Below are 115,343 nucleotides of genomic sequence, written 5' to 3' on the forward strand. Positions count from 1 at the left end.
TGGCTTGGATTGAAGGATGTTCACGTGGCGGCGGAAACGATACGCACCCTACGCGAAATGGGGGCGCTCAAGAGTTGTGTATAACGAGGTGCATTAGTCCTCACGCAACGCATCAGGTCGACAAGGGGGTGCGAAACAAAGCGATGGAAAAGTTGGATGTATACTCTTCCGCTCCGGCGAATTTGACAGTCACTGGACACGGTAGTATGGATGCGGCCCATACAAACAATCTTGGTCTGACTGATCCCTTTGTTCGAGCCTGCGAGAAATATGCGATTAGTGATCAACTCTTAGGGCGACTCTACACTTGTTGCGAGAATTTTTGTAGCAACACGACGCTTTTACCGCAGTCAATTAACTTGGGCCCGGACAAAGTAGTTGATCAGGTTCATCGAGATATGTATAACGAAATTTTTTCAATGTCGAGCAAAAAGCCTCGCATTACGGAAGGTAAAGTCTGCCATTATTTAAACCATGCATCAAACCTTCTTCAGGAAATGGCAATCAAAAAAGTGGAGAAGAATGTGTTGGCGGAAACTGCTGGGTATTATATCGCGGGAATTAATAGCGTAGTTCACAAGATAGTTGAGATTGTGGGGGATGAAGCGGATCTGGTCGTCTCAGCGATCAATACTCACATAAAAAGCAATAGATTAGTTGATGCACGCGACTATGTCGCAAGCCCAAAGATGCAGCAGAGGGTTCATGAATCGCCAACCCGCTTTCGGCAACCGGGCTATAACAGCGCAAGCGTGGCCCCTACAGTCTCGCCAGACACCGATGTCGATATGGGTCCCTGGTAGTGATGTAAAGAAAATGACGCGGCATTTTGGTCGATTGCGACTCACTAGCGGTAAGTATCGACACATATAGACGAGTTAGACATTAGCCGCGATGTGCAGGCAGTCCAGTTGCCGGCGAGGCGGAGGGGCCAAATATCGCCGGCGGCGCTCAGCGAAATCAAGGACAAGCGAAGCTCTGGAGAAGGAAGAGAATCATGACAAAGACGGACGAACAGAGAGTATGGGAAACACTGGAGTACCTGCCAGTTTTGTTCATGGAAAAAATACGTGGACTTGCTGTTCAAACCATATTGAAGCAGTGGACAAAACAGCAAAACCTCGCATTGCTCAGCGAAAGGCTATCGCTCGGCGGGTGGCATCCTTGTTCCAGTGCATCGGACGTGAACCTGCGCCATACCCGGCGGGCGCTCTTACTTGCTTTTGAATACAATCGTCTTCCTCTGCTAAAGACACTCGTTTCAAGCATGAGTATGGCCGATACAAAACAAAGATTTTTGAAACAGTGTGATTTAATTAATCCTGTCGTAGCGCTCGGCGCCACGACGCTTGCCGCCTCCTTCAATTATGCAACCGAGTCGGAGAAGTTGTGGGCATTGGGCGCTGGCGGAGAGGTGCGCCCAAGATTGAACGCCGGGGTGGCGGCGCTGTGGCGAGTGCCAAGCGACCGGAACGAGCGGCTCCGATTTGAAAAATGGTTTGGAACGTGTTCGGGAAATAGGTACGACCTGGTTTTGCGAAACTTTGAAATCATTCGAGCCAGCACGAAGGGATACCGGCTTTATTATAGAGGCGATCGTCTGACGAATAATTCTATAGAACGTATACCACCTCATAACGAGGAAATGCCTATCCGTAAAGTGGTGGACTCAGCCGGTTTTTATTCACCTGATGAGCAACGAGACAGTGACCCGCAAAACTGCCATATCTTCCTCGGCAGTCCCTTTTGGGGTCCCGCCGTAACATGGAAGGGGCAAGAAGGTGTGAGTACATCGCGATGTGCAGTTCTCATTCACGAACTGACGCATTGTTTATGTGGCACCTTGGATAAATTGGGCACATCGAAAGGGTACGGAAGTGATAACTGCAAAAACTACGCCGCCAGAAACAGTCCGGATGTACTGCGTAATGCGTCGAATTACCAGTGGTATATCGACGAGTTTTCTTAAGTTTTTTGAGTTAACCGTAAGGAACAGGTAGTGATTGAACTGACGGCTGCCGCCTTGTTCCATCAATGCCGCCCATGACCTGTCACCCGAAGTTAAACGCACACACGCAAACTGTTGCAGACCGAATTTTTGATGTCGCTACCCAGCATAGAGAACTGGAACAGCTTGCGTTCGCCTGACAGGATTTTTTGTGACACTGGTTGCGCCAGTTCCAATCGCAGTGGAATATAGAGAAAAAGTACAATCGGGCTTTTCAAGGCCGCCGTCGCCCTCGGCGTCACATTTGCCCCGGTCCCAGGCAGGCCAGACACCGTCCGCCAAAAAAATTCGCCCACACCAAAAGAAACGTTGCAAAAATAGTCAACATCTGCCATGATTTGTAAACGCGAATCATTATCATTCATTAAGCTTCCAGCAGATAGCGCCTCATATGACCACCGGCTCCGAAATCCGTCAGCTCTTTATCCTTTCCCGCGCCCAGTTGCGGGACGCTGCCGCGCGCATCCTAGGCTGCCGGCAGCGCGCGGAGGACGTGGTGCAAGACGCCTACCTGAAGCTGGCGGACGGTATCGAAGAGCTGCAAATACTCAACCCGGGCGCCTATCTGTTCCAACTGGTACGCAACTTGGCGATCGACCGTCACCGCCGTAGCGCCTTCGAGCTGCAAGTGTTCGCGCCCGAGGACGATGGGCTGCACGTCGGCTCGGCAGCGGCTACGCCCGAGGCCAACGCCATCCATACCCAGCACCTGGTGCTGGTAGCGCGCGCCCTATCCGGACTGCCGGAGCGCACCCGCGCCGCGTTCGAACTGCACCGCCTGGGTGGCAAGACCCAACGCGAGGTGGCGGCCGACCTTGGTATTTCCACCACGCTGGTCAATTTCATGATCCGCGACGCCATGTTGTGCTGCCGCGACGCTCTGCGCGCGGCTTGATCCCAGCATTCCACCGCCGCGCCGAAAAAAGCCGATAACCGCCGGTATGCTGTTGATATAATTGTTGCGCGCCGCCGACCGGGATGGCGCATTCGATTCCTCTATCAACGACGCCATGACCACAACCACAGACGCCGCCGCGCATTGGCAGACAGCCCTGGACTGGATCCAACGCCGGCACGAAGACGACTTTGACGCCGCCGCCCTGGCCGAACTGGCGGCATGGTTGAACGCCGCACCCGCACATCGGCATGCCTATGACGAGGCGTGCAGGGTCTGGCTGGCGGCGGGCCTGGTGCCGCCGTCCGACCCCGCATAGCCGGCCTGCGCACGGCCGGCGCCACCGCGCCATACACCTGAATTGCCGCGCCGTCGCCCGACGACCGCATCCATCCATCCGGACGGGGCCAGGCGTGAACACCCCCCCATTTTCCCTGCAGCGACCCGACCGCGCGCCAGCGCCACGGGCCAAGTGCGCGCGCGATTCCGCTATCGCTGCAAAGCGCTAAATTTCGCCGCGCCTCATGCGTCATAGAAGGAGAGCAGCGCAGGAAGCGCCCCATGTCGGGACGCCCGGCGCTGCCATCACTATGATGGGGAAACCGCATGTCCACTAGCTGCTTTGACCGCGAAGACGAAACCTTTATCGTCCTCGTCAACCACGAAGACCAATACTCGATCTGGCCACACTGGAAGGCCGTGCCGGGCGGCTGGAAGGCCGTCGACGGCGTGCGGGGTCCGAAGAAGGCCGCGCTGGAATACGTCGAAAAAACCTGGACCGACATGCGTCCGCAGTCGCTGCGCGATTGGATGGACGAGCAGGCCTACGCCGTATCGGCCGGTGCCACCGACGCCGCCGCGCACTAAGCCGCAGGACGCCTGATGCCTATTCACTCGCCTTCGCGCCACCATCCCGAGAACTTTGTCGCACACCTGCGTGCGCTCGCCGCGGAACGCCCCGCCGATACCGCCTTGATCGTGGTCGCCGAACGCGAGGGGGCGGTGCACGACACGCCCATTACCTACGCCGCGCTGGAGCGGCGCGTGCGCGCGCTGGCCGCGCATTTGCAGCAACGCTTCGGCCCCGGCGAACGCGCGCTGCTACTGCTCGACAACAACGACCACTACGTCGTCAGCTTCTTCGCCTGCCTCTACGCCGGCCTGGTGGCGGTGCCGGTGTTCCCGCCCGAATCGGCGCGGGAACAGCATCTGGCGCGCCTGGTCGGCATCGCCGCCGACGCCCAGGCCGCCTGCATCCTGACCTCCAGCGATATTCTGAACATGGTCGGCGGCGCCATGGCCGCCTTTGCCGGCGTGACCGTGATCGCCGCCGACCAGGTCGACACCGACGGCGCCGGGCAATGGCTGGCGCGTCTGCCACGGCCCGACGATCTCGCCTTCCTGCAATACACCTCCGGCTCCACCTCCACGCCCAAGGGCGTAATGGTCACCCATGGCAACCTGATCGCCAACGAGCGCGCCATCGAAGCCGCCATGGAAGTACGCGCCGACGACGTGTTCGTCTCCTGGCTGCCGCTCTACCATGACATGGGCCTCATCGGCGGCCTCTTGCAGCCTTTCCACCGCGGCATTCCGGTCGCCTTGCTGACACCGAAATTCTTCCTTGAACGGCCGGCGCGCTGGCTCGAAGCGATCGCGCGCCTGCGCGGCACCGTCAGCGGCGGGCCGGACTTCGCCTTCCGCCTGTGCCTGGACCGGGTCAAGCAAAGCCAGCTGGCCCGGCTCGATTTGTCGAGCTGGCGCGTGGCGTTTTCCGGCGCCGAGCCGGTGCGCCACGACACCTTGTGCGACTTCATCGCGCACACCGCGCCGGCCGGTTTCGCCGCGTCGTCCGTCTATCCCTGCTACGGCTTGGCCGAAGCGACGCTGCTGCTGACCGGCGGGCGCCGCGCCGGCGGCGTCAAGGCGCGCGCCTTTTCGCCCGACAGCCTGGCGCAGGGCACCCCCGCGCCGCAAGACGGCGGCGCCATGCTGGTTTCCTGCGGCGCCATGGTCGACGGCCATCTGCTCGACATCGTCGACCCGCAAACCGGCGCCTCCGCGGCCGCCGGCGCGGTCGGCGAAATCTGGGCCAGCGGCCCGAGCATCGCGCAAGGCTACTGGCGCCGCGAGCGTAACAGCGACGACACCTTCGTCGAGCGCGCCGGGCGGCGCTGGCTGCGCACCGGCGACCTGGGTTTCCTGCACGACGAGCAGCTCTACATCACCGGCCGCATCAAGGACATGATCATCGTCCGCGGCCAGAACATCTACCCGCAAGACATCGAACGCGGCGTCGAAGCCGACGTCGAGGCCGCGCGCAAGGGCCGCGTTGCCGCCTTCGCGGTGCCGATGCCGGACGGCGGCGAGGGCGTCGGCGTGGCCGTCGAAATCTCCCGCGGCCTGCAAAAACTGGTGCCGGTGGCGGCCCTGGTCGAGGCTCTGAGCCAGGCCGTCGGCGCGGCCTGCCGCGAGCCGGCCTCGGTGCTGGTGTTGCTGAACCCCGGCGCGCTGCCGAAGACCTCCAGCGGCAAACTGCAACGCGGGGCCTGCCGCAAGGGCTGGCTGGAGAACACGCTGGACGCCTACGCGATCCACCAGCACGGCCGCTTCGTCCTGGGCGGGCCAATCGAGGCGGCGGCCACCGCCGCGCTCAGCGACACCGAAACGGCGCTGGCCGGCATCTGGCGCGACGTGCTGAAACGCGACGCCGGCGTCGCCTATGCGCGCGACGCCCACTTCCTCGCCAGCGGCGGCAGTTCGCTGGCGGCGGTACAAGTGGCGGCGCGCATCGGCCAACGTTGGGACATCGACTTCCCGGTGCGCCTGATTTTCGAACAGCCGTTGCTGGCGCAGATGGCCGACGCCGTCGCCGCCCAGCTGGCCTGCGGCGCCCGCGACGCGCGCAGCGCGATCGCGCCGCTGGCGCCGGCGCAGCGGCAGTTGCCGCTGCCCTTGTCGCATGCCCAACAACGCCTATGGTTCCTGTGGCAGATGGCCCCGACCAGCACCGCCTACCACGTCGGCGGCGCGCTGCGCTACACCGGCGCGCTCGACACCGAGGCGCTGCGCGCCGGCTTCGACGCCTTGGTCGCGCGCCACGAATCGCTGCGCACGCTGTTCCGCAGCGGCCCCGACGGCCTGGCCGAACAACTGATACAGAATGGTACGCCGCTGGACTGGTCGCAGGCCGATCTGCGCGACGAACCCGCCGGCGCCCGGGAAGAACAGGCGGCGCGGCTGGTCGAGCGCCTCAACAACCGGCCGTTCGACCTGCACAGCGGCCCGCTGCTGCGCGCCGTCTTGATCCGCGTCGGCGAGGCCGAGCATATCCTTGCCGTCGTGGTCCACCATATCGTCTCCGACGGCGTCTCGATGCAGGTGTTGATCGCCGAACTGGCGGCGCACTACCGCGCCCGTCTTGCGGGAACGGCGCCGGCCGTGGCCGCGCTGCCGATCCAGTACGCCGACTACGCCGCCTGGCAGCAAACTTGGCTGCAGGCGGGCGAGGGCGCGCGGCAACTGGCATACTGGCGCCAGCAATTGGGCGGCGAGCAGCCGGTGCTATCTTTGCCGACCGACCGCGCGCGCCATCCGGTCGCCGCCTACCGCGCCGCCGGCCATAGCGTCGAGCTGCCAGCGCAATTGGCGGCGGCGCTGGGCGAGCGCGCGCGTCACCACGGCGCCACCTTGTTCATGGCGTTGCTGGCCGGTTTCCAAGTGCTCCTGCATCGCTACACCGGCCAGAACGACATCCGCGTCGGCGTGCCCCTGGCGAATCGCCAGCGCATCGAAACCGAGGGCTTGATCGGCTTCTTCGTCAACACGCAGGTGCTGCGCAACCAGGTCGGCGGCCGCACCACGCTGGCGCAGGCGCTGGCGCAGGCGCGCGAAGCCGCGCTGGGCGCGCAATCGCACCCGGACCTGCCGTTCGAACAGCTGGTCGACGCGCTCCAGCCCGAGCGCAGCCTGAGCCACAGCCCGTTGTTCCAGGTGATGTTCAACCACCAGCGCGCCGACTACGCCCAGCTGGCGCAACTGCCCGGCCTGGAGGCACGCTATTCCGCGCTGCCGGAGCAGGCGGCGCAGTTCGAACTGACGCTCGACAGCACCGAGCACGCCGACGGCCGCCTGGGCCTGCGTTTCATCTACGCGGCCGAGTTGTTCGATGCCGCCACCATCGCCCGCATGGCCGACGACTACCTGGCCATCGTCGCGGCGCTGGCGGCGCAGCCGGCGCAGGCGGTCGGCGACGTCGGGCTGGTGAACCAGACAGAACAAACCCAGCTTGAAAAATGGGGCGTCAACCCGGTGCGCCACGCCGACGCCGAGCCGGTCCACCGCACATTCGAACGCCACGCGGCGCGCCGCCCCGACGCGCCGGCGCTGGTGTTCGGCGACGCCACGCTTAGTTACGCCGAACTGAACGCCAAGGCCAACCGGCTGGCGCACCACCTGGTGGCGCTGGGCGTGCGGTTGGAAACCACCGTCGGCATCGCCGTCGAGCGCTCCATCGACATGGTGGTCGGCCTGCTGGCGATTTTGAAATCCGGCGCCACCTACGTGCCGCTGGATACCGATTATCCGGCCGAGCGCCTGCGCTACATGATCGAGGACAGCGGCATCGGCCTGCTGCTGACGCACAGCGCGCTGACCGGCGCAGCGGCGCCGGCGCCAGCGGCGCCGCTGCGCACGCTGCTGCTGGACCGGTTAGACCTGTCCGGCGAGAGCGCGGCCAACCCGGCCGTGCCGGTGCACGGCGAAAATCTGGCCTACGTCATCTACACCTCCGGCTCGACCGGCATGCCGAAGGGCGCGTCGAACCGCCACCGCGCGCTGTCGAGCTGCATGGCGTGGATGCAGGAGACCTACCAATTGACGCCGGCCGACACCGTGCTGCACAAGGCGCCGTTCGGTTTCGACGTCTCGGTGTGGGAGCTGTTCTGGCCGTTGACGGCGGGCGCGCGCCTGGCGCTGGCCCTGCCGGGCGACCAGCGCGACCCGGCGCGCCTGGTGGCGCTGATCCAGCAGCACCAAGTCACCACGGTCAACTTCGTGCCGGCGATGCTGCAAGCCTTCCTGGCGCACGAAGGCATCGAAGCGAGCACCCGCCTGAAGCACATCATCTGCGGCGGCGAGGCGATGCCCGCCGAGACGCAGCGCGAAACCTTCGCGCGCCTGCGCCAGGCCGGCCTGCACAACCTGTACGGGCCGACCGAGGCGGCGATCCACGTCACCCACTGGGCCTGCCGCGACGACGGCCAGAACCAGGTGCCGATCGGCCGTCCAATCAGCGCCACCCACACCTATGTGCTCGACACGGAATTGAACATGGTCCCGGCCGGCGTCACCGGCGAGCTGTATCTGGGCGGCGTACACCTGGGCCGCGGCTATCTGCGGCGCGCCGGCCTGACCTCCGAACGCTTCGTCGCCGACCCCTTCGATCCACGCGGCGGCCGTCTGTACCGCACCGGCGATCTGGTGCGCTGGAACGGCGAAGGGCAGCTGGAATACCTGGGTCGCATAGACCATCAAGTGAAAATCCGCGGCCTGCGTATTGAACTGGGCGAAATCGAAGCGCAATTGCTGGCGCAGCCGGCGCTGCGCGAGGCGGTGGTGCTGGCGCGCGAGGCGCCGGGCGGCAAACGCCTGGTGGCCTACGTGGCGGCGCACGAGGGTGCGCTCGTCGACGCCGCCGCCCTGAAGGCGCAACTGGCGCTGCGCCTGCCGGACTACATGGTGCCGCGGCATATCGTCGCGCTGCCGTTCCTGCCGCTGAACGCCAACGGCAAAGTCGACCGCAAGGCCCTGCCGGACGTCGCGCCCGAGGGCCGCACGGCCGGCCAGGCGCCGCAAGGGCAGTTGGAGGAAACGCTGGCGCAGATTTGGTGCGGCTTGCTGGAACTGGGCAGCGTTGGCCGGCACGACAGCTTCTTTGAATTGGGCGGCCATTCGCTGTTGCTGCTGCAAATGCAGCGCCGCCTGGCGCAGCAGCTGGACCTGCATCCGACGGTGGTCGAGCTATTCAAGTACCCGACGCTGGAGGCGCTGGCCGCCTTCCTGCGCGGCGGCAACCGGCCGGCGCGCGCCACGCAGGACGTCGACGAACGGGCCAAGCGCCAGCGCGGCGCATTTTTACAACGCAAACCCGTAGCGGAAAGAGTACCGACATGAACCAGTTGAACCAGCAAGGGGACGCGGCGTACAGCGGCGTGGAAATCGCCATCGTCGGCATGGCCGGGCGCTTCCCCGGCGCCGAGGACATCGACGCGCTGTGGCGCAATATCCGCGACGGCGTCGAATCGCGCAGCGCCTTCAGCGACGACGAATTGCGCGCCCGCGGCGTCGACGCCGGCCTGCTGGCCGACCCCGGCTACGTCAAGGCCGGCATGCTGTTGCAGGGGATGGACCAGTTCGACGCCGGCTTCTTCGGCTACGCGCCGCGCGACGCCGAGCGGCTCGACCCGCAGCACCGGGTGTTCCTGGAAACGGCCTGGCACGCGCTGGAGCACGCCGGTTACGCCGGCGCCGGCGCGCCGGCGCTGACCGGGGTCTACGCCGGCAGCGGCGCCAACCTCTACCTGATGCGCAACCTGCTGCCGGGCGTGGACTGGGCCGCCAGCGACATCGCCTCGCTGTTGGGCCTGATGAACGGCAACGACCAGGGCTCGCTGGCGACCCGCGTCGCCTACAAGCTGAATCTGCGCGGCCCGGCGCTGTCGGTGCAAACCGCCTGCTCGACGTCGCTGGTGGCGGTGCATCTGGCCTGCCGCGCCTTGCTGAACTACGAAAGCGACCTGGCGCTGGCCGGCGGCGTCTGGCTCAACCTGCTGCAAGAGGCGGGCTACCGCCACCAGGCAGGCGCGATCCTGTCGCCGGACGGCCACTGCCGCGCCTTCGACGCGGCCGCCGCCGGCACCGTCATCGGCAGCGGCGCCGGCATCGTCGTGCTGAAGCGCCTCGACGACGCGCTGCGCGACGGCGACACCATCCACGCGGTGGTCAAGGGATCGGCCTTGAACAACGACGGCGCGACGAAAATGGCCTACAGCGCGCCCAGCGTCGACGGCCAGGCCGAAGTGGTCCAGACGGCGCTGGCGATGGCCGGGGTCGACGCCGCCAGCATCGGCTACGTCGAGGCCCACGGCACCGGCACCACGCTGGGCGACCCGGTCGAAATCGCCGCGCTGACGCAGGCGTTCCGCGCCGATACCGAGGGGCGCGGTTACTGCGCCATCGGCTCGGTGAAGACCAACATCGGCCACCTAGACGCCGCCGCCGGCGTGGCCGGCCTGATCAAGGCGGCGCTGGCGCTCAAGCACCGGACCCTGCCGCCAAGCCTGCACTACGAGCGCGCCAACCCGCAAATCGACTTCGCCGCCAGCCCCTTTTATGTGAACACGCGGGCGCGCGCCTGGCCGGCGGGCGCCACGCCGCGCCGCGCCGGCGTCAGCTCCTTCGGCATGGGCGGCACCAATGCCCACGTGGTGCTGGAAGAGGCGCCCGCGCTTGTCGCCGCCCCGAACGCGACGGACGCGCCGTTGCTGCCGCTGCTGCTGTCCGCACGCAGCGCGGCGGCCCTGGACAACGCGGCCGCTCAATTGGCCGGCCACCTTGGGCGCCATCCAGAGCAAGCCCTGGCCGACGTCGCCTACACGCTGCACGCCGGGCGCAAGCATTTCGCGCACCGCGCCGTCGCACTGGGTCGCGACCACGCCGAGGCCGCGCTGGCCCTGGCCGGCGATTCCACCCAATATATAAGCGGGCAGGTCGGCGCCGGGCAGCCGGCGCTGGCCTTCCTGTTCCCGGGGCAGGGCGCGCAACACGTCGGCATGGGCAGCGCGCTGTACCGGAGCGACAGCGGCGTGCGCGCCACCGTCGACCAGTGCTGCCTGCTGCTGGCGGGCCGTCTCGGCCTGGACCTGCGCACGCTGATGTTCCCGGCCGCGGGCCAGGAAGAGCAGGCCGCCGCGCGTTTGGAGCAGACCGCGTTCACCCAGCCGGCGCTGTTCGTCATCGAATACGCGATGGCGCAGATGTGGATACAACTCGGCGTGCGTCCCGCCGCCATGCTGGGCCATAGCATCGGCGAGTACGTGGCTGCTTGCCTGGCCGGCGTGTTTTCACTGGAGGACGCGCTGGCCATCGTCGCCGAGCGTGGCCGCCTGATGCAGGCGACCGCCGAGGGCGCGATGCTCGCCGTCAGCCTGCCGGAGGCGCAATTGTCATCCTACTTTGACGGCGGCTGCGACCTCGCGGCGGTTAACGCCGCCGATCTGTGCGTGCTGTCGGGACCGCTGGCGGCAATCGAAGCGGCCGAGCGCAAGCTGGCCGCCAACGGCGTTGGCGCTCGCCGCCTGCACGTTACCCGCGCCTTCCACTCGGCCTTGGTGGCGCCGATGCTGGCCCGGTTCGAGGAACTGTTGCGCGGCGTCGCGCTGCGGGCGCCGCAGATTCCCTTCATATCCAACCTGAGCGGGCGCTGGATCACGGCCGAAGAGGCGTGCAGCCAGGCTTACTGGGTCGCCCATGTGCGCGGCACCGTGCGTTTTGCCGCCGGCCTGGCCACCTTGCTGGAAGACCCGTCGCGCGTGCTGCTGGAAGTCGGCCCCGGTGAAACCCTCAGCGGTCTGGCCCGGCGCCATCCGCTGACGGAAGGCCGGCCGGTGCTGTCGACGCAATGCCATCCGGCGCGGCGCGCCCATAACGGCCTGCAGTTCAGCCGTTGCCTGGCGCAGCTGTGGGTGGCCGGCGTCGAACTGGACGCGGCCGCGCTGGGTATCGTGGCGGCGCGCCGCGTGGCGCTGCCGGGCTATCCGTTCGAGCGGCAATCGTACTGGGTCGAGGCGGTGGCAGGTCCGGCGCCGGTGGCGCAAGCCGAACGCGGCGTTGCCGACTACCTGCTGGCGCCGGTCTGGAAGCGCGCCGCGCCATTGGCGCCGCGGCCGGGCGCGGACACGCCGCCGCGTGGCGTGGCGCTGCTGTTGGCCGACACGCACAGCCTGGCCGACGGCCTCGCCGATCTGCTGAACGCGCGCGGCCGCCAAGTGGTGCGCGTCGAACGCGCTTCCAGCTTTGAACGGATAGATAAGCATTCCTACGCCGTGCGTCCGGGCGCCAGCGAAGACCTGGAGCACGTGCTGCGTGCGGTACAGTCCGAGTTGGGCCAGGTGTCCGAGGTCTGCCACCTGTGGACATTGGGCGCGGACGCCCCGGCGGATCTGCTTGAGCGCGGCTTCCACAGCCTGCTGGCGTTGGCGCAGGCGCTTGACGCCAACGGCGCCGGAGACGTCGCCATCAACGTCGTGACGGAGCGGCTGGAAGACGTCACCGGGCTGGAAGTGCTGTGCCCGGAGCAGGCAACCCTATACGGACCGTGCAAAGTGATTCCGCAGGAGTTTCCAAACCTGGCTTGCCGGCTGTTCGACGTGGTGCCGGCGCCCGCCGACAGCGCGGCCGAACAACTGCTGGCGCGCCAGTTGCTGGCCGAAATGGACCAGCCAAGCGGTCAATCGGTAATCGCCTACCGTGGCGCACACGCCTGGCACAAGCATTTCGAGCCGGTGCGGCGCGAGGCGGATGCCGGCCAGCGCCTGCGCCGCCATGGCGTGTACCTGATTACCGGCGGTTTGGGCGGCGTCGGCTTGGCGCTGGCCCGCCATCTGGCGCAGGCCTGGCAGGCCAAGCTGGTGCTGCTGGGCCGCAGCGCGCTGCCGCTGCGGCAGGAATGGCGGCAGCGCGTGGAGCGGGCCGACGCGTCCGATCCGCAATTACGCGCTCTGCAAGCGCTGTTGGAGCTGGAGACGCTGGGCGCCGAGGTGCTGCCCGTGCAAGCGGACGTCACCGACGCGGCCCAGATGGCCGCCGCCGTCGCCGCCGCGCGCCATCGCTTCGGCGCGCTGAACGGCGTGGTCCACGCCGCAGGTGCCGCCGGCGGTGGCCTGATCGCCCGCAAATCGCGCGCCGCCGTGGAGAAGGTGTTCGCGCCCAAACTGCAAGGCAGTCTGGCCACGCTCGACGCGCTGGCCGGCGAGCCATTGGACTTCGTGCTGCTGTGCTCATCGCTGTCGGCCGTCACCGGCGGTTTCGGCCAAGCCGACTACTGCGCCGCCAACTGCTACCTGGACGCGCTGGCGCACCGCGCCACCGCCACCGGGTCGCCCTGGATCGTCTCGGTCAACTGGGACGTCTGGCGCGACCTCGGCATGGCCGTTGGCCAGCAACTGGCGCAAGGCGAGGGCATCGCCGCCGCCGACGCCGGCGAACTGCTCGAACGCGTGCTGGCCGGTCCGGCCGTGCCGCAACTGCTGGTCTCGACGCTCGGGCTGGAACGGCAACTGGCGCGCAGCGCCTCGCTCGACATGGCCGAGCGCCTGCCGCCGGCACCGTCGGCGCGGCGCCAGCGGCACGCGCGTCCGGCGCTGGCCCAGGCCTATGTCGAGCCGGGCGATGAATTCGAGCGGGGCCTGGCCGCGCTGTGGAGCGAATTCCTCGGCATTGCCCCGGTCGGCGCCAACGACAACCTGTTCGAGCTGGGCGGCGACTCGCTGCTGGCGATCCAGCTGCTGGCCAAGGTGCGCAGCGCCTATGGGGTTGATTTGCACCCGGCCGGCTTTTTCAAGAACCCGACGGTTGCCGCCCTGGCGGTGATGCTCGAGACCCGAATGATAGAAGACATCGAGCGCGCCGAATCGGCCGCCGCGTCCGCAAAGGTGTAAAGGTTTTCCATGTCCGATATGAATAATTTATCCGAATTGCGCGCCCGGCTCAGCCCGGCCCAGCGCGCCCAATTACAGCAGCGCCTGCGCGGCGGCGCCGCTGCCGCCGACGCGTCCCACGCCATTCCACGTCGCCCGCACGGCGGCAGCGCCGAGCTGTCGTTCGCCCAGCAGCGCCAGTGGTTCCTATGGCGCCTCGACCCGGCCAGCGCGGCCTACCACCTGAGCGGCGGCCTGAAGTTCAGCGGCCACCTCGACGTGGCGGCGCTGCGCGCCAGCATCGGGGCGCTGGTGGCGCGCCATCCGTCGCTGCGCACCGTTTTCCAGCAGGACGAGGACGGCGGCGTGCGGCAGGTGGTGCAGCCGGCGGCGGCCATCGAGCTGCCTAGCCTGGACTTCAGCGCCTTCGAGCCGGCGGCGCGCGCCTCCTTTGCGCAAGCCGAAATACGCCGTCTCTGCGCCCAGCCCTTCGACCTTGGCCACGGTCCCTTGCTGCGCGTGGCGTTGTTCAAGATGGCGCCGGACCAGCAGCAACTGCTGCTGGTCATGCACCACATCGTCTCGGACGGTTATTCCACCCAATTGATCCTCGACGAGCTGGCGCAGCAATACGCCGCGCGCGTGCAGGGCGCGCAAGCGCAACTTGCCGATCTGCCGATCGACTACAGCGACTACGCCGTGTGGCAGCGCACCTGGCTGGCCGGCGAGGCCGGCGCGCAGCAACTGGCGTGGTGGCGCGCGCTATTGGGCCAACAGCAACCGGTGCTGGCGCTGCAAACGGCGCGGCCGCGCAAGGCCGACGGCGTCTACGGCGCCGCCCGCCACAGCGTCGCGCTGCCCGCCGAGCTGGTGGCCGGCCTCAAACGGCAGGCCCAGGCCCAAGGCGGCACCTTGTTCATGGCCTTGTTGACCGGTTTCCAGGCGCTGCTGTTCCGCTACAGCGGCCAGGGCGATATCCGCGTCGGCGTCCCCATCGCCAACCGCAACCGCGCCGAAACCACCGGACTGATTGGCTTCTTCGTCAACACGCAGGTGCTGCCGGCGCGCCTGGACGCGCGCATGGCGCTGGCGCAGCTGTTCGAGCAAACCCGCGACAACGCGCTGGGCGCCCAGGCGCACCAAGACTTGCCCTTCGAACAACTGGTCGAGGCCTTGCAGCCCGAGCGCAGCCTGAGCGGCAATCCGCTGTTCCAGGTGATGTATAACCACCTGCGTTTGGATCACCGCTCGCTGGCGCAATGGCCCGGCGTTAGCGTCGAACGCGTGGACTTCGACGAGCAGGACGTGCAGTGCGAACTGACGCTGAACACCAGCGAGGGGGCCGACGGCCGGGTGCGGGCCAGCTTCAGTTACGCCGCCGAGCTGTTCGACGCGGCCCACATCGAAACGATGGCGGCGCATTACCTGTTGCTGTTGCAGGCGCTGGCCGAGCAGCCGGAGCAGGCGCTGGGCGACGTCGGCCTGCTGGCCGGGCCGCAATTGCGGCAACTGGCCGGCTGGGGCGCGAACCCGCAGCGCCACCCGGACATGCAACCGGTGCACCGCCTGTTCGAGCGCCAGGTGCTGGCCGCGCCGCGCGCGGTTGCCCTGTTGTGCGGCGACGAGCAGCTTGGCTACGACGACCTGAACATCCGCGCCAACCGCCTGGCGCACCGCCTGATCGCCGTCGGCGTCGGGCCGGAGTCGCGCGTGGGCATCGCGCTGGAACGTTCGATCGACATGGTGGCCGCCTTGCTGGCGGTGCTGAAAGCCGGCGGCGCCTACGTCCCGCTGGACCCGGACTATCCGACCGAGCGGCTGCGCTATATGGTCGAGGACAGCGGTATCGGTATGCTGCTGACGCATAGCGCGCTGGCCGGGCAGATCGCCGACGTCGACCCGGCGCGGGTGCTTGAGCTGGACACGCTGGACCTGAGCGGCGAGTCCGCGGCCAATCCCGCGCCGGCGCTGCATGGCGAAAACCTGGCCTACGTTATCTATACGTCCGGCTCGACCGGCAAGCCGAAAGGCGCCGCCAACCGGCACGGCGCGCTGCACAACCGACTGGCGTGGATGCAGCAGGCCTACCAACTGACGCCGGCCGACACGGTGCTGCAAAAGACCCCGTTCAGCTTTGACGTCTCGGTGTGGGAGTTTTTCTGGCCGCTGATGGTCGGCGCCCGCCTGGCCATCGCGGCCCCGGGCGAGCACCGCGAACCGGCGCGCCTGATGGCGCTGATTCGCCGCCACCAGGTGACGACGCTGCACTTCGTGCCGTCGATGCTGCAAGCCTTCCTGGCGCACGAGGGCGTCGACGCCTGCACCACCGTGAAGCGCATCGTCTGCAGCGGCGAGGCGCTGCCGGCCGAGGCCCAGAAAGCGGTCTTCGCCGGCCTGCCGCGGGCGCAGCTGTTCAACTTGTACGGCCCGACCGAGGCGGCCATCGACGTCACGCACTGGACCTGCCGCAACGACGGCGCCAGCCAGGTGCCCATTGGCCGTCCCATCAGCGCAACCCACACCTATGTGCTCGACGGCGAACTCAATCTCGCCCCGGCCGGCGTCGCCGGCGAGCTATATCTGGGCGGCGTCGGGCTGGGCCGCGGCTATCTGGACCGCGCCGCGCTGACGTCGGAACGCTTCGTGGCCGACCCGTTCGACCCGCTGGGCGGCCGCTTGTATCGCACCGGCGACCTGGCGCGGTGGAATGCCGAAGGCCAGCTGGAATACCTGGGCCGCATCGACCATCAAGTGAAAATTCGCGGCTTCCGCATCGAACTGGGCGAGATCGAGGCGCAACTGCTGGCGCAGCCGGAGGTACGCGAAGCGGTGGTCGTGGCCAATGAAGGCGCGCGTCTGGTGGCCTATTTGGCCATCGCCGCGCCAGACGGCCAGTTCGACCCGGCGTCGCTGCGTGAGCGGCTGGGCCGCGCGCTGCCCGATTACATGGTGCCGCACGCCTTCATGGTGCTGGAGCGCCTGCCGCTGAACGCCAACGGCAAAATCGACCGCAAGGCGCTGCCGGCGCCGGAACGGCAGGAAGCGGCCGCCTACGCCGCGCCGCGGGGCGAGGCGGAAACCGCGCTGGCGCAGGTCTGGGCCGAGGTGCTGGGCCTGGCGCGCATCGGCCGGCACGACAATTTCTTCGAGTTGGGCGGGCATTCGCTGTTGGCGGTGCAGATGGCGGCCCGGGTGCAGCGCGCCATCCAGCGCGAACTGACGGTGCAGCAGGTATTTCAACATCCCACGCTAGGCGCCATGGCGTTGCTGCTGGCGGACGCCGGCGGCAAGTCCGCCGAGCAGGCTCTGTCTGACCTTGATTCCTTTATAGATAGTTTGGAGAACGTTTAATGAATAACGACGCGACGCGCCGCATTGCGGAGAAATTCGCTCAACTGTCCGCCGAACAGCGCCGCGCAGTGTACCAACGCCTGAAGGCCGACGGCATGAGCATCGGCCAGTTCCCCATCCTCCAGCGCGAAGCGGCGTTGGCGCAAGCCTGCCCCTTGTCGTATGCGCAAACGCGCCAGTGGTTCCTGTGGCAGCTTGATCCAACCAGCACCGCCTACCATATCGCCGGCGCGCTGACGCTCAAGGGCGAACTGGCGGTGGACGCCGTCAAGGCCAGCTTCGCCGCCCTGGTAGCGCGCCACGAAGCGCTGCGCACGGTGTTTCGCGGCACCGCCGACGGCCTGGCCGAACAAGTGATCCAGGCGCAGGCCGCGCTGGACTTCGCCATCATCGACCTGAGCGCGGTGGACGCGTCCGAGCGCGCCGCGCGCGTGCTGCGCGAAGCGACCCGCATCAGCCGGGCGCCGTTCGACCTGACGCAGGGGCCTTTGCTGCGGGTCGGCCTGATCCGCGCGGCGGCCGACGAGCATGTGCTGGTGCTGGTGATGCACCACATCGTCTCCGACGGCTGGTCGATGCAAATTATCGTCGACGAGTTCGCGGCGCTGTACCGCGCCGGCGTGCAGGGCGGGGCCGCCGAGCTGGCGGCCATGGCGATCCAATACGCCGACTACGCCGTGTGGCAGCGCAGCTGGCTCGAAGCCGGCGAGCGGCAACGCCAACTGGCTTATTGGAGCGCGCAACTTGGTAGCGACCACACGGCCTTGCAACTGCCGGCGGATCATCCGCGCCGCGCCGACGCCAACTACCGCGCGGCGCGCCACAGTATCACGCTGCCGGCGCAGCTGGCGCAGGCATTGCAGCGGCGCGCGCAGGCGCAGGGCGCGACGCTGTTCATGGCGCTGCTGGCCGGCTTCCAGGTTTTGCTGAGCCGGTATAGCGGCCAGACCGATATCCGCGTCGGCGTGCCGATCGCCAACCGCCACCGCGTCGAAAGCGAACGCGTGGTCGGCTTCTTCGTCAACACCCAGGTGCTGCGCAACCAACTGCAAGGGCGTATCAGCCTGTCGCAGGCGCTGGCGCAGGCCAGGGACGCCGCGCTGGGCGCGCAGGAACACCAGGATCTGCCGTTCGAACAGCTGGTCGAGGCCTTGCAGCCCGAGCGCAGCCTGAACGGCAACCCGCTGTTCCAGGTGATGTTCAACCACCAGCGCAGCGACTACCGCGCGCTGGAGCGGCTGCCGGGTCTGGAACGTCAAGACTACGCGCTGGCCGACAAGCAGGCCCAGTTCGAGCTGACGCTGGACACTAGCGAAGACGCCGACGGCGTGGTGAACGCCACCTTCAGCTATGCCGAAGAGCTGTTCGACACCGCGACCATCGCGCGCATGGCGCGGCACTACAGCGCCACGCTGCAGGCATTGGCCGCGCATCCCGAGCAGCTGCTGGGCGAGGTCGAATTGCTGGACGACGCGCAGCGCCGCCAGTTGCAGCAATGGGGCGACAACCGGCTGCAGCACCCGGGCGAGGAAGCGGTCCAGCGCCTGTTCGAGCGCCAGGCGGCGCGGCAACCGCGGGCGCCGGCGCTGGTGTTCGGCGACATAACGCTGAGCTACGCCGAACTGAACGCCAGGGCCAACCAATTGGCGCACCGCCTGATCGGCCTGGGCGTCAAGGCCGAAACCAAGGTTGGCATCGCGCTGGAGCGTTCGCTGGAGATGGTGGTCGGTCTGCTGGCCGTCCTGAAAGCGGGCGGCGCCTATGTGCCGCTGGACCCGGACTATCCGGCCGAGCGGCTGCGCTACATGCTCGAGGACAGCGGCATTCGCCTGCTGCTGACGCACAGCGATATGCAAGCGCGCTTCGCCGACAGCGCCCAATTGAACATACTGGCGCTGGACACGCTCGACGTCGGCGCCGAACCGGCGCACAATCCGCACCCGGCGCTGCATGGCGAGAACCTGGCCTATGTGATCTACACGTCCGGCTCGACCGGCAAGCCGAAAGGCGCGGCCAACCGCCATCGCTCGCTGTACAACCGCCTGGCGTGGATGCAGCAGACCTACCAGCTGACGCCGGCCGAGACGGTGCTGCAAAAAACCCCGTTCAGTTTTGACGTCTCGGTGTGGGAGTTCTTCTGGCCGCTGATGGTCGGCGCCCGTCTCGCCATCGCCGGCCCGGGCGAGCACCGTGATCCGGCGCGCCTGGTCGAGCTGATCGTCCGCCACCGCGTCAGCACGCTGCATTTCGTACCGTCGATGCTGCAAGCGTTCCTGGCGCACCAGGGCGTGGAAGCGTGCGTGAGCCTGGAACGCATCGTCTGCAGTGGCGAGGCCTTGCCGGCCGAGGCGCAAAACGAGGTGTTCAAGCGCCTGCCGAAGGCGGCGCTCTACAATCTGTACGGCCCGACCGAAGCGGCAATCGACGTCACCCACTGGACCTGCCGCGACGACGGCCGCGGCCAGGTGCCGATTGGCCAGCCGATCAGCCAGACCAAGACCTATGTGCTGGACGGCGAACTGGCGCTGGCGCCGGCGGGCGTGGCGGGCGAGCTGTATCTGGGCGGTATCGGTCTGGCGCGCGGCTACTTGGAGCGCGCCGGCCTGACCGCCGAGCGTTTCGTGGCCGACCCGTTCGACCCGCAAGGGGGCCGGTTGTATCGCACCGGCGATCTGGTGCGCTGGAATAGCGAAGGCCAGCTGGAATACCTGGGCCGCATCGACCACCAGGTGAAAATTCGCGGCCTGCGCATTGAACTCGGCGAGATCGAGGCGCAACTGCTGGCGCAAGCCGAAGTGCGCGAAGCGGTAGTGGTGGCCAAGGACGGCGCCGCCGGCGCGCGTCTGGTCGCTTACGTGTCGGCGCAGGCCGGCCAGCCATGCGGGGCGGCCAGTCTGCGCGAGCGCCTCGGCTTGGCGCTGCCGGAATATATGGTGCCGAGTGCCATCGTGGTGCTGGAAAGCCTGCCGCTGAACGCCAACGGCAAAGTCGACCGCAAAGCGCTGCCCGAGCCGGATTTCACGCCCGGCCAGGCTTACGAGGCGCCGCGGGGCGCGTTGGAGCTGGCGCTGGCCGCGCTGTGGAGCGAACTGCTGGGCGTGCCGCGGGTCGGCCGCAACGACAATTTCTTTGAACTGGGCGGGCATTCGCTGCTGGCGCTGCGGCTGCTGGAACGCATGCGTGCCCAGGGCTTGCCGGCGCAGGTGCGCAGCCTGTTCCAACATCCGCGCCTGGGCGACTTCGCGCGGGCGTCAACGCAGGAACGGGGCAGGGCGGCGGTGGTGGTGCCGCCGAACGGCATTCCGGCCGGCTGCACCGCAATTGATCCCGCCATGCTGACGCTGGTCGACCTCGACGCCGCGCAGATCGCCACCATCGAGGCGGCCGTGCCGGGCGGCGCGGCGAATATCCAGGACATCTACCCCTTGGCGCCGCTGCAGGAAGGTATCCTGTTCCACCACGTGTTGCAGACCGCGGGCGACGCCTACGTCACGCCGCAGCTGCTCAGCTTTGACAGCGAGGAACGCCTGCAGCGTTTTGTCGCCAGCCTGAACCAGGTGATTGCGCGCCACGACATCCTGCGCACGGCCGTGCTGTGGGAAGACTTGAAGGAACCGCTGCAAGTGGTGTGGCGCGAGGCCGGCCTGGCGCTGCAATGGCTGGACGCGGACGACGGCGGCGCCGCGGCGACGCTGACCGCGGCGGTGCATCCCGGCCAGTACCGCATCGACGTGCGGCGGGCGCCGATGATCCGGGCGCTGGCCGCGCGCGACCGCGACAGCGGCCGCTTTTTGCTGCAACTGCCGAGCCACCATCTGGTGGTCGACCACACCACGCTCGACTTGCTGGTCGAGGAAATCGGCTTGATCCAGCGGGGCGCCGCGCTGCTGCCGGCGGTGCCGTTCCGGCGCTTCGTCGCGCAGGCCCGCCTGGGCGTCAGCCAGGCCGAGCACGAAACCTTCTTCCGCCAGATGCTGGGCGACGTCGACGAACCGACGGCGCCGTTCAACCTGATCGACGTGCAGGGCGACGGCAGCGAAATCGAACAGGCGCGCTTGCCCATGGCGCCGGCCTTATCGGCGCGGGTGCGGCGCCAGGCGCAACGCCACGGCGTCAGCGCGGCCACGCTGTTCCACCAAGCCTGGGCGCTGGTGTTGGCGCGCATCTGCGGCAAGGACGACGTGGTCTTCGGCACCGTGCTGTTCGGCCGCATGCAGGGCGGCGAAGACGCCGGCCGCGCGCTGGGCCTGTTCATCAACACGCTGCCGCTGCGCATCCGCCTGGGCGGGCAAAACGCGCTGGAGTGCCTGCGCCAGACCCAGGCCGCGTTGACCGGCCTGCTGCACCACGAGCACGCCAGCCTGTCGCTGGCGCAGCGCTGCAGCGCGCTGCCGGGCGGCACGCCGCTATTCTCGTCCCTGCTGAACTACCGCTACGGCGCCGAGGAGGGCCAGGCCGGCGCCGGCAAAGTGTGGGAAGGCGTGGAACTGCTGGGCGGCGAGGAACGCAGCAATTATCCGCTGTCGATCTCGGTCGACGATCTGGGCGAGGGCTTCGCGCTGGTCGCCCAGGTGAAGCCGTCGATAGGCGCGCAGCGCCTGTGCGGCTTGCTGCACGAGGCGATGGCCGGGCTGCTGGCGGCCTTGGCCGACCGGCCGGCGACGCTGATGCGCGAACTCGACGTGATGAGCGCGGCGGAATTGGCCCAGCTCGGCACGTGGGGCGTGAACCAACACCACCACGCCGGCGTGGCGCCGGTGCACGAGGTATTCGAACGCCAGGCGGCGCTGCATCCGCGGGCGCCGGCGCTGCTGTTTGGCGATGACACGCTGACTTACGCGGAATTGAACGCGCGCGCCAACCGGCTGGCGCACCGCCTGATCGCCATGGACGTCAAACCGGAAACCCGGGTTGGCATCGCCGTCGAGCGTTCAATCGACATGGTGGTCGGCCTGCTGGGCATCCTCAAGGCCGGCGCCGCCTATGTGCCGCTGGACCCGGACTACCCGGGCGACCGCCTGCGCTACATGGTCGAGGACAGCGGCATCGTCCTGCTGCTGACGCACGCCGCGCTGGCCGACAGCATGCCGCACCCGGCCAACGGCCGCCTGCTGCTGCTCGACCAGCTCGACCTGTCCGGCGAAAGCGCCGCCAATCCGGCGGTGCCGCTGCACGGCGAAAACCTGGCTTACGTGATTTACACGTCCGGCTCGACCGGTATGCCGAAGGGCGCGGCCAACCGCCACCGCTCACTGTTCAGCTGCATGGCGTGGATGCAGGAGACCTACCATTTGACGCCGGCCGACACGGTGCTGCACAAGGCGCCGTTCGGTTTCGACGTCTCGGTGTGGGAGTTGTTTTGGCCGCTGACGGCGGGGGCGCGCCTGGCGCTGGCGCTGCCGGGCGACCAGCGCGACCCGGCCCGACTGGTGGCGCTGATCCAGCAACACCAAGTCACCACGGTCAACTTCGTGCCGGCGATGCTGCAAGCGTTCCTGGCGCACGAAGGCATCGAGGCGAGCACGCGGCTGAGGAACATCATCTGCGGCGGCGAGGCGATGCCCGCCGAGACGCAGCGGGAAACCTTTGCGCGCCTGCGCCACGCCGGCCTGCACAATCTGTACGGCCCGACCGAGGCGGCGATCCACGTCACCCATTGGGCTTGCCGCGACGACGGCCTGAACCAGGTGCCGATCGGCCGGCCGATCAGCGCGACGCTCACCTATGTACTGGACGCCGACCTGAACCTGGCCCCGGCCGGCGTGGCGGGCGAGCTGTATCTGGGCGGCGTAAATCTGGGCCGCGGCTATCTGGACCGTCCCGACCTGACCTCCGAGCGTTTCGTGGCCAACCCGTTCGACCCGGCCGGCGGGCGCCTGTACCGCACCGGCGACCTGGTACGCTGGAACGACGAGGGGCAACTGGAATACCTTGGCCGCATCGACCACCAGGTGAAAATCCGCGGCTTCCGCATCGAACTGGGCGAGGTCGAGGCGCAATTGCTGGCGCAGCCGGAAGTGCGCGACGTGGTGGTCGTGGCCAAACAAGGGCCGGGCGGCGCGCTGCTGGTGGCCTACCTGTCGCAACAGAGCGGCACGCTGGCCGACGCCGCCGTGCTGCGCGAACGCCTGCGCCGCACGCTGCCCGAGCACATGGTGCCAAGCGCCATCGTCGTGCTGGAGCGGCTGCCGCTGAACGCCAACGGCAAAGTCGACCGCAAGGCGCTGCCGGAACCGGAACTGGTCGGCGGCGTCTACACGGCGCCGCAGGGCGAGCTGGAAGAAACGCTGGCGCTGGTCTGGCGCGACGTGTTGGGCCAGCAGCAGGTGGGCCGCGACGATAACTTCTTTGAACTGGGCGGCGACTCCATCCTGAGCCTGCAGATCGTCGCGCGGGTGCGCCGCGCCGGCTGGAACCTGAATCCCAAGCTAATGTTCGAGCGCCCGACCATTGCCGAGGCGGCCGCCGTGCTGCAGCCGCTGGCCGCGCCGGCCCAGGCGCCGGCGCAGCGCGAGCGCGGCGCGCTGGCTGATTTCCTGTCCGAGGCGGCGCTTGCCGCGCTGCCGTTCGACGGCGCGCAACTGGAGGACGTGTATCCGCTGTCGCCGCTGCAAGAGGGCATGCTGTTCATGTCGCTGGAAGCGCCGGGCAGCGGTTTGTACATGAACCAGTTGCGCGTCGCCGTCGGCGGACTCGACGCGCAGCGCCTGGCCGTGTCCTGGCACGCCATGGTGCGCCGCCACGCCATTCTGCGTACCGGCTTCGCATGGCAGGCCGGCGCCGACGTCGCCTTGCAACTGGTATGGCGCGAGGCCGACGCCTTCGTCGACACGCTGGACTGGCACGGCGACGCCGACATTGCCGGGCGCCTGGCCGAACTGACCTCGGCCGAGCTGCTGCGCGAAGTGGACTTCGCGCGCCCGGAACTGGCGCGCCTGTACCTGGTGCGCGTCGGCGAGGACGAGTACCAGCTGCTGCTGACCATGCACCATATCCTGCTCGACGGCTGGAGCCAGTCGCGTCTGCTGGGCGAGTGGCTGCAAGACTACTCGGGCCAGGCGCTGGCGCCGGTGCGGGCGCACTACGGCGACTACATCCGCTGGTTGCGCCGGCAAGCGAGCGCCCCGGCCGAACAGTACTGGCGCGGCCAGTTGCAGCGCCTCGACGGCCCGAGCCTGCTGGCCGGACGGCGCCGCGACGAAACCGGATACGACAAAATTTACTTGAGCTGGGACGCGGCGCAAACCCGCGCCCTGTTCGATTGCGCCAAGGCGCAGCGCGTCACGGCCAACACCGTGGTGCAGGCGGCGTGGGCGACGCTGTTGCAACGGCATCTGGGCAAGGACGCCGTGTGCTTCGGCGCGACGGTGGCGGGCCGGCCGGCCGAACTGGGCGGCGCCGAGGATATGCTCGGCCTGTTCATCAACACCATCCCGGTGCTGGTGTCGCGCCAGCCGCAGATGCCGGTAGGCGCCTTCCTGCGCCAACTGCAGGGCGTCAACCTGGAGGCGCGCGAGCACGAGCACACTTCGCTGGCGCAGATCCAGCGTTGGGGCGGCGCCGGCGGCCAGGCCCTGTTCGACAGCATCATCGTGTTTGAAAACTACCCGGTGCACAAGGCGCTGAGCGAACCGTTGGCGCACGGCCTGCGTTTCGGCGACGTCGGCGGCGAGGGCCTGACCGGCTATGCGATGGACTTGCAGGTCACGGTCGAAGGCGCGCTGGAAATCGAGTATTGCTATGCCCGCGCCAGCTTCAGCGAAGCCGAGGTGCTGGCGCTGCGCGCCGAAATGGACGAACTGCTGCGCGCCATGATCGCCGCGCCGGAGCTGCCGATGGGCGAGTTGCCACGCCTGGGCGCGCTGGCGGCGGCGCCGGTGCTGGCCCTTGGCCGCACCGACTTCGCCCGCCGGCCCGACTGGGTGCACCGGCAGATCGAACAACAGGCGCTGCACCGGCCCGACGCGCTCGCGCTGCGCATGGGCGACGAGACGCTGAGTTTCGGCGCGCTGAACGCGCTCGCCAACCAGCTGGCGCATTGGCTGCTGGCCCAGGGTCTGGCGCCGGAAGCCAGGGTGGCCGTGCTGCTGCCGCGTTCGATGGACATGATCGTCGCGCTGCTGGCGGTGCTCAAGGCCGGCGCCAGCTACGTGCCGCTGGACGCCGACTATCCGCTGGAACGGCTGCGCTACATCATTGCCGATTGCGCGCCGGCGCTGCTGATCAGCAGCGCCGACTACCAAGAAACGCTGCCATGTCCGACGGTGTGGCTGGAACAATTGCAACTGGCCGGCCGCGGCCGCGACAATCCCGCCGTCGCGCTCAGCGAGCACCATCTGGCCTACGCGATCTACACCTCCGGTTCGACCGGGCAGCCGAAAGGCGTGGCGGTGGCGCACGGCCCGTTGGCGATGCACTGCGCCGCCACCAACGAGATCTACGCCATGGGGCCGGAGTCCTGCGAGCTGCTGTTCATGTCGTTCTCGTTCGACGGGGCGCACGAACGCTGGATCAGCGCCCTGACCGCCGGCGCGACGTTGGCCATCCGCGACCCCGAAATCTGGACCGCCGAGCAAACCAGCGACGCGCTGCACCGTTACGGCGTTTCGACGGCGGCCTTCCCGCCGGCCTACCTGAACCAGCTGGCCGACTGGGCCGGCGCGGCGGGCGATCCGCCGCCGGTCGAACTGTACGTGTTCGGCGGCGAAGCCATGCCCAAGGCCGGCTTTGAACAAGTGCGCCGCCACTTGCGCCCGCGGCGCCTGATCAACGGCTACGGCCCGACCGAAACCGTGGTCACGCCGCTGATCTGGCAGGCCAGCGGCGACGACAGCTTCGACTGCGCCTACGCGCCGATCGGCCGTCCGGTGGGCGAGCGCAGCGTGTACGTGCTCGACGCCGACATGCAACTGGTGCCGCACGGCGTGGTGGGCGAGTTGTATATCGGCGGCTATGGCCTGGCGCGCGGCTATGTCGGGCGCAGCGACCTGACGGCCGAGCGCTTCGTCGCCGACCCGTTCAGCGACAGCGGCGCGCGGCTGTACCGCAGCGGCGACCTGGTGCGCTGGCTGGACGACGGCAACGCCGAATACATCGGCCGCGCCGACCACCAGGTCAAGATCCGCGGCTTCCGCATCGAGCTGGGCGAAATCGAAGCGCAACTGCGCAAGGTGGCCGGCGTCGGCGGCGTGGCCGTGGTGGCCGCCGCCGGCGAGGGCGGCGCGCAACTGCACGCCTACCTGGTCAGCGAGGCCGCGCCGCAAGAGGTGATGCAGATGGCGCGCATGGCGCTGGCCGGCACGCTGCCCGACTTCATGCATCCATCGGCGTACGCGGTGCTGGCGGCGCTGCCGCGGCTGCCGACCGGCAAGCTCGACCGGAACGCGCTGCCACCTATCCAGGCCGAGGCGGCGCGCCAGTACCGCGCGCCGTCGACGCCGCAGGCGCGCCGCATGGCCGACCTGTGGCAGGAAGTGCTGGGCGTGGAACGCGTGGGCGAGACGGATAACTTCTTCGAACTGGGCGGCGATTCGCTGCTGTGCCTGAAGCTGATATCGCGCCTGCGAACGTTGAAGGACGCGCGCTTCAACTTCAAGCTACGCGACGTGATGCAAAAACCGACCATCGCCCAGCTGCTTGGGCTGGAGCTAGAGTGGGTTTCATCCGGCGTGACGGCGCTGAACCGGGAAGGACAGGAAGCCTTGTTCTGCCTGCACGCCGGCTTCGGCACCATCTTCGACTACCAGCCGCTGGCCCGCAAGCTCGACGGCGTGGCCACGGTATATGGCATCGGCTGCCGCATGCTGGCCGACAGCGCGCACGTCGACGCGTCGCTGGAGCAGATGGCGCGCGACTATACCCGCATGATCCGGCAAACCCAGGCGCAGGGGCCGTACCGGCTGATGGGATGGTCGCTGGGCGGCACGCTGGCGGCGATGGTGGCGGCGCTGCTGGAGCGGGCGGGCCAGGCGGTCAGCTTCGTCGGCCTGGTCGATTCGTATATTCCGGGCACCGAACAGCGCGTCATGCCGCCGTGGCAGCGCGACTTCGCCGACTTCCTGTCGCAGGTGCTGCCTGGCGTGGCGCTGGACGGCTTGCCGGAGACGGTGGGGTTGGCGCTGGAAGCGCGCCTGGCGCTGGCGCTGGCCGGCGCCGACTCGGCGTACGGCGCCATGGGCGCGGCGGAACTGCTGCGCGGCTTCGAGGTGGCGCGGCATTTGAAAGCGCTGTCGATCGAAGCCGGGCCGCTGCCGGTACTGGCTTGCCAGGTGCATTACTGGTGGGCCGCCGGCAGGGACGAGGCGCACAAGACCGAACTGCCGCGCCAGACCGGCGTGGCCGGCATCGCCGCGGAAATCGCGGCGGACCACTACACCATTACGCGCGACGAGCGGTGGCTGGAGCAGGCGGCCAAGTTGGGAGAGGGGGTCACGCAGAGCTAGAGCGCTAGCGTAGAACCGGGGTCAGGCCTTCTGGTCTGAGCCCGGCTGTTTCTAGTCGTCCGCGCTGCTCCAAGCTAACGTTGTCGGGTTACGCCCCATGGGCTAACCCGACCTACGAAAAAACGCCCTGCGGCGCCCACAACTGGCGCTCAAAAAAGCGCTCGCGCGGCAGCACGCCAAGCACGGCGCGCTTATGCGGAAAATCGAACTCGCCCAACAAATCGTATCCCGAGCGAGTCAGATTGCGCCGCATGCGCTGGTTGTCGGCGCGCGGCTCGATCACCAGCCTGCCGGTGCGGCTGTCGTCCAAGAACAGATAGTGCGCAATCGACGGCAGCCAGGCCGATACGAAGGCTTGGCCCCGGCACCCGGCTTCGCCGATCAGCACATGCCAGCCCCGCTCGAAATCATCCGGCTCGCAAAACGGCGCGATCCGGTCCTCGCTGGCCCAGTACACCTCGAAATAGCCGAAGGGCACGTCGTCCAGGCAAGCGATCAGTGGAATGCTGTGCGGGTCGCCCGCCAGCCGCTCCAAATAGGCGCGGTGCCGCGCCAAGTCGCCTTGCTCCTCCCAGAACTCGGCCACATGCGGATCGTTCATCCAACGGTGGAAATGCGGCAGATCGGCGTCGCTGTCGGCGACCCGGAAACTCAACGTCCGCTCCAGCCATGGAATATAGCGGCGATACACGTCGCCCACCGGCTGCGGCGGGCGCAGCGGGTGGCGCCGGCCGGCGCTGACTTGGTAGACCAGCGCCGGCGCCGGCAGCGCCCGCGGCAACCACAAGTGCCGCTCCTGCGCGTTATGCGGGGTTAAGAGATCGCCTTCGTCCAGATTCGCTGTGGTTCTGCTGTCGGTCATCGGTTCTTCGCTCAAAGAGGCAGGCGCGCGCCGGCGAAGGCGTCGGCCAGCGTCCGCGCCAGGTCGTCGCGCAAGGTGTCGGCGGCGTCGACGATGTTACCCAGCCGGGCAAAGTCGTGCACCATGCCGGCGTAGATTTTTAGCGTCGCCGGCACGCCGGCGTCGTGCAGCTTGGCGGCGTAGGCGACGCCTTCGTCGAGCAGCGGGTCGTATTCCGCCAGCGCGATGTGCGCCGGGGCCAGCCCCGCCACGTCGACGGCGGCCAGCGGCGCGAAGCGCCAGTCGCCGCGCTCGCCTTCGTGGTTCAGATAGTGGGCAAACATCCATTGCAGCGTGTCGGCCTCCAGCAGATAGCCGGTGCCGTGGCGCTGGTGCGAAGCGCTGTCCTGCTTGCTGCTGGTGCAGGGATACAGCAACAGTTGTAGCGCCGGCTGCGTCCGCCCGGCCCGTTTCAGGGCGATGCACAGGGTCGTGGCCAGGGTGCCGCCGGCGCTGTCGCCGCCGACCGCCAAGCGGGCGGCGTCGATGCCGTGGGCCGCCGCGTGCCGCTCCAGCCAGCTCCAGGCGTCGACGGCGTCGTCGAAGGCGGCGGGAAATTTGTGCTCCGGCGCGAGGCGATATTCGACCGCCAGCACCTTGCACGGCGTGCGCTCGGCCAGGTCGCGGCACAGCGCGTCGTGCGACTCCAGGCCGCCGATGCAAAAGCCGCCGCCGTGGAAGAACAGCAGGCAGGGCAGGGCGGCGGCCGTGTCGGAAGGCGAATACAGGCGCGCGCCGATGCCGCGGCCGTCGGCGCAGGCCAGCGCCAGGTCGAGCGCCGCGACCGACGCGGCGCCGGGGCCGTCGAGCATGGGCGTGGCGGCGTCGTAGCTGGCGCGCGCCGCGGTTGGGGTTTGCAGGTGCATGGGCTGGCTGTCGCCGAGTTGCACCAGCTCCAGGAAGGACTCGAGGTCGGGATTGAGCGGCATGGCGAACGATAAGTGGTGACGGTGCTTGCTTGACGAACCGTCGCGGCGTTTGTTTAGCTAACTATTTTGGCCCCTCGCTCGTCTAGAGGTATAAGTCCGGCTGGCGGCCGGACACGCGCATTGCCTGCGGGTGGATAGCACCCGGCCGGCCCGAACAACCATTTTCTGATCGTACAAAATCTATGTCGAAGGCAAAAATCGTCTATATCTGCTCATTGAGGAACGCCGCCGCCGACCAGGCGGGGCAATACATTGAGTATAAGGAGGAACGGCGCTACATGAAATCGCCGCTCGAATATCTGGTCGAGGAACTCAATGAAACCAGCCTGGGCCAGTCCTATACGCTGGAGGCCGTCATCTACGACGACGACGAGGGTTCGCCGCGCGACCGCGAAAAGCTGGCCGAGTACGGCTTCCGCTGCGAGCCCGGCAAGAAGTGGCTGTGCCCTGCCGGCTTGCAGGTGCAGGGCCGCGACCTCGACACGCTGATGCAGGCGATTCCGTCGACCTATCGGCGCCACGCCAGGGGCACGCCGGAGCACGTCGCCGGCAAGCGCGTGTTCGAGGCGAACCTGCTGGCCAAACTGAACGAACTCGGCGCCGACCTGGTGGTGCTGGACGGCCTGCTGATCATCCTCGACGAGCTGGTGCGCCCGGGCAGCCCCTACCATAGGCGCATCGTCAACATCCATCCGGGCATTACGCGGCTGGAGTCGCCTTACGAGCGGCGCGGCGCCTGGGCCACGCTCAACGCGCTGTACGGCGCGCGCGGCCAGCAGGTGCGCGATTGGACCACGATGGAAACGGTGGCGGTGCCGCCGGTGTTGATGACCGGCGCGTCCTTCCATTATGTCGACAACGGCATCGACTCGGGCGAGGTGATCGTCGACGTGCTGAAGACCGAGATCGACCCGGAGGATACGATATTGGAACTGCGCTGGAACAACTTCAAGCTCAGCCTGTTCCCGGCGATGCAGCAGGGCTTGACGTTGATGGCGGGGCGCCTGCGCAAGGCGGCTTGATACGCGAAAACGGACCGAAGTAATGCCGTTAAATTGGCGGGCCGGCAACGCTGAAAATCAACCCAAGACAGAGAGCCGGGGTCGGGCCTTAAGGTCCGACCCCGGGGTTACGCAGTTGGTTTTGATGAATTCAACGCTGAAGCCGCCAAGGGCCGCAGTTAGTTCTAGCCGCAGTCATCAGCGATTGGGTCAAATATGCTCATGGACCAGACGACAGCGATGCCCGGTCAAGACAGATAGCTCGTTCACCAACTGCTCGCTGATCGGCCAGTTCCAGAACCCGAACGCGAGATTCCCAAAACCCCACGGCATGTCGAACGTCCAATCCACGATGCTTCGGCTGGTGTGGCAAGCCGGGCAGGCCATAGAGCACTCGGCCTCGTCCGAAAACCACGCCCCTACGGCATCGCTCCAAGGCAGGTCGTCCGGGTCATATGCGGCTGCGCAGCCGGGACAGCGGATCGCGGCAATGCCGTTGTCGCCCGTGTGGTACACCGTCCGTTCGATCGCGACCTCAAGTCCACTCATTAAGAACGGTGGCGTCAGAGGGCAGGCGTCCCATTGCGCTGCCGACGCCCCTCGCGCCATCAGGTCGGCGCCACTGTACGCCTGCTGGGGACATAGCGTTGTCGAGATGACCTCCCGGGCGATCAGCCATTCCTTGACGCGCTCGGCCAATGCCTGCGCCTGGTCCAAGGTGGCATCCAAATCAACAATCCAGTCTACGCTAGCGCCCATTTTTTCCTTTCAAGAGAAACCATACCTCAAGAGTACCTGATTGGGAACCGCAGTGCGTCTCGATTCGCATTGCCTGGCATTTACCAATTTTTGGTAAAGCCGAAGGTTTGCGTTTGCATAATGCCGATGTTTATCTGTAGCGGCTCGCGTTTGAAACCGACCGTGCTCGCATTTGACGCCGATTTCGGCTCGAATTATCTGCAAATGACGGTAGGTCCGTGCTCACACTATCTGCAAATGAGCTTGCAATCGACGGCGCAGGCTCGCATTGCCGCCGGCTCACGCTAACTGCAAATGCGGGCTGTACTCGTCCTCCAGTCAATATCTGGCCAACTGGACGAATTCCTCCAGCGCGCCCGGTGGTGGCATCTCATGCAGGGCACGCACCTTTTTCAGTTCTGGGCGCTGCGGCTCCCGGACGAAGCGGGTAGCCCTGAGCGCTCGTGGGTGAGCGTTATCAAATCATCCTCAATCGTCAATCGAACTCGGTCTTTAGGGCTGAAGCCGACCTCGTCGAGAACGTTGCCGAGCATGCGACGGATTCGATTTATTAGGTACACGTCGGGACAGATCCAGGCGTCGAACTGCTCGGTCATGTCCTTGAGCCGGTAGCCGTGGCGCGCCAGCGTCGGCTCCAGGTTGTCGAGCTGGCGCAACAGCACCGTCTCCACCAATTCCGCCGTGACCGGCTTCTCGCCCGTCTGGTAGCCCGCCTCGAGCGCGAGCGTCTGAACAGCGCCACGGGCCGCCTGCCCTTTTTCACCAGCTCCTGCAGCTCGCGGTCGCGCCGCTCGCCCTGCTTGGGGATCTGCATGCCGGCCGGGATGTGCGTGAGCCACGCGATATCGAGGGCCAGCATGACGTTTTGGAAGGCCCTGCTCTTGACTGGTACTCCTGGTAGCCGACGCCGCTGCGGTCGTCCACCACGCTGAACAGCATCAAGGTCGGCACGCCCTTCAAAGGGTCGATCCAATCGGGCTTGTCGATGTGTTTAAGGTCGGACGGCGCCATGTCGAATTGCCAGCAGTCGTTGCTGTGCTCTGCCTGAAAACGCAGCGCTGGCGGTTCGCGCAACAAGTGGGGTTGATCGAGCCGCAATGGGAAAGGTGGCGATTGACGGTCGGACGCCGCAGCAGGCCCTTGGGCGCCTTGACCAAGCCCTGTATCGTTTCCACGCCGTAGTCCTCCATCAGCTCGATGGCCCGCCCGGTGAAAAGGTGGCGCCCGGCCTTGTTGGTGGTGCGCAGTTTCAGCGCCGCGATCAGCTCGCAATAGCGCTCCAGCTCCATTTTGCGGCAACAGTGGCGGCTTGCCGTGGTCGGCGCGGTGCACAGCGTTCGGCTTCTGAACCGCTTGCAGCGCCCAATAGACGGTCGTCGCGGAGACGCCGTACAAGCCGGCCGCTGCGGCGATCTGGGCTGCCCGTTCCAGACTCTTGCGCGGCAAGCGATCCAGCCGCTGCCGTCGCTGCAGCAGCGAATCGACGGGAATCGCCTTACGCCGGCCGCTCATGGCGGGCCAGCGCGCGGTACACCGAGGCGCGGCCGACGCCGAGCCGTCGCGCGATCTCCGTCGCGCCAAGCTTCGCCTCGACGCGCAGGCGCTGGACCTCGACGGGATCGACCGACGGCTTGCGCCCACGGTAGGCTCCGCGAGCCTTGGCGGCGGCGATGCCCTCGAGCTGGCGCTCGCGCCGGAGGTTGGTTTCGAACTCCGCGAACACGCCCAGCATGTCCAGGAACGCCTTGCCGGCGGCGCTGCGGGTGTCGATGGCTTGCTCGGTCGCCTTGAGGGTGACGCCGCGCTCCTTCAGCGTGTGACGATGTCCTGCAAATCCTCGATGCTGCGCGCCAGGCGGTCGATCCTCGTCACGACCAGCGTGTCACCCCGCCGCAGGAAATCGAGCAGCGTCTCCAGCTCGGTGCGTCCGGCGCGGCTGGTGCCGCTCGCCTTCTCGGCCCGGACCACGTCGCAGCCGGCGGCGCGCAGCGCCTGCTCCTGCAGGGCGAAATCCTGGTCGCTGCAGGAAACGCGGGCATATCCGTAGAGCCCCATGGGTCGGGCTCGTCTCCCAACGCCAGAAGTGAAATCGCCACAGGCTGAGGCCGCGACGACATACGTCGGCGCGGAATCGAAGACCACTTTCTGTGCTTCGGCGTGAGCGGTGCAATACAGTTTGAAATAGGAAGGATGATGAAGTTGACAGTACACTGTCATTAACGGAGAGTGACAGTACACTGTCAAATTGGGATCTACTATGACTTCAAAGGATCTCCCTGCAAGCCCGCTTTATCCGACCCAACGCGAATGCGACAAAGCGGAGGCGGCAACTCAAATGATTGAACGTCGCATCAAAGGACCACAATGCGCAATATCAATGACCGCGTCGGCGGATCGCTGCGGCCAGATACCGATTCTGTTCGTACACGCCGATCCCGGCCAAGCCAGTCAGTGGCGCGAATTGTCTGAGCGCTTCCGTTCGCGGCGCCAAGTCGTGGCGTTCGACGCCCGCGGCCATGGCGCCAGTGATGCCCCGGCGAATGGTGACTACAGCTATGCAGGACGGGCCGAGGACATCTGCGCCGTAGCAGACGCCATGGATCTTCAACAGTTCATCCTGGTCGCGCACAGCGCGGGCAGCGCCACGGCACTGCGCTACGCGGCGGCCAATTCAGACAAAGTCGCTGGACTGATCTTGCTTGATCCGCCATCCGACCCGCGAGCGATTCCGCAACCCATCCAGACGCAGATAGATGCTGCGCTAAAGGGCTCGGACAACCGCGCTTACCTGCGTGACTATCTGAACTCGATTGCCGGCGACAACGCTGATACTGTCGCGCTGGTCCTCGCCAGCTCGGAAAGCATCGAGATGCAAACTTTCATTGCCATGACCGCGGCAATGCTGGCCTGGAATCCCGAAACGGACCTGGCGAGCTATACGAAGCCGATGTTGATACTTTCCAGCGAAGCTGGCGATACGCCGTCATCGCTGCGATGGCTCAAGCCCGAAGCGGCGTTTCGCGTGATTCACGGATCGGGGCACTGGCTGCAAATGGATCAGCCGGAGGCCACCGCCCTGGCAATGGAACAATTCATCAACGAACTTGATCCGCAAGGCTAACGCTCTTATGACTACACGATCACCAAGGATCAAAAAAACACCCGCTGGCGCGGCGCTGACCGAGATCGTGTTACTTGCTTTTCGGCTCGACGGCGCATTAATGGACGCAGCCGACAAAATCGCCGCGCCGGCGGGCCTGACGGCGGCGCGTTGGCGGGTGCTCGGCGCCGTCCTCAGCGAACCTCGCACCGTCGCGGATATCGCCCGCAACATGGGGCTGGCGCGACAAAGCGTGCAGCGCCTCAGCGACGCGCTGGTCGCGGAGGGATTGCTGACGATGAACGATAACCCGGCCCATAAAACTGCGCGCCTGGCGACACCCACGCCCAGCGGACGCGCGGCTATCGCCAACTTGTCCGACAGGCAAACACGGTGGGCGAATTTGATTGGCGCCGGCTTTGATATTCAGTCGCTCGATGAACACATGCGCGTATTGAAACACCTGATCGCGTCGGTGGAGGAAAATCACGCATCTATCGAATAAGTTGACGCGACCATACCGGCTCAAGGACATGAGCGAACAGCTCCATACCAAGGCGGCCGAGATTCAAGTGATGTTCAGCAATCAGCTCGAACCTGGAGCCGACGCCATTCCACCGAACTTAAGGATCTTGGCCCCAAGCGGCGAGAATATTTCACATAGTTATTGACAAGATCGCGGCTGCGCGCGGTCGCCGCGCTGCTGACGGGAGTGTTTTCACGACAGCAGGACGGCGACCAATGACGACTTTTTGACCTTCATCGGCCGCCATCTCATCGATCTCAGTAAGGCATTATTCATGATCAAGATCGCCTGCGAAGTGGTCGCGCGTGATTTCTTCGGTCAGTTTTAAGCGCCGGCTGGACGCTTGTTGATCGCAAACGATGCAGGGGGCAAACATTGCGGTCCGCCCCCTGCATCCATACTTCAACTTTTTTAGTTTAAAACGTGTACTTCAGCGTCGCCAACACATTGCGCGGCGCGCCGTACATGATGTTCTTGAAGGTGTCGATCTGGTTGGCGTAGTATTTTTTGTCAAACAGATTGTTCACGTTCACCTGCAGCGACAACCGCGGGTTGATCTCGTAACGCGCCATCACGCTGGCGACCGCGTAGGCGTCCTGGCCCACCCGGAGATCGGCCCCGCCGAACGGGCTGGGGAATTGCGCGTAGCTGCGGCCTTCCCAGTTCACGCCGCCGCCGACGGCCAGGTTTTTCCACTCGCCGGGCAGGCGGTACTTGGTGTACACCTTGAGCATCTTGTGCGGATGGGCGGTGTTGATCGCCTTGCCGCTGGCGTCCTCGCTGGTGAACTGGCTCCAGCCCACGCTGGCGTTCCAGCCGCTAGCCAGTTCGCCGTTCAATTCCATTTCGTAACCCCGGGTTTTGCTGCCGTCGCCGGTGATGTAGGCTTGCTCGCGGGTGTTCGGGATGACCTGGTTGCCGTCGGCGATGGCGAAATTGTCCTGCTTCACCTGGAACAACGCGAAGGAGGTGTTCAGCTTGCCGTCGAGCAGTTCGCCCTTGACGCCGATTTCGATGTTCTTGCCTTTCAGCGGCTCCAGATAGGCGCCGGTCTTGTCGCGGCTATTCTGCGGATCGAAGATGCTGGTGTAGCTCGCGTACAGCGAGGCCTGCGGACTCAGGTCGAACACGGCGCCGGCGTAGGGCGTGACGACGCCGTGGTGGCGGATCGAGTACGCTTGCGCCGTCCATAGCGTCGCTTCGCCGTCGCGGTTCCAGTTGCTGACGCGGGCGCCGGCGATGAACTTGAGCGCGTCCGTCAATTGCAGTCGCGCCACGCCGTAGACGCTGGTCTGGGTCTCGCGCGAGCGGTTGCCGAGCTGGTACGCCGACCAGGTTGGCTCCGGATAGGCACCGCTCCAAGCGCGGAAGTCGCCGATCGGCGGCAGTTCGCTGGCGTTGCTGTTCTGCCATTCCAGATCGTGTTTGCCGTGCAGCAGGCCGACGGCCACTTCATGCTTGCGCCCCAGCAGTTCGAACGGGCCGGAGGCGGTCAGGCCGAAGTCGGTCTGCGTGGCGTCGACGCCGTAGCCGACCAGCCAGGGTTGCAGGCCCAGGCCGGTGGCGCGGTCGACCGCGCCCTCCATCCAGTTCAGGCGCTGGTCGCCGGTGTTGCTGCGCCGCGTAGCCGACGCCTGCAGCTTCCATTCCTTGCCGAGGCGGTGGTCGACGGTGGCGAAGACGCTTTGCTGGCGGGTGTCCCAGCGGTTCCAGTTGGCCGCCGTGGTGGTGGCGCGGTCCCAGTCGGTGCGGCTGCCGTCGGTGTAGAAAATCGGCAGGCCGGCCCACTGGTTGCCGCGGTGCTCGTCGCGCTGCTCGCTGAAGCCCACGCTCAGTTTGGTGTCGCGGCCCAGGTCGGCGTCGATGACGCCGTAGACCAGCGCCTTTTGGGTGGTTTCAAGGCGGATGAAGTTGTCCTTGTCCTCGGCGCTGACGACCACGCGGCCGCGCACCGAACCGTCCTGTGTCAGTGGCGCGCTCAGGTCGATGACGCCGTTGCGCCGGTCCCAGGAACCCAGGCCGACGCTGGCCGAGCCGGTGAACTGCTTGCTGTCGGCGTGTTTGCGGATCAGGTTGATCGACGCCGACGGGCTGCCGCTGCCGCTCATCAGGCCGGTGGCGCCGCGCACGATCTCGACCCGGTCGTAGATCGCGGTGTCGGCATTGGCCTCGCCTTCATTGTTGCCGGCCATCGGCGTGCCGTCGATTTGCAGCTTGTCGATCTGGAAGCCGCGGGCGAAGAAATTGCCGCGCACGCTGTCGATTCCCTTGGCGGAGACGCCGGTGGTGGTGTTGGCGACCTCGAACACCGACAGCAGCGCCTGGTCGTCCAGGCGTTCGCGGGTGATCACGCTGACCGATTGCGGGGTGTCGCGGATCGACAAATTCAGGCCGGTGGCGGCGGTGCTGCCGGCGCTGGTGTAGGAGCCGCTGCCTTCGCTGGGGCCGATGGCGCCCGCCGTTACCGTCACGGGCGCCATGGTCTGCCCCTCCTTGGCCGTGGCGGCGCCTGCCTGTTGGGCGTGGGCGGCGCCGCCGACGGAAAGGCTGGCCAGGGCCAGTTGCAGGGCCAGGACGCTGCGGCGGACCGGAAGTTTGCTAGATTTGATATGCATTTTCGCTTGCTGTTCAGTTTAGTAGGTGATGACGGAAGGGTGGCGGGCGCGTCCGAAATGCCTGGACGCAACAACGCTTATGACCTTGACGAATCAGCGATCCATTTGTTTAGTCGACATATTCGGCGCCGCGCCCGCACTACGGCGGCTGGCATTGCTATAGCGCGGGCGCGGGCGCGGTGGCGTGCAGCGCCGCGCCGATCTCCTGGCTGCGGATGGCGGTGATCGACAGCAAGGTGTCGGACAGGCCGTGCGAAGCCTCGCAACCGCCCTGCAAGAACACCCGCGGCTGGAACTGGGCGTTGCCGATCAACTGGTAGTGGCGATCCACCGCCATGCCGTCCAGCCATGGCGCCAGCGGCGCCAGCAGGTTTTGGTGCTGCTGGCGGCGGTAGCCGGTGGCCAGGATCACCGCGTCGTAGCGGCTGGCGAAGGTATTGCCGCTTTCGTGGTCGCGCAGTTGCAACTGGACGCCGGCCGCTTCCGCGTGGGCGGCGACGACCTCGTGGCGGCGCAGGAACTGGTGGCGCTGGTCGCCCAGCACCTTTTGCTGGTAGAAGACGTTGAAGATCTGTTCGATCAGCGCCGTGTCGGCCACCGCGTAATTGGTGTTGAGATGCTCGTCGAGCAGCGCGGCGCGCTCGGCCGGGGTCTGCTGGAACACATAGTCGGTGTAGTCGGGGTTGAAGATTTCATTGACGAAGGGGCTGTCGTCGGCCGGCTTGAGCGCGCGCGCCCGCGTCACCAGGTCGACGTTATAGCCCTTGCCGTGCAAATCCATGAAAATCTCGGCGGCGCTCTGGCCGGCGCCGATGACCGCGACGCGGCGCGCGTCCTTCAACTGGCCCAGCGCGGACAGGTAGGCGCTGGAGTGGAACACGCGGGCGTCGCCGCGGAACGCAGCGAAGCACTCAGGAATGGCCGGACTGCCGCCGACGCTGACGACGATGTTGCGCGCCTGGCGCTCGTGCACCTGGCCCTGGCTGTCGCGCGACTGCACCGTCAGGTGCGTGACCTGGCCCTTGCTCAGCACCGGCAGCACCGCGCTGACTTCCTCGCCGTAGCGGCATTGCGCGGCGAACTGGCGCGCGGCCCAGGCCAGGTAGTCGTTGAACTCGCGCCGGCTCGGGTAAAAGGTTTTCAGGTTAATGAAATCTTGCAGGCGTTGGCGCTGGTGCAGGTAATGCAGGAAGGTGTAGCGGCTGGCCGGGTTGCGCAGCGTGGCCAGGTCTTTTAGGAATGAAATCTGCATATGCGTGCCATCCAGCAGCATGTCCGGATGCCAGGCGAATTGCTGCTGCCTTTCCAGATACAGCGCGTCGGCCGGCTGGCCTTGCTCCTGCAGTGCGATGGCCAGCGCCAGGTTGGAGGGGCCGAAGCCGATGCCAATGAGTTTATGGATATGCATGGTGTATGTGCTGATGTCCTGTTGAGCGGTTCGCGGGAACCGGAGGCTTTAGAAAGACGCCGGTCGCTGTATGGTCTTGCTGGATTGACGAACCGGAATGAGAACTGTTTACAATTTCGACGCTTTTTTATTCTTTGGCGGCGACGGCGCCCAAGGGCTTAAAAATTGGCGGCGCCGATACGTCAGGCCTGCATGCACACAGATGAAAGAGCACAACTATGTTGAACAATTCGAGGCCGGCCATGGGGGCGGCGCTGGCGGCCCTGTTGACGCTGTCGGCCGGCGCGACGCAGGCGGCCGAGGTCAGTATTCGTCGCACCGCCGACGGCATTCCGCATATCAAGGCGGCCAACTGGCGCGACCTCGGCCTGGGTTATGGCTATGTGCAAGCGCAGGACGCTTTGTGCACGCTGAGCGAGGCGTTTGTCACCTACAAGGGCCGGCGCAGCTTGCATTGGGGAGCGGACAACCGGCCCGAGCATGAATCGATGCTGGGGCGCCCGACCAACCTGGAACTGGATTTCTTCTTTGCCGCCTACGCAACCGAGGCGATGGTGGCGGCGTACCGGCGCGCCCAGCCGGTTGAGCTGCAACAATTGATCGGCGGGTTCGCCGACGGCTACAACCGCTATCTGGGACAAGCCCGGCAGGCCCGCAGCGACGCCTGCGCCAGCCAAGCGTGGGTGGAGAACATCACGGCCGGCGACATCTACCGGCGCATGTATGCCGCCAGCATCAGCGCCGGCTATGCGCGCTTTATCCCGGCGATTGCCAACGCGGCGCCGCCCGGCGCCGCCCGGGCGCAGGCCCACCCGGCCACCCGGGCGGCGCCGGGGCCGACGCTGGCCCAGACGCTGGCGCACACCATCGGCAACCAGCCCGGGATTGGCAGCAACGCCCTGGCGCTGGGCGGCGACGTCACCGGCGAGGCGCAGTCCGTGCTGTTTGGCAACCCGCACTGGTTCTGGCGCGGGCCGGACCGCTTCTACCAGGCCCACTTGAGCATACCCGGCAAGCTGAACGCCGCCGGCGTGTCCTTCCTCGGCGTGCCGGTGCTGATGGTGGGCTTCAACGACAACGTCGCGTGGAGCCATACGGTGTCCGAAGCGCGGCGTTTCGGCCTGTTCGACCTGACGCTGGCGGACCCGACCCACTATCGGCTCGACCAGGACGTGGTGCCGATGCGCGCGCACACCGTCACCGTGCCCCTGCGCGGCGCTGACGGCCAAGGCGACAGCGCCACGCGCACGCTGTATTCCAGCCAATACGGTCCGCTGCTCGACCTGGGCGTGCTGGCGCCCGAACTGGGCTGGAGCGCCGGCAAGGCGCTGGCGCTGCGCGACGTCAACGCCGACAACCTGCGGGTTTTCCGCACCTTCTTTTACTGGAACCAGGCGCGCTCGCTGCAACACTTTGTGGAAATCCAGAAGCGCGAGGCCGGCACGCCGTGGGTCAACACGGTCGCCATCGGTCGCGGCGACGCCCGCGTCTGGTATGCCGACATCGGCGCGGTGCCGAACGCGCCGGACCGCTTGCGCGCGCGCTGCGCAACGCCGGCGTCGAAGGCGTTTGCCGCGGTCGACCCGCTCGCGCCGGTGCTCGACGGCAGCCGCGGCGATTGCAACTGGCTCGTCGACGGCGCCGCCGCCCAGCCCGGCGCCTTGCCGGCGTCCGCGCAGCCGGGACTGTTTCGCACCGACTATGTGGCGAACTCGAACGAGAGTTATTGGCTGAGCAACCCGGCCGAGCCGCTGGAAGGCTATCCCTTGGTGATGGGCGGCGAGCGCCAAGGCGTGTCGCTGCGCGGCAAAATCGGCCACGGTATCGCCGCCGAGCTGCTGGCGCATGCGCCGCTGCCGGCGGCCGAGGTGGTCGACAGCCTGAAGCGGCAAGTGTTGGACGCCCGCTCGCTGGCGGCGCAACTGTACAAGACGCCGCTGCTGGAGTCGATCTGCTCGCAGCGGGTGGTCAAGGTGGAGCGCGACAGTCTGACCGGCAAGATCTTTGACGCGCCGCGGCCGGTGCGCCTGGCGCAGGCGTGCCGCGTGCTGGGCGGCTGGAACGACAGCGCCAACGCGGGCGAGCGCGGGGCGCTGTTGTGGGAGCAGTTCTGGGCCAGGGTGGAGAAAATTCCCGAGGCCGAGCGCTTTGCCGTGCCGTTCGACCCGGCCCATCCGCTGGAGACGCCGGCGCGCATCCAGGCCGGGGACCCGCGCATGGCGACCAGCTTGGGGGCGGCGGTGCTGGCGATGACCGACGCCGGCCAGGCGCTCGACACCTTGCTTGGCGACAGCCTGTACGCCGGCGACGGCGCCGCCGCCGCGCATGTGCCGCTGTACGGCGGCTGCCACCAGGGCGGTTACTACACGGTGGCCTGCCGGGCGCTGGGCAGCCGGGGCGTACCGCCTGACTTTGTCGGCAACAGCTATGTGCAAGTGGTGCGCTTCGGACCGGGTGGCGCGCAAGCCGACACCTTGCTCGCCCACGGCTTGCGCGACACCGGGCTGGCCGACGTGGCGGGCAATTCGGCGCTACAGCGCTACGCGGCCAAGCAATGGCAGCGCTTTCCGTTCCGCGAGGCCGAGATCGCCGCCGCAGTCACGTCGAGCACGGTATTGCAGCCGTAAGCAGGCCCGTTCCAAACAAATCAGGCTAAACAAGGCGCACCACCGTTCGTCTTGCAAGGGAAGCCCACTCACAAGGATTACGTTCATGTTACGATTTTTGATTCAACAATCCAGGGGCCTGTTGCTCGCCGCCGCCGCCGGCAGCGTTGCGCACGGTGTCTGCGGCGTCGCGCTGATCGCCCTCATCAGCGAGGCCCTCAGCGCCGCGCCGTCGGCGCGCGCCGGCATGGCCTGGATGTTCGGCGTGCTGGCAATCGGGCTGATGCTCACCCACATCGTCGCCTCGGGCCTGTTCGAGCGCCTTAGCCAGCACGCCCACGCCGAATTACGGCGCTACGTCAGCGGCCGCGTCATGGCGGCCGACTACCGCAACCTGGAAGCGGTCGGTTCGGCCAAGGTGCAGTCGGCGCTGTCCGAGCACAGCGCCAACGTCGCCGCCTTCTTCGTCACGTTCCCTGCCATCCTGAGCAATTTCGTCGTGGTACTCGGTTGCCTGACCTACATGCTACTGTTGTCGTGGCAAATCTTCCTGTTCGCCGTCGCGCTGATCGGGCTCGGTTCCTTCGGCTACCACCTGGCCAACCTGCGCGCGATCCGCCATTTGAACCTGGCGGCGGAGGAGCAGGACCGCCTGTTCGGCCATTTCCGCGCGCTGACCGACGGCGCCAAGGAACTGCGGCTGCATTTCGGCAAGCGCACAGTCTTCCGCGAGCAAGTGCTGGGCGCGTCGATCGAGCAGGTGCGCAGCGCCCGCACGCTTGGCATGTCGATTTTTGTGGTGTCGGCCAGTTGGGCCAATTTCCTGATCTACGCCTTCATCGGCCTGGTCTTGTTCGTGCTGCTGGGCGACGCGCCCGACCAGTCCCGCGTCATGACCGGCTTCGCGCTGGTGTTCGTCTACATGGTTACGCCGCTCGAAGTGCTGCTGCTCAACATCCCGCGCGCCAATCTGGCCAAGGCATCGGCCAAGCGCATCGACGAGATCACGGCGGGCATGGCCGAGCACGAGCAGGCCGTCACCAGCGCCCAGCCGGAGCCGCTGTACCAACTGGCGCTGGAATCGGTGGTGCACCGCTACTACCACGAGCAAAGCGATGACTTCTTCGCCCTGGGGCCGGTCAGCTTCGTCTTCAAACCGGGCGAAGTAGTGTTCCTGGTCGGCGGCAACGGCAGCGGCAAGACCACGCTAGCCAAATTGCTGGTCGGCCTGTATCCGCCGGAATCGGGCCGCGTCACGCTCAACGGCCGCAGCATCGACGACAGCAACCGCGACCAGTACCGGCAATTGTTCAGCACCGTGTTTTCCGACTTCTACCTGTTCGACCGGCTGCTGCACAGCGGCGACGGCGGCGCGGATCTGGACGCGCGCGGCAACCGCCTGATTGAACGCCTGCACCTGCAACACAAGGTCCAGGTACGCGACGGCGCGTTCACCACGCAGGCGCTGTCGCAGGGGCAGCGCAAACGTCTGGCGCTGGTGGTCGCTTGCTTGGAGAACCGGCCCTTCCTGGTGTTCGACGAATGGGCGGCAGACCAGGACCCGCTGTTCAAAAACGTGTTCTACCAGGAAGTGCTGGCCGAGCTGAAGGCGCAGGGCAAGACCATTCTGGTGATCTCGCACGACGACCGCTATTTCCACCTGGCCGACCGGCTGATCCGCATGGAAAACGGCCAGCTCAGCGAGGACACCACGCCGCGCACCCGCGTCCAGGCGGCATAGTGGTTGCCGACAGCGCGTCGATTACCTTGCTGTGCCTGCCTAACGCGGGCGCCAGCGCCACCATGTACCTGCGCTGGCGGCGTTTGCTGCCGGCGTGGATTGGTTTGACGCCAATGGAGTTGCCGGGCCGGGGCGTGCGCTCGGGCGAGGCGCTGGTGCAGGACTACGACACCTTGCTTGCGCAGCTGTGCGACGAATACCTACGCCTGCCGCCGCGGCCGTACGCCTTGTTCGGCCATAGCATGGGCGGCTTGCTGGCGTATGGCATGGCGCGGCGCCTGCGCCAACTTGGCGGGGGCAGGGCGCCGCGCGCGCTGCTGGTTTCGGCCAGCGCCGCGCCATCGTGCCGCGACACGCTGGTCTTCACGCCGGACGACGACCAGGCGCTGGTCGCCGAGCTGCGGCGCCAGGGCGGCACGCCCGAGGCCGTGTTCGACAGCGGGGAATTGATGCAGATGATCTTGCCGACGATGCGCGCGGACTACCGCGTGTGCGCCAGCTTCTGCTTCGACGCGGCGGCGCCGCCGTTGGATATGCCGCTGTGGGTGATGGCCGGCCGCAACGACCGCTACACGGCGCCGCAGATGCAGGCATGGCGCCGGGAAGCCGGTTCGGACTTCGGGCTGGAGTGGTACGACGGCGGCCATTTCTATCTGCGCGGGCAGGCGCAGGAGCGGCAATTGATGCAGGCGCTGGAGCGCGCCCTGGCGCTCAGGCAGCCGGCGTTGTGCCCTTGACTCGTGCGTTGCCCGAATCGAGCGGGCAGGCGCCGCAGTAGCCTTGGTTTGGCGACGTGGAGATTGGAAAACGTTGGGTTGGCGGAATGGCGATCAGGGAGCGTCGGGGCGCGCCGCGCAGATGTCGAGGACCAGGCCGCGCAGCCAGCGATGTGCCGGATCGGCGTCCAGCCGTGGGTGCCAGAGCAATGAAATGCTGATTTCCGGCGCCGCGACGGGAAGGGCGAAGCTGTGCATGCCGGCGCGCAGGTTGTCGGTGTAGCGTTCGGGAACGCTGGCGACCAGCTCGCCGGCCCGGGCCAGCGCCAACGCCGCCGAAAAGCTGCCGACAATCGTGGCGATTTGCCGTTCCAGCCCGAGCGCCAGCAAGGCTTCGTCTATTTGTCCCTTGTCGAGTCCGAGTCGCGAAACGCTGATGTGGCGGCCCGCCGCATACAGCGCGGGCGTGACGGCGCCCTGGCTCAGCGGGTGGCCGGTGAGCACCACGCCAATGAAACGGTCGCGGAACAAGGCGCGCGCGCGTACTTCCGGCCCGGTCGCCTTGCCCACCACGCCGGTCTCCAGGTCGACGCTGCCGTCGCGCAGGGACGCGCTGTCTTTGTTCGTTTTCTGCACAAAACACAGGCGCACGCCCGGCGCTTCCTCGCCGACGCGGGCGATCAGCGCCGCGCCGAAGTTTTCGACGAAGCCTTCGCGGGTACGCAGCGTAAACGTTCTGGCGAGCTGTTTCAAGTTGAGCTTCTCGGCAGGCCGGAGTACCGCTTTTGCATCTTCGACCAGCTGGCTGACGCGCTCGCGCAGCTCGATCGCCCTGGGTGTCGGAACGAGGCCGCGTCCGGCCCGGACCAACAGCGGATCGCCGGTGGTCTCGCGCAGGCGCGCCAACGCGCGGCTCATCGCCGACGGGCTAAGGCGCAGCCGCTGGGCTGCGCGCGCAACGCTGCCTTCGGCGAGCACGGCGTCTAGAGTGATCAATAAGTTCAAATCCGGTGTCGACATGCGGCAATTTTAACGTAGATTGTTTTGGGATGGCGTCAGACGCACGAATACAGTGCAAATGCTGCGTCTTCCGCTATGTCAAGTCAGAAGGCATGATGTGCTTAGCTCCATTTCGAGAGTTGTCAAATAAGCGGAGGTCATGTTGAAACCCATCAATGCAAAAGCCGATGAGGTGCCAGAGGGAAGCGCGGCACTCGCTCCCACGGTGCGCTGGGCGTTGGTCAGCCTTTCCCTATCCATGTTGCTCTCCTCGCTAGGCATCAGCATTGCCAATGTCGGTTTGCCGACGCTGGCGCAGGCGTTCAACGCCTCCTTCCAGCAGGTACAGTGGGTCGTGCTGGCCTATCTGCTCGCCGTCACCACCGTGATCGTCAGCGTTGGAAGGCTCGGCGACATCACCGGGCGCCGGCGCTTGCTGCTGGCCGGTATCGCTCTGTTCACGCTGGCCTCGGCGCTGTGCGGCTTCGCCCCCACGTTGCCGCTGTTGATTGCCGCCCGCGCGGTACAGGGCCTTGGCGCGGCCACCATGATGGCCCTCACCATGGCCTTCGTCGCCGAGACAGTACCGAAGGCAAGGACCGGTAGCGCCATGGGGCTGCTCGGCACCATGTCGGCGATAGGCACGGCGCTCGGTCCCACGCTCGGCGGCACGCTGATCGCCGCACTGGGTTGGCCGGCCATTTTCTTCATCAATGTGCCGCTGGGCATCGTGGCGCTGCTGCTCGCGCAGCGCTTCCTGCCGGATGACCGCCGCGCGCCGAAAGCGCAGCGGCCCGGCTTCGACCATGTGGGTACGCTGCTGCTTGCGCTGACGCTGGTGGCCTATGCGCTTGCCATGACGACCGGGCGCGGTAGTTTCGGCGCCATCAACGTGGCGCTGCTGGCCGCCGCCGTCTGCGGCGTCGGCCTTTTCGTGCGCGCCGAGTCGACGGCCGCGTCGCCGTTGATCCGCCTGGCGATGTTCGGCAATCCGGTGCTGAGCGCGGGCTTCGCCATGAGCGCCCTGGTGACGACCGTGGTGATGGCGACGCTGGTGGTCGGCCCGTTCTACCTGTCCGGCGCGCTGGCGCTCGACACCGCCCGGGTCGGGCTGGTCATGTCGTCCGGTCCGATTGTCGCCGCACTGACGGGTGTGCCTGCCGGCCGCGCGGTCGACCGCTTTGGCGCGCGGCGCATGACTATCGCCGGGCTCGTCGCCATGGCGCTCGGTTGCGCCGTCCTGCCCATGCTGCCGACGCGCTTTGGCGTTCCCGGCTACATGGGCCCGCTCGTCGTCGTCACCGCCGGCTATGCGCTGTTCCAGGCTGCCAATAATACCGCCGTCATGACGGATATCCGCGCCGACCAGCGCGGCGTCGTATCCGGCTTGCTGAACCTGTCGCGCAATCTTGGGCTGCTCACCGGCGCGTCCGTGATGGGCGCCGTGTTCGCGCTCGCTTCGGCGACGGGCGACATGCTGGCGGCGCCGCCGGAGGCGCTCGCCAACGGCATGCGTATTACCTTCGCCGTTGCCGCCGCGCTCATCGTTGGCGCCCTCGCTATCGCCGCCTTTAGCCAGGCGCTGTCGCAGCGCGCCGCTGCGCCACAATGTGGCCGGGAGGACGTGAATGGCCCTCGGTAAATACAGTGGCGCTGCGATCGTTCTGATGGTCTGGGCCGGTGCCGCCGCTGCCCAGAGCATCGCACCGAGCAAGGCGATGCCGCTCGGTGGCGGGGCATCCTTGAGCTTGAGCGCTGAGGCGCGCTTGCGCTACGACAGCTACGAGAATGGCCAATCGACGAGCGGCAATGATTATCGGCAAGGGTTGCTGCGCGGCGTTGCGGGCGTTGATTTTCGCTGGAACCCCGCCTTGCGCGTCTATGGCGAGCTCGCCACGGGCCAGGTGGCGGGCCGCCGCGACGCCGCTACCGCCAATTTTCAGAACGACGCTTCGTTGCAGCAATTATTCGTCGACACAAGGGGAAATCTCGGAGCGGCCGTGGTGGGCGTAGCGATCGGGCGCCAGGAGTTTGCCGACGGACCGCGACAACTGATTAGCTTGAGCGACGGTCCCAATCTCCATCGCAGCTGGAACGGCGCGCGTTTCTACGCCAACGGTGAGCAGGTTCGGGTAAACGTTTTCGAGCTACGCGCAACGCGGCTGCTGCGCGGCGCCTTCGACGAGGAGATCAACGGCGTCGAACGCCTGCGCGGAATCAATGCCAGTCTGGTCGTCGCATCCGGTGGCGGAGCCAACACCTATCTTGACCCGTTCTGGATTCACAGCGAAAACCCGCACTTGCGCTTCGCCGGCCGCGTCGGTCTGGATGACCGCGACACCGTTGGCGCGCGCCTGTGGGGCCAGCGGGGCGACTTGCGCTTCGACTGGACACTGGCGCACCAGAGCGGCAAACACGTGAATCGCGACCTCGATGCCTGGGGCCTGTTCGCGGTGCACAGCCTGGCGCTCTCCAACGAGGGCTGGAAGCCCCGCCTGACGGCGCATATCGACCTCGCCTCCGGTGGCCGCGCCTCCGGCAGCGCCACGCTGAAGGGCTTCAACCAGCTCTATGCCAGTTCCAATTATCTCGGTGAGGGGCAGTTCCTCAGCCTGAGCAACCTGTTGATGCTTGCGCCGGGATTGGCCGTCTCGCCTACGCCACGGAGCAATCTCTCGGTCGAGTATGGCTTCGCGCGGCGGCTGAAGGAGGGCGACGCGGCCTATGCAGGCGGAATGCGCGCCTATGCGGGTAGCCAGGACGTCCCGGGCCGCGAAATCGGCGGCCTGTTGCGCGCCGTCGGGACCTGGTCGGCCAGCGACCATTTGACCTTGTTCTTAAATGTTGAGCGCCTCGTGGCCGGCGACGTGCTCAAGCGCGCGCGATACCCGTCGGGCGGCTACGCCTATATCGGCGCGACCTGGCGGTATTGAAGTCCGTGTTTAAACCGCCAAGTTGTTAATGTCTATGCGGGCCGTTTTGGCGATGTCGAAATGCCGGTGGATGTCCTCGATGGCCAAGTCCATCGCCGCCACGAACATGCTCATCACCGCGGTCGTGCTGTAGCCGGCGCGCTGGTACAGGCAGGTATGCAAGTGGGCGCCGGAATCGACCAGCCCGCGCCACGCCAGCGTGCCGTTGGCCACCTCCAGCGCGACGTTCTCGGGAATCAGAAAGCCGACGGCCTTGCCGCGCGCCACCAGGGTGCGCGCCATCGCCACCGAATTGGTCTCGACCACCGGGCGGCCGCGGCTGGCCAGGCACGGCTCGATGTGGCTGGCAACGCTGCTCAATTCCATATCCTGTGCCATCAAGGCCAGCGGGTAGTCTAGGCAATCGCGCAGGCGCAGCGGCGTCGCTTGCGCCGCCAACGGATGGCCGGGCGCCGTCACCACGCCCAGCCGCTGCGGCCAGGCCCGCACTTCCACCACGCCTGGCGGTGGAACGGGACGCCGCAGGCAGTAGGCGACGTCGACCTCGCCGTTGGCGACCCAGCGCAGTAGCGTCTCGCCGTTGCCGGAGCGGACGTTGTAGCTGAGTCCGGGGTGGCTGTCCATCAGGCTGCCGATGATCTGGGGAATCAGGTTTTCGGCCGAGGAATGCGATACGCCGAGGTTGACGTGGCCGCGCCGCAATTGCCGCAAGTCCTCCACCTGGGCCAGCGCGTTGTCGAAGTCGCGCTGGCTGCGGCGCACCGCCGCGAGCATGATGTCGCCGGCGGAACTTAACTGCATGCCGCTCGGCACCCGGTCGAAAAGCGGCACGCCGACCATTTTTTCCAGGTTCAAAATCTGCTGGTTGACCGCCGCCGCCGTCAAATGCAGGGACGCGGCTGCCTTGCGCACGGAACCGCGTTGGGCGACTTCATCGAAACAGCGAAAGGATTGGCAGATGGCGGGCATGGGTCGTGTCAGAAATTTTTTGACACTCTATCATAAATTATCAGCTATTCCTGACGCCGTGGCGGGACCTACAATTTGCCGGACACCTCATCCCACACCACAGCAGGAGTACGCAATTGAACAGCACCGTCGACCAAATTACCCAGCGCCGCCGCGGCGTCGGCTTGATTGCCCATGACGCCGCGCTCAGCGCCGGCGGCTACACGCTGATCGCGCCGCAGACCGACAACGGCAACGTCTACCTGATCGACATCGGCGGCAGCGTCGTCCATCAATGGAAAATGCCGCTGCGCCCGGGCCGGGCCGCCGTCATACTGCCGAACGGCAACCTGGGCTATAACGGCAATCACGCCGACTCGGCGGAGCGCTACCCGGCATGGTCGTTGTGGCACGGCGGCGATTTTTCCGAAGTGACGCCGGACGGCGAGGTGCTCTGGCACTACCAAGACCCCAGCCACCACCACGACGCGCGCTGGCTCGCCAACGGCAATTTGCTGTACGCCGCCTGCGCGCCGTTGCCGGTGGAGTTCGCCGGGCGGCTCATTGGCGGCAGCGCGCTGGCCGAGGGCGCCAGCAGCTACGGCGACGTGATCCGCGAAGTCAACCGCGCCGGCCAGATCGTTTGGGAATGGAAGGCATGGGAGCATCTGGAACCGGGCGACTTTCCGATCGACCCGGGCTTCGCCCGCAGCCATTGGCCGCTGGTTAACGGACTCGACGTGACGGCGCAGGGTTTGGTGCTGATGAGTCTGCGCACAACGTCCGGCATCATTGGCGTCGACAAGGCCAGCGGCAAGCCGGCGCTGCACATTCCGGCCGGGGTGGTGTCGCACCAGCACGCGCCGCAGGCCCTGTCCAACGGGAATATCCTGACTTTTGACAACGGCAACTTCCGCGCCGGCAAACATGTGGCGTTTTCGCGCGTACTGGAAATCGATCCGGCCAGCAACGCCGTGGTCTGGTCGTACACCGACGAACTGGTCAACGCCTTCTATTCCGCCTATATGGGTAGCGCCCAGCGCCTGCCCAACGGCAACACGCATATTACCGAGTCGGCCACCGGGCGCCTGTTCGAAGTCACCCCCGCCGGCGAGGTGGTCTGGGAGTACGTGATTCCCTGGTTCGCCGAATATCCGGACGAGGCGGCGCGCAAGTATGTGCCGGGGCGGCAAAACAGCGTGTTCCAGACCTTCCGCTACAGCCGCGAGCAACTGCCGTGGCTTGCCGCATGAAGCGGCTCGCCATCGCCGTCGCCATTGCCGGCGTGCTCGTCGGCGCGCCCGCCGCCGCGCAGCAGTTGGCGCCGCCGCAGCAGGTCAAAATCCTGCTGAACTGGTTCGCGCAGCCGGACCATGCCGGTTACTGGCAGGCGCAACGGGACAAGCTGGGGCGCGCGGACGGTATCGCCATCAGCGTCGTGCAGGGCGGCCCGAAAATCCAGACCATCCCGCAGGTCGCCGCCGGCCAGGCCGAGTTTGGCATCGGCAATGCCGACGACGTGTTGCTGGCGCGGCTGCGCGGGGCGCCGGTGCGCGCCGTGTTCGCCCATCTCGACCATGTGCCGTATGCGCTGGTGTACCACGCCGGCGCGGCGGAGGCGTCGATCCAGCAGCTGCGCCAGCGCACCTTTTCGGTCAACATCGGCAGCGCCTACTGGGAATGGGCCAAGAAGCAATACCGGCTCGGCGCCACGCGCGACATTCCGGTAACGGGCGACTTGGGTCTGTTTCGCAGCGATACGAACATCGTGCAGCAAGGATATTCGCTGTACTTGCCGGCGCGCATGGCGGCCGCCGGCGTGCCGGTGCGCCAAATCAAGCTGGCGGCGCTGGGATACCGGCCCTACGCCGTGCTGTTTACCACCGATGCGATGATCAAGAACAATCCGGCGCTGGTCCGGGCCACCATCGCCGCGGTGCGGCAGGGTTGGAGCACCTACCTGCGCCAGCCGGACGGCGTCAAGCCGATGCTCACGACCATGAATCCGCAGATATCGCCGGCGCTCTACGATAGCGCCAGCAAGGAAATCCGCGCCACGCTGGCGCCGGCCGACCTCGGCCAACTCGGTTGCATGAGCCCGGCCCGCTGGCGCGAACTGGCCGCGCAACTGCGCAGTGTGCATTTCCTGCCGGCGGGCTTTGACGAGTCGCTGGCTTACGACCGCAGCTTCATTGCCGGATGCCCGACATGAGCGGCGGGGCGGAAATTGTCCTGTCGGGCATATCGAAGCGCTACGATACCGGCGTCGACGCGCTCGCCGACATCGACGTCACGCTGCGCGCCGGCAGCTTCACGTCCATCGTCGGCCCGTCCGGCTGCGGCAAGTCGAGCCTGCTGCGCATCGTCGCCGGCCTGGTCGCCCCCAGCAGCGGGCATTGCCGGCGCGGCGACGGCGCGCAGCCGGCGTTCGTTTTCCAGGAGGCGGCGCTGCTACCGTGGCGCAACGTCGAGCGCAACGCCCAATTACTGATGGAACTGGCGGCTTGCCGGCCCGAGCAGATGCGGCAACGCGTCGCCGAAGTGCTGCAACTGGTCGGACTGGCCGGTTTCGAACGGGCTTATCCGCACCAGTTATCGGGCGGCATGCGCATGCGCCTGTCGCTGGCGCGCGCGCTAGCCTTGCGGCCCGACCTGCTGTTGCTCGACGAGCCGCTGGCGGCGGTCGACGAGTTGACCCGCGACGTGCTGCAGGAAGAGTTGTCGCGGATGTGGCGGCAGGGCGGCTTTACCGGCGTGCTGGTCACCCACAATGTGCACGAGGCGGTCTACTTGTCGACCCGGGTGTTGGTGATGTCGCCGCGACCCGGCCGCGTCGTCGACGTGATCGACGTGCCGTTCCCGTTCCCGCGCGCGCCGGAGCTGCGCGCCACGCCGGCGTTCGCGCAATTGACGGGGCGGGTCAGCGCCGCCCTGCGCCAACCCACCACTATATAAGAAGGCGCCCATGCTCCACCGTCCCCCTTCCGCCGCCGCACTGGCCGCCCACGTTTTGCCGGCGCTAAGCGTGGCCGTGCTGGCCTTCGGGCTATGGCAACTACTCAGCAGCACCGTCTACCAGGGCAGGGGCTATCTGCTGCCCGCGCCGCTTGAGGTGGCGGCGGCGGTCGGCGAGCACGCCGGCGTGCTCGCTTCTGCAACCTTGGCGACGCTGAAGGAGGCGCTGTTCGGCTACGCGCTGGCCGTCGTGCTCGGCGTCGCGCTGGCCGCGCTGATGAGCCAGTCGCGTTTGATCGAGCGCAGCATCTATCCGTACGCGGTGCTGCTGCAAACCGTGCCGGTGGTGGCGGTCGCGCCCTTGATCGTGCTCTGGTGCGGCTACAACGAGCGCTCGGTGGTCTTGATCAGCCTAATCATGTCGTTGTTCCCCATCGTCAATAACACCTTGCTGGGGCTGCGCTCGACGTCGCGCAATCTGACCGAGCTGTTCGCACTGCACGGGGCCAGCCGCTGGACGGTGTTTCGCAAGCTGCGCCTGCCGGCGGCGCTGCCGCACACCATCGCCGGGCTGCGCATCTCGGCCGGGCTGTCGGTGGTCGGCGCCATCGTTGGCGAATTCATCATCGGCTCGGGCAACGAACAGGGCGGCCTGGGCGTGCAGATTGTCTTTGCCCAGGGACGAATGTATACCGCGCTGCTGTTTGCCGAGGTGATCGCGGCCACCATGCTGGGTTTCCTGCTGTTCGCCACGGTCAGCGGCGCCGGCCGCCTGCTGCTGCGGCATCGGGATGAACCCAGCGCCGGGTAGCTGGAATATGACAGAATGGCGGAATGCCGTCAAAATACCCGCCCCCAGTTTCCACCACCAGCCTGAACGTTCCGGTCAACACGGCGGCGCTGCCGGTTGACGCCGAGAGCGCCGCCCGCCACCGCGCTTTGCTGGCCGCCGCCACGTCGGACAACACCCGCCGCGCCTACCGCTCGGCGGTCCGGCACTTCCAGCGGTGGGGCGGCGCCTTGCCAAGCGACGAGGCCAGTCTGATCCGCTACCTGCTGGCCTGCGCCGGCGAACTCAATGCGCGCACCATCGCGCTGCGGCTGACGGCGCTGTCGCAGTGGCATGTGCACCAAGGCTTTGCCGACCCGGCCTCGACGCCGACGGTGCGCAAGACGCTGGCCGGCATCCGGCGCGTGCACGGCAAACCAAGACAGAAAGCCAAAGCGCTGCCGCTGGAAGACCTGGAATTGATCGTTGCGCAACTGGCCGGCCTCGACACCTTGAAAGCCAAGCGCGACAGCGCCTTGTTGCAGGTCGCTTACTTTGGCGGCTTCCGGCGCAGCGAAATCGTCAGCCTCGACGTGTCGCATCTGGCGTGGGAGCGCGAGGGCCTAGTCATCACGCTGCCGCGCTCGAAAACCGACCAGCAAGGGGAGGGCATTGTCAAGGCGATACCGTTTGGCGAGGGCGCCTGCTGCCCGGCCCGGGCGCTGCGGGTCTGGCTGGCGGCGGCCGGCATCGCATCGGGGCCGCTGTTTCGCCCGCTGAATCAATGGGGGCACCTGGGCGAACGCGCGCTTGGCGAAGGCAGTGTCAACGCCATCCTGGAAGCCGGCGCCACGCTGGCGCTGCTTGACTACGTGCCGCAACTGTCGAGCCACAGCCTGCGGCGCGGCATGGCCACCAGCGCGCACCGCGCCGGCGCCAGCTTTCGCGATATCAAGCGCCAGGGCGGCTGGCGCCACGACGGCACCGTCCACGGTTACATCGAGGAAGCCGCGCAATTCGAGGAAAACGCCGCGCTGAGCCTGTTGCGGCGGCGGCCGGTAAAAGTTGGCTGACATAGCCAAACCAAGGGCAAGGGCTTGCCGGCGACGTGCCTATTCCGTTTTTTGCAACAGCAGTTGCCAATAGCCGACGTCGATCCAGCGGTCGAATTTGCGGCCGACGTCCTTGAAATGGCCCACTTTTTCGAAGCCGAGTCTTTCATGCAGCGTCACGCTGGCGCTGTTCTCCAGGGAGATGCCGCCCAGCACCGTATGGACCCCGAGAGTGCGCAGGCGTTCGATTAAGGTTTGGTACAGGCGCGCGCCGATTCCCAGTCCCGGGTGCCGGTGCGACACGTAAACCGTGCTTTCGACTGAAAACCGGTAGGCGCTGCGGGCCCGCCACGGCGTGGCGTAGGCGAAACCGGCGACGCGGCCGTCGTCCTCGCAGACATACCAGGGCAGGCTTGCGGACACATCTACGATGCGTCGCGCCATTTCCTCGTCCTCGACCGGGACCTCCTCGAAGGTGATGGTGCTGGTGCGAACGTAATGGTTATAAATTGCACAAATGGCGGGCGCGTCGGCGGGGGTCGCAAGTCGAATCATGGTGGTGATTGGCGGCGGTCAGAGAGCGTTATGGCGATGGAACACCGCCGTGCCGGAGTGGCGAAATTGCTAATAGTTACAATAATAATACAGCGACGAAAAACGTGGCGCAGCCCTGCCGAAGGTCGGCGCCACAGCGTTGCTTGGCAAACGCGGCGGCATCCGCGTCCGCCAAATGCTAGCGTCGATTCTGTCTAATAGCTGTTGCGGCCCGCCATGACGCCGCCGTCGACATCCCACACCGCGCCGGTGATCCCGGAGGCGTCATCCGACAGCAGGAAGGCGACGGCGCGCGCGACGTCCAGCGGCGTGCCGATGCGGCCCAGCGGATGGAAGGAATTGAAACCCTGCAGGGCGGCGTGTACTTGCTCTTTCGCAATAAAAGCCTCGTAGACTGGCGTTTCCACCACCGCCGGCGAGACCGCGTTGACGCGGATGCCCTTGTCGGCCAGTTCCATCGCCGCGTGCTGGGTCAGCGCGTGGATGCCGGCCTTGGCCATGGAGTAAGCGGACGACGGCGTCGCCGCAATCGCTTGCTTGGCCCACATTGAGCCGATGTTGACGATCGCGCCCGGCTGCGCCGTCGCAACCAGGTTGGCGGCCACGGTTTGCGTGATGAAAAACAGTGCGCGGTTCAGCGCGTGATAGGTGTCGAAGTCGGCCGGCGTGTGCTCCAGATAAGGTTTCGGACTGAATACGCCGGCGGCGTTCACCAGCAAATTGACGTCGCGGTGCTCGCTGCGCAGCGCGGCCAGCAGACGGCTCAGGTCGGCGTCATTGGCCAAGTCGGCAAGCAGGGTCTCGACCCCGCCCAGTTCGGACAGCTCGGCGCGCGCCGCCGCCGCCTTGTCGGCGTTGCGCCCGACCAATACCACGGCGCCACCGCCTTGCAGGACCAAGCGTGCCGTGGCCAAGCCGATGCCGCTGGTGCCGCCAACGACAAGTAATTTTTTCCCGGGAAAAATGCTGTTCATGATTTCTTTCTCTACCTACTAGTTGGTAGGATATGATTGCAAAAAAATGCCGGCGCAAGCCGGCGACTATGCCGGCCTTACGCCAGCAAATTCGAAATATAGGTCTGCCCGGCGGCGGCGGGGCTGCCGTCCGAGCCAAGTCCGCGCCCGACCAGCATCGCCCCTTCCAGCACGGCCAGCAGCGCGTAGGCTTGCTCTTTCGCACCGCCGCGCAGGCGCAAGGCGCCGGCCGCCGCGCCCAGTTCCATGGTCTTGACCAGCCAGGCCAGGTTGAACTGGAAAAAGCCGCGCACTTCCAGCGCCACGTCGGCCGACAGCGCGTCGGCTTCCGCGCCGAGAATGCCGCACAGGCACAAACGGCGCTCGTTTTGGTAGGTTTGCGCAAACAGTTCGGCGTAGGCCAACAGCCGCGCGCCGGCGTCCTGGTGGCGCGCGTCGATTTGTTCGAGCAGCGCGCCGAAGGTGTGGGCGTAACGCTGCACGACAATGCGCACCAGTTCGGCCTTGGTGGCGAAATGGTGGTGGATGCTCGGCTTCTTGATGCCGACTTCGCGGGCGATATCGTCGTACGAGAAGCCGTTGTAACCATGCTGCTGGATCAGCGCCTGGGCGACGTCGACCAACCGCTGCGCCGTTGCCGAGATGTCTGAAAAGTGCCTCATCGCTGCCGCTCCATGTTTGCCTGCCCGGTCCATATACCTACTAGTTGGTAGGTAGTGTATGGACTTATCGCGCCGGTGTCAAGAAAACGCGGGCATTGTCCCGTGTACGGCTCAACACAAGTGGGTAGATATTGACGAAGAGCATGGATCAGGGGTTACAAAGCGGCTGAGCAATGGTAATGTGTTAATTCCGACCACACACTACACGGTACGGGAATAATTTTGCCAAAAATAATGCCTCAGAAATCCACCATGCCGCAGATGTATCCACCCGCCCCATGAGAGTCGACTCCCTGCTCAAGTTGCGCAACCTGTTCCCCGTCGTCGCGGCGGCCGTGCTATTCGTGCTGCTGGTCATGTCCACCTTCGTCGCCCACGTCTTGATCAAAAGCCAGCAACGCTACTACGACAGCGCCGAGGAAACCTCGCGCAACCTGTCGATTGTGCTGGAAAACTTCCTGCACTCGCACTTCCAGGAAGTCGACCTGACGGTGCGCCGCGCCGCCGAGGAATTCCGCACGCTGCACCAGCAGGGCCGTTTCACCGACGCCGGTTTCAGCGCCTATCTGCGCTCGCTGAAGGAGCGCGTACCGGAGGCCCGCTCGATCCGCGGCTCGGACCGCGACGGCCTGGTGATCTACGGCGAGGACGTCGACCTGGCCAAACCGCAAAGCCTGGTCATCCGCGAGTTTTTCCAGCGCGCCAAAACGGAGCGGGAGCTGATTTTCGGCGTGCCGGTCAAGTCGCGCATCACCGGCGAGTGGGTGTTGCCGGTCATGTACGCATTGACCTTGCCGGACGGCAGCTTCGGCGGCACCGTCTACGTCAATATCAACAGTGCGCGCATCACTGAATTGTTTTCGTCGCTGAATACCGGTGAACACGGCGTCATCACGCTGATCGATTCGCGACGCCGCGCGCTGCACCGCTTTCCGGAAGCCAAAGGCGGGCCGCGCGCCGATGGCGTCGTCAAGCTGTCGCCGGCGACGCTGGCGGTGCTGGCGACGGGCCAGCGCCGCGCGACCTACACGACCACCAGCGGCGTCGACGGCCAGCGTCGCGTCTACAGCCTGGGGAAGATCGGCAACTACCCGGTGAACGTGTTGGTCGGCCTGTCCGAGGCGGATTTCCTGGCGCCGTGGCGCAAGGAAGTGCGCAACGCCGCTTTTTTCCTGGTCGTGCTGGTCGGGCTGGCCGTCGCCTTGTTGTTGGGCGTGCGCCTGGCGCTGCGGCGCCAGTACCAGGTGCTCGATCAACTGATGCAAAAAGATGCCGCGCTGAGCGGTTCGGTGTCCGCGCTGACCGAGTCCGAGACGCGCTGGCGCTCGCTCACCGAGGGCCTGCCGCAAATGGTCTGGACCGCCACGGCGCAGCGCCGCGTGGATTTCCTCAGCCACCACTGGCACGACTACACCGGCATCGGGTCGGCGCAACTGCTGGCCGGCGGCGGCTGGTCCGGCGCGGTCCACCCGGAGGACCGCGGGCGGGTCGCCGCCGCCTGGGACGAGGCCGCCGCCGGCGCCGCCCAGTTCCGCTGCGACTGCCGGCTGCGCCGCCACGACGGCGCCTGGCGCGTGTTCGACAACTACGCCTTGCCGCAGAAGAACGCCGACGGCGCCGTCCTGTGCTGGGTCGGCAGCAGCACCGACATTACCGAAGCGCGCGAGGCGCACGACGCCTTGCTGGCGGCCAAGGAGCAAGCGCTGAGCGCCGGCCGGGCGAAATCGGAATTCGTCGCCAATATGAGCCACGAGATCCGCTCGCCGATGAACGCGGTGTTGGGCATGCTGCAACTGTTGCAACAAACGCTGCTCGACTACCGCCAGCGCGACTACGCCGCCAAGGCCGAGTCGGCCGCGCGCTCGCTGCTGGGCCTGCTCAACGACATCCTCGATTTTTCCAAGGTGGAGGCGGGCAAGCTGACGCTCGACCCGCACCCGTTCAGCATAGACAAGCTGCTGCGCGACCTGGCGGTGGTACTGTCGGCCAACGTCAGCGGCAAGGATATTGAGGTGCTGTTCCGCATCGACCCGGCGCTGCCGGACTGGGTCGTCGGAGACGGCCTGCGCCTGCAGCAGGTGCTGTTGAACCTGGCCGGCAACGCCATCAAATTCACCGAGCGCGGCGAAGTGCTGCTGTCGGTGCAACTGCTGGGGCGCGGCGACGCCGGCCTGTCGATCGGCTTCGCGCTGCGCGACACCGGCATCGGCATCTCGGCCGAGCATTGCCAGCGTATCTTCGACGGCTTTTCGCAGGCCGAGGCGTCAACCGCGCGGCGCTACGGCGGCACCGGACTGGGCCTGGCCATCAGCCAGCGCCTGGTGCGCTTGATGGGCGGCACCCTGCGCGTTGAGAGCGTGGCGGGGCAGGGCAGCACCTTCGACTTCGCCCTCGACTGCCAGCCGGCCACGCCCCCCGAGCCGGCCGAGGCGGTCGACCCGGCCATGCTCAAGCGGCTCGACTGCCTGGTGGTGGACGACAATCCCTGCGCCCGCCAGGTGCTGACGGAAATGGCCGGCTCCTTCGGCTGGCGCGTCGACGCGGTCGAGGACGGCTACGCCGCGCTGGGCGCGGTGGCCGGGCGCGGCGCCGAGCGGCCCTACGACGTCGTCATCGTCGACTGGCGCATGCCGATGCTGGACGGCTGGGAAACCAGCAAGCGCATCCGCCAACTGACGCCGGCGCACACCACCCCGCTGATCGTCATGGTGACCGGCCACGACCGCGAAGTGCTGGCGCAAAGGCAAGACCAGCTCAGCCTGGTGCTGGACGGCGTGCTGGTGAAGCCGGTGACGGCGTCGATGCTGTTCGACGTCGTCGCCGACGCCAAGCTGGGCCGGCGCCAGTTCGACCGCACCGGGCCGGTGCCGTCGGCGCAGCCGCTGGCGGGGCTGCGGCTGCTGCTGGTGGAAGACAACCCGAGCAACCAGCAAGTGGCCTACGAGCTGCTGAGCAACGAGGGCGCGCAGGTCAGCGTCTGCGGCGGCGGCCAGGCCGCCATCGACGCGCTGCAACGGGGCGGGCCGGCCATGGACGCGATCCTGATGGACATCCAAATGCCGGACATGGACGGCTACGCCGCCACCCGCGCCATCCGCGACCTGTTGGGCGCCCAGGCGCCGCCGGTCATCGCCATGACGGCCAACGCCATGGCGGCCGACCGCGTCGCGGCGCTGGCGGCGGGCATGGTCGACCACGTCGGCAAACCGTTCGACCTGGGGCAACTGAGCGACGTGATTCTGCGCCACGTGCGGCGCCGCGATGGCGTTGCCGCCGCCGCCGCGCCGGCGTTCGGTGCCGTTATCGACCCGGTATTCAAACCATTTTTCGAGCATGTTGAAAGCTTTGAACCATTCGTGCCATTCGACCGGGCCGAACCGGCGCAGCCGGCAACGCCGGAAGCGGACGAGGGGATAGCGCTGAACAGCGCGGCGGCCGTGCGCCGCATGGCCGGCAACACCAAGGTGTATTTAATAGCGCTGCGCAGCTTCGCCGGCGAAGCCCGGCGGCACGCCGAACTGCTCGCGGCGGCAACGTCCGCGCAACAAGCCGCCGCCGCGCTGCCCCTGCTGCACACCTTGAAAGGGCTGGCCGGCACGGTCGGCGCCGAACAACTGGCCGGTCTGGCCGGGCACGCCGAACACGCCTTGCGCAGCGCCGACGACGACGCCGTCCGCTGGGCGGCGGTCGGCGCGGTGCTGGCGGCGTGCCCGCCGGCCGCCGACGCCGTCGATAAACTCGTCGCCAGGTTCGCGGCCGCCGCGTATGCGTCCGAGCTGGCGAGCCGGCAACGCTGACGATCAAGCCCCCCCCGGGGGGGGGGGGGGCCGGGTGTGCGCCGTTGGTTCTAAGCCAACCAGCGGCGTTCAACATACGCTTGCCCGGCGCCCGTCATCCCGCCGCACTCACCAAATCGCCACGCTTTCCACCCGCGACTCAGCTAAAACAGCAACATCGATTGACGAAAACTCGTTCCTCTGTTCAACTGTTTAACGCAGGCAAGATTCTTCAACCATGGCTTGCCGAACCGGGGAGTATGAAATGGTGAAAGCAGAACTGTCGCGCCGCACGTTCCTGAAAGCGGGCGTGGTCGCCGGCGTCGCGGTGTATGTGGCGCCGTTCGGCGACGAAGCCTTCGCCGCGCTGTTCGAGGAAAAGATCCTCACGCCGATCGCCTGGGACGGCAAAAACGGCCAGGTCAAATTCCGCATCGACGGCATCGCCAAGGTCAGCGGCGCCAAAGTGTTCGCCCGCGACATCCGCGCCCGCGACATGCCGCACTGGCCGCAGCAACAATCGCACGCCTTCATGCTGCGCACCACCAAGGCCGACCGCAGCTACGACGGCTTCGACCTGGCCCTGCTGGGCGCGGACTTGCAACCGGACCGGGTGGTGACGGCGGAAGACCTGGCCCGCGACGGCGTCGAATTCCCGGCCTTCTACGGCAGCGACATGCTGCTGCCGGTGGGGAAAACCCCGGCCTACCTAGGGCAGGCGGTCGCCATCCTGATCTTCCACGACTTCGCCCGCTTCCGCTTCGCCAAGGACGCGCTGCAATTCAAGGACGGCGTGATCCGCTACGGCGCGCCGACGCCGCCGCTTGCGCGCGATCCCTGGGGTACCTTCCGCTTCGTGCGGATCGGCGGCGCCAGCCCGGCCGACGAGGACACCTTTTCCAGCCTGAAAAACGCCATGGTGTTCCCCAGCATGATGCGCAAGCAGCAACCGGTCTGGCCGGACGGCGTCGAACACGGCAAGCTAGGCGAACAAGGCATGTTCTACGCCAAGCAGATCAAGGACGAACTCGACAAGCCGCCGGCCAACTGGCTGGTGCTCGAACGCGACTACAGCACCCAGTCGGTCGACACGGCGGCGCTGGAACCGGACAACGCCAACTGCTGGTACGACGGCGCCAGCCAGACGCTGCACATGGTGGTGCCGACGCAGTCGCCGCAAGAGGTAGTGGAGAGCGCGATAGAAATGCTCAAAAAGGGTAAATTCCCCCTCAAGAAGCTTTTTCTACATCCATGTTACACCGTCGGCTATGGCTCCAAGGACCACTATAATTTCCCCTTCTACGGCCTGTTGACGGCGCTCTACACGGACGGCAAACCGGTGCGCCTGGCCAACGACCGCTACGAGCAATTCCAAAGCGCCATCAAACGCCACGCCTTCCAACTGCGCTACCGCATCGCGGTCGACCGCGACAGCGGCCTGCTGCAATCGTTCCAGGGCAGCTTCGAGGCCAACGGCGGCGGGCGTTGCAACTTTTCGCCGTCGGTGGCGATGGTTGCGGCGACGTCGGCGCAGTCGATCTATTATTTCCCCAAGAACGATTTCACGGCCGTGGCGATTGCCTCGCGCGCGGTCGACGCCGGCTCGGCGCGCGGCTACGGGACGCTGCAGAGCATGGCCGCGACCGAAATGATGATCGACGAGTTCGCCGCCAAACTGGGCCTGGACGCGATTGATTTCCGCCTCAAAAACGCGTTGCGCTCGGGCATGAAAAACAGCCAGGGGGCGATCCCCGCCGGCGCCGTGCGGGTCGACGAGGTGTTGCAAAAAGCCCGAGTCCATCCACTGTGGACCGGCCGCGCCAAGCAAAAACTCGCCTTCGAGGCGGCCAACCCCGGTAAGCGCTACGGCGTTGGCTTCGCCTGCGTGCAAAAAGACTTCGGCACCGGCGCCGAAAGCTCCTTCGCCAAGGTCGAGGTCGGCGCCGACGGCGCCGTCGCGCTGTGGCACAGCGGCACCGAGATCGGCACCGGCATGTCGACCTCCCAGGCCATCGCCTGCGCCAAGTGGCTGGGCAAGCCGGCCGGCGCGGTCCAAACCTCGATCGTCGAGTGGCCCGACCTGCCGGTGCAAAGCAGCGGCGACCCGTATATGTTGAGCCAGCCCGAGCAAGACAAGCTGGCGGCCAATCCGCGCTGGTCGCCAACCTATTCGTCGCCGGCCAGCGCCACCAACTCGGCCTATTACTTCACGCACAGCACGCGCGAGGCGGCCCGCGCGGTGTTCATGTACGGCCTGTGGCCGGCGGCGCTGGCGATCTGGAGCCAGGGCATCGGCGGCGGCCAGGCGGCGCCGCTGGTGTTGCGGGTCGAGGACGCGCGCTGGGTCGACGGCAAACTGTCGGCCGGCGGGCTGCAGGCTTTGCCGCTGGAGCAACTCGCCGCCAAGGCGCACGCGCTGGGTCTGGTGACCGGCGCGGTGGTGCACGTGTTTAACCGCTGGCAATGGACCGAAGCCGAGTTCGACGTCGGCGGCGCCGTTGTGCGCCTGCCGGTGGACGGCTTGTCGCTGCGCTACGGCGGCGCCTACCGCGTGCTCGACCGCAAGCGCGTCTTCATGCCGCCGGTGCAGCGCAACAACGCCGGCGTTACCTATTACAGCGCCGTCGGCACCCTGGTCGAACTGGCGGTGCACGAGGCCAGCGGCAAAGTCGACTTGCTCAGCCACCACTCGATTATGGAATGCGGCAGCATGTTGTCGCCGCAACTGGTGTCGGGCCAGTTGCAGGGCGGCTTGGCGATGGGCATCGGCCACGCGCTGCACGAATTCCTGCCGCTGTACGAGGACGGCCCCGGCGACGGCACCTGGAACTTCAACCGCTACCATGTGCCGCGCGCCAGCGACGTCGCCGTGTGGAAGCAAAGCGCCGACGTGCTGCCGCCGCTGACCGACACCGACCCGCCCAAAGGCATCGCCGAAGTCGTCATGATTCCGGTGGTCGGCGCCATCGTCAACGGCATCGCCCACGCCATCGGCCACCGCTTCACGGCCTTGCCGGTGACGCCACAACACATCCAGGAGGTGCTGGCATGAGCATCCATAGCAAACCCCTCAGCCTGCAAATCAACGGCAAGCCGGTCGGTCCGGTGTCGGTGCCCGAAGGCTTGATGATGATTGACTTCCTACACGAATACCTCGACCTGACCGGCTCGCGTCTGGGCTGCGGCCAAGGCATCTGCCACGCCTGCGTGGTAATTCTCGACAAGCCGGACGGGACCAGCGAGGAGGTGCGTTCCTGCATCACCGGGGCCCTCTTCTTCGACGCAAAGAAGGTAAGGACCGTGGAAGGGCACGCGCGCCGCAACGACAAGGGCGAGGTGGTGGCGCTGTCGCCGGTCCAGCAAAAGTTCCTGGAGCATTACAGCTTCCAGTGCGGCTACTGCACGCCCGGCTTCGTCAACGCCGCCACGGTGTTGCTGGAGCGGCTCAAGCGCGCGCCGGTGGCCAGGGACCAGGTCGAGCACGCCATCACCGCGGCGCTGGACCCGCACATATGCCGCTGCACTGGCTATGTGCGCTACTTCGAGGCCGTCAAGGAAGTGGTGCTGGGCACGCCCGGGCTGGTGAAGGAGTCCAAGTGATGGGAAAATTACCCTATATACGGGCGCTGACCGGCGCTGTCGCCGCCGCCGCGCTGGGCGGCGCGCTGTTGTCCGGCTGCGAACGGCCGGCGGTGGCCGCGGCCGCCGCGCCAACGGCGGCCAGTGCCGGTGGCGCCGAGCAGCTCAAGCGCGGCCGCTACCTGGCCAAGGCGGCCGACTGCGCCGCCTGCCACACCAGCGCGGGCGGCGCGCCGTTCGCCGGCGGCGTCGAGCTGAAGTCGCCGTTCGGCACCTTTTACGGCACCAACATCACGCCGGACAAGGAAAACGGCATCGGCAAATGGAGCGCCGCCGAGTTCTACCGCGCCTTGCACGACGGCGTTACGCCGGACAAGCACCTGTATCCGGCCATGCCCTACACCTCGTACCGCTCGATGACGCGGGAAGACAGCGACGCCATCTACGCCTACCTGATGCAAACCCGGCCGGTGGCGCTGAAAAGCAAGGACGCCGACCTGAGCTTCCCGTACAACATGCGCTTTGGCGTGCGCTTCTGGAACATGCTGTTCCTCGAGGATAGCCTGCCCGACGCCTCCATCGGCGCCTCGGCCGCCTGGCAGCGCGGCCGCTACCTGAACAACACCCTGGGCCATTGCGCCGAATGCCACACGCCGCGCGGCATGCTGGGCCAGCTGGACTTGTCGAAAACGCTGAGCGGCAACGTGCTGGCGCGTATCGGCGCACCCGACATTACGCCGGCCGGCCTGGCCGCCGCCGGCTGGACCGGGCCCGACCTGGCCTCCTTCCTCGGCACCGGCGTCGCGCCGCAGGGCTCGGCGTATGGCGAAATGTTCGCCGTGGTCCACCTGAGCACGCAGTACCTGGTGCCGGCCGACCTCGCCGCGATGACCACCTACTTGCTCGGTGACAAACCGCTGGCGCCGCAAGCGCTGAAGCCGGTGGCGGTGGCGGCGGCCGAGCTGGACTCCGGCCGGAACCACTATATCGCCGTGTGCGCCGGCTGCCACGCGGTTGACGGCGGCGGCAAGCCGCACGTCGCCGTCGCCATGCGCGGCAACACCACCGTGCGCAGCGCCGACCCGCACAATCTGATCGCCGTGATACTCGACGGCATCGAGGCGCAACACTTCGGCGCCAAGGAGAACATGCAGGACATGCCCGGCTTCGCCGCCACGCTGAGCGACAAAGACATTGCCGACCTGAGCAATTTCATGCGCATGAGTTGGGGCGGGCAGGGCACCAAGGTCAGCGAGGGCCAGGTGACAGCCTTGCGTGCGCAGGCCGGCGGCCACCATTAGGCTACAAATAGGTAGACATCCGTTTCCACTGTGGGTAAGCTGCGCGGTTTGCTATCTGAATAATATTATGGAATTGAAACCAGTGGGCGTAAATGAACTCGATTTGGCGTATCAGGAAACTTGCCGCAGCGCGTTGAATGCCGAACAAACCAGGAGCCTGGCCGAAACGGATCATTGGAAACACGTCGACCGCGGCCAGGTCCACGCGGACTGGGACGCCCTCTACAAACGGATTTCGCCATTGATCGGCAGCGCCAGCCCCGCCGACGCCGCGGTGCAGGCACTGCTTCACGAGCACTACCAGATTGCTTGCCGTTTTTACACGCCGAGCAAACTGGCCTACATTGGCATGGCCCTGTTCTACGATGAAAATCCCGCGATGAAGGAGTTCCACAACGCCTACCATCCACAAATGGTGGCGTTTTTGGGCGCTGCGATGCTGGTCTACGCGGCACAGAAATTGTCTGCGTCGGCATAAGCGTCGGGTTACGGCGTTTCGGCGATATGTTTTGGCATCCGGGTTCCGACCTGCCGATTTATGATCGGGTTACTCACAAACAGGAAGGACATTGCCATGCATATCAACACCGCCTTAATTCATCTGGGCCGAGACAGCGCCGCGGCGGCCAACGCCGTCAATCCGCCACTGGTGCGCGCATCGACCGTCGCGTTCGGCACGCTGCGCGAGTTCAAACAATCCTACCAGGGGTTGGTGTTCGACACGCCGCGTTACGGACGCTCCGGCACGCCAACCACCTTCGAGTTGCAAAGAGCGATGGCGAAGCTGTGCGGCGCGGAAACCTGCCTGGCCACCGCCAGCGGCTTGGCGGCGCTCACCGCCGTGCTCAGCGCGCATGCCGGCCCTAAGCAACACTTGTTGGTAAGCGAGGGCGTATACGGCCCGGCCCGTGTCTTTTGCGAAGAAGTGCTGGCCGGGACCGGTTGCCGCGTCGAATTTTTCCCTGCGCAGGCCGATATCGGCGCACTGCTGCGCGACAACACTAGCCTCGTGCTGATCGAAACCCCGGCCTCGCTGACCATGGAGATGCTCGATGTGCGCGCCATTTGCGCCGCGGCCCACGCCAGGAAGGTGCTGGTGGCGGCCGACTCGACCTGGGGCACGCCGCTGTTTTTCGACGCCCACAAGCTTGGCGTCGACATCTCCATCCACGCCGCGACGAAGTATATCGGCGGACATTCGGACTTGATGCTGGGATTGATCACCGGTTCATTGACGGCGCTGGCCGCCACCCGCGCGTACTGCGACCGCAGCGGCGGCCACGCAGCGCCCGATGTGTGCTGGCTGGCACTGCGCGGTCTGCGCACGCTGGGCCTACGCATGCAACGCCACCAGGAATCGGCCATGTCGCTGGCCCTGTGGTTGCAATCGCATGCCGCGGTGCGCCGCGTGCTGTATCCCGCGCTGCCGTCCGATCCCGGGCACGAATTATGGTGCCAGCAATTTTCCGGCGCGGCCGGGCCGTTCACGTTTGAGCTGAACCTGTGCGACGAAGCGCAGTTCGAACGTTTTATCGACGGGCTTCGGCTGTTTACGCTGGGAACCAGCTGGGGTGGTTTTGAAAGCCTCGTCATGCCGGCGCTGTCGCATCGGCTGCGGGCGCAGGAGGCGTTGCCGGACGATGGCCGCCTGGTCAGAATCCATGTCGGTCTGGAAGATGCGCGCGACCTGCGCGAGGATTTGGCGCAAGCCTTTGAGAAGGCAGCGATGCCGTCCGCGCGAGCCGGATAATCGCCGCCGATTGCCCGGCGGCGCGCGACGGGATCGTTCGGGCATTTACTTCACCGAAAAGCGCACGTTGGCGGTTTTCTTGTCGGCAAACGCGATCGCCGCCACGGCCTTGGCGCCGGCGACCAGCCCGGCGTTGCCTTTGACAAGCAGCGTGTTGCCGCCGCCCGGTTCCAGCGGCAATTCGGTTTTCTGTCTGCCTTTGAGCACCGTCAGCGTGCCGGTCGCGCCGGCCGTTGGCAGGTCTTTGCCGTGGTCGCCGATATAAATCGTGGTCTTGCCGTCCTTGTCGACCAGCTCGTAGGTCAAGTCGTTGGCGCTTTGCACGATGCCGCCGTGCTTGGCCTTGGCGCCGTGGGCCAACGCTTGCCCGGACAGGGCGACGGCGGCGGCCAGTGCCGCCAGTGTTAACAGTTTTTTCATTGCAATCTCCAATTATGCGGCGGCGGTGGCTTGTGACAGGGGCGCCGCCGCGACCACCCCGATAATACCGTTCAAACTTCTTAATACGCGTCCCGCTGCGTCGACGCCACCAGCGCCTCCAGCGGGCGCCGTCCGAGCAGCCAGAAAATGAGCGGCGTCAGCAGAGAATCGAGGATGGTCGAGCTGATCAGGCCGCCAAAAATGACCACCGCGACCGGATGCAGCAATTCCTTGCCGGGCGCGTCGGCGGCCAGCAGCAGTGGTGTCAGCGCGAACGCCGCCACCAGCGCCGTCATCAGCACCGGCGTCAGCCGCTCCAGCGAGCCGCGCACGATCATCGCCTGGCTGAACGGTTCGCCCTCGAACTTGCACAGGTTAATATAGTGGCTGACTTTGAGAATGCCGTTGCGCGTGGCGATGCCCGCCAGCGTGATGAAGCCGACCATCGACGCCACCGACAGCGCAATGCCGAACAACCACATGGCCAGCACGCTGCCGATGAGCGCGAACGGAATGTTGCCCATGATGATGGCCGCCAGCGTGGCCGAGCGATAGCGCGTGTACAACACCAGGAAGACCAGCGCCAGCGAACCCAGCGCCAGGCCGGCGATCAGCCGCTGGGCCTGCTCCTGGGCCTGGAACTGGCCTTCGATGCTGACGAAATAGCCGCCCGGCAGTTGCATGGCGGTGCTGGCGCGGCGCACGTCGGCGATAACGCGCGACATGTTCGAGCCGTCGGTGTTGGCGTACACGACGATGCGGCGGCGCCCGTTCTCGCGGCCGATCTGGTTCGGTCCGTCGGCGTCCTCCACCGTGGCGATGGCCGACAGGGGGATGCGCCCGGCCGGACTGTCGAGCAGCACCCGCGCCAAGTCCTGCGGCGTGCGCGCCTGGTCCGGCAGGCGCAGCATCAGGTCGTAGCGGCGCGCGCCGTCCACCACCTGGGCCATGCGGGCGCCCTCGGACAACGTTTCCAGGGTCTTTAGCACTTGGCCGGGCGCCAAGCCGTACTGGGCCGCCTTGCGGTAGTCGATGCTGACTTTCACCTGCGGAATCAGCACCTGGCGCTCGACCGACAGGTCGACCAGGCCGTCGACGGCGCCAAGGCGGGTGCGCAGGCCGTCGGCCAAGCCGCGCAGCGTGTCGATGTCGTCGCCGTAGATCTTCAGCGCGATTTGCGCGCGCACGCCCGACAGCAAATGGTCGAGCCGGTGCGAAATCGGCTGGCCGATGGCGACCGACGCCGGAATCGACGCCAGTTGCAGGCGGATCGCCGCCATGATTTGCTCGCGGCTGCGCGCCGACGCCTTCAGGTCGACGTCCAGCTCCGACGAGTGGACACCCTCGGCATGTTCGTCCAGTTCGGCGCGGCCGGTGCGCCGGCCCACTTTGAGCACCTCGGGCACCTGCCCGATCAGCCGTTCGGCCAGCGCGCCCATGCGGTTCGCCTCGGCCAGCGAGGTGCCCGGCGTAAACGTCATGCCCATCACCAGCGAGCCCTCGTTGAAAGCCGGCAAGAAGGCGCGCGGAAAGAACGGCACCGTGGCCGCCGCGGCCGCCACGCACAGCAGCGCCACGGCGATAATCGCCTTGGCGCGCGGGAACGACCAGTGCAGCGCCGCGCTGTCCCATGCCTTCAGGCGGCGTAGCAGCGGGCTGTCGCCGCGCTGGCGCAGCGCCATCGCCGGCAGCAGGTAGGCGGCCAGCACAGGCGTGACCGTCATCGATACCAGCATCGAGGCGAAAATCGAGACGATATAGGCGATCCCGAGCGGCGCGAACAGGCGCCCCTCGATGCCCGGCAGCGCGAACAGCGGCGCGAACACCAGCACCACCACGACGGTCGCGTAGACGATGCCGGAGCGCACCTCGACCGAGGCGCGCCAGACCACCTCCGCCACCGACAGCGCGCTGTCGCGACCGCGCAGGCGCAGCCGGCGCAGGATGTTTTCCACGTCGACAACGGCGTCGTCGACCAGTTCGCCGATGGCAATGGCCAGCCCGCCCAGCGTCATGACGTTGATCGACTGCCCCAGCAGGTGGAAGGCGAGGGCGGTCACGGCCAGCGACAGCGGAATGGCCACCAGCGAGATGGCGGTGGTGCGCGCGTTCAGCAGGAAGGCGAACAGGACGACGGCAACCAGGATGGCGCCGTCGCGCAGCGCCTCGACGACGTTGGCAATCGAGGCGTCGATGAAGTCGGCCTGCCGGAACAGCACCTGCGGCGCCGCCAGGCCGGCCGGCAAGCCCTGCTTGAGTTCGGCCAGCGCGGTCTCGATGGCGGCCGTCAGCCGCACCGTGTCGGCGGCGGGTTGCTTTTGTACGCTGACGATGACGGCCGGCCGGCCGTTCATGCCGGCGTCGCCGCGTTTCAGGGCGGCGGCGTAGCGCACCGCCGCCACCTGCTCCAGCAGCACCGGCGCGCCGTTGCGGTAAGCCACCGCCAGGCCGCGCGCGTCGTCGAGCCGGTTGGTTCGGCCGACGTTGCGGATCAGGTATTCGCGCCCGTTCAGGTCGATGAAACCGCCGCTGCTGTTGCCCGAGAAGCCGCGCAGCGCCGTTTCCAGCTGTTCCAACGTGACGTTGAACTGCGCCAGGCGCGCCGGGTCCGGTTCGACGCGCAGTTGGCGCACCTCGCCGCCTATCGGCACCACCTGCGACACGCCGGGAATCGACAGCAGGCGCGGGCGCAGAACGAAGTCGGCGTACTCGCGCGCCTTCATCGGGTCGGTTCTGGCCAGGTCGATCGGCAGCGCGATCAGCATGATCTCGCCCATGATCGAGGAGACCGGCCCCATCACCGGGGCAATCGCGCCGGGCAGTTGCTCCTTCACCTGGGCAATGCGCTCGGCCACCAGTTGGCGGTTGCGGTAGACGTCGGTGCCCCAGTCGAACTCGGCGTAGACGATAGCCAGGCCGATGCCCGACACCGAACGCACCCGCGTCACCCCCGCCATGCCGTTGAGCGCGGTTTCGATGGGGAAGGACACCAGTTGCTCGACTTCCTCCGGCGCCATGCCGCCGGCCTCGGCCAGCACGGTGACGACCGGCTTGTTCAGGTCGGGGAACACGTCCACCGGGGTGCGCCAGGCGGTCAGCGCGCCGCCCAACATCATCATCAGCGCCGCGGCCAGCACGAACAGGCGGTTGCGCAGGCTAAAACCTACGATTGCGTTGAACATGGCGGCCTACCTGACCTGGTTGATCAGTGCCGCGCCGTCGACGACGACGCGGTTGTCCGCGCTCAGGCCGGCGGTGACGACCACGGTGTGCGCGTCCAGCGCCTGGAACCGCACCGGCAGCGCGATGAAGCGCGTGGCGCCGGACTTGATCCACACGATCGGCTGGTTCGACGGGTCGCGCGCCAGCGCCCGGGCCGGCAGGGCCACGCCCTTGAGCTTGGTTTTCAATTGCGCCAGCACCGTCACCGGCTGGCCGAGCGCCAGGCCCAAGTCCGGGTTGCGCTCCCGGCCGCGGGCGCGGGCGCGGAACGTCAACGGCACGGCGCCGTCGCGCAGCACGCGGCCGCCGCCCAGCAACTCCAGTTGCACGTCGCCGCCGCCGTCCAGGCCGGCGCTGGCGATTTTTTGCGCCAAGCCGGCGTCGGTGGACTGCGCCTCGACCAACATGCGCGCCGGATCGACGACGTCGAACAAGACGTCGCGCGCCTCGACGATCTGGCCGTTCATGGCGTTGGCGCTGGCCAGCACGCCAGTCGCCGGCGACAGCAGCGGCTGGCGCCCGCCAATGGACTGCGCCACCGCGCGTTCGCGCCCGTTCAGACTGGTCAATTCCGCCCTGGCCGCCTCGATATCCTTGGCCGGCACAGTGCCTTCCAGCAATTCCAAGCGGCGCACACGCTGTTCCAGCAGGACGCGATTGGCGCGCAAGTCCGCCAGTTGGGCCTGCTGGTTGCCGCTTGCTATCGCGTCGGCGACCGGCAGCACGTAGGCCAGCACCTGGCCTTTGCGCACCGTCTCGCCGGCCACGGGCAGGCCCTGCGGCCCGGGTTCGATGCGGCCGGCGAACGGCGCCTGCACCCGGCCGCCGGCGTTCGGGTCAACCGCGGCCCGGCCGTTCAGCGCCACCGTCAGCGGGTGCTCGCCGTCCTTGGCCATGACGGTGCGGATCGCCATGCTGCGCTGCGCCAGCTTGGGCACGTTGACGCTGCCGTCGGGCAGCCGGACCAGGCCGGTGGCGGCGCCGGCCGCCTGGCCGTCGAGATGTTCGCCGTTCGGGCCGTGGGCGCCGGGCGAGGCAAGCGCCGCCGAGGCCAGCGCGGCCGCCAGCAGCAACGCGCGCGAGACAGTGTGGATGGGTTGCATGGTCATTTTCCGATCTTCAATTGACGCCGGCGCAGCAGGCCGACGGCCAGGGACAGCAGCATTACCGGCGCGCCGATCCAGACCCAGCGCGGAAAACGGGCTGGGGCAGGGGCGTGCGCCGCGGTGGCCGCAACCTCAAGCGTGCCTTCGAGTAAATCACTGTCCTTCCCGGCGACCAGGGTAAACAGCAGCGCGTGCTTGCCCGGTGTTGAAATGGCTTGCAAAAAGCGCTGGTCGGTAATCGCGTAGTCGCCGATGTCGGCATGGAAGGTCGCGCTGGCCTTCAGTGCTTGATATTGCACGTCGAGCTTGCCGTTGAGCACAGGTTCGTTGCTCTCGTAGCGGTCGATTAAGATCGACAGCTCGCCACCGGACAAGGTGCCGACCAGTTCGAAGTCTTCGGTAACGGCTTCGATGCGCGGCACGGCGCCGGTGCTGGCCTGGCCGGCGGGGCCGTCGAGGTGCTCGCCGTTGGGGCCGTGCGCGCCCGGCGAGGCCAGGGCCGTCGATGCGGCCAGCAGGCAGGCGGTGAAAATGGTGTTGCGTTTCATGGAATGATTCCTAAGGCTTGATTCAGTTGGGCATGAGCGAGGCCGAGCGCAACGCGCTGCTGGCGTTCCGCCATGTCCGCTTCGTGCGCCAGCACATGGGCGCGCAGCAGGTCGGCCAGGCCGCGTTCGCCGAGGCGAAAGGCCTTTTCGATCAGCCGCGCGTGTTCGCGCGTCAGCACGGCGCGCGCCGACGCCGTCTGCAAGGCGCCGTCAACCAGCGTCAGCTGTTCGCGGGCCAGCGCAATGTCCGACTCGATGGCGGCCCCGGCTTGCGCCAGCTCGGCGGCGCTGCTGGCCACCTGGGTGTGCGCGCCGGCCTCCAGCGGCCGGTTGAGCGAGGCGCCGCCGAACGGAATTTGCACGGCGAAACCAAGGCTGCGCGCCGCGCCGCCGCTGCCATCGCGCTCGCGCCGGGCGCTGACGCCGAGCGTTGGCGGCGGATTGCGGTTGGCGCCGGCCAGCGCCAACGCCGCCTGCGCGCGCTGTGTCGCGCGGGCGGCCGCCGCCAGCCGCGGGTGCCGCCGCGGCGGCGCTTGTTCGGCGATCGGCTCCGGTTCCGGCTTGGGAATGTCGGCCAGCCCGGTCAACGTGCGAAAACCGGCCAGCGCCTGCGCCGCCTGGCCGGCGGCCGCCGCCACGTCGCTTTGGGCCGCCAGTACTTCTTGCCGCGCCAGCAAGCCATCGCTGCGGGCCAAGTCGCCGGCGCGCACGCGCCGCGCCACCTCGTCGGCCAGCTCTTCCAGGTGGTGCTGGTGGTCGCGTTTCTCGGCCATTTTTTCGCGGGCGGCGGCCACCTCCCACAGCTTGGCGCGCACCTCGCCGGCGAGCGCCAGCCGGGCCGCGGCGCTTTGCGCGTCCAGTTCGGTGGCGTTGGCGTCGGCCAGCGCGGCGCGGGTGGCCTTCTGGCCGGGCAGCCAGACCGGCGCCGACAGGGAAATTTCGGTTTCGCGCTTTCCGCGCCGCTCGCTCCAACGGTCGCTGCGCTGGGCCAGGCCAAGCACCGGCGCGCCGGCGATCCACGAACGGGCGGACTCGCGGCCGGCTAGCGATTCGCCTTGGCGAGCAACCAGCGCGGCGGCTTGCGGCGAGCGCTGCCACGCGGCCTCGACGGCGTCGGCCAGGCTGGGTCCGGCCTGCGCGGCGGCGGGCGGCGCCATCAGCACGGCCGGCAGCGCGAGCAAACAGTAAATAAGACGACAAAGCGGGGGATGTGCGCGCATGCGACTCTCCATAGGGTAAGCGGGGCAATAAGCAGGCAGCGGGCAATCGATGGCAGGCGCGCGACGGCAGGCAAAACGGCGCCGGGCGCCGCGTGCGGGATCAGGAAATGCGCGACACCCTCGGTCGATTAACCGAGGGCGGGGGAAGGAGGTCTGAGCAGGCCGTCCGGCGCCGGGTCGGGCACGAACTGCGTGATATCGTCGAATTGAAGCGCAGAAGGGCCAATAAGCATGGCTGGCATGGCCGGCAAGGGCAGCCCGGGGGGCTGGTGCGCGGCCGAGTGGTCCGAAACATGCTCGGCTGACTCGTCCGAGTTGTCGTAATGCACGGTGCCGTCGGCGTCGTGGTGGTGCTGGACGCCGCCGGCATGGTCGCGTTCATGCGCGATGCCCGCCCCCTGCGCAGACGTCATCGTGCCAAATTGCATGGCAAAGCCATGCAAAGGCAAAAGGCAGATCAGCAGCAGAAAAAACAAACGTCGCACGGTGTAGCCCAGAACGGAATACGCTAATTATATCAGCGGGAGGGGGGGCGACGGCAGCGCGTCGGCCGCACTATTTTCTCAGCGTGGCCGGGCAGGCGCCGCAGCACGCCCCCCGCCTTCTCATGGCGGGGGGCGCGGTAAGACATTGATGACCGGTTCAATCAACGTTGCCAGGCGCGCCGAGCGCCATGGAACTCGTCAGGCTATAGGTGGGGCCGAAAGCGGTTCGCATGTGCGCCGCCACCTGGCTGATAGTTTTCGCTGGCGCCCTTATGGCAGCGTTCGGAGCACCGCCTTGGTCGGTGCCGAGAAGTTGTGGCCGTCGTGCTTGTCCCAGTTGATCGACCAGGTCATGACGCCGCGGAAGTCCGGGTAGGCCGCCGCCGGCCGGATGGTGCCGCAGTTGAGCAGGCGCGTCAGGCAATTGAGCGCATTGCTCACGTCGGCGGAGGTGGTGAAGCCCGAGTTGGCCGAGCTGCGTCCCGACGGCACGCCAAAGCCGACCTGGTCCGGCCGCAAACCGGTGAACGTGTTGTTACCGTACTGGAAGCCTTCGATCAACATTCTTGCGGTCGCCACCAGTTGATCCGCCGAGCCCGCCTTGATGGCATTGACCGAGTAGGGCGTGTAGATGTCGCCATTGTTGTAGTACTGTGGATGCAGCACGGTCAATTCGTTGCGCAGCGCGTTAATAATGGGAATATACGCGCCCCAGATGCTGCCATAGCTCGTGTAGCCGCCTTCGACATACACCCATTCCGGGGCCATCGACAGGTAAAAAGTCGAACCAACCTTGGCTTTGAGGTTCTTGACCGCGATCGGCAGGTAGGTCTGAATGGCGGCACCTTGGGCGACGCCGTTTTCCAGGTCGATGTCGATGCCGTCAAAGCCGTATTTGGTCATGATGGCGTACAGGCTGTTAGTGAAATTGGTCGCTTCGGCGGTCGAGCCGACGGACACGGTTCCGTTCTGGCCACCGAGTGACAGTACAATTTTCTTGCCCTTCGCCTGTTTGGCCTTGATATCGGCGATGAACTGCGCCTCGCTGCCGGCCCCCGGATCGAGCGTCAGACTGACGTTGCCGCCGCCGGCATTGTCCGCGAACGACACCATGATGACATCCCAGTCATCGCTGATCTGGGCAATCGGATAGGTCGCGCCGCTTGGATTGGTAAAGTTGTGCCAATAGCCGATCAACGCGTGTTTTGCCAGGCCGGGGGTTGGCGTAGGCGTAGGAGTTGGAGTTGGAGTTGGAGTTGGGGTAGGAGTCGGTGTTGGGGTAGGAGTCGGTGTTGGGGTAGGAGTCGGCGTTGGGGTAGGAGTGGGCGTGGGAGTAGGCGTTGCGCCGCAACTGCCCGCGCTGCTCCAAGGCTGGCCGCTACCCGCACCGCCATTGCTGGTCGAAGGATTGTTACCCTGGGTCCAATAATTCGCATTGTAGTTGACGCTGTTATAGCTGGCCTTAGCTCCGCTCACATAGACTGCGCTGCTGCTCCATGTAGCATAGCAATCCACCGCAGCCGCGACCACAGTGCTGCTCGCGTAGGTCTTTGTGCCACTTTCGCTTGTCCCTTCGCCGCCACCGCAGGCCGCGAGCGTGCCGCCGAACACACCGACTACCAAGCTGTTGATGATTGTCTTGTTCAATTACGTCTCCTTGTTATTGGTTTTGCTACGTCGAAAAGCACAGGAAAACTTGTTTTTTCGAGAATGCGAGCATTCCATCTGGTAGTCAACTGGTTTCAAAAAACAAATCACAACAAGCACCAATTTCTGTCAAGCGGCTAAAGTCTCCCAGTGCGCGCAAGCCAAACGTGGCAATACCAATTTCCTTCGCTAAGCAGGTGGTATCAGCGCAGAGGGCTAGGGCGACGGCATGGAAACCGGCATTTCAAGACCGGCCCCGGGGTTGTTGCGTCGCTTGGCGCTTCACGCTTGACATTCAGGCAACTGGGTGCCAGACTTGGTATTCCATTCAACTTCCACAGGAGACACGTCATGCGAACCAATGAGATTGTCGTCCTGTCGGCTGCCTGATCGCGCTTCTCCGCCTTTCGCTCCCGTTGTCACCTTTGATCTGAGCCGAGTGTGTTGAGACGCGCCTGATTGCGCGCCGACTTCCGTTTCTTCGTGCCTCCACGCTGTGCGTGGCGGCTTTGCGTGCGCTCGCCGCAAGCCTTACGAATCAGGGACTTCACTATTATCATGATCGACATCGATTTCGAATTACTCCGCAATATCGGCCTCAACCAAACTATCGCCAACCAGCTCTACACCCTTGAACAAGCGCCGCCGGGCGCCCGCTTGGCGCGCATCACCGAAGTGCAGCGCGACTGGCTGACGGTGCACGACGGCAGGGAGGAGTACCGCGTGCGCGCCTTGCCGCGCGTGCTGCAAGCTCTGCTGCTGCAAGACGTCGCCTTGGTCGTCGGCGACTGGGTGCAGGTGGAGGCGCACCCGAACGGCGAATACTGGATCGTCGCGCGGCTGGCGCCGGTGAGCCACATTGCGCGCCGTACCAATGACAGCCGGCGCCAATCGCTCGCCAGCAATATCGACACCGCCTTGCTGGTCATGGGCCTCGACCACGACTTCAACCTGCGCCGGATGGAGCGCTATATCGCGCTGGTACAGGCGGCCGGCGTGGCGGCGGTGGTGGTGCTGACGAAGGCCGACATCGGCAGCGAAGTTGCGCAACGCATGGCGCAATTGCAGCAACGCCTGCCCGCCAGCGTGCCGGTGTGTGCGGTGAACGCGTTGGCGCCCGACACGGCGGCGGTATTGGCGCCGTGGCTCACGCCCGGGCAGACGTTGATGCTGCTGGGAACTTCCGGCGCCGGCAAGTCAACGCTGACGAATACGCTCTGCGGCGGCGGCCAGCAAACCGGCGGGGTGCGCCGCGGCGACGGCCGCGGCCGGCACACGACGACCTCGCGCTCGCTACACCAGTGCGAGGGCGGCGCCTGCATCATCGACACGCCGGGGCTGCGCTCCTGGCGCCCGGACGCCGACGAGCGCGCGCTGGCGGCCACGTTCGAGGATATCGACGCGCTGGCGGCGGGCTGCCAGTTCCGTGACTGCGGCCACGCCGACGAGCCGGGTTGCGCGGTGCGCGGCGCGGTCGACGCTGACCGGCTGCGCAACTACCACAAGCTGTTGCGCGAGGCGCGGCGCGGGCAGCAGACGCCGCTCCAGCGAATCGCCGAACGCGCCAAGTGGAAGGTCTTGATGAAGTCAGTGCAACAGCGCGACCGCCACAATCGGGGCTAGCGTCGCCGCTTGCGGATGGATGGACGCGTCCCAAGGCCGGGCACAAATGCGGGTCCGGCCTGAAGGGGTATCGTTATACGCCGGAGCGCCGCCCGGCGTTGTATTTTTGCCCAGAAGATGGTGCGGAAGGCCAAGGTCGATAGGTGTATGAATCTAGCTTGGAGCAAGGCGGGTTATGATCGCCATCATCATATTCGAGAAAGACAGGCCACTCATGCGCCCTGCCACCAGCCGGCTCGCCGCGCTATGCTGACTATTTTTGACAACATCGTCTGGCATACGCTGTGCGGGCCGCATGCGCAATATAGCGTCGGCACGCCCGAGGCGCGCCGGTATGTGGCGGGATTCACGCCTTTTATCGCGTTTGCCGATCTGCAGCGTCCGAATTTCGACGCGTTGGCTCCCTTCGTCCTCCCGGACGAGCATGTGTATTGCGACGGCTGGGCCGGCGACGCCCCCGCCGGTTGGCGCATCGAGTCCGAAGCCACTCTGGTCAGGATGCTATGGAAGGGAGACATGCCCGCGGCCGACGGGGAGCCCGAGCCGGTGCTGCTCGAAGCCAGTCATGGCGCCGCCGCGCTCGAGCTGGCCGCGCTGACCCGCCCGGGACCGTTTGCGGCCCGGACCGTGGAGCTGGGCCGCTATGTCGGCATGTTTTGCGGCGAGCAATTGGTGGCGATGGCCGGCGCGCGCGCCAGCGCCGGCGGCTGGCAGGAAATCACCGGCGTTTGCACCCATCCCGACTTCCGCGGCAAGGGCTTGGCCCGCCGCCTCGTCCTTGGCTTGATCCGGCGCGCGATGCAGGACGAGGAGATGCCTTTTCTGCGCGTCATGCGCGACAACGCCGCAATTCACAGTCTCTACCAGCGCATGGGTTTTCGCGACTATCGCGACTCCACGGCCAGGGAAATTTCACGGCGCTGACGAGCGGCGGGCATCGCCGCCCTGATTCTTGGATTCATCGCTTTGCGATCATTTTCGTGCGAAGATCGCCGGCCGGCACAAAAAGGATAGTTGATGAAAATGAACTGGAAGCAAAGGGGCGCTGGCGTCGGCTGTTCGCTACTACTGGCCGCCGCTGCCGCCGCTGCGCCGCAGGCCGACACGGTCTACCGCAACGGTTATGTCTACACGGTCGATGCGCGCGACAGCGTGCACCAGGCGCTGGCGGTGCGCGCCGGACGCATCGTTTATGTCGGCGACGACGCCGGCGCCGCGCACCACACCGGCAAACGCACCCATGTCGTCGATCTGGGCGGGCGCATGCTGATGCCGGGGCTGGTCGACGGCCATTTGCATCCGCAATCGGGCGGCGCCCGTCTGCTTAACTGCAACCTGAATTACGCCTCGCTGACCGTGCCGCAGTTCCAAGCGCGTATTCAATCTTGCCTGGACGCCGACAAGCAAGGTGGCGCCAAGCACTGGCTGGTGGTGGTCAACTGGTTCCAACAAGGCATGCAGCCGGAGGGTGTAGCTACCGGCGTCGCCACGCTGGACGCGCTCAAGACCGCGCGCCCCGTCATGGTCCGTTCCTCGTTCGGCCACTCCACGCTGGTCAACAGCCGCGCGCTGCAACTGGCCGGCATTCAGCGCGGCACGGTCGATCCGGTGGCCGGCAAAATTACCCGCGACGCCCGTGGCGAAGCCAGCGGTCTGCTGGAAGACGCCGCCCAGGAGCTGGTGATGAAACTGGTGCCGCCGCTGACGCCGGCCGAGAACCTGGCCGCTTCCCGTGCCGCGCTGGCCGCGCTGCGCCAGCAGGGCGTAAGCAGTTTCCTCGACGCCTATACCGATCCGGAAACCATGACCGCCTTCAGCCAACTGCAACGGCGCGGCGAGTTGACCGCACGCGGCCACTTTGCCGTGTTGATCGCCCCCGAGGACGGCACGGCGCCGGGCAGGGCGGTGGCCGGGCTGCTCAAACAGTCGCGCCAATTCGACCAGGGCGCGACCCGGGTGGCGCCATCGCTGCAGGTGCGCCACGCCAAGCTGTTCATGGACGGCGTTATCGCCGCGCCAGCCCAGACCGGCACCTTGCTCGCGCCCTACTATATAGACCAGGGCACGCCGCAACAGCCGCACTGGGTGCCGGGCGCCAGCAAGGGGCCGGACAGCTACTTCCCGCCGACGCGGCTGCAAGGCGTGCTGCGCGAACTGGCCAAGGCCGGTATCGACCCGCACATCCACGCCGATGGCGACGGCGCCGTGCGCGACGCGCTCGATGCGCTCGCCGCGCTGCGCGCCACGCCACAGGGCAGGGCGCTGCGGCCGGCGCTGGCGCACGCCGAACTGGTCGATCCGGCCGACTTCGCCCGCTTCGCCGCACTCGACACCAGCGCCGTGCTGTCTTTCCAGTGGGGCAAGCCGGCGCCCGACATGGTGGCGGCGCTGAAGCCTTATCTGGGGCCGCTTCGCTATGACGTCGTGGAGCCGCAGTCGCTGCTGCTGGCGGCCGGCGCCCGCGTCGTCTACGGCAGCGACTGGCCGGTCGACGCGCTCGACGAATGGTTCGCCCTCAAGGTCGGCGTGACCCGCACGGCCGCGCCCGACGCCGGCGCCGAGTTCGCCGGCCAGCTCGGCCCGCATCCCGGCATGCCGCGCGCCGCCGTGCTGCGCGCGATCACGATGAACTCGTCCTACACGCTGCGCCAGGAACGCCAGACCGGTTCGCTGGAGGTGGGCAAGCTGGCCGATATGATCGTGTTGGACCGCAATTTCTTCACCATTCCGGCCGAGGACATTGCCAATATCAAGGTGTTGCAAACCATGGTGGGCGGAAAGATCGTGTATCGGGACAAGGGCTGGCCTGGCCTGTAGCGTTCGGCGGTGGCCGTTGCGTTCATAGGAGTGCGTGGCGGTCGGGGCTCCCGTCTGCCCGCCTGGCTGGCCGTGGGAGGCAAAGCAATGGGTTTCGGATCACCTCCGCGGGCAACCCTGTCTTACCAATTTTAGGGACTTGCTGGACATAGCGACGCGCGACGACATCAGGTACGTGGCCTTGGCGTCGCGGCCTTGCATATTGTTGGCTTGTCCAAGCGACACCGATATTTGACCCAAGGGGGTCCGTGTGTTGCCGGTGTTTCGTCTCACCTGCTAAATTTGACAGTGGGCCGTCTCGCTTGCTACTATAGATTGAGAAAAAAAACCTCCCGATGAAATCCTCCCGACAATTCCGATATGTTGCCGCGCTGATTGCGCTATTCAGCATGCTGTTCATGCAGCTTGCCGTGGCGTCGTACGCCTGCCCGAACCTGCGGACTGGGCAAAATAACGGAGCGCTGGCCCAATCGTCGGGTTCAGGGATGCGAAACATGTCCGCTTGTACCGGCATGGATATGCAGCAGCCGAGTTTGTGCCACGCCCACAGCCAAACCGGCAACCAATCCCTAGACAAGCCCGAGCTGCCGCAGGTGCAGCCCTTCGTCGCCGTCGAGTTGATGCAGGCGTTGATTTTCCTCGATACCGCCTACCGTCCGCACGCCGTCCAGTCACCCGCGCCGCTGTTGCAGCGCGCCACCGCGCCGCCGCTGTCCATCCGCAACTGCTGTTTCCGCATTTAAGCCTCCAGATCGCCTAGTCCGCCATCGTTGCGCGTCCCGCGCAGTCGATGTTGTTCAACGCCGTCTGGAGCTTCCATGCCATCTTCTATTTTCGCGCCCGATACGGCGCGTCCAACCTTTTGCCGGCTTGTCGGCCGGGCCACCTTCGCCACATTGATTGGCGCGCTGGCGCTTCCACATGACGCCCCGGCCGCCGAGGCGCCGCTCACCCTTGCTAGAGCCAGGCAACTGGCCATCGAACGCAACCGCGCACTCGCCGCGCAAGATTATGCCGCGTCCGCCTTGCGCGACATGGCGGTCGCGGCCGGGCAGCTTCCCGATCCCGTCCTCAAGCTCGGCGTCGACAACCTGCCGCTCAGCGGCGGGGACCGCTTCAGCCTTGGCGGCGACTTCATGACGATGCGGCGGGTCGGCGTGACGCAGGAAATCACGCGCGCCGACAAACGGCGCCTGCGCGCCGGCCGCTTCGAACGCGAGGCGGAAAAATCGCTTGCCGAGAAAGGCGCTGCCGCCGCAGCCATCGAGCGCGACACCGCGCTCGCTTGGCTGGAGCGGTATTACGCGCAGGCCATGGCGACGGCAATCGCCGAACAAGGGGCGCAGGCGGCCCTGGAAATTCAGGCCGCCGAAGGCGCCTACCGCGGCGGACGGGGCAGCCGGAGCGACCTGCTGGCCGCCCGCGGCGCCCTGGTCCTCATTGAAGACCGCGCCAGCGACGCGAAGCGGCGCGTGCGCGCCGCCAACACCATGCTGGCGCGTTGGATCGGCCCGGCGGCGGACCTGCCGCTGGCCGACGAGACTGGCACCGGCACCATCCATCTGGACCGGACGGCGCTCGACACCGAGCTCGCGCATCACCCCCAGGTGGCGGTGCTGGCGAAACGGGAGGAAGTCGCGCTGGCGGAGGCGCAACTGGCCCGTGCCAACAAGACAGCCGACTGGAGTGTCGAACTGGCTTACCAGCAGCGCGGTCCCGGATACGCCAACATGATTTCCTTCGGCGTCTCGATCCCGCTACAGTGGGACCAGAAGAACCGCCAGGACCGCGAGCTGTCGGCCAGGCTGGCGACGGTGGAGCAGGCCCGGGCCGAACGCGAGGAAGCGTTGCGCGCGCATGTCGCCGAAACACGGGCCATGATCGACGAGTGGGACAACGGGCATGAGCGCATCGGCCGCTACCGCCGCGAGGCGCTGCCGCTCGCCCGCGAGCGCACGGCGGCGGCGCTGGCCGCATACCGCGGCGGGCGGGCCGGACTGGCCGACGTGCTGGCCGCGCGCCGCGGCGAGGTCGAGGTGCGGATTCAGGCGCTGCAACTGGAGGCGGACATGGCGCGCCTGTGGGCGCAATTGAACTTTCTTTTGCCGGATGAGGGCCTGCGGGCGCGTCCGGCGGCGACGATGAACGGGAGCGTCCGATGAAGCATCAGAAAATTGTCCTCGCGCTTGCGGCGGCGGGCGCCGTCGCCGCGGCGGCGGCCGGCTATGGCCTTTACCGGGCCGGCGTGAACCAGGGCATGGGAACGGCGGCGCCCGCGGCAGCCGGGGCCGACACGGCAACCGGCAAAAAAGTGCTGTATTGGCACGACCCGATGGTGCCGGGCCAGAAATTCGACAAGCCCGGCAAGTCGCCTTTCATGGACATGCAACTGGTGCCGGTGTACGCGGGCGACGCCGGCGACGAGGGCAGGGTGAGTATCAGTCCCCGGGTGCAGCAGAACCTCGGCGTGCGCACGGCCCGGGTCGTCAAAGGCAGCCTGTCGGCCCCGTTCGACGCGGCCGGAGGCATCGCCTACAATGAGCGCGACGTGGCGCTGGTCCAGGCGCGCGGCAACGGTTTCGTCGAGCGCTTGTATGTGCGGGCGCCGCTCGATCCGGTTCGCAAGGGACAGCCGCTGGCCGAGCTGTATGTGCCGGAGTGGGTGGCGGCGCAGGAGGAGTATATATCCGTCAGGCGGATGACGGGCGCCGGCGCGGATGGCCTGCTGGACGCGGCGCGCCAGCGCATGCGCCTGGTCGGTATGACGGACGAGCAAATCCGCCTGGTCGAAGCGAGCGGGAAAACGCATGCGCGCTTGCGCGTCACCGCCCCGATCGGCGGCGTCGTTACCGAGCTGGGGGCGCGCGAGGGTATGACCGTGGCCGCCGGCGCCACGCTGTTCCGCATCAACGGACTGGACACCGTCTGGGTCAACGCGGAGGTGCCGGAGAGCCTGGCCGCGCGGGTGCGCCCGGGCAGCGCGGTGGAGGCGCGCACGCCGGCGCTGCCGGACCTCGTTTTCAAGGGCACGGTCGGCGCGATCCTACCCGAGGTGAGCGGCGCGACGCGCACGCTGAAGGCGCGCGTGGAACTAGCGAATCCCGGCGGCCGGTTGGTGCCCGGCATGTTCGCCGCCGTCAGGCTCAGCCCGGACGCGCGCAACGACGTGCTGCTGGTGCCGTCGGAGGCGGTGATCCAGACCGGCACGCGCAGCGTCGTCATGCTGGCGCAAGGCGGTGGCAAGTTCCTGCCCGCCGACGTCGAGGTCGGGGCCGAGGCGAACGGCCAGAGCGAGATCCGCAAGGGTTTGGAAGAGGGGCAGGACGTGGTCGTTTCCGGCCAATTCCTGATTGACTCCGAAGCCAGCCTGAAGGGCACCGCGACGCGGATGGGCGGCATGCCCGAGCCGGATGGGGCGGGCAAGCCGGCGCCGGCGCCGCATCGCGGCGAGGGCAGGGTTGAGGCGATCGGTAAAGACGACATCACGCTGTCGCACGGCCCGATCCCGTCGTTGCAATGGGGGGCGATGACAATGGCGTTCAAGCCGCCGCCGGGCGGCCTGCCGCGCAACGTCGCGGTGGGCGACAGCGTCGCCTTCGAGGTGCGGCAGAACAAGGACGGCGCGTACCAGTTGACGTCGATTTCCCCCACGGCCGCGGCGCCGCCGCCCGGAAGGAAGGACGGTCAACTGGGCGGCGTCCGGCCGGCCGCGGGTAAAACAGGTCAGCCGGGGGCCGCAAAATGATGGCCAAACTGATCCGTTGGTCGATCGCCAACCGTTTTCTGGTGCTACTGGCGACGGCCATGCTCACCGCCTGGGGCATCTGGTCGCTGGCGCGCACGCCGCTCGACGCGATTCCCGACCTGTCCGACGTGCAAGTCATCATCCGCACCAGTTATCCCGGCCAAGCCCCGCAGATCGTCGAAAACCAGGTCACGTATCCGCTGACCACCACCATGCTGTCGGTGCCGGGCGCGAAGACGGTGCGCGGCTATTCCTTCTTCGGCGACTCGTTCGTCTACATCCTGTTCGAGGATGGTACCGACCCGTACTGGGCGCGCTCGCGCGTGCTGGAATACCTGAACCAGGTGCAGTCGCGCCTGCCGCCGCAGGCCAAGACCGCTCTTGGACCGGACGCGACGGGCGTCGGCTGGGTGTACGAATACGCGCTGGTGGACCGCAGCGGCAAGCTCGACCTGTCGCAGCTGCGCACCCTGCAGGACTGGTTCCTCAAGTATGAATTGAAGGCGGTGGCGAACGTCGCGGAAGTGGCCAGCGTGGGCGGCATGGTACGGCAGTACCAGATCGTGCTCGATCCGGCCAAGCTGCGCGCCTACAACATCGGCCACGGCAAGGTGATCGAGGCGGTGCGGCGGGCCAACCAGGAAAGCGGCGGTTCGGTGCTGGAGCTGGGCGAGGCCGAATACATGGTGCGCGCGTCCGGTTACCTGAAGTCGCTGGACGACTTTCGCCAGATACCGTTGACGACGACCGACGCCGGCGTCTCGGTGCGGCTGGGCGACGTGGCGCGCGTGCAGATCGGGCCGGAGATGCGGCGCGGCATCGCCGAGCTGGACGGCGAAGGCGAAGTGGCCGGCGGCGTGATTATCATGCGCTCGGGCAAAAACGCGCTGGACACCATCGCCGCGGTGAAAGCCAAACTGGACAAGCTCAAACCGGGCTTGCCGCCCGGCGTCGAGATCGTGCCGGTGTACGACCGCTCGAAGCTGATCGAACGCGCCGTCACCAACCTGGGACACAAGCTGATCGAGGAATTCATCGTCGTGGCCGTGGTCTGCGCGCTCTTCCTGTTCCACCTGCGTTCCGCGCTGGTGGCGATCGTCACGCTGCCGATCGGCATATTGATCGCCTTTATCGCCATGTACTACCAGGGCGTGAACGCCAACATCCTCTCGCTCGGCGGCATCGCCATCGCCGTCGGCGCCATGGTCGACGCCGCCGTGGTGATGATCGAGAACGCCCACAAGCATATCGAGGCGTGGAACCACGCGCACCCGGGACGGCGCTTGCGGGGGGACGAGCACTGGCGCGTGATCGGCGACGCGGCCGCCGAGGTCGGCCCGGCGCTGTTTTTTTCGCTGCTGATCATCGTGCTGTCGTTCATTCCGGTGTTCACGCTGGAGGCCCAGGAGGGGCGCTTGTTTGCGCCGCTGGCGTTCACCAAAACGTATGCGATGGCGGCCGCGGCCGGCCTGGCGGTGACCTTGATACCGGTATTGATGGGCTACCTGGTCCGTGGCGACATCCCCGACGAACGCAAGAACCCCCTCAACCGCCTCTTGATCAAGCTATACCGTCCCTTGCTTGAGATCGTGCTGCGGTTCCCGAAGGCGACGCTGCTGGGCGCGGCGCTGCTCGCGCTGGCGACCCTGTGGCCGATGTCGCGGCTCGGCGGCGAATTCATGCCGGCGCTCGACGAGGGCGACTTGCTGTACATGCCGTCGGCGCTGCCGGGCCTGTCGGCAGGCAAGGTGTCCGAGCTGCTGCAGCAGACCGACCGCCTGATCAAAACGGTGCCGGAGGTGCAGAGCGTATTTGGCAAGGCGGGGCGGGCCGAGAGCGCCACCGACCCGGCGCCGCTGGAAATGTTCGAAACCACGATCCAGTTCAAGCCGCGCGAGCAGTGGCGGGCCGGCATGACGCCCGCCATGCTGGTCGAGGAGCTTGACCGCATCGTCAAGGTGCCGGGCCTGTCCAACATATGGGTGCCGCCGATCCGCAACCGGATCGACATGCTGGCCACCGGCGTCAAGAGTCCGGTCGGCGTGAAGGTGGCGGGTGCCAGCCTGCGCGAGATCGACCGCATCACCGGCGAGATCGAGCGCGCGGTCGGGCGCGTGCCCGGCGTCTCGTCCGCGCTGGCCGAGCGCCTGAACGGCGGACGTTATGTCGACATCGACATCGACCGCGACGCCGCGGCGCGCTACGGCATGAACATCGCCGACGTGCAAAGCATCGTGTCGGCGGCGATCGGCGGCGACAACATCGGCGAAACGGTGGAGGGGCTGCAGCGCTTCCCGATCAATGTGCGCTACCCGCGCGAGGTGCGCGACTCGGTCGAAAAGCTGCGCCAGCTGCCGGTGCTGACCGACCGCGGCGCGCAAATCCGCCTCGGCGACGTCGCAACTATCCGGGTCAACGACGGCCCGCCGATGCTGAAGAGCGAAAACGCCCGCCTGTCGGGCTGGGTCTATGTCGACATCCGCGACCGCGCCCTCACCGCGGTCGTGCACGATATGCAGCGGGTGGTCGCCAAGGAGGTGGCGCTGCCGCCCGGCTATTCCGTGTCGTGGTCGGGGCAGTTCGAATACCTGGAGCGCGCCAGCGCGAAACTGAAGGTCGTGGTGCCGGCGACGCTGTTCATCATCTTCGTGCTGCTGTATCTGACGTTCAAGCGCGTCGACGAAGCCGCGCTGATCATGGCGACGTTGCCGTTCGCCTTGGCCGGCGGCATCTGGCTGCTGTGGCTGCTCGGGCATAACCTGTCGGTGGCAAGCGGCGTCGGCTTCATCGCGCTGGCGGGGGTGTCGGCCGAGTTCGGCGTGATCATGTTGTTGTACCTGAAGCAGGCGTGGGAGGCGCGCCAGGGCATCGGCCGGGCCGGCGAAGCCGACCTGCTCGACGCGATCCGCGAGGGCGCGGTCATGCGCGTGCGGCCGAAGGCGATGACGGTGGCCGTCATCATCGCCGGCCTGGTGCCGATCATGGTCGGGTCCGGCACCGGCTCGGAGGTGATGCAGCGCATCGCCGCGCCGATGGTCGGCGGCATGATCACCGCGCCGCTGCTGTCGATGTTTGTGGTGCCGGCGGTGTATTTGCTGCTGCGCCGCCGGCAGCTGCGCCACCCAAGCGCCCGGGCGCCGGACCAAAAGGACGGGAGTCATTGAAGATTACAAAATTGTAATGGAGCGGTTGGATGATTGTCAGCAAACATTGGGTAGACTAGCCAGTGTGACGAATGCGACGGCGTACGATGGTATCCCGCAGGCTTTCTATCCTACCGGAACCAATTGCATGTTTCTGTCCGCGGCGCTACGCATTGACTGACCCGAATTTTTTCCACCTCTCGCCTTATTTTTTTGAATTTTGAATCCGCCTACGGGAGACCACATGGCTTCATACCGATATTTTCGGCATGCATTGCTTGCCGCCGCCGTTCTTGTTCCGCTAGTTGGCGCGGCGCAGACCACCAGGCGAGATCCGCTCGATCCGCAGGCCGCGGTTGCGGACGCGCCTTACCAATCCGCATTTTCCGAATATCAAAAATATCAAGACCCGGAAGTGGGGTCTTGGCGCAGCGCCAACGAATCGGTTGGCCAGGCGGCGGGCGAGGGTGGACACAACATGGGCGACATGAAGGGGACGGGCGAACAGCAGAAAATGGACGGGATGCCCGGACGCCGCATGAGCGATATGAAAACGGAAAGCAAGCCTGGAAATGCCAAGGCCCGGCCCGAGCCACGCGTGACCGGGAAGGCAGAGACGGGCGGCGTGCCCGCGCACGATATGAGCAAGATGAAGGAAAAAGCCGCCACGCCTGGCAAGAAGTCGCAGCCGGCCGCCGGGAAACCGGCCGAGGCGGCGCCAAAGGCCATGCAGGACCATAGCGGCATGAAGAAACAATAAGGAGCGACAATGCGAAATTTCCCTTTCTCCCTGCGTCCACTCGCAATGATCGTTCCGATGCTATTTCTGGGGGGGTGCGCCTCCCTGTCCCCGGATGGCGGTTTTTCATCGGTGCAGTCTTTAACGAAGGAACGTCTTGGCAAAGCGGCAACGCGAGTCGGCTCCGATGCCGATGCTGCGTCCGTCGACGAGACCATCGAACCGTTGCTCGCCGCGCCCTTGACGGTGGATGGCGCCGTGACGATCGCCCTGCTGAACAACCGGGGTTTGCAGGCCGACTATGCCGAGCTTGGGATAGCGGAAGCGAACCTGGTGCAGGCGGGGCGATTAGCCAATCCGCTCTTCTCTTTCGGGCGCCTGACGCGCGGCGGCGAAATTGAAATCGAGCGCAAGTTGATGTTGCCGATCATGAGCCTGCTGACAATGCCGATATCGTCCAAAATCGAACGGCGCTTCTTCGAGTTGGCGCAATTGCGCGCGGCGAGTGACGCGGTGCGCGTCGCCGACGACACGCGCCGTGCGTATTTTTCCGCGGTTGCAGCGCAAGAAACCGTGAAATACATGGAGCAGGTCAAACTGTCCGCCGAAGCAAGCGCCGAACTGGCACGCGGCATGGCGCGGGTCGGCAACTGGAGCAAACTGGAGGCGACGCGCGAGCAGGCGTTTTATGCCGACGTCGTCACGCAACTTGCGCGCGCCATGCAAACCCGGGTCGCCGAACGGGAGAAGCTGACCCGCCTGTTGGGGCTGTGGGGCGCGCGCACCAAGTTCGAGCTCCCCGACCGCTTGCCGGAGTTGCCGCAAGCGGCGCGTGAAGTCGCCGATATCGAAGGCCAGGCAATGCAAAACAGGCTCGACGTGATGATGGCGCGGCGCGAGCTCGCCGGTCTGGCCGCCTCTCTCGGCCTGACCAAAGCCACGCGCTTTATCAATTTGCTTGACGTTAGCTATTTACGCAACGCGTCGAGCGATAGTCCCACGCGCCAAACCGGCTACGAAATCGAGCTGGAGATACCTTTGTTCGACTGGGGCGGCGCCCGCGTGCGCAAGGCCGAAGCGCTTTACATGCAGGCAGTTAACCGCGCGGCATCGGTCGCGGTTGACGCGCGCTCGGAAGTGCGGGAGGCCTATACCGGCTATCGCAGCGCATACGACATCGCCAAACACTATCGCGACGAGGTGGTGCCGCTTCAAAAACGCATATCGGACGAGCAGATGCTGCGTTACAACGGCATGCTGATCAGCGTGTTCACCCTGCTTGCCGATGCGCGGGCGCAGGTCGTCAGTGTGAACGCGTCGATCGAGGCGTTGCGCGATTATTGGGTTGCCGAGTCGGCGTTGCAGATGGCGCAAACCGGGCGCTCGGTTGAGGGCGGTATGGGCGGTAGCAAAGCTGGCGGTTCCGTGGCGGAACCGGCCGGCCACTAAACAAACGGGAAAAGGATACTCACTATGGTTTCACGCAGAGGTTTTTTTGGGGGCGCCACCGCCGTCGCCCTGGGCGCCGGTTTGGTCAGCCGGGCTGGCGCGGCGTCGCTGCCGGAGGCGCCGATGATGGACAAGGCGGCAACGCAGCCGCCGCTGGCGCCGCCGAACGGCCGTCCCTATAACCCGGTGGTGACGCTCAACGGATGGACTCTGCCATGGCGCATGAAAAATGGCGTCAAGGAATTTCATCTGGTTGCCGAACCGGTGGTGCGCGAATTGGCGCCCGGCATGAAGGCCCATCTGTGGGGCTACAACGGCCAGTCGCCCGGGCCGACGATCGAAGTGGTCGAGGGCGACCGGGTGCGCCTGTTCGTCACGAACAAGCTGCCCGAGCACACCAGTATTCACTGGCACGGGCAGCGTCTGCCGAACGGCATGGATGGCGTCACCGGCCTGACCCAGCCGGGAATACAGCCGGGCAAAACATTCGTCTATGAATTTGTCGCCAAGCGCCCGGGCACCTTCATGTACCACCCGCACGCGGACGAAATGACGCAGATGGCGATGGGCATGATGGGATTTTGGGTGACGCATCCGAAGGACCCGAGTTTGCACCGGGTCGATCGCGATTTCTGTTTCCTGCTCAACGCCTACGACATCGATCCCGGCAGTTTTACGCCGAAGACCGCCACCATGACCGACTTCAATCTGTGGACGTTCAACAGCCGGGTATTTCCAGGAATCGATTCGATGATGTGCGGCTTGAACGACCGCGTCCGCATCCGCGTGGGCAATCTGACGATGACCAACCATCCGATCCACCTGCATGGTCACGAGTTTGTTGTCACCGGCACCGACGGCGGCTGGACGCCGCCGGCGTCGCGCTGGCCGGAGGTGACCACCGACATCGCGGTGGGGCAGATGCGCGCGATTGAATTCGACGCGACCGAACCGGGCGACTGGGCGTTCCATTGCCATAAGTCGCACCACACGATGAATGCGATGGGACATGACGTGCCCAACATGATCGGTGTCGACCAGCGCGCGGTGCTGGGCAAGATCAACAAACTGGTGCCCGACTATATGGTGATGGGCGACCGCGGCGGCTCGATGGGGGACATGGAAATGCCATTGCCTGACAACACCTTGCCGATGATGACCGGAACCGGGCCGTTCGGCGGCGTGGAGATGGGCGGCATGTTCACGACCGTAAAGGTGCGCAAAGGGCTGGCGCGCAACGATTACAAAGACACGGGGTGGTACAAGCATCCCGCCGGGACGGTGGCCTACGAGTGGAAAGACGGCGACAAGGGCATGCCGGATGCGGCCCGCGCGCCGGACGCGGCAAGCATGGCCGCCCAGCCAGGTGAAAAAATTCTGAAGGTAACGAAGGGCAACTCGCACAGCGGCCATTGATTTGGCGGCCGGTATGTAGACGCCGTCCGCCTGGCGGCGCTGTTTTCCACTCATTTTTAACCAAAAGGAATTTTATGAAAACGATGTTAATCGCCTCCGCATTCTCCGTCGCCGCTTTGTCCTGGGGCACGGCCGCGTATGCTGACGCGGGCCATAGCCATGGCGCGGCCAAGGGCAAGCAGGAAGCGCACGCGGACGCCATGGGCAAACCGGGCAAGGCGGAAAACGTCAGCCGTACGATGGAAGTCGACATGAACGACGCCATGCGCTTTAACCCGGCTGAGATCCATGTCAAGCGCGGCGAGACCGTGAAGTTCGTCGTCAAGAACTCAGGCAAGGTCAAGCATGAGATGGTGCTGGGATCGATGAAGGAGCTGAAGGCGCACGCCGAGATGATGCGAAAGATGCCGGAGATGGAGCATGCGGACGAAAACATGGTCTCGGTCGATCCCGGGAAAACCGGCGAGATGATCTGGCAATTCACCAAAGCGGGGAAATTCGATTTCGCCTGCTTGCAGCCCGGCCATTTCGAAGCGGGCATGAAGGGGAAAGTCGCGGTCAAATAGCGGCCCCTTCCCGTTGGAATGCTGTGCGAATGCGCGTCGCTTCAATGTAAGCGGCGCAATGCTGTAACCCGATCTTAAAAGGTATATATGAAACTGACCACCACTTTATTGTTGACGTTGGCCTTCGCGGCCGGCACACCCCTCGCCGCGACCGCCTCAAGCGATATGGCCGGCGCCGGCGCGGCGGACCAGGTAAAACCGGGCGCGGATGCCGCCGCGGCTTTGGCCGACGGCGAAGTCAAGAAGATAGACAAGGACGCCGGAAAAATCACCATCAAACACGGTCCATTGGCCAATCTCGCCATGCCGGGTATGACCATGGTATTTCGCGTCAAGGATCCCGCGATGCTGGAACAGGCCAAAGCCGGGGACAAGGTTAAATTTATCGCCGAGAAGGTCGACGGCGCGCTGACGATAACCGTGCTTCAGACTGCTAAATAGTGCAGCGGAGGGAGGCGCATGTAATGTGACTAACGCCTCTCACGTTCAGCGACCCTGCGGATAACCCGTATCCGCAACCACCCGAAGCGAAACTACATGAACAGGACTGGTGCGGAACCGCAGCAAATCGATTAGACGCATCCACGATACGGCGCGTTGTAGAGCGGGTGGGTTGAGGCTGCGCCGGAAATCCCGGCGTCTGGCTAACTTGTAGTCATCAAACAGGCGCCATCGCCGGATCCGCCGTCACCCAACGCCAATCTTTCCGCGAAAGCAACGGCATGAGCGTTTCGTTATGCGACTCCGGCGCGGCATCGCGGTCCGCGTCATGAAAAAATGAATTTCGATAAATATTATCAGGAACTTGAATGCCATGAATGCAAACCGAGTTGCAAAATTGACCGCCGTCGCGCAGATCACCCTCCTGGTTACAGTCGGACCCGTCTTTGCTGCAGGGGGGAAAGTGTACGTTGCCGACGAAGAATCCAGCACGGTCAGCGTCATTGACACGATATCTTTTAAAAAAATCGGCAGCATCCCTGTCGGCGTCGGTCCCCACAACGTCCAGGTCGCGCCCGATGGCAAGCTGCTGTGGGTCACTAACAATGGCGACGCTGACAAGGCGTCCGGGAAGCCGGCACACGATGGGATGCCAAAGTCCGAGCACGCGGCGATGACGAAGACTGGAGCAGTCTGGACCATTGATACCGCCACCGACAAGGTGGTCGCCAAAATACCGGTCGGCATGCATCCCGCGCACGTCGTCGTGGCTCAGGACGGCCGCCATGCCTATGTCACCAACGGCGGCGAAAACACTGTCAGCGTAGTGGACACGTCGGCGCAACGGGTTATCGAGACAATTTCGACCGGTCCCTTTCCGCATGGTATTCGTATCAGTCCGGACGGGAAGCAAGCATGGGTTGCCAACCTAAAAGGCGGCACGGTCTCGGTGATCGACGTCGAGACACGAAAACAAATCGTTCAGATCGCCGTGGGCAGAGGCCCGGCTCAGGTGGCGTTCACTCCAGATGGGCGACTGGGCTTCGTATCGCTGTCGGAGGAAAACCAGATCGTGGTGATTGATCCGGCGAGCCGCACAGTACTCCGCAGGGTCGAAGTCGGGACGGTGCCTATCCAAATTTACGCCACGCCCGACAGTCGACTCCTCCTGGTCGCGAATCAAGGCACGCGCGCGAAGCCCGGTTCCAGCGTCAGCATCATCGACCTGGAGACCTTCAAGGTTACGGCAACGGTCAAAACGGGGCGCGGCGCGCACGGGGTGGTGGTGGATCGTGATGGTCGCCATGCCTTCGTAACCAACACCTACGCGAACACAGTCTCCGTTCTCGACGTTGGCAAACGCAAGGTTATCGCCACGACGCCGGTTGGGCGCAGCCCGAATGGCATCAGCGTGACGCCCTGACTTGTTGTGCATGGCGCGTGTATCAAGAATGTGCAGCCAAGCGCGTTGACAATGAACATCTGGCGTGGCTCGGTATTACCAGACCGGATCAGTCGGCGTCGCGTGCTGGCAAGGACGGGCGGCGAGCTCTGCCAAACCCCATTTTATCTTTGCGTGCGATGAACCGTTGCGGCGCATTGCGCCGCTTTTGTTAATACGGCGGACAAACCCACTCATCCGGGCGCGAACTCCAGGCTGAAAACGGTGATGCCGTTTTCTGAACTAACCCGCGCCTCCCCGCCATGGGCCCGCAGGATCGAGCGGGTGATGGCCAGCCCGAGTCCGGCGCCTTCGCTTGAGCGTTGCCTGGACGAGTCCGCGCGGTAAAAGCGGTCGAACAAGCGGGTAAGATGTTCCGCCGGAATGGTTTCGCCGGTGTTTTCGATCGACAATTTTATGGCACCTTCTTCCGCGTCATCCACCCGGACCGCAATGCGCCCGCCCTCGGGGGTGTGGCGCACCGCGTTCGACAGCAGATTGCTGATGGCCCGCCGCAACATCAGCCGGTCCCCCGAAACGCAACCGTTGCCAGCGCAGGTCATGGCGATGGACTTTTCCTCGCTGAGAATGCCGTAATACTCGAACACGCCGTTGACCTCGTCGATCAGGTTGACGGTTTCTCGGTTCGGAACGACGAGATGGTTGTCCGACTTTGCCAAAAACAGCATGTCGGCGATAATGCGCGACAAACGCTCTAACTCTTCCGCGTTGGATGCGAGGATGTCGCGGTACTCGTCGAGTGTTCTCGCTTTCGACAGCGTGACCTGGGTTTGCGTCAGCAAATTGCTGACCGGGGTGCGCAGTTCGTGAGCGAGGTCCGATGAGAAATTCGAGAGCCGCCGGAATGAGTCCTCGAGCCTGGCCCACATGCCGTTCAAGGTGTCGGCCAGTTCGGCCAATTCGACCGGGACGGTGTCGACGGGAAGGCGCGAGTCCAGGCGGCCGGCGGTGATGCCCGCCGCCTCACGCGTTATCGCTTGCAACGGCGCCAGCCCGCGCCGGGCGGCGATCCATCCCAGGAAGCCGGTCAGGCATGCCGCCAACAGGACGACCGACCACAACGTCGCTCTGAACGCGTGCATAAAATGTGCATGGTGCGAAATATCGGTTGCCACGGCAATGATCGCGGGCGGCGCACCGGGAATGCCGCTCTGCGCCAGCGCGAAAATGCCGCGCTGGGGCTGATTGTCCTTGCCCTTCCATGTCGCGGCGCGGATCGCACCCGCCTGGACACGGCGGCTCAACTCCCGTGGAAACTCGGCGCCGCTCGTGGCGAACAGTACCTGCCCCTGCTGCGTTGCGACGAGCACCGCCAGGCCCTGGTGTCCGATCAATGAATTTGTTAATTGTTCACGCAGCGCGCCCAGATCGTCGTTGGACCCGACTTTTTCAAGGGCGTGTTGGGTGAGCTTGAGCTTGCCTGTTAGTACTTCCATGTCCTGTTCCGCGAAGTGGCGTTCGACCGAGCCGCCGATCAGATACCCCAGCAGCAACAGCACGGTCGTCGAGGCGGCCGCAAACAGCAGCGTCAGGCGCAGAGTAATCGACAGGCGTCCGCTCACTCGCCAACCTCCAACACGTAGCCCATGCCGCGCACTGTGCGAATCAACTTCGGCTCGAAATCGTCGTCCACTTTGACGCGCAGTCGGCGCACGGCGACCTCGATCACATTGGTATCGCTATCGAAATTCATGTCCCATACTTGCGACGCAATCAGCGAGCGGGGCAGAACTTCGCCCTGGCGGCGCATGAACAATTCCAGCAGGGCGAATTCCTTGGCCGTCAGGTCTACCCGCTTACCGGCGCGGCTGACCCGTCTGCGCAGCAAGTCAAGTTCCAAGTCGGCCGCCCGCAAGAATTCCGACTCTTTGGTTTTGCTGCCGCGCCGGAGCAAGGTACGTACCCGGGCCAGTAATTCGGAAAAGGCAAACGGTTTCACCAGATAGTCGTCCGCCCCCAACTCGAGGCCGCGCACCCGGTCGTCGACATGGTCACGTGCCGTCAGGAACAGCACCGGCATCTCCTTGGCGGACGCGCGGATGCCTCGAAGCACCGCCCAGCCGTCAATGCCGGGCAGCATCACGTCAAGAACGACCAGATCGTAGGTCTCGCCGAGCGCGTGGTACAGGCCGTCCTCGCCGTCGCGGACCAAATCGACGACAAAACCTGCTTCGACCAAACCTTGTTTCAGGTAGTTGCCTGTCTTCGTTTCATCCTCGACGACTAGAATTTTCATGCCTGCCTTTCTTCACTGGGTCCATTGTTTCTAGAATGCCAGGCCGCGCTGAGGCGCCTGCGCTGGGAGCATCATACAACCATGTGAAAAGGTGCCCCGGCCCGTCTCGCCGGCGCGACAACGCCAACAGGGAATGGGGGAAGGGAACGTGTCGATGGCTTTGGCGTTTCGTACGGATAACATGGACTGCAGGACCATCGTCCCGGCGATCAGCCGCCCTTGTACATGGGGTTTTCTTGCATATACACCGTGATGCCCTCCGCCCACGGCACAACCTTCTCGAGCGCAAACGATCGGGTGCTGAGCGTGTCGAACGTCCACGTTACGCTTTTGCCGCCAGCGTTGATTTGAACGGTTTCGAGACGGGTGACGTTAAGAGATTTTATCTGATCGAGATTGACGACCCGGTCGGCGGGTCCGGTCGTGGCATAGCCGAATGGGGCAACTTGCTTGGCTGCCGGCCCGCTCTGGTCTTTATGGTAGTCGCTTGGCGCAGAGCCTTGCCGGGCAAACGCGGCGGTTGCGCCGGCGACGCTGGTAATGCTAAACAGGGCAAGTGATACAAATTTGGTTTTCATGGTTTCTCCTTTGATATGCGCCGGATTTTTCAAGCGTGAGTCCATCTTAGGCTTCGGCGTCCGACAGGCGCCTGACCGTAACATTACGATTCTGTCAGGCTGGTCTCGCAGCAATGGTGGAGGCCCGCAACTTGCGCGTCGCCGTGCCGCCTTATTCCGCCCGGCACGAACGGCAACTGGCGGCAGCGTCAAGTCCCGTTCCGGGCAGTCGAGACACGACAAGGTGCACGCGCTAAGCGCTATAGCGTACATATCTGGAAGGCTTCAGCGTGTAAGCTCAGACTTGCGGGGTGAATGATGTCCCGTCCAAACCGAAGGAGAGCGAAATGCACAACCTTGCATCAAAAAGCAGTGTCATGGCGTCCGAGATGCAGGCCTGCATCGACGCATGCGCACATTGTCATCAAGTGTGCCTGCAGACGGCGATGACGCATTGCCTGAACATGGGGGGAGGGCACGTTGAACCGGAGCACTTTCGATTAATGAACAATTGCGCCGAAATTTGCCAATCGTCCGCCAATTTGCAACTCAGCGGGTCGGTTTTCAGCGCGCGTCTGTGCGCCCTGTGTGCCGATGTTTGCACAGCTTGCGCCGACAGTTGCCGCGAACTTGATGGCATGGAAGGGTGCGTGAGCGCATGTGAACGTTGCGCGGCCAATTGCCGCAGTATTGCCGCCTAATGTTCTTGTTATATTTAAATCAACAAGGAGAAAATTGTATGTATTCAACAAACAATAATGCCAATGCGCTACGTGGCGCGCGCGAACTGATTAGCGTGCTTGCCATTGCAACCGCAGCCTATGCGCTACCCTTTTCGGCCGCCGCGCAGGCACCGCCTGCCGGTACCGCAAAGATGCAGATGGGCGCGAGCGCATCTGCCGACGCGCCAATGAAGATGCCGAAGTCGATGGACAACATGCATAAAAAAATGGCCGCCATGCAGATGACGGGCGATCCCGACATAGACTTCGCGATGATGATGGTGGCCCACCACGAGGGAGCGATCGGCATGGCGCAAGCGGAAATCGACGCGGGCAAGGATCCAGCCATGATCAAGGCTGCGAAAAAAATTATCACGGCGCAAAAGAAGGAAATTGCGCAGTTTCATGACTGGCTGAAGAAACATCCCCACCCGATGAAGTAAGGTCGGCAGCCGGTGCAAACACCGCAATGGCGTCGCCTGTCCCAAGCGTCGCTGCGACGGAACGCGCACGTAGAAAGTACAAGGTCAACGACAACAGATATGCGGATGTTTTGATTGTAACCGGGGTCTCGAAAGACATTCTCGAACACGACATCCTCCCGGCATAGCGAATCAGCGCGGGCCAGCGACGGATCGTGTAGTCGAGCCTTGCCGCTCATGTCCGGTGATCGTGGCGGTGATGGATGTCAGGATAGTGAGGATGAGCGTGCCTGATCGGTACGTGGCGGTGCCGATGCGCATGTGGCGCCTTGCCATCCCAGTCGAAATCGTGATCATGCTGGTGGTGGGTGTCGTGGCTGTGTTCATGCAGATGCTCCATCGACAGGTGATCATGCTCGTGCTCATGGGTCTCCGTCAGGTGCAGCCAGATGCCGCCGCCCATCAGCGCTGCCGCGATCCAGAACAGCGGACCGGGGGCGTCGCCCAGCATCCCCAACGAGATTGCCGCGCCGACAAACGGCGCCGCCGAGAAATAGGCCCCTGTCCGGGCGGTGCCGAGATGGCGCAGCGCCAGGACGAACATGACCAGGCTCAGACCGTAGCCGCAAAAGCCGACCAGCCCCGCCGTCAGGACCGTACGCGTGTCGGGCAGCAGGAATCCCATGGCCAGGGCGATGGAAAGATTGACCGAACCGGCTACCAAGCCCTTGATGCCGGCGATCTGGAGCGGATCGCTGGCTGACACCTTGCGCGTCAGGTTATTGTCGATCGCCCAGCACAGGCACGCGCCGATGATCGCGAGCGCCCCCCAGGGCACACCCAGCACCGGAATTTGCTCCCATGATAGCAACGCACCGGCAACGACGATGAGCAGCATGCCGATAAAGATGCGGCGGTCGAAATTCTCCTTGAAAACGAACCACGCCAGCATGGCGGTCAGCACCCCCTCCATGTTAAGCAGCAACGAGGCCGCAGACGCGGGTGTCAACGTCAATCCGCTCATCAGCAGCACCGGACCCGCGACGCCGCCGGCTGCAATGGCGCCGCCCAGCCAGGGCAAATCCGGCGCAGTCAGCGCCACCGGCTTGTCGCGCCCCCCGCGCTGCGCCACGGCGCGAACGATATAACAGGCCAGCAGGCCGATGCCACTACCCAAGTACAGCAAACCGGCCAGCGCAACGGGTGCAACGTGGCCGACCAGCGCCTTGGAAAATGGGGTGCTGGCACCGAACAATGCAGCTGCCAGCAAGGCGTACGCCACGCCTTTGTGAATGGCTGGTTCTTTAATGACGGTATTGTCCATCGCGACTTTCGAAAATTGCAACACAGGCGGGGCGATCGGGCAGCGCGCTGGCTTGCCCGAATCTCACGTTGGAACGGCGGGCGCTGGTGCCCATGCAGCACGACGCGCTCGCCAGTCGCTTTACTTTACAACAAAGTCATCATCAGGTTATTCTCCTCTGAATGCGACGAACTTCGTGGCCTCGCCGCCATAGCCATTTTCATGCCTGTTTTTTGACGATATATCCCTCGTCCGGTAAAGGAAGAAAATCACGCCGCGCCGCAACAGCAGATGGTCGTACCCGGTCACCATATGCTTGGCACCCAGGCACAGGAAAGGCCGGGTCTGCACCCCGGTAAGTCCTTCAGGAAGCCCTTGTCGGAGTCCGCAGTCCGATACGCCCTGCGCCAGCGCCGCCGCCGTGGCCACGTTGAGCGACGCGGCAAGCAGCCAACGGCGCCAGGTTCCCGGCATGTGCTTGAAAAATGTCCTATGTAACGCTTTACGCTGGAAGTGGGAGGGTGGCAGGCTTCCGCTGGCGCCGCCGCAGCACCATGCCGCTGATGGCAGGGAGAATGAACAGTGTCAAGATGGTCGACGTGATCAAGCCGCCGATGACGACTGTGGCCAGCGGCTTCTGCACTTCAGCGCCGGTGCCGGTCGCGAGCGCCATCGGCACGAAGCCCAGCGACGCTACCAGCGCGGTCATCAGTACCGGCCTCAGGCGCTCCATCGCGCCGTCGATCACGGCCGTGGCCGCCTCGAGGCCATCGTCCAAACGCTTGTTGATGGCCGAAATCAGCACTAGGCCGTTCAGCACCGCCACGCCCGACACCGCGATGAAGCCGACAGCGGCCGAGATCGAGAACGGCATGCCACGCAGCACAAGAGCGAACACGCCGCCGGCCAGTGCCAGCGGCACTGCGGTCAGGACGGTGGCCGTCAGCATGGCATTGCCGATCGCCATGTACAGCGCGGCGGCAATCAGGACGAAGCACACGGGAACGATGATGGCCAGTCGCTCGGTGGCCGCGCGCAGGTTTTGGAATTGCCCGCCCCATTCCATCCACGAGCCCGGCGGGAGCTTGACTTCCTTCGCCAACTGCGCTTGGGCGTCATCGACGTAGCTGCCCAGGTCACGCCCAACGACGTTCGCTTCGACGTAGATACGGCGTTTGCCGTTGTCCCGGCTCACTTCGTTCAAACCCTGCGTGAAGCGGAACTGGACCAGTTGGCGCAGCGGTATCGAGGCACGCACCTGCTCGCCGACGGCCGGCAGCATCACTGGCAAGGCACTTAGTTCATCGAGGTTGTTGCGCAATTCGCTAGGCAAGCGAACCACGATGTCGAAGCGGCGGTCGCCTTCGAAAATCTGCCCGGCCGAGCGGCCCGCCAACGCGGTCGAGACCGTATCCGCCACTTCCCTGACGGTCAAGCCGTAACGTGCGATCGCGGCTCGGTCGAAGGCGATATCGAAGGTCGGAAAGCCCTCCGTCTGCGCCACGCGCACATCGGACGCTCCGGGGATTTTGCGCAGCACTGTCGCGACTGCCCTGGCGCTACCTGCCATCTGGTCCAGGTCGTCACCGTAGATCTTGACGGCGACATCGCTGCGCACCCCGCCGATCAGCTCGTTGAACCGCATTTCGATAGGCTGGGTAACGTCGTAGTTGTTGCCGACCAGGTTGGCGGTTTTTGCGCGAATCCGCTCGATGACCTGTTCTTTGGTCGTCACGCCTGCCGGCCACTGGCTCTTCGGCTTGAGGATGATGTAGTTGTCCGAGGCGTTGGGCGGCATCGGATCGGCGGCCAGGCTGGCCGTGCCGGCCTTCGAGTACACCGTCTTCACTTCCGGCAGCGTCAGTACGGCGAGTTCGAGCGGCAGGTCGAGCGCCAGCGACTGGTCGATCGAGGTCGACGGGATGCGTACCGACGACAGGTTCAGGTTCTGCTCATCCAGGGTCGGCATAAATTCTTGGCCGACGAAGGCAAACGCCACTGTCGCCAGCAGCAGGACCCCGACGCCGACGCCGATGAACGGCAGCGGGCGCGCCACCGCTTGGCGCAGCCAGGGTTCATAGCGGCGTTTGGTGCCAATGATGACCTTGACCTCCTGTTCGGCGACCGGACCATTCATCAGCACGGCAATTAGCGCCGGCACGAACGTGAGCGACAGGACGAACGCCGAACCCAGGGCCAGCATCAGCGTGATGACCATCGGCGAGAACATTTTGCCTTCCACTCCCTGGAACGTCAGGCAAGGCAGAAATACCAGTAAAATTACCAGTTGGCCGTAGATGGTTGGCCGCAGCATTTCGCGCGACGATGCCACCACTTCCTCCAGCCGCTCCTTGAGCACCAGCGTGCGGCGCTCCTGGTGCTGGCGTTCTGCCAGGCGGCGCAGCGTATTCTCGACGATGATGACGGCGCCGTCGATGATCAGGCCGAAGTCAAGTGCGCCCAAGCTCATCAGGTTGCCCGAAATGCCGAGTGAATTCATGCCGATTGCACTCATCAGCAACGACAAGGGAATGACCAACGCCGCAATCAGCGCGGCGCGCCAGTTGCCCAGCAGCGCGAACAGGATGACGACGACCAGCAGCGCGCCTTCCGCCAAGTTCTTGGCAACCGTCGAAATAGTGGCCACCACCAGTTGCGAGCGGTCCAGGGTCGGCACCACCATGATGCCCTCCGGCAGTGTCTTACCAACATCTTTCAGCTTCTCTCCCACCGCGTGGGCGACGGTGCGGCTATTGGCGCCCACCAGCATCAGTGCGCTGCCGACCACGGTCTCGTAGCCGTCACGACTGGCGGCGCCGGCGCGCAACTCGCCCCCGACTTTGACGTTGGCCACCTGCGCTACAGTGACGGGCACGCCGCTGCGGGTGGCCACCACCGCGCCGGCGATTTCATCCTGGGTCCGTATGCGGCCGTCGGCGCGCACCAGGTAGGATTCGCCGGAGCGGCGGATATAGTTGGCGCCGACCGAAACGTTCGCCTCCTCCAGCGTGCGGACCAACTCGGCAAAGGAAATGCCCTGTGCGGCCATCTTGGCCGGATCCGGCTCCACTACGTATTGTTTTACGTAGCCGCCCAACGAGTCGACGTCCGCCACGCCCGGCGTCGTGCGCAGCTGGGGCCGGATGATCCAATCCTGCACCGTGCGCAGGTAGGCGACCCGGGCAACGTTGTCGGTCAGGTGTTCTCCCTTTTCAGTCAGGAAACTGCCATCGGACTGCCAGCCAGGCTTGCCATCCTTGCGCGGCGCGCCCTTGCCGTCGGGATGAACATACTCTACGCTGTAGTGAAACACTTCGCCCAATCCGGTCGACACCGGGCCCATCTGCGGCGCCGCGCCGTCCGGCAAGTCCGGCTGGGCCCGCGCTAGGCGCTCGGCCACCTGCTGGCGCATAAAATACAGATTGGCGCTTTCCTTGAAGATGGCGGTGACCTGACTGAAGCCGTTGCGCGAAAAGGAGCGCACGCTTTCCACGCCATCGAGGCCGACGAGCGCCGTCTCGATAGGGAAGGTGACGCGCTTTTCAATTTCCACCGGACTCAATGTTGGCACCACGGTATTGATCTGCACTTGCTTGTTGGTGATGTCCGGGGTGACGTCAATTGGCAACAGATTCAATTGCCAGGCCCCGGCAAGCGCCACGACCAGTGTCAGGAACAGGATAAGCCAGCGCGAACGGACCGAGCCGGTGAGTATGGAATCGATCATCATTCCTCCTTGGAGCGCTTGATCATGTCGGCCTTGACCAGGAAGGCGCCACGGGTGGCGACCAGATCGCCGGCGCGCACGCCCGACACGATCTGCGCCACGCCCCGGCTGCGGGTGCCGACCTGCACCGGCTGGACGCGGAAGCCCTCTTTGGTGCGCACGAACAGCACGTCGTGACCGTCCACGTTCTGGACCGCATCCTCGGGGACGACCATGCCGGCGCCGCCATTTTTGACGTGCAGCCGGGCTTGCACACCTTCGCCGGTGATCAGCTTGCGCGCCGATGACACCGGCGTCAGGACCACGGTCGCGGCACGGGCGCCGCCACTCACGGTTGGCGTCACCGAGCGCACTGTGGCGGCAACCGGGGCGCCGCCGGCGGCGATGATGATTGCCTTGTCGCCGACGGTGACGCGACCGATGTCGGCTGCCGGCAGCGACGCTTCGACTTGCAATGGTCCATCGCCGGCCACGCGAAACAATTCCATCTGCGGCTGGACGTAAGCGCCCAGCGTGGCTGTCTGTGCGGCTATTCTTCCTGCGATCGGGCTGACTACGGACACCGATTTACCGTCAGCGGACACGTGCGCCGCCGTCGCCACCGAAGAGGCGCGTTGCGCCTCGGTTTGCGCCACCGCCAGGGCCGACTGTGCTACCTCCATTTCCTGGCGCGGTGTGACGCCCTGGGAAAACAGGCTGGTTTCGCGCGCGACATTCTTGCGGGCCAGGTCCGCTTTGGCGTTCGCCACGTTGCGATCGGCCGCCATGCTGGCCGCCTCCAGGCTGTCCACTTGCGCCAAGGCCTCGCCGGCGCGCACCGTGTCGCCCAACTGGCGGTTGACGCGGATGATGCTGCCGGACGCGCGCGCAACGATCACCGCCTCGCTATTGGGCGGCGCCACCACCGTGCCGGCGGTCAGGATTTCCGCTTCGAGGCCGCCGCTGTTGACGGCTTCGACGTCAATTTTGGCGGCCGTGAGATAGTCGGCGGGGATTTTCACTTCGAGCGGCGCGGCCGCGCCGGGGTCTGGCGCCGCTGGTGCCGACGCGGACGCCTTTGCAAGCGGTGCCGCAGCTGGTTGATTGCTTGCGGCGAGCCAGTGCGCGGTGCCAAATCCGAGCGCGGCAGCTACAGCCGCGGCGCCCGCAACCAGGGCCCAGGTGGGCGCGCGGCGTTGTTGTTCCATCATGGTGTTTCTCCAAATACGTTGCGGCCTTCTGCCATGGAAAGGGTGGCGAGCGCGCGCACGCGTGCCACGCGGGCCTCGATGGCGAGCGCCGTCGCTTCGGACAGCGCGCGCCGGATCGCCAGCAGCTCCGCCAGGGCGGTCTTGCCGGCGTCATAGCCCACGCGCCCAAGTCGATAGGCGTCGGAGGCGGCATCCTGGCCTTGCTCCGCGGCCTGCAGTCGCTTGTCCGAAGCCTGCACCTGGGCCACGGCCGACCGGTGCGATGCCAGCGCCTCCATGCGGGCAGCTTCAACGCGCATGGCCGCGCCGGTCGCGCGTTCCTTGGCAGCTTCAACGCCCGCCTGGTTACGGTCGAACAGGGGAATGCTGGCCGACATCCCAAAGGTCGCCGCCTTGTCGCTGGACCAAGCGAACCTGCGCATGCCAATGCTTATGCCAAGGTCAGGCATGCCCTTTTTTTGCTCCACCCGTATTTGCGCGGTGAATGCTTCGCGCTCGGCGGCGGCGCTGGCCAGCGCGGACGAGCGCTCCGGCGTCCAGCCGGCGAGCGGAGGTGCGGCGACCACCGTGGCCAGGAATGGATGGTCGATGTGGGTGAAGGGTTCGGTAGCGCCGACCAGGGCTGACAGGCGTTCGAGCGCCTCCGTGGCATCGGCGGCGGCCGATTGCACTGAAGCTTGGGCGGCGGCGGCGCTGGCGCGTGCCTGCGCCACGCGCAATTCGGCTTCCCGCCCCGCTTTCACCAAGGCGCGTGCGGCGCGCAGGTCGTCATCGGCCCGCGCCGATTCCGCGTCGGCGACTTCCTTGCGCTGTTGCATGGCCTCGGCTGTCGCATAGGCGAGCGCCAGCTGGGTTGCGAACGCCAAGCGCGCATGGCGTTCGCGCGCGCCTGCGGCAGTAGATTTGCGTTGCTCGGCCTCGATGCGGGCGGAACGCTTGCCGCCGATCTCGAAGACCTGGGTCACGGTGTAGGTGTCCTGGCGCTGACTGACCCCGCCGGCGGCGGGGGCGCCAAGGTTCTCGGCCGCCGCGTTCAGGGTGGGATTGAGCCAGGCACCGGCCTGGTGAACATCGGCGCGCGCCGCGCGAACGTTGGCGCTCTCTTCGAGCAGCTGTGGCGCACGTGTTTGCGCCTGCTGAAGCAGCGCGGCAAAAGGTGGCGTCTCGGCCGCCTGGCTGAGCGTCGCGGCCGACACAAGGACCAACAATAAGACCGCGCTATGGAATGGGTGTGAAGACAGTGTGGAGAAACGCCGCTTGGCCTGGCGAACGGCAACGTCCGTCAAACAGCCACGCGACGTTACGCGTGGGCGTACAGAAATTTTGTGCATGAAAGCCCCTGCAGGATTGAACTGGATGGTGTGCAGCGGGCGCGACGCGTCCATTTAGTGGTCGCGTGTAATGACGGGCCCGCGTTTAGGCGGGTAGGCGAGGGGGGCGTAGCAGCGGGAGGACGCTGCGGGTGCGGAACCGGTCGGGCCGGAAGCCGGGTGGGAAACGCGGAACGGCTTGCGAAGCCGACGCACTCAATGCAGGGAACAGGAGATTCATGCTTCCTGCCTGATCATAGTCGGTCAAGTGATGCACCGACTTTTCGGAATTGTCGAGATGGGTGGCGCCGTCATCGTCGTGATGGTGCAAGACGTGATTGGCGTGCTCAACCATGTGTTTCATGCCGAATTCCGATCCATGCCTGCTGCCTGATAGATGCCCGAGATTGCGCTCCATGGCAGCCATCGCTTGCCATGGAAGAATCAGCATCAGGAAAATCAGGAACGCCTTCTTCATGTTCAATGGGTCGCGCGGTTTTATACTGGGTAAGCTATGCAGGATTGACGGGCAACTTGCCGTTAGAAAATCGCATGTTAACACATATTTTCCCAAGTGGCTGTGCCGAATAGCCTCCGCCAGTACTCATCATGCAGCGCGGACTTTGTTCAGGTAGGCAACCAGATGCCTTCTTCCGTCGAATTTCGATTGCCGCAGGTGCAATTGGGTTGACCACCGACGGCACCGCTGTCGATGACTTCAGCGCTCGCATGGAATCCCGCAAAAACGCCGAATACGGAGCCTAGTGCACGCCGTTCGCGTCGCCTTGGGCAATACGGGGTCCAAGACGACCATTCGCAAGTACCTGAAGGAACTTGAAGCGGAGGAGGGCGGCGTCCGATGAAGTAAAACTGCCCGATTAGCTGAAGGAAAAGTGACAATGCCCGATGCTTGTCCAGCCGACGAGGTCTTGGAGCGCGTCGCTGACTGCGGCCTTTCTGACGACGCACTTTGCACTCGAGACTGCCCGGACAAACCGTTATTTGACATAATATAAATTATGCGAAGTGTTGGTGGTTTGCCGAGTGCTATGCTGTTTCGTCGCGTCCGTGCGCCGAGCCCAAATTAGAGGAATCCTGTCAAAACGATATCCGCCGCCGTGGTATCGTTCCCCGCGACCCGCAGCCCATCCTTGGCCGTTCCAACCTGAAAGCGATCCCGCATGCACTCCATCCCCCCATCCCGCCCGCATGCGCCGACCGGCGCGGTCCCGGGCGAAGCCGATCCACTCCACATCACGACGGTGTTCGAGGCCCAGTTGGCCACCGCGCTGCAGTGGCGCGTGTCGAGCGCCAAGGAGAGGATCGCCCGCATCAAGAAGCTGCGCGAGGCGATGATGGCGCAGCGCGAGGCATTGTATGCGGCCTTCGCGCAGGATTTCCGCAAATCGGCGACCGAGGTCGAGATGTCGGAGCTGCTGCCGGTCATGGACGAGATGCGCCATGCGATCGGCCAGTTGAAGCGTTGGATGAAGCCGACCAAGGTGTGGCCGACCAGCACCATGCTCGGCATTTCGGCCTGGGTCCAGTACCAACCGCGCGGCCGGGTCTTGATCATCGCGCCGTGGAATTATCCGCTGAGCCTGTGCTTCGGCCCGCTGGTCTCGGCCTTGGCCGCGGGCAACACGGCCATCGTCAAGCCGTCCGAAATGACGCCCGCGGTGTCGGCCTTGATGGCGCGCATCATCGGCGAGGTATTCCCGGAAAACGAGGTGGCGATGTTTGAAGGCACCCTGCCCACCTCCCAGGCTTTGCTGGCGCTGCCGTTCGACCACATTTTCTTCACCGGTTCGCCGGCCGTCGGCAAGGTTGTCATGGCCGCCGCCGCCAAGCACTTGACCAGCGTGACGCTGGAACTGGGCGGCAAGTCGCCGACCGTCGTCGATGAAAGCGCGAACCTGGCGCTGGCCGCTGAAACGTTGATGTGGGGGAAGTTCCTCAACAACGGCCAAACCTGCGTCGCGCCCGACTATGTCTACGTGCATGCCAGCGTCAAGGAAGCCTTCATCGCCGCATGCAAGAAGGTGCTCGACGCGCGCTACGGCGCGACGGCCGCCGAGCACCAGCGCAGCCCCGACTTGACGCGGATGGTGAACCGCCGCCACACGGCGCGGGTTGCCGCGCTGCTGACGGACGCGCTGGCGCGCGGCGCCGTGGTGCGCGCCGGCGGTACGCTCGACGAGGCCGAGTGCTTTATCGCGCCGACCTTGCTCGACCAGGTCCCGGCCGGGGCGGCGATTCTGGACGAGGAGATTTTCGGCCCCCTGCTGCCGATTTTCGCCTATACCGATCTAAACGAGGTCATCGCCGCCATCAACGCCGGTCCAAAACCGCTCGCGCTGTATGTCTGGAGCCGCAAGCAGGCGCATATCGACGCCCTGCTCGCCCGCACCAGCTCCGGCGGCGCCTGCGTCAACCATTGCGTCGCCCAGTTTGCCCACGGGAACCTGCCGTTTGGCGGGGTCAACAATTCCGGTATCGGCTCGGCCCACGGCGCCTATGGCTTCCGCGCGTTTTCGCACGAACGCGGCGTCATGCGCTCGTCGCCGCTGATGCTGATTAAGTTGTTTTTCCCGCCGTACAGCAAGAACCGCAACTATCTGGTGCGCAAAACAGTCGATTTGATGCGCCTGCCAATGCTGTAAGGGTGCGGCGGCCGGTGCCTGCCGGCCGCTCACCACGTTCATGCGTTTGATCTATCTCCAGCCGTGTCGAGAAGGGTGAAACATCGTGCCCCGCGCGCCGTCCAATGTTGAGGGGCCGTGGCATCGCCTAACTTTTGCAGGAGCGTTCACATGCAAATTTCGCAAACAAGGCAAGCGGGCTTGCCTGTCCACTTGCGTTCCGGCAGGCGTCCGGTTCGCGGCGATGTACATTTGGAAACCCTGGTGCCGGGCTGGAACGACGAAGAGGTGCCCAGCATAATCGACCGGGCGATCCACGCGACCGTTGCGCGGGCCACCCACGGCATATCGCCGATCAGCGTCGCGGTGGCGTACGCCGACTGGGCAATGCATCTGATGAGTTCCCCCGGTCGATGGCAGGCCTTGATACAGAAAGCGGTGCGCAAGGAGTTCAAGCTGGGCGCCTACGCGGCGCGCTGCGCGGCGACGCAATTCCCGCTCGGGCAGCCCTGCCCGCCTTGTATCGAACCCTTGCCGCAGGATAAGCGCTTTCGCGACCCGGCCTGGCAAAACTGGCCGTACAACGTGGTTTGCCAAGGCTTCCTGCTCAACCAGCAATGGTGGCACAACGCGATGACCGGCATCAGCGGCGTCTCGGCGCACCACGAACACATGGCGTCATTTGTCACGCGGCAATTGCTCGACATGGTGTCTCCGGTGAATTTTATCGCCACCAACCCCGAAGTGCTGGCCGCCGCCGCCAGGGAAGGCGGCAAGAACTTTGTGCGCGGCGCAGCCAATTTCCTGGAAGACTTGCGGCGGGAGGGAAACAAAGAGCCGCCTCCAGGCGCCGAGGCGTTTCGCCCTGGCAAAGAGGTGGCGGTCACGCCGGGGCAGGTGGTGTTCCGCAACCGCTTGATCGAGGTCATCCAGTACAGCCCAAAAACGGCGCAGGTGCGCGCCGAGCCGGTGCTGATCGTCCCGGCGTGGATCATGAAATACTACATCCTCGACCTGTCGCCGCATAACTCGCTGGTCAACTACCTGGTCGAGCGCGGCCACACCGTGTTCATGATCTCCTGGCGCAATCCCGGCGCCGACGACCGCGAGCTGGGCATGGACGACTATTTATGGCTGGGCGTATTCGGCGCGTGCAAGGTGGTGCAGGCGATCGTGCCCGAGCGCAAAATCAACGCGGTCGGCTACTGCCTCGGCGGCACCATGCTGGCGGTGGCGGCGGCCTACCTGACCGAATGCGGCGAAACGCCGTTCAATTCCATGACCCTGCTGGCGGCCCAGACCGACTTCAGCGAGGCGGGCGAGCTGTCGTTGTTCATTGACGAGAGCCAGATCGTCTATCTGGAAAACCTGATGTGGCAGCAGGGTTACCTTGACACGCGGCAAATGGCCGGCGCCTTCCAGTTGCTGCGCTCGAACGACCTGATCTGGTCGCGCATGGTGCACGACTACTTGCTCGGCCAGCGCGCGCCGATGAGCGACCTGATGGCCTGGAACGCCGACACCACGCGCATGCCCTATCGCATGCACAGCGAATATCTGCGCCGGCTGTTCCTCAACAACGACCTGTTCGCCGGCCGCTACAAGGTCGACGGCAAGTCGGTCGCGCTCAGCGACATCCATGTGCCGGTTTTTGCCGTCGCGACGGAAGCGGACCATGTGGCGCCGTGGCATTCGGTCTACAAGCTGAACCTGGTGGCCGACACCGAAGTTACTTTCGTGCTCACCAGTGGCGGCCACAACGCCGGCATCATCAGCGAGCCTGGACATCATAAACGGCGCTTCCGGATTTCGCGTTGGGAGGCCGACGAGCGCTATGTCGACCCCGACCGCTGGTATCTCGAGACGCCGACGGTGGAAGGGTCGTGGTGGCCGGTATGGGCCGAATGGCTACGCCACAATTCCAGCGCGCAACTGGAGCCGCCGCCGCCCATGGGTGCGCCGGCGAAGGGTTACGCGGCGATCGCCCCGGCGCCCGGCGCGTATATTCACCAGCGCTGACGCTCGTCCAGGATGAACGCGGCACGCTCGCGGGCGCTGTAAGCGTGTTCGCCGCGTCATTGCCGTGGCGCGCGGCGCGGTTTTTCTTGCGGTTAGGCTAGAATTAGCCACCTTGACAAGCACCTACCCGCGCCTAATGAACCGCCAGCCCACGATCGATCCGCTCAGCTTTCGCCGCATCCTCACCCGCAACGTCACGATCCCCCTGCTGGTCGGCGTCGCCAGCGCCACCGTCTTCGTCGGGCTGGTCATTTATCTGCTGGCGGCGTTGCGCTGGGTCGAGCACTCGGAGCGGGTGATCGGCAAGGCCAACGAAATGGCCAAGCTGTCGGTCGACCTGCAAACCGGCTTGCGCGGCTTCCTGCTGACGTCCGACGAGTTGAATCTGGCGCCGTACAAGCTCGCCAAGGCGGGCATGGCGGTGGAAATGCTGGCGCTGCAGGAAATGGTCGCCGACAATCCGGCTCAGCTCGACCGCGTCAAGCGCATCCGGGCCCTGCAGCTGCAATGGGGCGAATACGCGTTCGACATGATCGACACGCGCCGCAAAAACCTCGACTTCCTGTCGCGCGTACGCGCCGGTGAGGGGCGCCAGGAGTTTGAACAAATCCGCCGCGAGTTCGACGCCTTCCTGGACACCGAGCAGCGCCTGCGGCAGGAGCGCAACGACACCGCGCAAGAGCGCACGCTGCTGTCGGTCGGCCTGTTTCTCGCCATCAGCCTGTCGCTGAGCGGGCTGCTGGCCTACCTGGGCCGGCGCGAGCTGCTACGCTTGTCCGAGATCTACGGCGCGGCGCTGCAACAAAGCGCCGACGACAATGTGCTGTTACAACAGCAAGCCTGGCTGCGCACCGGACAAAGCGAGCTGGCCAGCCACATCAGCGGCCAACTCGCGCTGCCGCAATTGAGTCGACGGGCCCTGGAGTTCCTTGCCGGCTATCTGGACGTGAGCGTGGCGGCGATATATGTGACGGAGGATGACGGCTTGCTGCGGCGCAGTGCCAGCTACGGTTTCAGCGGCGAGCGCGCCCGCACGCCGCAGGCGTTCCGCTTCGGCGAGGGGCTGGTGGGCGAGGCGGCGGCGACGCGACGGCTGATCCAGATCGACCAGGTGCCGCCAGGATACGTGAGCGTCACTTCCGGCCTGGGCGCCGCCGCGCCGGTGCATCTGCTGCTGGCGCCCATCGAGAACGAGGGTAAGCTGAATGGCGTGATCGAGCTGGGCTTTAGTCGCCCGGTTGGCGCGCGCGACCTTGAGTTCCTGCGTTTGATCGGCGTCAATATCGGCGCCTCGCTGGAGGCGGCGCTGTACCGCCAGCGCCTGCAGGACGCGCTGGAGGAAACCCAGCAATTGAACGAGGAGATGGAGGTGCAGCAGGAGGAGTTGCGCACCACCAACGAGGAATTGGGCGAGCAGTCGCGGGTGCTGGAAGAATCGCAGATCCATCTGGAGCGCCAAAAGGCGGCGCTGGAAGAGTCCAACGGCCAGCTGGCGGTGCAGGCGCTGGCGCTGGACCAGAAAAATAGCGCGATCGGCCAGGCCCACGCCCAGCTTGAGCTGCGCGCCGAGGAGTTGCAGCGCGCCAGCCGCTACAAGTCCGAGTTCCTGGCGAACATGTCGCATGAGTTGCGTACACCGCTGAACAGTTCGCTGATTCTGTCCAAGCTGCTGTCCGACAATAGCGGCGGCAATTTGACGGTGCAGCAAGTCAACTTCGCCGAGACGATCTACGCGGCCGGCAACGACCTGCTGATGCTGATTAACGATATTCTCGACATTTCCAAGGTCGAGGCCGGCAAGCTGGACCTGCTGCCCGAAGAACTCCGCTTCGCCGACCTGCTGGACGGCTTGCGCAAGACGTTTACACCCTTGGCCGAGCTGAAGCAACTCGCGTTCACCGTCCAGCTCGGCGCGCGCCTGCCGCCGAAGTTTGTCAGCGACCGCCATCGCCTGGAGCAAGTGTTGCGCAACCTGCTGTCGAACGCCGTGAAATTCACCGACGCCGGCAAGGTCGCGTTCTCGGTCGACCTCGACGGTGACGACAAGGTGGTCTTCGTGGTACAGGATTCCGGCATCGGCATTGCCGGCGACCAGCAAGACAAGGTGTTCGACGCCTTCCACCAAGCCGACGGCACTACCAGCCGGCGCTACGGCGGCACCGGGCTGGGCCTGTCGATTTCGCGCGACCTTGCCGCCTTGCTCGGCGGCGCCGTCACGCTCGGCAGCACGCCCGGCCAGGGTAGTACCTTCACCCTGACGCTGCCGCTGGCCTGGCGCGACGAGCTGGTCGATGCGTCGGCGCCCTCCCCGGCCGCCGCATTTTCTCCGGCGGCCGCGACGCCGCCGGCCACGGCGGCCGAGCCGGAGCGCGTCGGCATCCCGGCCTTCGCCGACGACCGCGAACGGCAGCAGTCCGGCCGTCGCGCGGTGCTGGTGATCGAGGATGAACCGGCCTTCGCCGGCATCTTGTTCGAGCTGGCGCATGAAATGCAGTACCACTGCCTGGTCGCCCACGGCGCCGACGAAGGCCTGCGCCTGGCGGCGCAGTTCCTGCCGGACGCCATCCTGCTCGACATGGGCCTGCCGGATAGCCCCGGTTTGCTGGTGTTGCAAAAGCTCAAGGGAAACCCGCGCACCCGCCACATTCCGGTGCACGTCGTCTCCGCTTACGACCACGTCCAGGCCGCCATGCAACTGGGCGCGATCGGCTACGCCAGCAAGCCGAGCACGCGCGAAGAACTCAAGCAGGTTTTCCTCAAGCTCGAATCGAAGTTCACGCAAAAGCTCAAGCGCATCCTGCTGGTCGAGGACGACGAGCGCCAGCGCGACAGCGTGATCCACCTGATCGCCGACCAGGACATTGAAATCACCGCCGTGGCCCTGGGCGAAGAGGCGCTGGCGCTACTGCGCACGCAGACCTTCGACTGCATGATCATCGACTTGAAGTTGCCGGGCATACAGGGCAAGGAATTGCTCGAACGGATGGCGCGCGAAGAACTGTGCGCCTTTCCGCCGGTGATCGTCTACACCGGGCGCAACCTGAGCCGCGACGAGGAAAGCGACCTGATGAAGTACTCGCGCTCGATCATCATCAAGGGCGCGCGCTCGCCGGAGCGCCTGCTCGACGAGGTAACGCTGTTCCTGCACAAGGTCGAATCGGAATTGTCGAGCGAGCGCCAGGGCATGCTCAAGCAAGTGCGCAGCCGCGAACGGGTGTTCCACGGCCGCAAGATCCTGCTGGTCGACGACGACGTGCGCAACATCTTCGCGCTGACCAACGCGCTCGAGCAAAAAGGCGTGGTGGTGGAAATCGGCCGCAACGGCATGGAGGCGATCAGCAAGCTCGGCAGCGTGAGCGACATCGACCTGGTGCTGATGGACGTGATGATGCCGGGCATGGACGGGCTGGAGGCGACGCGCCGCATCCGCGCCGACGCCCGCTTCCGGAAGTTGCCGATCATCGCCATCACCGCCAAGGCGATGAAGAACGACCAGGAGGAATGCCTGCAGGCGGGCGCCTCGGACTACCTGGCCAAGCCGATCGACCTGGACCGGCTGTATTCGCTGCTGCGCGTGTGGATGCCGAAAATGGAACGCATTTAGGGCCGCGGCCACCGTCCCGACCCCGGGGTTGTCGCTTGATGCCGGGTTATTGCGCGGCGCCGGCCGCCGGGCTGGCCTTGTGTTTCGCCAGCAGATGGTGGACTTTGCGCGCCAGGTCTTCGCGCCGGTAGGGTTTGCTCAGTAGTTCGATGCCCGGTTCCAGCCGGCCGCCGTGCATGATGGCGTTTTGCGTGTAGCCGGATGTAAACAGCACCGCCAACTTGGGCAGCAGCAGCTTGGCCTGGCGCGCCATTTCCGGGCTGCGCAGTTCGCCCGGCATGACCACGTCGGTAAACAGCAGGTCGACCACGACGCCGCTTTTGATGACGGTCAGCGCGCTTTGCGCCGTGTTTGCCTTCAGCACCGAGTAGCCGAGTCCGCGCAGCATGTCGACCACCGCCGTTTGCACGTGCACGTCGTCTTCCACCACCAGGATCGTCTCGTTGCCACCCAGCACAGGGCCACTCAAGGCGACGCGCAAGTCGGCCAGCGGCTCCAGCGTGCGCGGCAGGAAGATTTCAAACGTCGAGCCATGGCCGGACTGGCTCGATACTTTGATGTGGCCGCCGCTTTGCTTGATGAAGCCGTAGGCCATGCTCAGGCCCAGCCCGGTGCCCTCGCCCTCCTTCTTGGTGCTAAAGAAGGGTTCGAACACCTTGTCGAGGATGTCTTGCTCCATGCCGTGGCCGGTGTCCGTCACCGCCAGGCGCACGTATTGCCCGGCCGGCAACTCGGGCTGCCGCGGGTCGCCAACCAAAGTGACGTTGTCGAGCGCCAGCGTCAGCTTGCCGCGGCGCTGCATCGCGTCGCGGGCGTTGATGGCCATGTTCAGCAACACGTTTTCCAGTTGGTTCGGGTCGATCAGCGCGTGCCACAGGCCGGCGCCGCAGGTGATGTCCGTTTCGATCATTTCGCCGATGGCGCGGCGGAATAGTTCGGCCGTGCCGCGCACCAGCCGGCCCAGGTCGGTCACCAGCGGCTTGAGCGGCTGGCGCCGGGCGAACGCCAGCAATTGCGACGACAGCTTGGCGCCGCGCTCGACCGCGGCGATCGCGGTTTCGACCCGGCGCAGCGCCACCGGATTGTCGTCGACGGCCATGGCCAACAGTTGCAGATTGCCGGAAATGATCTGCAACACGTTGTTGAAGTCGTGGGCGACGCCGCCGGTGAGCTTGCCGATCGATTCGAGTTTCTGCGACTGCAGCAGGGCCTGCTCGCTGCGGGCCAGCGCCGTGCGCGCCTCCTTCTCGTCGGTGATGTCGCGTCCGATGGCGTGGATCAGTTCCTGCGCGCCCGCCGCCGTCCAGGAAATCCAGCGGTAGGAGCCGTCGCAATGGCGGTAGCGGTTTTCAAAGCGCAGCGTCGGCACGCCCTGCTCCAGCTTGCCGAACTCGCGCAGCGTGTCGGCGCGGTCGTCGGCGTGCACCAGTTCCAGGAAGTCCATGCCCAGCGACTCGCCCTCGATGCGCGCGAGGATCGCCGACCAGGCCGGATTGACGGCGATGATCATGCCGCTGAAGTCCGCCACCAGCATGATGTCGGTCGACAATTGCCACATGCGGTCGCGGTCTGCGGTGCGGTTGGCAACCTCGATTTCCAGCGAAAAATTCAGATAGGCCAACTTGTCGGCGGCGTTGCGCTGCTCCTGCACGTCGGTGTTGGTGCCGACCCAGCGCACCACCGCGCCGTCCTGGTCGCGCACCGGCACGGCGCGCACCAGGAACCAGCGGTAAGCGCCGTCGGCGCCGCGGCGCAGGCGGAATTGGCCCTCGTACGGCGTGCCGGCGGCCACCGCGCCGCGCCAGGCCTCGACGGCGCCGGCCAGGTCGTCCTCGTGCACCACCTTGCTCCAGTCGTCGATGTCGCTGAGGCCGAACTGGGCGCCGGTGTATTCATAGCCTCGCTCGTTGGCCCAGTACAACGCGCCGTCGTGGCGCGCCAGCCAAGCCTGGTTCGGCATCGCCTCGACCAGCGAACGGAATTCCGCCTCGCTCTTCAGCAGCGCCGCGCGGGCCTGCCAGTGCTGGTTGATGTCCTCGGTCGAGCCGTACCATTTCAGTTGCGCGCCGTGTTCGTTGCGCCGGCACAGCGCGCGCGAGCGCATCCAGCGGTACTGGCCGTCGAGCATGCGCACGCGGTGTTCGATGTCGTAGGGGACGCCGCTGGCCACCGAGGCTTGCCAGGCGGCCAGCGTCGGCGCCAAGTCGTCCGGGTGCATCGCGTCGCCCCAACTGCCCCCCAGGCCGCTGCCGCCAGTCCAGTCGCGCCAGCGCCGCGCCACGTAGTCGAGCTGGCCGTCGGCCTGCGCGGTCCATAGCACCTGCGCGTTCAATTCGAGCGCGTGGCGGAAGTGCTCCTCGCTCTCGGCGACGGCGTCGGCCGCCTGGCGCCGTTCAATGGTGTGGGCGCAGGCGCGCGCCGCCACCGTCATGAGCTCGGTTTCAAGCTGGGTCGGGTGCTTGTTCGCCTTGAACAACTGGCCGAGCACGCCGAGAATGTGGCCGTTGGCGCCGAACACGGGGGCCGCCCAGCAAGCCCGAAAGCCGTGCAGCAGCGCGTCCTTGCGGCCGTCGGTCCAGGTCAGCTCTTGCGCGATATCGCTGGCAAACACCGGCGCGCCGGCAAACGCGGCGGTGCCGAACGGACTGGTGTGCAGGCCGATCGCGCTGTGCAGCAAGGCGACGCGGTAGTCCTCCGGCAAGCCCGGCGCGACCACCGAGGTGAAGCGGTCGGCGTCGTCCAGCAGCAGAATGCAGGCAAGCATGGCGTCGTCGGACTGGGTTTCAAGCGCCCGGATAATCTGCTCCAAAGCGCGGGCCAGCGTGGCGCCGCCGGCAACGCTGGCGTTGGCCGCGTGCTCCGCGTCGAGCAAGGAAATGATTTTGTTTGCGTGCACAATATCTTTGGGGCAAGTGTTTAATGGCGGGATAGTACATGTTTCTACAAAAACATGATTTCCGGCAGAATTATAGAACGATATTTGTTTCCTGTGTGCAATTGCTTAAAAAGCCCCGAAAAAGCAAGTCCCGTCTCGGCGCGGTCTCGCCCTACAGTATACGGCGCCACGGATATTGCCGGCGCCACTCAAGCAAGGGCCAGACCACGGCACGCCAGCCGGCCACGATTCTATCGTGGCGATAGTTAAGGGTGGCTTAAGCGGTGCGCTTATCCGCATAGCAATATGGAAAAGCGGAGTAGAATTGCCGTTCTTATCAACTGGACATACCGGAGAACATAATGAGTTTCGACAATTTTCTGACTCGCCTGAAAACCAAAGCCGGCGAACTGAAAACGGATGTACTGAAATTCAAGAACAAGGACTTCATGAATGCGGCCATGGCCGGCTCGGCCCTGATTGCCATGGCGGACGGCAACATTACCTCGGACGAGAAGCAAAAGATGGTGAAGTTCATCGAAACCCACGACGCGCTGTCGGTCTTCACGACCAACGACGTGATCAAGGCGTTCCAAGAGTATGTCGGCCAGCTTGAGTTCGACAAGGATATCGGCGAATCGAAGGCCTACCAGGCGCTGGGCAAAATGAAATCGAATGCCGAGGCGTCGCGCTTGCTGGTGCGCATGGTGATTGCCATCGCTTCCGCGGACGGTAATTT

General features: G+C 65.7%; 78 protein-coding genes and 2 pseudogenes (1 of these 80 running past the window's edge). 48 read left to right on the plus strand and 32 right to left on the minus strand.

All coding sequences use genetic code 11. From position 1 onward, the window contains the following. Both ACFDR9_RS00005 and ACFDR9_RS00010 read left to right on the plus strand, forming a co-directional pair. On the plus strand, window positions 1–803 hold an 803-nt coding region (locus ACFDR9_RS00005; protein ID WP_409029622.1), incomplete at its 5' end, for a hypothetical protein. A gap of 194 nt (window positions 804–997) precedes the next feature. Then, a complete protein-coding gene (locus ACFDR9_RS00010; protein WP_409029623.1) occupies window positions 998–1,969 on the plus strand; it encodes a hypothetical protein in 972 nt (323 codons plus the stop codon). A gap of 92 nt (window positions 1,970–2,061) precedes the next feature. Here the strand turns inward: ACFDR9_RS00010 and ACFDR9_RS00015 are convergent, their stop codons facing one another. Next, window positions 2,062–2,373, minus strand: coding sequence for a hypothetical protein (locus ACFDR9_RS00015; RefSeq protein ID WP_409029624.1), 312 nt, complete (start codon window positions 2,371–2,373; stop codon window positions 2,062–2,064). 26 nt (window positions 2,374–2,399) lie between these two features. Here ACFDR9_RS00015 and ACFDR9_RS00020 point away from each other — a divergent pair, with 26 nt between their 5' ends. From ACFDR9_RS00020 to ACFDR9_RS00050, 7 genes are all read left to right on the plus strand, one after another. Next, window positions 2,400–2,903 (plus strand): RNA polymerase factor sigma-70, encoded by a 504-nt coding sequence (locus ACFDR9_RS00020; protein WP_017875523.1) that lies wholly within the window; start codon window positions 2,400–2,402, stop codon window positions 2,901–2,903. Between the two features lie 64 nt (window positions 2,904–2,967). Next, window positions 2,968–3,222 (plus strand): DUF4880 domain-containing protein, encoded by a 255-nt coding sequence (locus ACFDR9_RS00025; RefSeq protein ID WP_409029625.1) that lies wholly within the window; start codon window positions 2,968–2,970, stop codon window positions 3,220–3,222. A gap of 287 nt (window positions 3,223–3,509) precedes the next feature. Beyond that, window positions 3,510–3,770, plus strand: a complete 261-nt coding sequence (locus ACFDR9_RS00030) for an MbtH family NRPS accessory protein (protein ID WP_017875525.1) — start codon at window positions 3,510–3,512, stop codon at window positions 3,768–3,770. A gap of 15 nt (window positions 3,771–3,785) precedes the next feature. Then, complete coding sequence (locus ACFDR9_RS00035) at window positions 3,786–9,077, plus strand: amino acid adenylation domain-containing protein (RefSeq protein WP_409029626.1); 5,292 nt, start codon at window positions 3,786–3,788, stop codon at window positions 9,075–9,077. Beyond that, a complete protein-coding gene (locus ACFDR9_RS00040; protein WP_409029627.1) occupies window positions 9,074–13,621 on the plus strand; it encodes an SDR family NAD(P)-dependent oxidoreductase in 4,548 nt (1,515 codons plus the stop codon). Before ACFDR9_RS00035 ends, ACFDR9_RS00040 begins: the two co-directional genes overlap by 4 nt. A 9-nt stretch (window positions 13,622–13,630) precedes the next feature. Further along, window positions 13,631–16,951 carry an amino acid adenylation domain-containing protein gene (locus ACFDR9_RS00045; RefSeq protein WP_409029628.1) on the plus strand — a complete coding sequence of 1,107 codons (3,321 nt, stop codon included), beginning with the start codon at window positions 13,631–13,633 and terminating at the stop codon, window positions 16,949–16,951. Further along, a complete protein-coding gene (locus ACFDR9_RS00050; RefSeq protein WP_409029629.1) occupies window positions 16,951–27,393 on the plus strand; it encodes an amino acid adenylation domain-containing protein in 10,443 nt (3,480 codons plus the stop codon). Before ACFDR9_RS00045 ends, ACFDR9_RS00050 begins: the two co-directional genes overlap by 1 nt. A 112-nt stretch (window positions 27,394–27,505) precedes the next feature. On the opposite strand, the gene ACFDR9_RS00055 is transcribed toward ACFDR9_RS00050, so the two are convergent. Together ACFDR9_RS00055 and ACFDR9_RS00060 are read right to left on the minus strand one after the other, a co-directional pair. Next, on the minus strand, window positions 27,506–28,255 hold the full coding sequence (locus tag ACFDR9_RS00055) for a GNAT family N-acetyltransferase (protein WP_409029630.1): 750 nt from the start codon (window positions 28,253–28,255) through the stop codon (window positions 27,506–27,508). Window positions 28,256–28,266: 11 nt separating this feature from the next. Continuing rightward, window positions 28,267–29,223, minus strand: a complete 957-nt coding sequence (locus ACFDR9_RS00060; protein WP_409029631.1) for an alpha/beta hydrolase — start codon at window positions 29,221–29,223, stop codon at window positions 28,267–28,269. Window positions 29,224–29,405: 182 nt separating this feature from the next. Here ACFDR9_RS00060 and ACFDR9_RS00065 point away from each other — a divergent pair, with 182 nt between their 5' ends. Next, entirely contained in the window at window positions 29,406–30,245 is an 840-nt protein-coding gene (locus tag ACFDR9_RS00065; protein WP_409029632.1) for a formyltransferase family protein, read from the plus strand. A 189-nt stretch (window positions 30,246–30,434) separates the two neighbouring features. Here the strand turns inward: ACFDR9_RS00065 and ACFDR9_RS00070 are convergent, their stop codons facing one another. The 5 genes and pseudogenes from ACFDR9_RS00070 to ACFDR9_RS00090 all read right to left on the minus strand — a co-directional run. Then, window positions 30,435–30,983 carry a hypothetical protein gene (locus ACFDR9_RS00070; protein ID WP_017875533.1) on the minus strand — a complete coding sequence of 183 codons (549 nt, stop codon included), beginning with the start codon at window positions 30,981–30,983 and terminating at the stop codon, window positions 30,435–30,437. A gap of 392 nt (window positions 30,984–31,375) precedes the next feature. Next, the gene (locus tag ACFDR9_RS00075) at window positions 31,376–31,822 is read right to left on the minus strand and encodes a hypothetical protein (RefSeq protein ID WP_409029633.1); all 447 of its coding nucleotides are present in this window, start codon (window positions 31,820–31,822) and stop codon (window positions 31,376–31,378) included. A 117-nt stretch (window positions 31,823–31,939) separates the two neighbouring features. Next, window positions 31,940–32,272: a hypothetical protein gene (locus ACFDR9_RS00080; protein ID WP_409029634.1), complete on the minus strand. Its 333-nt coding sequence runs from the start codon at window positions 32,270–32,272 to the stop codon at window positions 31,940–31,942. A 206-nt stretch (window positions 32,273–32,478) separates the two neighbouring features. After that, window positions 32,479–32,715 carry a helix-turn-helix domain-containing protein gene (locus ACFDR9_RS00085; protein ID WP_409029809.1) on the minus strand — a complete coding sequence of 79 codons (237 nt, stop codon included), beginning with the start codon at window positions 32,713–32,715 and terminating at the stop codon, window positions 32,479–32,481. Next, a pseudogene (locus ACFDR9_RS00090) lies at window positions 32,689–33,200 on the minus strand (recombinase family protein); the annotation flags it as partial. The gene ACFDR9_RS00085 and the pseudogene ACFDR9_RS00090, both read right to left, overlap by 27 nt. 40 nt (window positions 33,201–33,240) lie before the next feature. Between ACFDR9_RS00090 and ACFDR9_RS00095 the strand changes: the two are divergent. Both ACFDR9_RS00095 and ACFDR9_RS00100 read left to right on the plus strand, forming a co-directional pair. After that, window positions 33,241–34,104, plus strand: coding sequence for an alpha/beta fold hydrolase (locus ACFDR9_RS00095; RefSeq protein WP_409029635.1), 864 nt, complete (start codon window positions 33,241–33,243; stop codon window positions 34,102–34,104). Between the two features lie 7 nt (window positions 34,105–34,111). After that, a complete protein-coding gene (locus ACFDR9_RS00100; RefSeq protein WP_081611776.1) occupies window positions 34,112–34,588 on the plus strand; it encodes a MarR family winged helix-turn-helix transcriptional regulator in 477 nt (158 codons plus the stop codon). Window positions 34,589–35,025: 437 nt separating this feature from the next. On the opposite strand, the gene ACFDR9_RS00105 is transcribed toward ACFDR9_RS00100, so the two are convergent. Continuing rightward, the gene (locus tag ACFDR9_RS00105; protein ID WP_409029636.1) at window positions 35,026–37,224 is read right to left on the minus strand and encodes a TonB-dependent siderophore receptor; all 2,199 of its coding nucleotides are present in this window, start codon (window positions 37,222–37,224) and stop codon (window positions 35,026–35,028) included. Between the two features lie 157 nt (window positions 37,225–37,381). Next, a complete protein-coding gene (locus ACFDR9_RS00110) occupies window positions 37,382–38,632 on the minus strand; it encodes a lysine N(6)-hydroxylase/L-ornithine N(5)-oxygenase family protein (protein WP_409029637.1) in 1,251 nt (416 codons plus the stop codon). Between the two features lie 218 nt (window positions 38,633–38,850). Between ACFDR9_RS00110 and ACFDR9_RS00115 the strand changes: the two genes are divergently transcribed. From ACFDR9_RS00115 to ACFDR9_RS00125, 3 genes are all read left to right on the plus strand, one after another. Next, window positions 38,851–41,259: a penicillin acylase family protein gene (locus ACFDR9_RS00115; RefSeq protein ID WP_409029638.1), complete on the plus strand. Its 2,409-nt coding sequence runs from the start codon at window positions 38,851–38,853 to the stop codon at window positions 41,257–41,259. An 85-nt stretch (window positions 41,260–41,344) separates the two neighbouring features. After that, entirely contained in the window at window positions 41,345–42,979 is a 1,635-nt protein-coding gene (locus ACFDR9_RS00120; RefSeq protein ID WP_409029639.1) for a cyclic peptide export ABC transporter, read from the plus strand. Continuing rightward, entirely contained in the window at window positions 42,979–43,716 is a 738-nt protein-coding gene (locus ACFDR9_RS00125) for a thioesterase II family protein (RefSeq protein ID WP_409029640.1), read from the plus strand. Before ACFDR9_RS00120 ends, ACFDR9_RS00125 begins: the two co-directional genes overlap by 1 nt. 93 nt (window positions 43,717–43,809) lie before the next feature. On the opposite strand, the gene ACFDR9_RS00130 is transcribed toward ACFDR9_RS00125, so the two are convergent. Further along, window positions 43,810–44,715: a LysR family transcriptional regulator gene (locus ACFDR9_RS00130; RefSeq protein ID WP_409029641.1), complete on the minus strand. Its 906-nt coding sequence runs from the start codon at window positions 44,713–44,715 to the stop codon at window positions 43,810–43,812. 139 nt (window positions 44,716–44,854) lie between these two features. Here ACFDR9_RS00130 and ACFDR9_RS00135 point away from each other — a divergent pair, with 139 nt between their 5' ends. After that, entirely contained in the window at window positions 44,855–46,336 is a 1,482-nt protein-coding gene (locus ACFDR9_RS00135; protein ID WP_409029642.1) for an MFS transporter, read from the plus strand. Further along, complete coding sequence (locus ACFDR9_RS00140) at window positions 46,323–47,627, plus strand: alginate export family protein (protein WP_409029643.1); 1,305 nt, start codon at window positions 46,323–46,325, stop codon at window positions 47,625–47,627. The genes ACFDR9_RS00135 and ACFDR9_RS00140 overlap by 14 nt, the downstream gene beginning before the upstream one ends. Window positions 47,628–47,636: 9 nt before the next feature. Here ACFDR9_RS00140 and ACFDR9_RS00145 read toward each other — a convergent pair whose 3' ends face one another. After that, a complete protein-coding gene (locus ACFDR9_RS00145; protein WP_409029644.1) occupies window positions 47,637–48,596 on the minus strand; it encodes a LysR family transcriptional regulator in 960 nt (319 codons plus the stop codon). A gap of 116 nt (window positions 48,597–48,712) precedes the next feature. Between ACFDR9_RS00145 and ACFDR9_RS00150 the strand changes: the two genes are divergently transcribed. Genes ACFDR9_RS00150 through ACFDR9_RS00170 form a run of 5 tightly spaced genes read left to right on the plus strand, consistent with a single transcriptional unit; the run spans window position 48,713 to window position 53,372 of the window. Continuing rightward, window positions 48,713–49,828, plus strand: coding sequence for an aryl-sulfate sulfotransferase (locus ACFDR9_RS00150; protein WP_409029645.1), 1,116 nt, complete (start codon window positions 48,713–48,715; stop codon window positions 49,826–49,828). Beyond that, the gene (locus tag ACFDR9_RS00155; protein WP_409029646.1) at window positions 49,825–50,787 is read left to right on the plus strand and encodes an ABC transporter substrate-binding protein; all 963 of its coding nucleotides are present in this window, start codon (window positions 49,825–49,827) and stop codon (window positions 50,785–50,787) included. The genes ACFDR9_RS00150 and ACFDR9_RS00155 overlap by 4 nt, the downstream gene beginning before the upstream one ends. After that, window positions 50,784–51,530, plus strand: a complete 747-nt coding sequence (locus ACFDR9_RS00160; RefSeq protein WP_409029647.1) for an ABC transporter ATP-binding protein — start codon at window positions 50,784–50,786, stop codon at window positions 51,528–51,530. Before ACFDR9_RS00155 ends, ACFDR9_RS00160 begins: the two co-directional genes overlap by 4 nt. Window positions 51,531–51,540: 10 nt before the next feature. Beyond that, window positions 51,541–52,341, plus strand: coding sequence for an ABC transporter permease (locus tag ACFDR9_RS00165; RefSeq protein ID WP_409029648.1), 801 nt, complete (start codon window positions 51,541–51,543; stop codon window positions 52,339–52,341). A 23-nt stretch (window positions 52,342–52,364) separates the two neighbouring features. Then, the gene (locus ACFDR9_RS00170; protein ID WP_409029649.1) at window positions 52,365–53,372 is read left to right on the plus strand and encodes a site-specific integrase; all 1,008 of its coding nucleotides are present in this window, start codon (window positions 52,365–52,367) and stop codon (window positions 53,370–53,372) included. Between the two features lie 39 nt (window positions 53,373–53,411). On the opposite strand, the gene ACFDR9_RS00175 is transcribed toward ACFDR9_RS00170, so the two are convergent. From ACFDR9_RS00175 to ACFDR9_RS00185, 3 genes are all read right to left on the minus strand, one after another. Continuing rightward, window positions 53,412–53,906 (minus strand): arsinothricin resistance N-acetyltransferase ArsN1 family B, encoded by a 495-nt coding sequence (locus tag ACFDR9_RS00175; protein WP_409029650.1) that lies wholly within the window; start codon window positions 53,904–53,906, stop codon window positions 53,412–53,414. A 194-nt stretch (window positions 53,907–54,100) separates the two neighbouring features. Next, a complete protein-coding gene (locus ACFDR9_RS00180; RefSeq protein WP_409029651.1) occupies window positions 54,101–54,880 on the minus strand; it encodes an SDR family NAD(P)-dependent oxidoreductase in 780 nt (259 codons plus the stop codon). Window positions 54,881–54,957: 77 nt separating this feature from the next. After that, window positions 54,958–55,542 (minus strand): TetR/AcrR family transcriptional regulator, encoded by a 585-nt coding sequence (locus ACFDR9_RS00185; RefSeq protein WP_409029652.1) that lies wholly within the window; start codon window positions 55,540–55,542, stop codon window positions 54,958–54,960. A 278-nt stretch (window positions 55,543–55,820) separates the two neighbouring features. Here ACFDR9_RS00185 and ACFDR9_RS00190 point away from each other — a divergent pair, with 278 nt between their 5' ends. From ACFDR9_RS00190 to ACFDR9_RS00215, 6 genes are all read left to right on the plus strand, one after another. Further along, window positions 55,821–59,339: a response regulator gene (locus ACFDR9_RS00190; RefSeq protein ID WP_409029653.1), complete on the plus strand. Its 3,519-nt coding sequence runs from the start codon at window positions 55,821–55,823 to the stop codon at window positions 59,337–59,339. Window positions 59,340–59,583: 244 nt separating this feature from the next. Further along, complete coding sequence (locus ACFDR9_RS00195; protein WP_409029654.1) at window positions 59,584–62,370, plus strand: xanthine dehydrogenase family protein molybdopterin-binding subunit; 2,787 nt, start codon at window positions 59,584–59,586, stop codon at window positions 62,368–62,370. After that, window positions 62,367–62,918 (plus strand): (2Fe-2S)-binding protein, encoded by a 552-nt coding sequence (locus tag ACFDR9_RS00200; RefSeq protein WP_409029655.1) that lies wholly within the window; start codon window positions 62,367–62,369, stop codon window positions 62,916–62,918. Before ACFDR9_RS00195 ends, ACFDR9_RS00200 begins: the two co-directional genes overlap by 4 nt. Beyond that, complete coding sequence (locus ACFDR9_RS00205; RefSeq protein ID WP_409029656.1) at window positions 62,918–64,198, plus strand: c-type cytochrome; 1,281 nt, start codon at window positions 62,918–62,920, stop codon at window positions 64,196–64,198. The genes ACFDR9_RS00200 and ACFDR9_RS00205 overlap by 1 nt, the downstream gene beginning before the upstream one ends. 67 nt (window positions 64,199–64,265) lie before the next feature. Then, window positions 64,266–64,676: a TipAS antibiotic-recognition domain-containing protein gene (locus ACFDR9_RS00210; protein WP_409029657.1), complete on the plus strand. Its 411-nt coding sequence runs from the start codon at window positions 64,266–64,268 to the stop codon at window positions 64,674–64,676. 96 nt (window positions 64,677–64,772) lie between these two features. Further along, the gene (locus tag ACFDR9_RS00215) at window positions 64,773–65,948 is read left to right on the plus strand and encodes a trans-sulfuration enzyme family protein (RefSeq protein WP_409029658.1); all 1,176 of its coding nucleotides are present in this window, start codon (window positions 64,773–64,775) and stop codon (window positions 65,946–65,948) included. Window positions 65,949–65,993: 45 nt separating this feature from the next. On the opposite strand, the gene ACFDR9_RS00220 is transcribed toward ACFDR9_RS00215, so the two are convergent. The 7 genes from ACFDR9_RS00220 to ACFDR9_RS00250 form a co-directional block, all read right to left on the minus strand. Beyond that, window positions 65,994–66,368, minus strand: a complete 375-nt coding sequence (locus ACFDR9_RS00220; RefSeq protein WP_409029659.1) for a hypothetical protein — start codon at window positions 66,366–66,368, stop codon at window positions 65,994–65,996. An 80-nt stretch (window positions 66,369–66,448) separates the two neighbouring features. After that, window positions 66,449–69,550, minus strand: a complete 3,102-nt coding sequence (locus ACFDR9_RS00225; protein WP_409029660.1) for an efflux RND transporter permease subunit — start codon at window positions 69,548–69,550, stop codon at window positions 66,449–66,451. Between the two features lie 6 nt (window positions 69,551–69,556). Continuing rightward, window positions 69,557–70,699: an efflux RND transporter periplasmic adaptor subunit gene (locus ACFDR9_RS00230; protein WP_409029661.1), complete on the minus strand. Its 1,143-nt coding sequence runs from the start codon at window positions 70,697–70,699 to the stop codon at window positions 69,557–69,559. Further along, the gene (locus ACFDR9_RS00235) at window positions 70,696–71,244 is read right to left on the minus strand and encodes a hypothetical protein (protein ID WP_409029662.1); all 549 of its coding nucleotides are present in this window, start codon (window positions 71,242–71,244) and stop codon (window positions 70,696–70,698) included. Before ACFDR9_RS00235 ends, ACFDR9_RS00230 begins: the two co-directional genes overlap by 4 nt. Continuing rightward, window positions 71,241–72,464: a TolC family protein gene (locus tag ACFDR9_RS00240; protein ID WP_409029663.1), complete on the minus strand. Its 1,224-nt coding sequence runs from the start codon at window positions 72,462–72,464 to the stop codon at window positions 71,241–71,243. The genes ACFDR9_RS00235 and ACFDR9_RS00240 overlap by 4 nt, the downstream gene beginning before the upstream one ends. 128 nt (window positions 72,465–72,592) lie before the next feature. Further along, on the minus strand, window positions 72,593–72,940 hold the full coding sequence (locus ACFDR9_RS00245) for a hypothetical protein (RefSeq protein WP_017875568.1): 348 nt from the start codon (window positions 72,938–72,940) through the stop codon (window positions 72,593–72,595). Window positions 72,941–73,219: 279 nt separating this feature from the next. After that, a complete protein-coding gene (locus tag ACFDR9_RS00250) occupies window positions 73,220–74,596 on the minus strand; it encodes a chitinase (protein WP_409029664.1) in 1,377 nt (458 codons plus the stop codon). Between the two features lie 558 nt (window positions 74,597–75,154). On the opposite strand from ACFDR9_RS00250, the gene rsgA reads away from it, so the two are divergent. The 13 genes from rsgA (at window position 75,155) to ACFDR9_RS00315 (ending at window position 91,958) form a co-directional block, all read left to right on the plus strand. Further along, a complete protein-coding gene (rsgA, locus tag ACFDR9_RS00255; protein WP_409029665.1) occupies window positions 75,155–76,219 on the plus strand; it encodes a ribosome small subunit-dependent GTPase A in 1,065 nt (354 codons plus the stop codon). Between the two features lie 246 nt (window positions 76,220–76,465). Further along, the gene (locus tag ACFDR9_RS00260) at window positions 76,466–77,143 is read left to right on the plus strand and encodes a GNAT family N-acetyltransferase (protein ID WP_409029666.1); all 678 of its coding nucleotides are present in this window, start codon (window positions 76,466–76,468) and stop codon (window positions 77,141–77,143) included. A 93-nt stretch (window positions 77,144–77,236) separates the two neighbouring features. Beyond that, window positions 77,237–79,036 carry an amidohydrolase gene (locus ACFDR9_RS00265; protein WP_409029667.1) on the plus strand — a complete coding sequence of 600 codons (1,800 nt, stop codon included), beginning with the start codon at window positions 77,237–77,239 and terminating at the stop codon, window positions 79,034–79,036. Between the two features lie 335 nt (window positions 79,037–79,371). Beyond that, window positions 79,372–79,779, plus strand: coding sequence for a hypothetical protein (locus tag ACFDR9_RS00270; protein WP_409029668.1), 408 nt, complete (start codon window positions 79,372–79,374; stop codon window positions 79,777–79,779). A gap of 75 nt (window positions 79,780–79,854) precedes the next feature. Further along, the gene (locus ACFDR9_RS00275; RefSeq protein ID WP_409029669.1) at window positions 79,855–81,198 is read left to right on the plus strand and encodes a TolC family protein; all 1,344 of its coding nucleotides are present in this window, start codon (window positions 79,855–79,857) and stop codon (window positions 81,196–81,198) included. Next, a complete protein-coding gene (locus ACFDR9_RS00280; RefSeq protein WP_409029670.1) occupies window positions 81,195–82,781 on the plus strand; it encodes an efflux RND transporter periplasmic adaptor subunit in 1,587 nt (528 codons plus the stop codon). Before ACFDR9_RS00275 ends, ACFDR9_RS00280 begins: the two co-directional genes overlap by 4 nt. After that, window positions 82,778–85,945, plus strand: coding sequence for an efflux RND transporter permease subunit (locus ACFDR9_RS00285; protein WP_409029671.1), 3,168 nt, complete (start codon window positions 82,778–82,780; stop codon window positions 85,943–85,945). The genes ACFDR9_RS00280 and ACFDR9_RS00285 overlap by 4 nt, the downstream gene beginning before the upstream one ends. Window positions 85,946–86,168: 223 nt before the next feature. After that, window positions 86,169–86,684, plus strand: a complete 516-nt coding sequence (locus ACFDR9_RS00290) for a hypothetical protein (RefSeq protein ID WP_409029672.1) — start codon at window positions 86,169–86,171, stop codon at window positions 86,682–86,684. 9 nt (window positions 86,685–86,693) lie between these two features. Next, the gene (locus ACFDR9_RS00295) at window positions 86,694–88,112 is read left to right on the plus strand and encodes a TolC family protein (RefSeq protein WP_409029673.1); all 1,419 of its coding nucleotides are present in this window, start codon (window positions 86,694–86,696) and stop codon (window positions 88,110–88,112) included. A gap of 24 nt (window positions 88,113–88,136) precedes the next feature. Then, entirely contained in the window at window positions 88,137–89,528 is a 1,392-nt protein-coding gene (locus tag ACFDR9_RS00300) for a multicopper oxidase family protein (RefSeq protein ID WP_409029674.1), read from the plus strand. Window positions 89,529–89,602: 74 nt separating this feature from the next. Then, complete coding sequence (locus ACFDR9_RS00305) at window positions 89,603–90,094, plus strand: plastocyanin/azurin family copper-binding protein (RefSeq protein ID WP_409029675.1); 492 nt, start codon at window positions 89,603–89,605, stop codon at window positions 90,092–90,094. Between the two features lie 87 nt (window positions 90,095–90,181). After that, window positions 90,182–90,535 carry a copper-binding protein gene (locus tag ACFDR9_RS00310; protein ID WP_409029676.1) on the plus strand — a complete coding sequence of 118 codons (354 nt, stop codon included), beginning with the start codon at window positions 90,182–90,184 and terminating at the stop codon, window positions 90,533–90,535. 373 nt (window positions 90,536–90,908) lie between these two features. Further along, entirely contained in the window at window positions 90,909–91,958 is a 1,050-nt protein-coding gene (locus ACFDR9_RS00315) for a cytochrome D1 domain-containing protein (RefSeq protein WP_409029677.1), read from the plus strand. 212 nt (window positions 91,959–92,170) lie between these two features. On the opposite strand, the gene ACFDR9_RS00320 is transcribed toward ACFDR9_RS00315, so the two are convergent. The 3 genes from ACFDR9_RS00320 to ACFDR9_RS00330 all read right to left on the minus strand — a co-directional run bounded on the left by ACFDR9_RS00320 (window position 92,171) and on the right by ACFDR9_RS00330 (window position 94,811). Then, window positions 92,171–93,559, minus strand: coding sequence for a heavy metal sensor histidine kinase (locus ACFDR9_RS00320; RefSeq protein ID WP_409029678.1), 1,389 nt, complete (start codon window positions 93,557–93,559; stop codon window positions 92,171–92,173). Continuing rightward, the gene (locus ACFDR9_RS00325; protein ID WP_409029679.1) at window positions 93,556–94,233 is read right to left on the minus strand and encodes a heavy metal response regulator transcription factor; all 678 of its coding nucleotides are present in this window, start codon (window positions 94,231–94,233) and stop codon (window positions 93,556–93,558) included. Before ACFDR9_RS00325 ends, ACFDR9_RS00320 begins: the two co-directional genes overlap by 4 nt. Window positions 94,234–94,442: 209 nt before the next feature. Further along, the gene (locus ACFDR9_RS00330; RefSeq protein ID WP_409029680.1) at window positions 94,443–94,811 is read right to left on the minus strand and encodes a CzcE family metal-binding protein; all 369 of its coding nucleotides are present in this window, start codon (window positions 94,809–94,811) and stop codon (window positions 94,443–94,445) included. A gap of 326 nt (window positions 94,812–95,137) precedes the next feature. On the opposite strand from ACFDR9_RS00330, the gene ACFDR9_RS00335 reads away from it, so the two are divergent. Together ACFDR9_RS00335 and ACFDR9_RS00340 are read left to right on the plus strand one after the other, a co-directional pair. Beyond that, window positions 95,138–95,491, plus strand: a complete 354-nt coding sequence (locus ACFDR9_RS00335) for a four-helix bundle copper-binding protein (protein WP_409029681.1) — start codon at window positions 95,138–95,140, stop codon at window positions 95,489–95,491. Window positions 95,492–95,529: 38 nt separating this feature from the next. Then, window positions 95,530–95,955: a DUF305 domain-containing protein gene (locus ACFDR9_RS00340; protein WP_409029682.1), complete on the plus strand. Its 426-nt coding sequence runs from the start codon at window positions 95,530–95,532 to the stop codon at window positions 95,953–95,955. Window positions 95,956–96,169: 214 nt separating this feature from the next. On the opposite strand, the gene ACFDR9_RS00345 is transcribed toward ACFDR9_RS00340, so the two are convergent. The 6 genes from ACFDR9_RS00345 to ACFDR9_RS00370 form a co-directional block, all read right to left on the minus strand. Continuing rightward, a complete protein-coding gene (locus ACFDR9_RS00345; protein WP_409029683.1) occupies window positions 96,170–97,258 on the minus strand; it encodes a DMT family transporter in 1,089 nt (362 codons plus the stop codon). 147 nt (window positions 97,259–97,405) lie between these two features. Next, entirely contained in the window at window positions 97,406–97,711 is a 306-nt protein-coding gene (locus ACFDR9_RS00350; RefSeq protein WP_409029684.1) for a hypothetical protein, read from the minus strand. Window positions 97,712–97,739: 28 nt separating this feature from the next. After that, window positions 97,740–100,964 carry a CusA/CzcA family heavy metal efflux RND transporter gene (locus tag ACFDR9_RS00355; protein ID WP_409029810.1) on the minus strand — a complete coding sequence of 1,075 codons (3,225 nt, stop codon included), beginning with the start codon at window positions 100,962–100,964 and terminating at the stop codon, window positions 97,740–97,742. Beyond that, window positions 100,964–102,154, minus strand: a complete 1,191-nt coding sequence (locus ACFDR9_RS00360; RefSeq protein ID WP_409029685.1) for an efflux RND transporter periplasmic adaptor subunit — start codon at window positions 102,152–102,154, stop codon at window positions 100,964–100,966. The genes ACFDR9_RS00355 and ACFDR9_RS00360 overlap by 1 nt, the downstream gene beginning before the upstream one ends. Further along, entirely contained in the window at window positions 102,151–103,539 is a 1,389-nt protein-coding gene (locus ACFDR9_RS00365) for a TolC family protein (RefSeq protein WP_409029686.1), read from the minus strand. The genes ACFDR9_RS00360 and ACFDR9_RS00365 overlap by 4 nt, the downstream gene beginning before the upstream one ends. Before the next feature lie 31 nt (window positions 103,540–103,570). Next, window positions 103,571–103,948, minus strand: a complete 378-nt coding sequence (locus tag ACFDR9_RS00370; RefSeq protein ID WP_409029687.1) for a hypothetical protein — start codon at window positions 103,946–103,948, stop codon at window positions 103,571–103,573. A 250-nt stretch (window positions 103,949–104,198) separates the two neighbouring features. On the opposite strand from ACFDR9_RS00370, the pseudogene ACFDR9_RS00375 reads away from it, so the two are divergent. The 4 genes and pseudogenes from ACFDR9_RS00375 to ACFDR9_RS00390 all read left to right on the plus strand — a co-directional run. Next, window positions 104,199–104,315 (plus strand): annotated as a pseudogene (locus tag ACFDR9_RS00375) (DNA-binding protein); the annotation flags it as partial. 330 nt (window positions 104,316–104,645) lie between these two features. After that, window positions 104,646–106,127 carry an aldehyde dehydrogenase family protein gene (locus tag ACFDR9_RS00380; RefSeq protein WP_409029688.1) on the plus strand — a complete coding sequence of 494 codons (1,482 nt, stop codon included), beginning with the start codon at window positions 104,646–104,648 and terminating at the stop codon, window positions 106,125–106,127. A gap of 150 nt (window positions 106,128–106,277) precedes the next feature. Continuing rightward, the gene (locus ACFDR9_RS00385; protein ID WP_409029689.1) at window positions 106,278–108,125 is read left to right on the plus strand and encodes a PHA/PHB synthase family protein; all 1,848 of its coding nucleotides are present in this window, start codon (window positions 106,278–106,280) and stop codon (window positions 108,123–108,125) included. A 136-nt stretch (window positions 108,126–108,261) separates the two neighbouring features. Beyond that, window positions 108,262–111,729, plus strand: coding sequence for a response regulator (locus ACFDR9_RS00390; RefSeq protein WP_409029811.1), 3,468 nt, complete (start codon window positions 108,262–108,264; stop codon window positions 111,727–111,729). Window positions 111,730–111,775: 46 nt separating this feature from the next. On the opposite strand, the gene ACFDR9_RS00395 is transcribed toward ACFDR9_RS00390, so the two are convergent. Continuing rightward, on the minus strand, window positions 111,776–114,625 hold the full coding sequence (locus ACFDR9_RS00395) for a PAS domain-containing protein (protein WP_409029690.1): 2,850 nt from the start codon (window positions 114,623–114,625) through the stop codon (window positions 111,776–111,778). Between the two features lie 341 nt (window positions 114,626–114,966). On the opposite strand from ACFDR9_RS00395, the gene ACFDR9_RS00400 reads away from it, so the two are divergent. After that, window positions 114,967–115,343 carry the 5' portion of a tellurite resistance TerB family protein gene (locus ACFDR9_RS00400; protein ID WP_409029691.1) on the plus strand. The gene runs 79 nt beyond the window's last position, so only the first 377 of its 456 coding nucleotides appear in the window; its start codon is at window positions 114,967–114,969; its stop codon lies beyond the right edge, outside the window.

The sequence above is a fragment of the Janthinobacterium sp. CG_23.3 genome (assembly GCF_046115965.1).
In the GTDB taxonomy this organism is placed as follows: domain Bacteria; phylum Pseudomonadota; class Gammaproteobacteria; order Burkholderiales; family Burkholderiaceae_D; genus Janthinobacterium.

What these genes read in the sequence shown, in the direction of transcription:
- ACFDR9_RS00010 (WP_409029623.1), top strand. Translation starts at nt 998, where the DNA reads ATGACAAAGACGGACGAACAGAGAGTATGGGAAACACTGGAGTACCTG.
- ACFDR9_RS00015 (WP_409029624.1), bottom strand. Translation starts at nt 2,373, where the DNA reads ATGAATGATAATGATTCGCGTTTACAAATCATGGCAGATGTTGACTAT.
- ACFDR9_RS00020 (WP_017875523.1), top strand. Translation starts at nt 2,400, where the DNA reads ATGACCACCGGCTCCGAAATCCGTCAGCTCTTTATCCTTTCCCGCGCC.
- ACFDR9_RS00030 (WP_017875525.1), top strand. Translation starts at nt 3,510, where the DNA reads ATGTCCACTAGCTGCTTTGACCGCGAAGACGAAACCTTTATCGTCCTC.
- ACFDR9_RS00035 (WP_409029626.1), top strand. Translation starts at nt 3,786, where the DNA reads ATGCCTATTCACTCGCCTTCGCGCCACCATCCCGAGAACTTTGTCGCA.
- ACFDR9_RS00040 (WP_409029627.1), top strand. Translation starts at nt 9,074, where the DNA reads ATGAACCAGTTGAACCAGCAAGGGGACGCGGCGTACAGCGGCGTGGAA.
- ACFDR9_RS00045 (WP_409029628.1), top strand. Translation starts at nt 13,631, where the DNA reads ATGTCCGATATGAATAATTTATCCGAATTGCGCGCCCGGCTCAGCCCG.
- ACFDR9_RS00050 (WP_409029629.1), top strand. Translation starts at nt 16,951, where the DNA reads ATGAATAACGACGCGACGCGCCGCATTGCGGAGAAATTCGCTCAACTG.
- ACFDR9_RS00055 (WP_409029630.1), bottom strand. Translation starts at nt 28,255, where the DNA reads ATGACCGACAGCAGAACCACAGCGAATCTGGACGAAGGCGATCTCTTA.
- ACFDR9_RS00060 (WP_409029631.1), bottom strand. Translation starts at nt 29,223, where the DNA reads ATGCCGCTCAATCCCGACCTCGAGTCCTTCCTGGAGCTGGTGCAACTC.
- ACFDR9_RS00065 (WP_409029632.1), top strand. Translation starts at nt 29,406, where the DNA reads ATGTCGAAGGCAAAAATCGTCTATATCTGCTCATTGAGGAACGCCGCC.
- ACFDR9_RS00070 (WP_017875533.1), bottom strand. Translation starts at nt 30,983, where the DNA reads ATGGGCGCTAGCGTAGACTGGATTGTTGATTTGGATGCCACCTTGGAC.
- ACFDR9_RS00080 (WP_409029634.1), bottom strand. Translation starts at nt 32,272, where the DNA reads ATGGAGCTGGAGCGCTATTGCGAGCTGATCGCGGCGCTGAAACTGCGC.
- ACFDR9_RS00085 (WP_409029809.1), bottom strand. Translation starts at nt 32,715, where the DNA reads ATGCTGGGCGTGTTCGCGGAGTTCGAAACCAACCTCCGGCGCGAGCGC.
- ACFDR9_RS00095 (WP_409029635.1), top strand. Translation starts at nt 33,241, where the DNA reads ATGACTTCAAAGGATCTCCCTGCAAGCCCGCTTTATCCGACCCAACGC.
- ACFDR9_RS00100 (WP_081611776.1), top strand. Translation starts at nt 34,112, where the DNA reads ATGACTACACGATCACCAAGGATCAAAAAAACACCCGCTGGCGCGGCG.
- ACFDR9_RS00105 (WP_409029636.1), bottom strand. Translation starts at nt 37,224, where the DNA reads ATGCATATCAAATCTAGCAAACTTCCGGTCCGCCGCAGCGTCCTGGCC.
- ACFDR9_RS00110 (WP_409029637.1), bottom strand. Translation starts at nt 38,632, where the DNA reads ATGCATATCCATAAACTCATTGGCATCGGCTTCGGCCCCTCCAACCTG.
- ACFDR9_RS00115 (WP_409029638.1), top strand. Translation starts at nt 38,851, where the DNA reads ATGTTGAACAATTCGAGGCCGGCCATGGGGGCGGCGCTGGCGGCCCTG.
- ACFDR9_RS00120 (WP_409029639.1), top strand. Translation starts at nt 41,345, where the DNA reads ATGTTACGATTTTTGATTCAACAATCCAGGGGCCTGTTGCTCGCCGCC.
- ACFDR9_RS00130 (WP_409029641.1), bottom strand. Translation starts at nt 44,715, where the DNA reads ATGTCGACACCGGATTTGAACTTATTGATCACTCTAGACGCCGTGCTC.
- ACFDR9_RS00135 (WP_409029642.1), top strand. Translation starts at nt 44,855, where the DNA reads ATGTTGAAACCCATCAATGCAAAAGCCGATGAGGTGCCAGAGGGAAGC.
- ACFDR9_RS00140 (WP_409029643.1), top strand. Translation starts at nt 46,323, where the DNA reads ATGGCCCTCGGTAAATACAGTGGCGCTGCGATCGTTCTGATGGTCTGG.
- ACFDR9_RS00145 (WP_409029644.1), bottom strand. Translation starts at nt 48,596, where the DNA reads ATGCCCGCCATCTGCCAATCCTTTCGCTGTTTCGATGAAGTCGCCCAA.
- ACFDR9_RS00155 (WP_409029646.1), top strand. Translation starts at nt 49,825, where the DNA reads ATGAAGCGGCTCGCCATCGCCGTCGCCATTGCCGGCGTGCTCGTCGGC.
- ACFDR9_RS00160 (WP_409029647.1), top strand. Translation starts at nt 50,784, where the DNA reads ATGAGCGGCGGGGCGGAAATTGTCCTGTCGGGCATATCGAAGCGCTAC.
- ACFDR9_RS00165 (WP_409029648.1), top strand. Translation starts at nt 51,541, where the DNA reads ATGCTCCACCGTCCCCCTTCCGCCGCCGCACTGGCCGCCCACGTTTTG.
- ACFDR9_RS00170 (WP_409029649.1), top strand. Translation starts at nt 52,365, where the DNA reads ATGCCGTCAAAATACCCGCCCCCAGTTTCCACCACCAGCCTGAACGTT.
- ACFDR9_RS00175 (WP_409029650.1), bottom strand. Translation starts at nt 53,906, where the DNA reads ATGATTCGACTTGCGACCCCCGCCGACGCGCCCGCCATTTGTGCAATT.
- ACFDR9_RS00180 (WP_409029651.1), bottom strand. Translation starts at nt 54,880, where the DNA reads ATGAACAGCATTTTTCCCGGGAAAAAATTACTTGTCGTTGGCGGCACC.
- ACFDR9_RS00185 (WP_409029652.1), bottom strand. Translation starts at nt 55,542, where the DNA reads ATGAGGCACTTTTCAGACATCTCGGCAACGGCGCAGCGGTTGGTCGAC.
- ACFDR9_RS00190 (WP_409029653.1), top strand. Translation starts at nt 55,821, where the DNA reads ATGAGAGTCGACTCCCTGCTCAAGTTGCGCAACCTGTTCCCCGTCGTC.
- ACFDR9_RS00195 (WP_409029654.1), top strand. Translation starts at nt 59,584, where the DNA reads ATGGTGAAAGCAGAACTGTCGCGCCGCACGTTCCTGAAAGCGGGCGTG.
- ACFDR9_RS00200 (WP_409029655.1), top strand. Translation starts at nt 62,367, where the DNA reads ATGAGCATCCATAGCAAACCCCTCAGCCTGCAAATCAACGGCAAGCCG.
- ACFDR9_RS00205 (WP_409029656.1), top strand. Translation starts at nt 62,918, where the DNA reads ATGGGAAAATTACCCTATATACGGGCGCTGACCGGCGCTGTCGCCGCC.
- ACFDR9_RS00210 (WP_409029657.1), top strand. Translation starts at nt 64,266, where the DNA reads ATGGAATTGAAACCAGTGGGCGTAAATGAACTCGATTTGGCGTATCAG.
- ACFDR9_RS00215 (WP_409029658.1), top strand. Translation starts at nt 64,773, where the DNA reads ATGCATATCAACACCGCCTTAATTCATCTGGGCCGAGACAGCGCCGCG.
- ACFDR9_RS00220 (WP_409029659.1), bottom strand. Translation starts at nt 66,368, where the DNA reads ATGAAAAAACTGTTAACACTGGCGGCACTGGCCGCCGCCGTCGCCCTG.
- ACFDR9_RS00225 (WP_409029660.1), bottom strand. Translation starts at nt 69,550, where the DNA reads ATGTTCAACGCAATCGTAGGTTTTAGCCTGCGCAACCGCCTGTTCGTG.
- ACFDR9_RS00230 (WP_409029661.1), bottom strand. Translation starts at nt 70,699, where the DNA reads ATGACCATGCAACCCATCCACACTGTCTCGCGCGCGTTGCTGCTGGCG.
- ACFDR9_RS00235 (WP_409029662.1), bottom strand. Translation starts at nt 71,244, where the DNA reads ATGAAACGCAACACCATTTTCACCGCCTGCCTGCTGGCCGCATCGACG.
- ACFDR9_RS00240 (WP_409029663.1), bottom strand. Translation starts at nt 72,464, where the DNA reads ATGCGCGCACATCCCCCGCTTTGTCGTCTTATTTACTGTTTGCTCGCG.
- rsgA (WP_409029665.1), top strand. Translation starts at nt 75,155, where the DNA reads ATGATCGACATCGATTTCGAATTACTCCGCAATATCGGCCTCAACCAA.
- ACFDR9_RS00260 (WP_409029666.1), top strand. Translation starts at nt 76,466, where the DNA reads ATGCTGACTATTTTTGACAACATCGTCTGGCATACGCTGTGCGGGCCG.
- ACFDR9_RS00265 (WP_409029667.1), top strand. Translation starts at nt 77,237, where the DNA reads ATGAAAATGAACTGGAAGCAAAGGGGCGCTGGCGTCGGCTGTTCGCTA.
- ACFDR9_RS00270 (WP_409029668.1), top strand. Translation starts at nt 79,372, where the DNA reads ATGAAATCCTCCCGACAATTCCGATATGTTGCCGCGCTGATTGCGCTA.
- ACFDR9_RS00275 (WP_409029669.1), top strand. Translation starts at nt 79,855, where the DNA reads ATGCCATCTTCTATTTTCGCGCCCGATACGGCGCGTCCAACCTTTTGC.
- ACFDR9_RS00280 (WP_409029670.1), top strand. Translation starts at nt 81,195, where the DNA reads ATGAAGCATCAGAAAATTGTCCTCGCGCTTGCGGCGGCGGGCGCCGTC.
- ACFDR9_RS00285 (WP_409029671.1), top strand. Translation starts at nt 82,778, where the DNA reads ATGATGGCCAAACTGATCCGTTGGTCGATCGCCAACCGTTTTCTGGTG.
- ACFDR9_RS00290 (WP_409029672.1), top strand. Translation starts at nt 86,169, where the DNA reads ATGGCTTCATACCGATATTTTCGGCATGCATTGCTTGCCGCCGCCGTT.
- ACFDR9_RS00295 (WP_409029673.1), top strand. Translation starts at nt 86,694, where the DNA reads ATGCGAAATTTCCCTTTCTCCCTGCGTCCACTCGCAATGATCGTTCCG.
- ACFDR9_RS00300 (WP_409029674.1), top strand. Translation starts at nt 88,137, where the DNA reads ATGGTTTCACGCAGAGGTTTTTTTGGGGGCGCCACCGCCGTCGCCCTG.
- ACFDR9_RS00305 (WP_409029675.1), top strand. Translation starts at nt 89,603, where the DNA reads ATGAAAACGATGTTAATCGCCTCCGCATTCTCCGTCGCCGCTTTGTCC.
- ACFDR9_RS00310 (WP_409029676.1), top strand. Translation starts at nt 90,182, where the DNA reads ATGAAACTGACCACCACTTTATTGTTGACGTTGGCCTTCGCGGCCGGC.
- ACFDR9_RS00315 (WP_409029677.1), top strand. Translation starts at nt 90,909, where the DNA reads ATGAATGCAAACCGAGTTGCAAAATTGACCGCCGTCGCGCAGATCACC.
- ACFDR9_RS00325 (WP_409029679.1), bottom strand. Translation starts at nt 94,233, where the DNA reads ATGAAAATTCTAGTCGTCGAGGATGAAACGAAGACAGGCAACTACCTG.
- ACFDR9_RS00330 (WP_409029680.1), bottom strand. Translation starts at nt 94,811, where the DNA reads ATGAAAACCAAATTTGTATCACTTGCCCTGTTTAGCATTACCAGCGTC.
- ACFDR9_RS00335 (WP_409029681.1), top strand. Translation starts at nt 95,138, where the DNA reads ATGCACAACCTTGCATCAAAAAGCAGTGTCATGGCGTCCGAGATGCAG.
- ACFDR9_RS00340 (WP_409029682.1), top strand. Translation starts at nt 95,530, where the DNA reads ATGTATTCAACAAACAATAATGCCAATGCGCTACGTGGCGCGCGCGAA.
- ACFDR9_RS00345 (WP_409029683.1), bottom strand. Translation starts at nt 97,258, where the DNA reads ATGGACAATACCGTCATTAAAGAACCAGCCATTCACAAAGGCGTGGCG.
- ACFDR9_RS00350 (WP_409029684.1), bottom strand. Translation starts at nt 97,711, where the DNA reads ATGCCGGGAACCTGGCGCCGTTGGCTGCTTGCCGCGTCGCTCAACGTG.
- ACFDR9_RS00355 (WP_409029810.1), bottom strand. Translation starts at nt 100,964, where the DNA reads ATGATCGATTCCATACTCACCGGCTCGGTCCGTTCGCGCTGGCTTATC.
- ACFDR9_RS00360 (WP_409029685.1), bottom strand. Translation starts at nt 102,154, where the DNA reads ATGATGGAACAACAACGCCGCGCGCCCACCTGGGCCCTGGTTGCGGGC.
- ACFDR9_RS00365 (WP_409029686.1), bottom strand. Translation starts at nt 103,539, where the DNA reads ATGGACGCGTCGCGCCCGCTGCACACCATCCAGTTCAATCCTGCAGGG.
- ACFDR9_RS00380 (WP_409029688.1), top strand. Translation starts at nt 104,646, where the DNA reads ATGCACTCCATCCCCCCATCCCGCCCGCATGCGCCGACCGGCGCGGTC.
- ACFDR9_RS00385 (WP_409029689.1), top strand. Translation starts at nt 106,278, where the DNA reads ATGCAAATTTCGCAAACAAGGCAAGCGGGCTTGCCTGTCCACTTGCGT.
- ACFDR9_RS00390 (WP_409029811.1), top strand. Translation starts at nt 108,262, where the DNA reads ATGAACCGCCAGCCCACGATCGATCCGCTCAGCTTTCGCCGCATCCTC.